General features: G+C 37.7%; 73 protein-coding genes, 1 pseudogene, 1 CRISPR repeat array and 2 riboswitches. Of the genes and pseudogenes, 28 read left to right on the top strand and 46 right to left on the bottom strand.

The features are described from left to right. Positions 1-456 precede the first annotated feature (456 nt). The 4 genes from msrA (BM163_RS03255) to fdxA all read left to right on the top strand — a co-directional run bounded on the left by msrA (BM163_RS03255) (position 457) and on the right by fdxA (position 2,816). Positions 457-1,416: a peptide-methionine (S)-S-oxide reductase MsrA gene (gene msrA / locus BM163_RS03255; protein ID WP_371859478.1), complete on the top strand. Its 960-nt coding sequence runs from the start codon at positions 457-459 to the stop codon at positions 1,414-1,416. Positions 1,417-1,711: 295 nt separating this feature from the next. Further along, the gene (locus BM163_RS03250; RefSeq protein ID WP_089800185.1) at positions 1,712-1,921 is read left to right on the top strand and encodes a DUF6501 family protein; all 210 of its coding nucleotides are present in this window, start codon (positions 1,712-1,714) and stop codon (positions 1,919-1,921) included. Positions 1,922-2,005: 84 nt separating this feature from the next. Next, positions 2,006-2,545 (top strand): histidine phosphatase family protein, encoded by a 540-nt coding sequence (locus BM163_RS03245; RefSeq protein ID WP_089800182.1) that lies wholly within the window; start codon positions 2,006-2,008, stop codon positions 2,543-2,545. 31 nt (positions 2,546-2,576) lie between these two features. After that, positions 2,577-2,816: a 4Fe-4S ferredoxin gene (gene fdxA, locus BM163_RS03240; RefSeq protein WP_089800180.1), complete on the top strand. Its 240-nt coding sequence runs from the start codon at positions 2,577-2,579 to the stop codon at positions 2,814-2,816. 64 nt (positions 2,817-2,880) lie between these two features. Here fdxA and BM163_RS03235 read toward each other — a convergent pair whose 3' ends face one another. Beyond that, positions 2,881-3,162: an acylphosphatase gene (locus BM163_RS03235; RefSeq protein ID WP_089800178.1), complete on the bottom strand. Its 282-nt coding sequence runs from the start codon at positions 3,160-3,162 to the stop codon at positions 2,881-2,883. A gap of 208 nt (positions 3,163-3,370) precedes the next feature. Here BM163_RS03235 and BM163_RS03230 point away from each other — a divergent pair, with 208 nt between their 5' ends. The 14 genes from BM163_RS03230 (at position 3,371) to yaaA (ending at position 19,174) form a co-directional block, all read left to right on the top strand. Next, positions 3,371-4,294, top strand: a complete 924-nt coding sequence (locus BM163_RS03230) for a peptidase U32 family protein (protein ID WP_089800176.1) — start codon at positions 3,371-3,373, stop codon at positions 4,292-4,294. A 15-nt stretch (positions 4,295-4,309) separates the two neighbouring features. Next, positions 4,310-5,536, top strand: a complete 1,227-nt coding sequence (locus tag BM163_RS03225) for a peptidase U32 family protein (protein ID WP_089800174.1) — start codon at positions 4,310-4,312, stop codon at positions 5,534-5,536. Between the two features lie 318 nt (positions 5,537-5,854). After that, positions 5,855-6,769: a hypothetical protein gene (locus BM163_RS03220; protein ID WP_089800172.1), complete on the top strand. Its 915-nt coding sequence runs from the start codon at positions 5,855-5,857 to the stop codon at positions 6,767-6,769. Positions 6,770-6,921: 152 nt separating this feature from the next. After that, positions 6,922-7,653: a carotenoid biosynthesis protein gene (locus BM163_RS03215; protein ID WP_089800170.1), complete on the top strand. Its 732-nt coding sequence runs from the start codon at positions 6,922-6,924 to the stop codon at positions 7,651-7,653. Continuing rightward, positions 7,634-8,365 (top strand): lysophospholipid acyltransferase family protein, encoded by a 732-nt coding sequence (locus BM163_RS03210; RefSeq protein WP_089800168.1) that lies wholly within the window; start codon positions 7,634-7,636, stop codon positions 8,363-8,365. The genes BM163_RS03215 and BM163_RS03210 overlap by 20 nt, the downstream gene beginning before the upstream one ends. Continuing rightward, positions 8,362-8,754 carry a glycosyltransferase family 2 protein gene (locus BM163_RS03205; protein ID WP_170243632.1) on the top strand — a complete coding sequence of 131 codons (393 nt, stop codon included), beginning with the start codon at positions 8,362-8,364 and terminating at the stop codon, positions 8,752-8,754. Before BM163_RS03210 ends, BM163_RS03205 begins: the two co-directional genes overlap by 4 nt. Continuing rightward, positions 8,747-9,235, top strand: coding sequence for a hypothetical protein (locus tag BM163_RS03200; protein ID WP_089800164.1), 489 nt, complete (start codon positions 8,747-8,749; stop codon positions 9,233-9,235). The genes BM163_RS03205 and BM163_RS03200 overlap by 8 nt, the downstream gene beginning before the upstream one ends. Beyond that, on the top strand, positions 9,232-10,701 hold the full coding sequence (locus tag BM163_RS03195; protein WP_170243633.1) for a phytoene desaturase family protein: 1,470 nt from the start codon (positions 9,232-9,234) through the stop codon (positions 10,699-10,701). Before BM163_RS03200 ends, BM163_RS03195 begins: the two co-directional genes overlap by 4 nt. A 160-nt stretch (positions 10,702-10,861) precedes the next feature. Then, a complete protein-coding gene (locus tag BM163_RS03190; RefSeq protein ID WP_089800160.1) occupies positions 10,862-11,263 on the top strand; it encodes a YbaN family protein in 402 nt (133 codons plus the stop codon). A gap of 649 nt (positions 11,264-11,912) precedes the next feature. Then, positions 11,913-15,929 (top strand): type II CRISPR RNA-guided endonuclease Cas9, encoded by a 4,017-nt coding sequence (gene cas9 / locus BM163_RS03185; protein ID WP_089800158.1) that lies wholly within the window; start codon positions 11,913-11,915, stop codon positions 15,927-15,929. A 2-nt stretch (positions 15,930-15,931) separates the two neighbouring features. Then, the gene (cas1, locus tag BM163_RS03180) at positions 15,932-16,804 is read left to right on the top strand and encodes a type II CRISPR-associated endonuclease Cas1 (protein WP_089800156.1); all 873 of its coding nucleotides are present in this window, start codon (positions 15,932-15,934) and stop codon (positions 16,802-16,804) included. An 11-nt stretch (positions 16,805-16,815) separates the two neighbouring features. Then, positions 16,816-17,142, top strand: a complete 327-nt coding sequence (cas2, locus tag BM163_RS03175; protein ID WP_229675484.1) for a CRISPR-associated endonuclease Cas2 — start codon at positions 16,816-16,818, stop codon at positions 17,140-17,142. Continuing rightward, on the top strand, positions 17,132-17,791 hold the full coding sequence (gene csn2, locus BM163_RS03170) for a type II-A CRISPR-associated protein Csn2 (protein ID WP_170243634.1): 660 nt from the start codon (positions 17,132-17,134) through the stop codon (positions 17,789-17,791). Before cas2 ends, csn2 begins: the two co-directional genes overlap by 11 nt. Positions 17,792-17,901: 110 nt before the next feature. Further along, a CRISPR array of direct repeats spans positions 17,902-18,399; the repeat unit is 36 nt; unit sequence GTTTTAGAGCTGTGTTGAATTGAATGATTCCAAAAC. 31 nt (positions 18,400-18,430) lie between these two features. After that, positions 18,431-19,174, top strand: coding sequence for a peroxide stress protein YaaA (gene yaaA / locus BM163_RS03165; protein ID WP_089800150.1), 744 nt, complete (start codon positions 18,431-18,433; stop codon positions 19,172-19,174). A 432-nt stretch (positions 19,175-19,606) separates the two neighbouring features. Here yaaA and BM163_RS03160 read toward each other — a convergent pair whose 3' ends face one another. The 8 genes from BM163_RS03160 to BM163_RS03125 all read right to left on the bottom strand — a co-directional run bounded on the left by BM163_RS03160 (position 19,607) and on the right by BM163_RS03125 (position 28,047). Further along, entirely contained in the window at positions 19,607-20,611 is a 1,005-nt protein-coding gene (locus BM163_RS03160; RefSeq protein WP_258390156.1) for a proton-conducting transporter transmembrane domain-containing protein, read from the bottom strand. Between the two features lie 310 nt (positions 20,612-20,921). Beyond that, the gene (locus BM163_RS14175) at positions 20,922-21,518 is read right to left on the bottom strand and encodes a YesL family protein (protein WP_170243635.1); all 597 of its coding nucleotides are present in this window, start codon (positions 21,516-21,518) and stop codon (positions 20,922-20,924) included. Next, entirely contained in the window at positions 21,502-22,269 is a 768-nt protein-coding gene (locus BM163_RS03150) for a GntR family transcriptional regulator (protein ID WP_089800143.1), read from the bottom strand. Before BM163_RS03150 ends, BM163_RS14175 begins: the two co-directional genes overlap by 17 nt. Positions 22,270-22,475: 206 nt before the next feature. Beyond that, positions 22,476-23,309: a carbohydrate ABC transporter permease gene (locus tag BM163_RS03145; RefSeq protein ID WP_089800141.1), complete on the bottom strand. Its 834-nt coding sequence runs from the start codon at positions 23,307-23,309 to the stop codon at positions 22,476-22,478. A gap of 1 nt (position 23,310) precedes the next feature. Next, a complete protein-coding gene (locus tag BM163_RS03140; protein WP_089800139.1) occupies positions 23,311-24,222 on the bottom strand; it encodes a carbohydrate ABC transporter permease in 912 nt (303 codons plus the stop codon). A gap of 74 nt (positions 24,223-24,296) precedes the next feature. After that, positions 24,297-25,589 (bottom strand): ABC transporter substrate-binding protein, encoded by a 1,293-nt coding sequence (locus tag BM163_RS03135; RefSeq protein ID WP_089800137.1) that lies wholly within the window; start codon positions 25,587-25,589, stop codon positions 24,297-24,299. 170 nt (positions 25,590-25,759) lie between these two features. Then, positions 25,760-27,070, bottom strand: a complete 1,311-nt coding sequence (locus BM163_RS03130) for a 6-phospho-beta-glucosidase (protein WP_089800135.1) — start codon at positions 27,068-27,070, stop codon at positions 25,760-25,762. Further along, positions 27,070-28,047 carry an N-acetylglucosamine kinase gene (locus tag BM163_RS03125; RefSeq protein ID WP_229675482.1) on the bottom strand — a complete coding sequence of 326 codons (978 nt, stop codon included), beginning with the start codon at positions 28,045-28,047 and terminating at the stop codon, positions 27,070-27,072. Before BM163_RS03125 ends, BM163_RS03130 begins: the two co-directional genes overlap by 1 nt. 399 nt (positions 28,048-28,446) lie before the next feature. Between BM163_RS03125 and BM163_RS03120 the strand changes: the two genes are divergently transcribed. Then, on the top strand, positions 28,447-29,739 hold the full coding sequence (locus BM163_RS03120) for a hydroxymethylglutaryl-CoA reductase, degradative (protein WP_089800131.1): 1,293 nt from the start codon (positions 28,447-28,449) through the stop codon (positions 29,737-29,739). A 264-nt stretch (positions 29,740-30,003) separates the two neighbouring features. Here BM163_RS03120 and BM163_RS03115 read toward each other — a convergent pair whose 3' ends face one another. Both BM163_RS03115 and BM163_RS03110 read right to left on the bottom strand, forming a co-directional pair. Continuing rightward, complete coding sequence (locus BM163_RS03115) at positions 30,004-31,038, bottom strand: zinc-binding dehydrogenase (protein WP_089800129.1); 1,035 nt, start codon at positions 31,036-31,038, stop codon at positions 30,004-30,006. A gap of 177 nt (positions 31,039-31,215) precedes the next feature. Further along, the gene (locus tag BM163_RS03110) at positions 31,216-32,385 is read right to left on the bottom strand and encodes a hydroxymethylglutaryl-CoA synthase (protein WP_089800127.1); all 1,170 of its coding nucleotides are present in this window, start codon (positions 32,383-32,385) and stop codon (positions 31,216-31,218) included. A 213-nt stretch (positions 32,386-32,598) separates the two neighbouring features. Here BM163_RS03110 and BM163_RS03105 point away from each other — a divergent pair, with 213 nt between their 5' ends. Together BM163_RS03105 and BM163_RS03100 are read left to right on the top strand one after the other, a co-directional pair. After that, a complete protein-coding gene (locus BM163_RS03105) occupies positions 32,599-33,780 on the top strand; it encodes an acetyl-CoA C-acetyltransferase (protein WP_089800125.1) in 1,182 nt (393 codons plus the stop codon). Positions 33,781-33,895: 115 nt separating this feature from the next. Further along, positions 33,896-34,702: a hypothetical protein gene (locus BM163_RS03100; protein WP_089800123.1), complete on the top strand. Its 807-nt coding sequence runs from the start codon at positions 33,896-33,898 to the stop codon at positions 34,700-34,702. A 976-nt stretch (positions 34,703-35,678) separates the two neighbouring features. Here BM163_RS03100 and BM163_RS03090 read toward each other — a convergent pair. The 4 genes from BM163_RS03090 to BM163_RS03075 form a co-directional block, all read right to left on the bottom strand. Beyond that, entirely contained in the window at positions 35,679-36,296 is a 618-nt protein-coding gene (locus BM163_RS03090) for a hypothetical protein (RefSeq protein WP_143088172.1), read from the bottom strand. A gap of 186 nt (positions 36,297-36,482) precedes the next feature. Beyond that, positions 36,483-37,052 carry a chromate transporter gene (locus BM163_RS03085; RefSeq protein ID WP_229675481.1) on the bottom strand — a complete coding sequence of 190 codons (570 nt, stop codon included), beginning with the start codon at positions 37,050-37,052 and terminating at the stop codon, positions 36,483-36,485. Continuing rightward, positions 37,052-37,597 carry a chromate transporter gene (locus BM163_RS03080; RefSeq protein WP_089800115.1) on the bottom strand — a complete coding sequence of 182 codons (546 nt, stop codon included), beginning with the start codon at positions 37,595-37,597 and terminating at the stop codon, positions 37,052-37,054. The genes BM163_RS03085 and BM163_RS03080 overlap by 1 nt, the downstream gene beginning before the upstream one ends. 134 nt (positions 37,598-37,731) lie before the next feature. Further along, positions 37,732-37,938, bottom strand: a complete 207-nt coding sequence (locus BM163_RS03075; protein ID WP_089800113.1) for a hypothetical protein — start codon at positions 37,936-37,938, stop codon at positions 37,732-37,734. 155 nt (positions 37,939-38,093) lie between these two features. On the opposite strand from BM163_RS03075, the gene BM163_RS03070 reads away from it, so the two are divergent. Further along, on the top strand, positions 38,094-38,414 hold the full coding sequence (locus BM163_RS03070; protein WP_089800111.1) for a zinc ribbon domain-containing protein YjdM: 321 nt from the start codon (positions 38,094-38,096) through the stop codon (positions 38,412-38,414). 103 nt (positions 38,415-38,517) lie between these two features. Here the strand turns inward: BM163_RS03070 and BM163_RS03065 are convergent, their stop codons facing one another. Further along, positions 38,518-39,429 (bottom strand): SMR family transporter, encoded by a 912-nt coding sequence (locus BM163_RS03065; RefSeq protein WP_089800109.1) that lies wholly within the window; start codon positions 39,427-39,429, stop codon positions 38,518-38,520. Between the two features lie 549 nt (positions 39,430-39,978). Here BM163_RS03065 and BM163_RS03060 point away from each other — a divergent pair. Next, positions 39,979-40,128 (top strand): annotated as a pseudogene (locus BM163_RS03060) (PH domain-containing protein); the annotation flags it as partial. 174 nt (positions 40,129-40,302) lie between these two features. On the opposite strand, the gene BM163_RS03055 reads toward BM163_RS03060, so the two are convergent. After that, a complete protein-coding gene (locus tag BM163_RS03055; protein WP_089800105.1) occupies positions 40,303-41,115 on the bottom strand; it encodes a YitT family protein in 813 nt (270 codons plus the stop codon). Between the two features lie 673 nt (positions 41,116-41,788). Between BM163_RS03055 and BM163_RS03050 the strand changes: the two genes are divergently transcribed. Continuing rightward, a complete protein-coding gene (locus BM163_RS03050) occupies positions 41,789-42,331 on the top strand; it encodes a site-specific integrase (RefSeq protein WP_089800199.1) in 543 nt (180 codons plus the stop codon). 488 nt (positions 42,332-42,819) lie between these two features. Here BM163_RS03050 and tenA read toward each other — a convergent pair whose 3' ends face one another. From tenA to BM163_RS03030, 4 genes are all read right to left on the bottom strand, one after another. Then, complete coding sequence (gene tenA / locus BM163_RS03045; protein ID WP_089800103.1) at positions 42,820-43,512, bottom strand: thiaminase II; 693 nt, start codon at positions 43,510-43,512, stop codon at positions 42,820-42,822. Between the two features lie 74 nt (positions 43,513-43,586). After that, a riboswitch (TPP riboswitch) is annotated at positions 43,587-43,696 on the bottom strand. Between the two features lie 56 nt (positions 43,697-43,752). Beyond that, positions 43,753-45,627 carry a molecular chaperone HtpG gene (gene htpG, locus BM163_RS03040; protein ID WP_089800102.1) on the bottom strand — a complete coding sequence of 625 codons (1,875 nt, stop codon included), beginning with the start codon at positions 45,625-45,627 and terminating at the stop codon, positions 43,753-43,755. 265 nt (positions 45,628-45,892) lie between these two features. Further along, positions 45,893-46,249 (bottom strand): IDEAL domain-containing protein, encoded by a 357-nt coding sequence (locus tag BM163_RS03035; protein ID WP_089800100.1) that lies wholly within the window; start codon positions 46,247-46,249, stop codon positions 45,893-45,895. Positions 46,250-46,350: 101 nt separating this feature from the next. Beyond that, positions 46,351-49,086, bottom strand: coding sequence for an EAL domain-containing protein (locus tag BM163_RS03030; RefSeq protein ID WP_170243636.1), 2,736 nt, complete (start codon positions 49,084-49,086; stop codon positions 46,351-46,353). Positions 49,087-49,254: 168 nt separating this feature from the next. Then, positions 49,255-49,441: riboswitch (Lysine riboswitch) on the top strand. 115 nt (positions 49,442-49,556) lie between these two features. Here BM163_RS03030 and dapA point away from each other — a divergent pair. Continuing rightward, entirely contained in the window at positions 49,557-50,429 is an 873-nt protein-coding gene (gene dapA / locus BM163_RS03025; protein ID WP_089800097.1) for a 4-hydroxy-tetrahydrodipicolinate synthase, read from the top strand. A 161-nt stretch (positions 50,430-50,590) separates the two neighbouring features. Here the strand turns inward: dapA and BM163_RS03020 are convergent, their stop codons facing one another. From BM163_RS03020 to BM163_RS02975, 10 genes are all read right to left on the bottom strand, one after another. After that, complete coding sequence (locus BM163_RS03020; RefSeq protein ID WP_089800095.1) at positions 50,591-51,220, bottom strand: V-type ATP synthase subunit D; 630 nt, start codon at positions 51,218-51,220, stop codon at positions 50,591-50,593. A 7-nt stretch (positions 51,221-51,227) separates the two neighbouring features. Continuing rightward, positions 51,228-52,604 (bottom strand): V-type ATP synthase subunit B, encoded by a 1,377-nt coding sequence (locus tag BM163_RS03015; RefSeq protein ID WP_089800085.1) that lies wholly within the window; start codon positions 52,602-52,604, stop codon positions 51,228-51,230. After that, positions 52,597-54,381, bottom strand: coding sequence for a V-type ATP synthase subunit A (locus BM163_RS03010; RefSeq protein ID WP_089800083.1), 1,785 nt, complete (start codon positions 54,379-54,381; stop codon positions 52,597-52,599). The genes BM163_RS03015 and BM163_RS03010 overlap by 8 nt, the downstream gene beginning before the upstream one ends. A gap of 18 nt (positions 54,382-54,399) precedes the next feature. Continuing rightward, a complete protein-coding gene (locus tag BM163_RS03005) occupies positions 54,400-54,711 on the bottom strand; it encodes a V-type ATP synthase subunit F (protein ID WP_089800081.1) in 312 nt (103 codons plus the stop codon). Continuing rightward, on the bottom strand, positions 54,701-55,708 hold the full coding sequence (locus BM163_RS03000) for a V-type ATPase subunit (RefSeq protein WP_089800079.1): 1,008 nt from the start codon (positions 55,706-55,708) through the stop codon (positions 54,701-54,703). Before BM163_RS03000 ends, BM163_RS03005 begins: the two co-directional genes overlap by 11 nt. A gap of 20 nt (positions 55,709-55,728) precedes the next feature. Continuing rightward, the gene (locus BM163_RS02995) at positions 55,729-56,313 is read right to left on the bottom strand and encodes a V-type ATP synthase subunit E (protein WP_089800077.1); all 585 of its coding nucleotides are present in this window, start codon (positions 56,311-56,313) and stop codon (positions 55,729-55,731) included. A 28-nt stretch (positions 56,314-56,341) separates the two neighbouring features. Continuing rightward, positions 56,342-56,818 carry a V-type ATP synthase subunit K gene (locus BM163_RS02990; protein ID WP_089800074.1) on the bottom strand — a complete coding sequence of 159 codons (477 nt, stop codon included), beginning with the start codon at positions 56,816-56,818 and terminating at the stop codon, positions 56,342-56,344. Between the two features lie 21 nt (positions 56,819-56,839). After that, entirely contained in the window at positions 56,840-58,804 is a 1,965-nt protein-coding gene (locus tag BM163_RS02985) for a V-type ATP synthase subunit I (protein WP_089800071.1), read from the bottom strand. After that, on the bottom strand, positions 58,791-59,117 hold the full coding sequence (locus tag BM163_RS02980) for a hypothetical protein (RefSeq protein ID WP_089800070.1): 327 nt from the start codon (positions 59,115-59,117) through the stop codon (positions 58,791-58,793). Before BM163_RS02980 ends, BM163_RS02985 begins: the two co-directional genes overlap by 14 nt. Before the next feature lie 231 nt (positions 59,118-59,348). Continuing rightward, on the bottom strand, positions 59,349-60,236 hold the full coding sequence (locus BM163_RS02975; RefSeq protein ID WP_089800068.1) for a CvfB family protein: 888 nt from the start codon (positions 60,234-60,236) through the stop codon (positions 59,349-59,351). 94 nt (positions 60,237-60,330) lie between these two features. On the opposite strand from BM163_RS02975, the gene BM163_RS02970 reads away from it, so the two are divergent. Further along, entirely contained in the window at positions 60,331-60,771 is a 441-nt protein-coding gene (locus tag BM163_RS02970) for a YaiI/YqxD family protein (RefSeq protein ID WP_089800066.1), read from the top strand. A gap of 267 nt (positions 60,772-61,038) precedes the next feature. Here BM163_RS02970 and ilvA read toward each other — a convergent pair whose 3' ends face one another. From ilvA to gltB, 7 genes are all read right to left on the bottom strand, one after another. Further along, positions 61,039-62,295 (bottom strand): threonine ammonia-lyase IlvA, encoded by a 1,257-nt coding sequence (ilvA, locus tag BM163_RS02965; RefSeq protein ID WP_089800064.1) that lies wholly within the window; start codon positions 62,293-62,295, stop codon positions 61,039-61,041. Positions 62,296-62,569: 274 nt separating this feature from the next. Further along, positions 62,570-63,496 carry a manganese-dependent inorganic pyrophosphatase gene (locus tag BM163_RS02960; protein WP_089800196.1) on the bottom strand — a complete coding sequence of 309 codons (927 nt, stop codon included), beginning with the start codon at positions 63,494-63,496 and terminating at the stop codon, positions 62,570-62,572. A gap of 85 nt (positions 63,497-63,581) precedes the next feature. Next, positions 63,582-64,829: a glutamate-5-semialdehyde dehydrogenase gene (locus BM163_RS02955; protein WP_089800062.1), complete on the bottom strand. Its 1,248-nt coding sequence runs from the start codon at positions 64,827-64,829 to the stop codon at positions 63,582-63,584. Further along, on the bottom strand, positions 64,826-65,977 hold the full coding sequence (proB, locus tag BM163_RS02950; protein ID WP_229675480.1) for a glutamate 5-kinase: 1,152 nt from the start codon (positions 65,975-65,977) through the stop codon (positions 64,826-64,828). The genes BM163_RS02955 and proB overlap by 4 nt, the downstream gene beginning before the upstream one ends. Positions 65,978-66,331: 354 nt before the next feature. Next, positions 66,332-67,405, bottom strand: coding sequence for a branched-chain amino acid aminotransferase (locus BM163_RS02945; protein ID WP_089800059.1), 1,074 nt, complete (start codon positions 67,403-67,405; stop codon positions 66,332-66,334). A gap of 196 nt (positions 67,406-67,601) precedes the next feature. Then, complete coding sequence (locus BM163_RS02940; protein ID WP_089800057.1) at positions 67,602-69,077, bottom strand: glutamate synthase subunit beta; 1,476 nt, start codon at positions 69,075-69,077, stop codon at positions 67,602-67,604. 16 nt (positions 69,078-69,093) lie between these two features. Beyond that, a complete protein-coding gene (gene gltB, locus BM163_RS02935; protein ID WP_089800056.1) occupies positions 69,094-73,635 on the bottom strand; it encodes a glutamate synthase large subunit in 4,542 nt (1,513 codons plus the stop codon). Between the two features lie 193 nt (positions 73,636-73,828). Here gltB and gltC point away from each other — a divergent pair, with 193 nt between their 5' ends. Beyond that, entirely contained in the window at positions 73,829-74,728 is a 900-nt protein-coding gene (gene gltC, locus BM163_RS02930; protein ID WP_089800054.1) for a glutamate biosynthesis transcriptional regulator GltC, read from the top strand. A 30-nt stretch (positions 74,729-74,758) separates the two neighbouring features. Then, a complete protein-coding gene (msrA, locus tag BM163_RS02925) occupies positions 74,759-75,286 on the top strand; it encodes a peptide-methionine (S)-S-oxide reductase MsrA (RefSeq protein WP_089800052.1) in 528 nt (175 codons plus the stop codon). A 68-nt stretch (positions 75,287-75,354) separates the two neighbouring features. Here the strand turns inward: msrA (BM163_RS02925) and hisIE are convergent, their stop codons facing one another. From hisIE to BM163_RS02885, 8 genes are read right to left on the bottom strand one after another with little or no spacing between them, the layout of a single operon-like run. Next, the gene (hisIE, locus tag BM163_RS02920; RefSeq protein WP_089800050.1) at positions 75,355-76,038 is read right to left on the bottom strand and encodes a bifunctional phosphoribosyl-AMP cyclohydrolase/phosphoribosyl-ATP diphosphatase HisIE; all 684 of its coding nucleotides are present in this window, start codon (positions 76,036-76,038) and stop codon (positions 75,355-75,357) included. Beyond that, positions 75,998-76,756 carry an imidazole glycerol phosphate synthase subunit HisF gene (gene hisF, locus BM163_RS02915; RefSeq protein WP_089800048.1) on the bottom strand — a complete coding sequence of 253 codons (759 nt, stop codon included), beginning with the start codon at positions 76,754-76,756 and terminating at the stop codon, positions 75,998-76,000. Before hisF ends, hisIE begins: the two co-directional genes overlap by 41 nt. Further along, on the bottom strand, positions 76,753-77,460 hold the full coding sequence (gene hisA, locus BM163_RS02910) for a 1-(5-phosphoribosyl)-5-[(5-phosphoribosylamino)methylideneamino]imidazole-4-carboxamide isomerase (protein ID WP_089800046.1): 708 nt from the start codon (positions 77,458-77,460) through the stop codon (positions 76,753-76,755). Before hisA ends, hisF begins: the two co-directional genes overlap by 4 nt. Continuing rightward, positions 77,457-78,056 carry an imidazole glycerol phosphate synthase subunit HisH gene (gene hisH, locus BM163_RS02905; protein WP_089800044.1) on the bottom strand — a complete coding sequence of 200 codons (600 nt, stop codon included), beginning with the start codon at positions 78,054-78,056 and terminating at the stop codon, positions 77,457-77,459. The genes hisA and hisH overlap by 4 nt, the downstream gene beginning before the upstream one ends. Then, complete coding sequence (gene hisB, locus BM163_RS02900; RefSeq protein WP_089800042.1) at positions 78,053-78,640, bottom strand: imidazoleglycerol-phosphate dehydratase HisB; 588 nt, start codon at positions 78,638-78,640, stop codon at positions 78,053-78,055. Before hisB ends, hisH begins: the two co-directional genes overlap by 4 nt. 27 nt (positions 78,641-78,667) lie before the next feature. Next, complete coding sequence (gene hisD / locus BM163_RS02895; protein ID WP_089800040.1) at positions 78,668-79,948, bottom strand: histidinol dehydrogenase; 1,281 nt, start codon at positions 79,946-79,948, stop codon at positions 78,668-78,670. Then, positions 79,941-80,567 carry an ATP phosphoribosyltransferase gene (hisG, locus tag BM163_RS02890; RefSeq protein ID WP_089800038.1) on the bottom strand — a complete coding sequence of 209 codons (627 nt, stop codon included), beginning with the start codon at positions 80,565-80,567 and terminating at the stop codon, positions 79,941-79,943. Before hisG ends, hisD begins: the two co-directional genes overlap by 8 nt. Then, positions 80,564-81,661, bottom strand: coding sequence for an ATP phosphoribosyltransferase regulatory subunit (locus BM163_RS02885; RefSeq protein ID WP_089800036.1), 1,098 nt, complete (start codon positions 81,659-81,661; stop codon positions 80,564-80,566). The genes hisG and BM163_RS02885 overlap by 4 nt, the downstream gene beginning before the upstream one ends. Positions 81,662-81,700 lie beyond the last annotated feature (39 nt).

Below are 81,700 nucleotides of genomic sequence, written 5' to 3'. Positions count from 1 at the left end.
TTCGCTTTCGAGCCCCTAAGCTCCCGGACCTCCGTTTGATAGCGAAAATGTTTGGCTTGATTAAACACCCGGAGGGTGTGATCCATGGACATCACAAAATCAGGATCGATTTTATGCTTATATAAGCGATTTGAAAAAATGGCCTTCATGCCCATGATACCCACCCTCCCTTGGTTTTGTGACGGTCACTGTTAGTGCTTTAATTATACCATGCGGAATATATGTTTGTCACTTCAAAAATATTCAAAACAAGCGATTCATCACCCACCTAGTGCTGACGCACTTGAGGAAGGTGTCTTCTCGCCCTAAAGCGATAAATGTAAGGATATGAAGTAAATCTAGACCAGCATTTAGAAATACTAAAGTATGACATCCCTCTGCGTCTTTGCTGTATTAATCAAGAGCGTAATAGTTGATTGAATAAGACTTTCCTCGTAAACTGTAATTAAAGGTGGGATGAAGATGACAAAACAAATCGCAACATTCGCAGGTGGTTGTTTCTGGTGTATGGTTGAACCGTTCGATGAACAACCAGGTATTGAAAAAATCGTGTCTGGTTATACTGGTGGGCATACAGAGAATCCAACATATGAGGAAGTGTGTTCTGATACAACCGGTCATGTTGAAGCGGTCCAAATTACGTATGATCCTGATGTGTTTCCGTATGAAAAACTGTTAGATGTATTTTGGCGTCAAATTGATCCGACAGATGACGGTGGTCAGTTTCATGATCGCGGTGATTCTTACCGAACTGCCATATTCTATCATAGTGATGAACAAAAACAACTTGCCGAACTGTCTAAACAAAACCTTAGTGACTCAGGAAAGTTTAAGCAAGCCATTGTTACACAGATTCGTCCTGCAAGTGTATTTTATCTTGCGGAAGACAAACATCAAGACTATTATAAAAACCATCGTTTCCATTACCGTCTCTACAAGAAAGGTTCTGGTCGGGCTGATTTTATTAAAAACACATGGGACAAAATACCCGACAAGTCAGACTTAAAAAAACGATTAACAGCTATGCAGTATCATGTCACACAAGAAAACGGAACTGAACCGCCGTTTCAAAATGCCTATTATGATAACCCAGAAGACGGTATTTACGTCGATATCGTCAGTGGTGAGCCATTGTTTTCAACAACAGATCAATACGATGCAGGTTGTGGCTGGCCAAGTTTTACTCAACCATTGAGCCGGGAACGTCTCGAAGAAAAGATGGATACGAGTCATGGCATGCGCCGGATTGAAATACGGTCAAAACAAGCCAATTCGCATTTAGGTCATGTGTTTGATGATGGTCCTAAAGACAAAGGTGGGAGTCGTTATTGTATCAATTCAGCGGCTTTACGCTTTGTGAAAAAAGAGGATTTAGAAAAAGAGGGTTATGTGGAGTACCGCTCATTGTTTAAATAGCTATATAAAAAGGCGACGCATGTATTCAAATTATATGAATATGGGTCGTCTTTTTATTATTTTCGATCGCCATACTTGTACATATTAATTTCTGTTGGAATCCTTTTATTAAATTTTATGAAACCATCTTTTTTCGTCTGGTGTAGATTGGCAAGTAACCTTATAGTTTTGCATAGTTAACGCTATCTTTACATGGCGTTAATAATTGCTGAGATTGGAAAAAGACTGCTTATATTTTTCGACAAAACGTGATAAACTAGGTAAGAAGTATATATAGTTAAAGGAGAGACTTAGCGTGATTCATAAAGGTTGGGAGAATCGAGAAACAATTAAAACAATTCGTTGTGTCCATGCAGAGGCGAAAAAATTTGTTGTAGATACAATGTTGACACCAGGAAAAGATTATGAAGTAAAAAATGAAACAGATGAGTTTTATTTTATTATGGATAACTCAAATCGAATAGCGGGATTTAGAAAAGAATATTTTTCTGAAAAAAATGCATAAATGTGGTTTTCTAGGGTCAATTTAAGGTAATAGATTAGGTAAGAACTTAATTTTTACGATACTAGCCTCAAGGGAGATGATCGCATGAAACAACTGATACTGATTCGTCATTGTCACGCAGACGGGAAACATAAAGATTCACCACTGACAAACCTCGGGGTCAATCAGGCGCGCCGCTTGGCCGAGTATTTAGACAAAGAAGGTATTCAACCTAAAAAGTTGTTGTCGAGCCCCTACATGCGTGCAGTTGAGACCATTCGCCCTTATGCGAGACAGTATGAGCTTGCGGTCATCAAAGACCCACGCCTGCAAGAACAAGTATTAAGTGATCAACCAGTGGATGACTATATCGGCGTAGTGAAAGCATCCTTTAGTGACCCAGACTACAAACTTCCTGGAGGAGAATCCGCAAAAGATGCCCTCTGTCGATTTAAAGAAGTAATAAATGAATACAGTGAAGAAGATGCAAGTATTGCGATTGTTACTCACGGTCATTTATTAGCGCTTTATTTACACGAAATTAATCCAGATTTTAATTTTAAAGACTGGCAAGTATTAAAGAATCCAGATGTGTTTATTATTCATTTTGATGGCGAGCATCAAGTAGTTAAACACGTGTGGTAATCCATTGAGAAGATGAAAAGGAGGAAGACCAATGGCTTTTGTAATTACATCTGCATGTATTGATGAAAAAGCGGGAGAATGTCAAGAAGTATGCCCAGTAGATTGCATTGAAGAAGGCGAAAATATGTATTACATCGATCCTGATGTCTGCATTGACTGTGGTGCATGTGAGGCAGTATGCCCTGTTGATGCGGTTTTTATGGAAGATGAAGTACCAGAAACTGAGCACGAGTACATCGCATTAAATCGTCGCTTCTTTGAAGAGAACTAATGTTTACATAAAAGGCCCTAAGTGTTAGTTGCTTAGGGCCTTTTTATTCATCGCCTAGTGTTTACTAATAGGTTGTTCTAAAGCGTGTATAGCCCATAAGTTGATCTGTTACATCAAGTTCAACATCCGACACTTTTGCAGAAGGGCTAATACCTTGTTTCATCGCATCGATCAGTTGATAGACCTTGCTTGCTTCACCTTCAATCTCTGCTTCAACGGTCCCGTCGGAGACGTTTTTAACATAGCCATAGACACCGAGAGCATGCGCTTTTATTTCTGTCATATATCGAAAGCCAACACCTTGCACACGCCCATGGACAATGATATGTGCATGTAGTTTACCCATGTCTGAAAACCCCTTTCTTTCCTCTTTCATTATCTTAAAGCTCTTAGAAAACATTACCCGATATCACTCATAATAAAACGGCGGATGGATGTAAGCGGTTAAATTATTATTTATAATAAAAAGTACGTTTATGTGTGATAAATGTCACAACATTTCTCGTTGAAACCTTTATAATTAGCCATAGACTGTATTTTTAGAGGTGACAAACATGACGAATTATCAACCAGAATTACAAGTAACAGCGAAAGATATAGATGAAGTTAAACGTGTGCTTTCTGCTGGTGCGGATGCTGTATTTGTTGGGAACCAACAATTTGGTAACCGCGTAGCGGGTGATTTTACTTTAGATCAGATAAACACAGCAACAATATATGCCCATGAACATGGTAAGAAGGTCTATGTATTAGTTAATGCGATTTATCATAACAATCACTTGCGTGATCTACCAGACTACTTAAAAGCTGTAAAGGCGATTGGTGTCGATGGTATCGTGGCTGGAGATCAATCAATTTTCCAAATTATTCAAGACTTAGATCTTCAGTTACCATTAATATGGAACCCTGCCACTTTATCAACGAATTATCAAACATTAAACTTTTGGCATAAACGCGGGGCGACGCGTGCGGCACTTTCAAATGAATTACGTCTCGATGCATCCATTGAAATTAAAGCGCACGTTGATTGCTTTATTGACATTCAAGTACACGGCATGAGTTGTATTTTTCAATCCAAGCGTAAGCTATTAAAAAACTATTATGAACATATTGACCGTGATTATGACAAGCAAATGGCGCGGTATATTAAGGAAGACAAAAAAACAGAAACGCATTACCCGATTTTTGAAGACGCTAATGGTACGCATATTATGAGTACTTCTGATATGATGATGATTGATCATATTGATGAAATTTTAGCGGGTAAAATTGATGGGTTAAAAATAGAAGGCATACTAAAGTCAACAGAATACAACGAACAGATTGTGGCTATTTACCGAGAAGCCATTGATACGTGTTTAGAAGATGAAGCTACCTATCAAATGAAAAAAGCACGATTTAAACAGGCGATTTATAAGCTGCAACCGGCTGATCGTCAACTTGATACGGGCTTTTACTTTAAAGAACAGATTTATTAAGAAGGAGCAATTACGATGCAAAAAACGCTAAAGAAACCTGAATTACTTGCGCCTGCAGGTAATTTAGAGAAACTTAAATTTGCGATTCACTATGGGGCTGATGCGGTATATATCGGTGGGAAACAATTTGGGCTAAGATCAAATGCAGGAAACTTTACCTTTGACGAAATGCGTGAGGGTGTAGCATTTGCGGAAAAGTACGGTTCAAAGGTCTATGTCGCAACGAATATTATTGCCCATAATGAAAACTTAGACGGTGCACAAGAATATTATAAAAACTTATATGATGCAGGCATTCATGCGGTGATTGTGGCTGACCCAGCGCTTATTCAAGCCTGTCGTGAAGGTGCACCTGATTTAGAAGTGCATATTTCAACACAAGCGTCCATTGCTAACTGGAAAACAGCTGAATTTTGGAAAAATGAAGGTATTCCTCGTGTAGTACTTGCCCGCGAAGTATCCGTTGAGGAAATTCGTGAGATAAAAGAAAAAGTGGATGTAGAAATAGAAGCATTTATCCACGGAGCGATGTGTATTTCATACTCAGGGCGTTGTGTGTTATCTAACCATATGACAGCTCGTGACGCTAATCGTGGTGGTTGTGCACAGTCTTGTCGCTGGAAATATGATTTATTTGAAAACGGTGTAAATGATGATACAGAAGTTTCTGATGAGTCAGATGAGATGTACACGATGAGTTCACAAGATTTGAGTATGGTTGAACATTTACCAGACTTAATCGAAGCGGGCGTTGATTCATTAAAGATCGAAGGGCGGATGAAGTCAATTCACTATGTGGCGACAGTGGTGAACGTCTACCGTAAAATCATTGATACGTATTTCGAGGACCCTGAAAATTATCAATTAGACCAAGCCTGGATTGATGAAATTTGGAAAGCGGCACAACGTAATTTAACGACAGCATTTTATTACAATGAACCGACGCATAAAGATCAATTATATGGTAAACCTGAACGGTTACCTAAATATGATTTTGCGGGTCTTGTATTGGAATATGATAAAGAAACGCAAATGGCAACCATTCAACAACGTAATAACTTTGGTGTTGGCGATGAAGTGGAGTTCTTTGGACCGAACTTCTTCCATTTTAAACAAACCATTACGGAATTATACGATGAAAAAGGTGAACCCATCGATCGTGCGAAACATGCCATGATGATTACGAAAGTCAAAGTCGATCAACCAGTTGAATATTTAAATATGATGCGTAAACAAAAATAAGCCTTACTATAATGGGCACACGATGAGACATTGTCATTGTGTGCTTTTTTTCGTGGATACTTAAGCGTCCAGTAGCTATTTAAAAATTATCATGGTATTGATAATACTAATCACAACTGATAAACTAGAATATAATGTTAAATTTTTCATGAAAGTTCTATTTTTATGAGTTGATCTTTTTTAACATATTTTGCGGCTTATTTTGTAGAGATGGGCGTAAAACCCTTACGCCTTTAGCGAAGCGTTGGTTCAAGTGAAGAGCTATAAAAGAACATTGGTTTAATATAGGTTGAAAGATAATTATACGGAGGTGTAGGCGTGCGTTTTAATAAAGATAAGGTAGTTATGTATATGTGCATTATCGGTCTTATTTGGATGGCGATAGTGAGTTTTTTCCTACTGGATGGTTTAAGAACGGTTAATCGAAAAATGGAAATGAATATACAGTCCTTAACGCATCAATTGTCAAACATAGAATACAATATACCCTTTTTACTTGAGAATACACTTTTGGAATCAGATGGAAATATTCATTTAATAGACTTTGAGTATCTTTCGGTGAATCGTAATCAACAAGAAGTCATAGTGGATGTTAATGTTATCTTAAAAGAATCGCTCACTGATGCCATATATTATTTAAAAGTATCAGAGGAGCAGCCGCAAGAGGGAGAAAGTCATGTTTTAACATATGTTGATGACACGACATACAATGTGACTTTATCCGTTAATAGTAAACAAAATAATAATTTCACTGTGATTGAAGAAAGAGAAGATGGTTCTAAGCGGATGATGTCAGAAACTGCCTATTTTTTACCTATTTATGATGACCTTATTCACGGTCGTATGGAATTTCTAGAGTATCATTATGGTTTAAACAATAATGAGCTTACTGTTGGCTTTGGTTTAACTGTGAGGGATTTTCAATTAGATGACTTAGGCCTTGCTGAAGTCAGTGTTCAAATTTGGCATAATGGTGTCCAAGTAGCTGAAGAGGTTGTGACGGATCAGTTGAGTTTAGAGCGATCGTCAGAAATAGAAGAGTATTATACAGGCGCTTCCGTGAGTGATTCATATTATTATGAAGAAATGGCTGACGACCAAGATAAATCTGATTACTATTATGATGGTCATCTCAAAATCGATGCTTTGCGAGATATTAGTTTAGATGAGGTTGAAGTAATCATTGTTGCTGAAACACACGATGGGATAACAGAACACTACACTTTCTATTAAGTGAAATGTATGCTATAAAGAAAGCGCCTGAAGGATGTATTCATTTTAGGCGCTTTCTCGTATATAAAAAAACGATTGAATGCACGTGAAAAGGGGTAAAGAGGCATGTAAGTTATACAATGTATTATACATATGTAGAGGAGCTGATTGTTATGAAAAGAAAGCCTATCCTTTTACCCGTTTTCCTAGCATGGTATACGATAGGGGTTATTCTTCAAGTTTTTTTTACTGTACCTGATGTGCTAGCTTTTTCAAAGCCGCTCTTTTTAATTTTTTATTCGTTTAGCTTAGTGGAACTTATATGGCTTTACGAAAAAAAAGGCCGGCACCTCATCGTCGCAAGTGCCATTGTCGCTATCGTCACCTTCTTTATTGAGGTCTTAAGTGTAGAGACAGGATTCCCATTTGGTGAATATGACTATACAACGGTTCTTGGGCCACTTGTTTTTGGTGTGCCGTTTACGATTGCGTTGGCTTGGGTAGGTGTTCTATTAAATAGTTTATTGTTGTCATCTCAAAAAAATCGTTGGCGGCGAGCGGTGGAAACAGGTTTTTGGATTGTTGTGATCGATTTAATTCTAGACCCAGTGGCGATTTTTGAATCGTTTTGGACGTGGTATAACCCCGGGACTGTTCATTATTTTAATATTCCTATCACAAATTTCATTAGTTGGTTTATTATTGGTGCGGTATTAAGCTTGCTCTTTCCCTTGTATCAGCGTCCTAAAATGTTAAAGCGCACAAATGCTTTTATTTATCAATTGATGTTACTCATGTTTGGTTTATTAGCTTTGAAGCATGGTGAAATCATTATTTTTAGTTTAAGTCTACTTTTTATCTTAATGGCTGAAGGGAAATATCGCTATGATTGTCGCCAATCATAAACCGCGTTTTAAACGGTGGTTCTTTTTATATTTAAAATACTATTTGTTCAAAAAACAGATAGGGAAAATTGTGGTCAATGGAAACTGGGTTGAGCGAGACGCACCTACATTGTATCTGATCAATCATAGTGCTTGGTGGGATGGTTTAATCTTGTTTTATTTTGTTCAATCACAGTCCGATAAACAACATGCTGTGATGATGGACGAAGAAGGACTAAGGCGCTATCCTTTCTTTCAAAAGTTAGGAGCATTTAGTGTCAACAAGAATAAGCCGCGTGACCTCGTGCAGACATTTCGATATATGACGGACTTATTTAACCAGCTTCATCCGATATGGGTCTTTCCACAAGGAAAAGTTGAGCACCAAGATACTGTCCCTTATGTGTTCCAAAAAGGCGTTGGACGGATGATGACGTTAGTGGATAACATCCACGTCGTGCCAGTGACTTTACATTATGCTTTCTTAGAAGAACAAAAGCCGGTTGTATCCATAAAAGTTGGTGATGCGTTCGTGGCGAATAAAAACCAAGACGCTAAAACGGTCTGGTTACATCGTGCAGAAACTATAATGTCACAGCAATATGCTGAACAAAAACAACAAATTATAGAAGACATTCATTTCTATAATCGAATCGATCAGCGAGTGATATTTACCTCTTCACGTTCTACAAGTGATTGGTTTGATAGTTGGAAGGGACGGGGGAAGAGGTGACATTATTTATAGTTGGTATTCTCTTCATTCAGTGCATACAGTTAGCATTTATATTGATAAATTTGCGTTATTTTAAAGCGCCAGACGCAAAAGAAGCTGGGACAGATGCGGTGCCGTGTCTGATAAGTATTCTGATTCCTGCTAGAAACGAAGAAAAGACCATCACTTCGTGTATCGACTCGATTTTTCAGCAAGACGTTACCCCTCTTGAGGTCATTGTGTTAAATGATCACTCAGAAGATGCGACAGAGCTGGTTGTTACGGAGTTAGCGAAGAGGTATGATAGATTAAAAGTCATACAAGGTCAAACATTGCCTAAAGGTTGGCTTGGTAAAAGTTATGCCTGCCAGCAGCTTGCGGATGCGGCATGTGGCCTTTATTATGATTAAGAAATCGAGCTATCTGCTTGCGGGCGGACATGAAGCGATTAAAGACTCTATGGTAGATGATATGTCTCTTATGCGGGCACAGAAGTTACATCACCAACCTGTTCGATTACTAAAAGTAGATGATATGGTTGAGATGCGTATGTATACGAATGCTTGCGCGGTGTGGAGAGGTTTTTCGAAAAACATGTTTAGTATTATGCAGAAGAATACGCGAGTGTTACTTGTGTTATGTAGTTATTATTTCATTATATTTCTCGCACCGTTTTGTTTGGTTGGCTCTGTTCCTTTTATTTATATTCTTATTAGCTATTGTTTGATGGTTTTGATGAAAGGGGTCATTGATAGGAAAAATGGTCTACCAATGTGGGTGAGTTTTTTTATTCCATTAAGTGTGTTAATCACCATCGGGATAGGGATAGATTCAATGTACAAAAGCGTTACTCATAAGGGCTACGTTTGGAAGGGGAGGCGTTACGAGTGAAAGAGTGTCTGATTATTGGTGCTGGACTGGGCGGTTTATCTGCGGGTATAAAGTTAGCGCATGAGGGTTATCACGTGACGATTTTAGAGAAAAATGATGAAGCAGGTGGAAAGCTCAGGCCAATAATACGAGGGAACTATCAATTTGATTTAGGCCCAAGTACAATTACGTTAAAGCAAGCGTTTGAATCGGTGTTTCGTTCTGTTGGAAGACAGCTTGAGGATTATCTTGATTTTTACCCGATTCCAGAGGGAACGCGCAACTTTTTCTCACCAGAAGTCCAACTCGATTTTTCAACAGATCGTGAAGCGGTAAAAAAACAACTGGCTACGTTTAGTGTAGCTGACGCCAAAAACTATGAGGCGTTTTTAGAAGAGGCCAAACGTCTCTATGAGATCAGTGACCAGCAATTTTTTAGTCAACTGATGTATCCGTTAAAGACTCAATTATCGCCGTCACTTATTAAACACTTTATTAAGATTAAACCATTCAAAACACTGGCCTCGCTCATCGAAGATTACTTTGAGCATCCCTATACTAGAATGATGTTACTACGTTATGCCACATATGTTGGGTCAAATCCATATCAATCACCGATGATTTTTGCTATGCTGGCACATTTAGAGGGTACGCAAGGCATTTGGGGTGTGAAAGGTGGGACGTATGAGATTGTAAGGGCCTTTGTTCGTTTAGCTGAAGAACTTGGGGTAAACATTAAATACAATCAGCATGTTACAAAGATTCGAACGAAACATGAGCGTGTCATTGGAGTGGAAGTAGGAGATATCTTCTATGATAGCGACCTTGTCATTGTGAATGCTGATGCGTTAACGGCTTATCAGACGTTTATGCGACACCATCCACTGAGCTACGCCTTACGCAAAAAAGAAGTGTCACTATCAGGCTTCGTTTGGCTTGTCGGGATCAAAAAGACATACGATGTCCTAAAACACCATAATGTCTTTTTCCCAGTAGACTATACACAAGAATTTGAAGCTATCTTTGGCGATTTAGATGTGCCCGAAACTCCAACGATTTATATTTGTCAGTCGAGTGTGTCAGAACCTGAGCGCGCGACACCTGGTGGAGGGAACTTATTCATCTTAATAAATGCGCCCCATCTATCAGATCAGTTAGTCTGGAATGAGGACACTATAAGTGAAATGAAGCGGCGCATCAAACAGCAACTTGAACATTTTGGTCTTACACAGTTAGAAGAGCGTATAGAAGAAGAGTTCTTCTATACACCGAAGGACTTGATGGAGCGGACCGCAGCCTATAAGGGCGCTATTTACGGTATGAGTTCAAATAGTGTTTCCCAAGCGTTCTTTAGAGTTGAGAACCGTGATCCTATCTATCGTAACCTCTACTTTACCGGTGGTTCAACCCATCCAGGTGGTGGCACACCAATGGTAACCCTATCAGGACAGTTAGTGGCTTCGGATATTATCAAAAAAATGCGGTAACGAACGGTTTTATATTTCTGGTAGGATTAGCTATAAAGCTCATCGTGTTTAAACCTATCTAAACATTAAAAAAAGTGAACCAACAGAGTCATTTGTGGTTTACTTTTTTAATGTTTTCGTTATATGATGAGACAAGGTTAAACACTAGAGGAGTTTTTTCATGACACGACATAAACTATTAAAGGTTATTTATATTATCATTGGATCATTCTCACTTGCATTAGGGACAATCGGGATTTTTCTCCCAGTCTTACCTACGACGCCATTCTTACTTCTCACAGCTTATTTCTATCTAAGAAGCTCTGAGAGACTGTATCACTGGCTTGTTAATCATAAAGTCTTCGGTAAGTACATTCACGACTATATCAAATACCGCAGTATCCCGTTAAAAACAAAAATACTTGCTCTTGTGCTTCTTTGGCCGTCAATCATTGTGAGCCTTTATTTCATTCCCTTGTTTCCGGTTAAGGTGATGCTTGTGTGCATTGCATCAACAGTCACTGTATATATAATAAGATTGAAGACAAGAGTAGAGGAACAAAATGTTGAAGAAGCGGTGTGATCATGAGTCATATAACGCTCAATACAAGCAAAACAAAAGCCTTTCATACACGTTTTAGTGTAAGAAAGGCTTTTGTTGCGTGAGAGTGTAAATAGATGCCATTTTTTCGACTTCGATAAGGGAAACGGTTAATTGAATGGCTTCATCATTATTCATATTGCATTTCTAGTTTAGTGTAACCTATCCAATCTTCAATCATTACCTCCATGTTAATTTAGAGGCAACTTAATACAGCTGTTTCTGAAATTTTATATGCGATTATTATGTGTTTAATTGAGAAAATAGTTCTTCATGATCACTCCGATCCATCTAACAATAACAAATAGGTTCTTTTATAACAGTTAAACTTACTAAAATTTAGAATAATATTTGAAAAAATTTGAAAATATGTTACGATGAAAGGGATTACATAGTCAAAATTCATCATAATACAACAGATATTTGTATGAAACTAGATTTATTTAATTAAAAAAGGGTATAAAAAAAGCGCCGAGACAGCGCAACTTTAAGTTGATTTCGGTCAAAGCCTTATTTTAACTCGCCATGTTGAATTGAATAACTCCAACACATTCATTGTAACAAATAAACAAATATTTGAAAAGGATTTTTTAAAAAATAGATAAATTTCAAAATAAAGGAGTGGTTTTGGATGAAGAAGCAATACAGTATTGGGCTTGATATTGGGACAAACAGTGTCGGTTGGGCGGTCACAAGTGACAATCATGACCTGATCAGAAGACGAATGAAAATTAATGGGGATTATGATAAAGGATCGATGAAGAAAAACTTTTGGGGTGTGCGGTTATTTGATGAAGGTGTTACTGCTGAAGAACGCCGCGTGACCCGTACAACGAGACGTCGATTACGTCGACGCAAAAACCGTCTGCATTACTTGCAGTCCTTCTTTATGGACGAAATGAAAAAAGTCGATGAGAACTTCTTTTACCGCTTAACAGAGAGTTTCATTGTTCCGATGGATAAAGATCATGATCGACATCCGGTTTTCGGTACGATGGAGGAAGAAGTTGCGTATCATAAACAGTTCCCAACTATTTATCACTTACGAAAATATTTAGCAGATAGTAACGAACAAGCAGATCTCCGCTTAGTTTATTTAGCCCTTGCGCATATCATTAAATTCCGTGGTCACTTTCTTATCGACGGAGAGTTAAGCACGGAACACGCATCAAATGATGCGGTTGGTGAGACATTCAAAGCCTTTTTACATCACTATAATCATGCCTTTCATTTGCAACCAGATGAGGCATACATTAACCTTATCCCAGAAGATTTATCGGTTGAAGCTGAATTAACGGCCAAAGTATCTAAATCAAGAAAAGCAGAAAGTGTTTTACATAAAGTTGAGACAGAAAAGTCAAATGGGACATTCCATCAATTTTTAAAATTAATAGTTGGTAATCAAGGGAATTTCAAAAAAACATTTTCACTTGATGAAGATCGCAAGTTAGACATAGGAAAAGAGGAGTATGAAGAGGATGTAGAAGCTTTACTAGAAGAAATTGGTGAAGACTACCGAGAACTATTTCTTTCTGCTAAGCACGTCCATGATGCGATTGAGCTCTCAGGCATTTTAGAGGGAGCTGACGCACGTAGTAAAGCACCGCTGTCAAGTTCAATGATTGCCCGTTATGATAATCATAAACAAGATTTACATGCACTAAAAACGCTTGTTAAAGCTCAGCTACCAGATCGCTACTTTGATATTTTTAGAAATTCAGCGAAAGATGGTTACGCCGGCTATATTGAAGGTAAAACATCAGAAGAAGACTTTTATAAGTTTTTGAAAAAAGTTCTAAATAAGGTTGACGGGGCAGAATCCTTTATTAAAAAAATCGATGAAGAACGTTTCCTGAGAAAACAACGGACGTATGATAATGGGGTCATCCCTCATCAAATCCATTTACACGAACTAAAAACAATCATCGAAAAACAAGGACAGTACTACGCGTTCTTATTAGAAAACAAAGAAAAAATTGCCTCCCTCTTAACATTTAGAATTCCGTATTATGTTGGTCCACTTGCCAAAGGCCAAAGTAAGTTTGCCTGGATTGAACGTGAAGGTCATGAGGCGGTGAGACCATGGAATATAAAAGAGGAAGTTAACCTTGTTAGTTCAGCTGAGAAGTTTATTGAAAAGATGACGAATGATGACACTTATTTACCTGAACAAAAAGTCCTTCCAAAACATAGTTTGTTGCTGCAGAAGTTTAATGTATTTAATGAATTAACTAAAGTACAATACTTAGACAGTCAAGGACAACGCCGTAATTTCTCAGGTAAGGAAAAACAAGAAATTTATCACAACCTTTTTAAATCTGAAAAAAACCGAACGGTTTCAATTATAACATTTGAAGAGTATTTAAAGAATGAGTATCAACTTGATAACCCAAAAGTACAGGGGATTGAGAAAAAATTTAATGCTTCTTTAAAAACATACCATGACTTTTTAAAACTCGGAATGTCGCGAGATGTTTTAGATAACGAGTTATACGCGGAGCGACTTGAGGACTTGGTTAAAATCTTAACCGTATTTGAGGACCGAGAAATGATTCGTAAACAACTTGAATCGTTTAGTGATCTGTTTGATCAAGCGATACTTAAGAAGTTAGAGCGTCGCCATTACACCGGATGGGGAAGGTTATCAGCAAAACTCATTCACGGTATTAAAGATGAACGAACGCAGAAGACGATTCTTGATTATTTAATTGAAGATGATCGTCCGAAGAATAACATTAATCGTAATTTCATGCAGTTGATTAATGATGATGACCTTTCGTTTAAAAAGACGATTGAAGAGATGCGTCTCAAACTCGAGTCAAATAATTTAAAAGACGCGGTCGATAAAATCCCTGGCAGCCCAGCAATAAAAAAAGGCATCTTACAGAGTTTAAAAATCGTTGATGAGATTGTCGAGATTATGGGCTATGAACCAGAATCGATTGTCATCGAAATGGCACGAGAAAACCAAACAACATCTCAAGGTCAACGAAATGCTAAAGAACGCTTAAATAATATTGAAGGTGCGTTAAAAGAATTAAAAAGTGATTTATTAAAAAAATATCCGGTCGACCAAGAAGCACTTAAAAATGATCGTTTGTATCTTTACTACCTTCAGAACGGCAAAGATATGTATACTAATCAAGAACTTGATATTAATAAATTATCTAATTATGATATTGACCACATCATCCCGAGAAGCTTTACGACGGATAATTCGATCGATAACCGAGTGTTAGTATCATCAAAATTGAATCGCGGAAAATCGAATGATGTTCCTAGCGAAGAAGTGGTTCGCAACATGAAATCATTCTGGTCATTATTGTATAGATCTAAGCTCATCAGTAAACGTAAATTTGATAACTTAACGAAGCTAAAGCTAACTGATGATGATAAAGCTGGTTTCATTAGAAGACAACTCGTTGAAACACGGCAAATTACAAAACACGTCGCGAGTATTTTGCATCAACGTTATAACAATCCGGAGTTAGATGAACCAGCCGTAAAAATTGTGACACTAAAGTCCGCGTTAACGAGTCAATTTAGACAAGCCTTTGATTTATATAAAGTCCGGGAAATCAATGACTATCATCATGCACATGATGCGTATTTAAATGCGGTAGTAGCTCGGTTACTCATGAGCGTGTATCCGCAGCTTATTCCGGACTTTGTGTATGGCGAGTACCGTAAGACAAGTGCGTTTAAAGAAAACAAAGCGACGGCGAAAAAGCAATTTTATACGAACTTGATTGAGCGGTTTAGTAAAGAAGATAAATTACCTGATGACAATGGTGAGATTGCTTGGGATAAATCTAGAGATTTAGCTAAGATTAATCGTGTGTTGAATTATCATCAGATGAATATTGTGAAGAAAGTTGAAGTGCAAACTGGAAATTTCTCTAAAGTAACAGTCTTACAGAAAGGGACTTCGAATAAATTGATACCTCGTAAAAAAGATTGGGATCCGAAAAAATATGGAGGTTTTGATAGCCCTAACGTTGCGTACTCAATTATCTTCACTCATGAAAAAGGTAAGCAGAAAAAAGTAATGAAAGATATCATTGGAATCACTATTATGGATCAACAATTATTTGAAGCGGATCAGATAAAGTATTTAGAAAACAAGGGCTACAGCAATCCTAAAATTAATTTTAAGTTGGCTAAATACACGGTGTTTGAATTGGAAAATAATAGACGTCGTCTTCTTGCGAGTGCAAATGAAGCTCAGAAAGGAAATCAAATGGTTTTACCAAGCCATTTAGTGCTATTACTTTATCATTGTAGAAGATATATTGATTCATCATTTAAAAATGCCAATCATGAAACATATATTTTGGAAAATAAAGAAAAGTTTAATGAGCTTCTTGATTATGTGCTTCAATTTAGTCGTCAGTATACACTTGCTGAGGTTAATGATAGAAAAATATCCGCTGTTTTTGAGGGGGCGTTTAATCAGGCGGAGGCTAGCGACTTGGCCACATCGTTTATCAACTTAATGGATTATAATAAAATGGGGGCACCTTCGGCATTTACTTTTTTTGAAACAAAAATTGATCGTAAACGATATACAAGCCTCAAAGAATTATTAAATGCTAAAATCATCTATCAATCAGTTACAGGCTTATACGAAACAAGAAAAGAGGTTTGATTATGGGGTGGCGAACAGTTGTAGTCAATCAGCATTCAAAACTAGCATATAAAAATAACGCGTTACTGTTTAAAACCTCTGAAAAACAAGAAGTTATTCACTTATCAGAGATTGATATTTTAATTCTTGAGACAACAGACATAACGTTAACGACGATGTTGTTAAAACGCTTAGTAGATGAGAATATCCTTGTGATATTCTGTGATGACAAACGGTTACCATCCGCAAAATTAATGCCTTATTTCGGAAGACATGATAGTAGTTTACAACTATCTAAACAAGTGGTATGGCAAGAAGAGAAAAGACAGGTAGTGTGGACGGAGATTATTGCGCAAAAAATTTTGAATCAACACCTTTATTTGAGAGAGGTCGAGCATTACGAAAAGTCACAATCCATCTTGAATTTATATGATGGATTGGAGTTGTTCGATCCGACTAATCGTGAAGGACATGCGGCGCGGATTTATTTTCAATCGCTATTTGATAACTCCTTCTCTCGTGAACTACAGACGACGGTAAATGCCGCATTAGATTACGGTTATACGTTACTACTTAGTGTGTTTGCACGTGAGATAGTGAAGGCGGGTTGTTTAACGCAAATAGGCATGAAGCATGTGAATCAGTTTAATGATTTTAATTTAGCGAGTGACATTATGGAACCATTTCGGCCATTAGTAGACCAAATTGTTTATGAGAACAGAGAAAAAGATTTTAAATTGATTAAAAGGCAACTATTCGCCTTGTTTACAAACAACTATGCCTATAATTTTCAACAAATGTACTTGACGAATATTGTTCAAGACTATACAAAAAAGATTATTAAAGTGCTAAACGGTGAAGCGGAACTAACTGATATTCCCGTTTTCAAGATATGAGTTATCGCTATATGCGTATGATTCTAATGTTTGATATGCCAACGGAAACCGCAGATGAACGAAAGCTATACCGTAAATTTAGGAAGTTTTTATTAGACGAAGGATTTATCATGCATCAATTCTCTGTTTACAGTAAAATACTATTAAACGGTACGGCAAAAGCGGGAATGGTCGCTCGCTTAGATAAGCATGCACCGAAGTCCGGTTTAATTACATTATTAACTGTAACGGAAAAGCAATTTGCCAAAATGATTTACTTAAGTGGTGAAAGAGATAGTTCTATCGCTAATACAGATCAACGCATTGTCTTTTTAGGAGATGATTATGATGAAACTTAATTATCCGATATTTGATGAATCTATTACGTTGGAAGAATCACCGATATTAGTTTTAGACAATGCGACGTTGTTTGCAGATTTTGTCCAAGCGATTTTTAATTATGAAGACAGCCCTTTAAAGCTATATGACCAAAGTTATCAGTCGTTAAAAGCATCGGAACTACTGGTTATAACGGATATTTTAGGATTCGAATTAAATTCAGCCACAATTTTAAAGCACATATATACAGATCTTGAATCACAATTAAATGATGAGCCAATGGTCAAAACAGAATTAGAAAAGCTGATGATGTCCATTAATGACATCATCAGCGATCAATTACTAGAGCATGACTTAGATATTCAAACAACAGATATTACTTTTCCAGCATTATTTAAAGCCTTAAATATAAAAATCAATAATCAAGCGGCATCCATTAATGATAAAATCGCAGATATCATTCAACTATTTAAATATCAATCAAGAAAAAAGCTATTGGTCTTAGTTAATGCATGCTCATATTTAACAAAAGATCAAGTAGAGGAAACGCGTAATTATTTATCACTAAATAATGTTACCGCACTGTTTATTGAACCTAGAACGGTGAAAGGTTTTTGGCAATATATATTAGATGAAGACTATTATCTTACTTATGAAAATGTGCTATAATTGTAAAAAATGGGCCTTGAAAATTTAATATGCAAAAATAAAACATTCAATTCTGAAGTCTTGCCATGGGCGAATAGCGCGATTACGAGATCTCAATTTTATTCTACGAGGTTTTAGAGCTGTGTTGAATTGAATGATTCCAAAACTAACTGTGATTTGGTTAAAGCATCAAAGGAGTTTTAGAGCTGTGTTGAATTGAATGATTCCAAAACCTCTGTAGCAACACCTTTTCCTTGGAATGTGTTTTAGAGCTGTGTTGAATTGAATGATTCCAAAACACTTGGAAATACAGCTATTGATCTTCACATGTTTTAGAGCTGTGTTGAATTGAATGATTCCAAAACAGTATAACAAAGACCAAGTGGAGCATTTAAGTTTTAGAGCTGTGTTGAATTGAATGATTCCAAAACAAGAAGAATAAAGATTTAATAAAAGCGAGAGTTTTAGAGCTGTGTTGAATTGAATGATTCCAAAACTTTTGGTAATCCTTCTGATTTTTTTCAAGTGTTTTAGAGCTGTGTTGAATTGAATGATTCCAAAACAGTTAATTATGCACGATACATGCTCGTCTTGTTTTAGAGCTGTGTTGAATTGAATGATTCCAAAATAAAAGTTTCAAAAAAGGGGAGGGGGAGTAGTATGCGTATAATTATTTCACCAGCAAAGAAAATGAAAATTGATACTGATGCATTTACGTATGAACAATTTCCGCAATTTCTTGAACAAACGAAAGAATTGTTAGCGCATTTACAAACACTTAGTTATGATGAGTTAAAAAAGATCTGGAAAGCTAGTGATAAAATATCGACAGAAAATTATGAACGCATTCAACATATGGATTTAGAATCAAATCTAACACCGGCGATTTTATCGTATGAAGGTATTCAATATCAACATATGGGGCCAGGTGTGTTTGAGCAGCAACAATTCGATTACTTACAAGAGCATTTGAGGATTCTGTCGGGGTTTTATGGTGTTTTAAGGCCATTTGACGGCGTGACGCCATATCGGCTTGAAATGCAAGCAAAACTGCATGACGATACATATAAATCAGTGTATCATTTTTGGTCTGATCAATTAGCAAAACAGTTATTTAGTGAGACAGATACGATCATTAATTTAGCATCTAAAGAATATAGTCAAACAATTACGAAGTATAACGAGTCAGCTCGTATTATAACGTGCGTATTTGGCGAATTAAATAATGATAAAGTTAAAGAAAAAGGCACATTAGTCAAGATGGCGCGTGGTGAAATGGTCAGATTTATGGCTGAACACCAAATGACTGCTGTTGACGCTATTAAAGGATTTGATCGACTGAACTTTAGCTTTAGTAAAGAACATTCATCAGATGAAACATTTGTATTTATTAAACAAGACTGAGTAACATATTAATTGATTACGTAAAATGAAAGATTTTAACGCGCGTCTTAAATAAAGATTTTTCATTCTGTCTCTCTATCTCAAGTATACTTTGTTTATGAGATAAGAGGCATTCTTTTTAATGTGACTTCCTATAATATATATTATGTAAACTAGATTAAAATTATAAATAAAGTTAGTCTCTATTTATAATCCTCTTATATAACCCACACATTCATTTATGTAATTTAGTATGAATAGTTATTAATATCTCACACTAGTATTTCGGCTACTAACTAGCATGAGATATCGAATATTTTTATTTTAGATAAAATAGTTTGAATGTAGACTTTTACTATTAATGATCTATAAATATAAAAACTTAACTAAGACTATTAGCTAGATAATCCCTCTTATATATTTTGATTTGGAAGTTAAAATTCAACTGCCCTTTTAGACATAGTTTAACAAGAGTGTAATGATTACTAAAAGCATAGTCCCATAGATAAAAACATCAGAATTTGAGATGAACTGCTCGATCATATCAAGCGCTCGCTTGATAGATTGTCCGGACTTTTCATATATTGGAGTATAAAAGTCACTCTCTGGATCAAATTGTTTTGGTAAGTGTAAGTGAAACAAGTTGTATTTCATTCCAACCCAATAGATTAATAAACCTAGTCCATATACGGTAATCATTCCACTTAAATCAACTACATTAAAGAATGTCATGTCACCTAAATAATTATTAATAAAATAGTTATCATAACTCAATTGATGAGCTGCTGGAATAATAAATAAATCCATTAATACATTTGGAAATATACCAATAATAATAAAGAATGCTAAGATAGCCATTGCTAAAGTACCGAAACCGTAAGTTTCTTTAACGTGTCTATATTTATCGTTTGAGTAACCTAAGAAAACTTTAGAGTACAACTTTATAAATGATGCAGCTGTTCCTGCACTGACTAAAGTAAACATATATTCTGCATAACGGAAAACTGGATGACCGTATTCATAAGACTCAATAATTGCATGATGTAGTATAGATTTACTAGCAAAACCATTAAAGAATGGCATACCGGTAATGCCTAGTACAGCAATTAATCCAACGGCTGCAGTGAAAGGCATTTGTTTATAAAGCCCACCTAATCGGTACATGTTTTTTTCTTTTGTTTTGAAAAATACAGCTGCTGCAACCATAAATAGTAAAGCTTTAAATAATCCGTGGTTAATCATATGATATAAAGCACCTGCAAATCCCATAGCCCCTTCAAAGCCAAGATAAGCTGCTACACCTATCCCCATTATTACATATCCCATTTGACTTACACTATGATATGCGAGCATTCTAACTATTTTTTCTTGTTCAAGCGCTACAATCACACCGACAATCATCGTTATAATGCCTAGCCATATGACTATCATGCCTACATTTTCAAGTGTAATAATCACTGCATCAGTATGTATAGATGACTTTTTATCAGTTGAATTAATTACAGATACAAATAATCTTAAAATACCATACAATTGTACCGCTGTTTGCCTAGCTATTAACCATTACTTTAGGGGATTAGGCTTTACATCGAGCATCAGGCATGATAGCTCCGTATGGAAGAGCTGACATGTACTCAGCTCGTTTTCTGACGAAAGAACCATGCTCGAAGAGGCTCGATGTCAAGCCGCGTTAATTTCTAGGGATGTCACGGATAAATCCACATTTTGCTTGCGGGAAAACAGGGTTAGAATTATGCATGTAGTTGGTTCAATAGTTATTCTTTATAACTCTGTTCTCTACTTTTTCAAAAGAGTAATGGCAATTATTGTAAATTAATTGAATTGTTATACTTCCACTTATTAACATCATCATAGGATAACTGTTAACAATTATAAGAGAAGCTAATAAGATCATTGCTGATTTTAAAGTTGTTCCTAACTGACTGTAACCAAAAATGATTGAAAATTTAATGATGTTTATACCTTTAGTTTTATAGTGAACTAGAACCGGGATTAAATATATAGAAGCTAAAAAATATGAAATTAACAGGGTAATTATTAATGGTAAAAGAATCGTTATTTGATTTTCTAGAAAGAAATAAAAGTAGAAAGATAATATAATTATGGTAATTAACCAACTATAGCTAAGTAACATACTTTTTTTGAAAAAGTGTGTAAAATAGTTAAAAAAAACGGGAATGGAGAAAGAATCGCTTTGTCCTGTTCTCCATTCCCTTGCCATTGCAAATGTTGCTGTTGTTGAGGCGGGTACTGTAATTATTGGTAGGCAAAATAAAATCCAGGTCATATTAAGAAAAAAGAATTTTGTTACTGCATCTAATAACCTATTATTGATTAGATTCACCAATATCACTCTTTTCAATTTTTTTATATAAGCGTTCAATCGTGAATTTTGAGCGGTCACCTCTAAAAATACTTTCACAATATTCAATGGGCTGTTGAGTAATATCATAGGTTGTTGTTTCTAATGATAAAACTGGGGAGCCAACCTCAACGTCCAGAATATCACTCACGTGCTCATTTATTAAAACAGGCTCTATTTTTTCTATTGACCGATGAATAACTAGTTTGTACTTCTCTTCTAACACCTTAAATAAAGACTGCTCGCACGCAGATTTTTCATTAATTAGTCCAGGTGCATGTTTCCAAGGTATAAAGGCTATTTCATATTGAAGCGGCTCTTGGTCCGCATAGCGAACTCTTACGAGACGATTAACGGGATCTTTATACTTTAAATCTAATTTCTTAGAAAGTTTCTCTGTTGCCTCAATAACGCTTAACTCAATGACTTTTGTTCTTGCTACATAGCCTTGCTCAGCCATTTGATCTGTAAACTTTTTATGAGCGGCTGTAAGTGATTGTTGTACTTTTGGTGTTGATACAAAGGTCCCCTTACCTTGCTCTTTATAGATATACCCCTCAGCTACTAGTTGTTGTAGAGCAATTCTCACGGTAGTCCTACTGACCTTATGCATCTCACACAATGCCTGCTCAGTCGGTAATTTATCTCCGGGGATATATTTCCCAGAATCTATATTTTCGATAATGTTTCTTTTGATGTTGTGATATAATAATTTGCTTTTTTTCTCTAGCATGATTACTTTCCTCCAAACTGCCTCTCAATCTAGATAGGATTGATTTAACTATCTACTCTATCATAATTGTACTAAATCAGTTATTAAAAAGAAACAGCTTGTTCTGATGTGCTTTTTAAATTTTTTGAAAAACTGGCGTTAAACTATAATAGTCATCAACGAGTATTTTGAGAAAAGGGTTATTAGCTGAGTTAAAAATGATTAGTTTAATTTTTGACAGCCCCTTTAACTATACTATCAATAAAAAATTTATTAAAAATTAAAAAGATTAAAACTAGAGGTACGGTTGCCCAAAAAGTACCAGACATAATCATTCCATAATCTCTTACGTAGGTGTCATTCAATGAACGTATAGCAATTTGAAGTGTATGAACAGACTGATCTTTAAGCACAATTAAAGGCCAAAGGAAATCATTCCAAACCCCCATATAAGTTATAATCCCCAATGTTGCAAATGCTGGAAGGATTAAGGGAATAACGATTTGAAAATAGATTCGTATTTGAGAACAGCCATCCATTTTACCAGCTTCAATTAATTCGTTTGGAATGGCCTCTTTAATGTATTGCCTCATCCAAAATATACCGAAAGCACTAACCATCCCAGGAACAATAACTGCTTTAAGTTCATTTAACCATCCCAATTTTGTAATAATAACATAAGACGGTATTAACCCTAACTGTGGCGGGATCATCATGGTCGTTAATATGGCGATGAATAAAATCTTTTTACCTTTAAATTCAAGTTTAGCAAAAGCATAACCAGCTAGAGAGCAAAATAATAAGGTCGCTAATGTAATGGATGTTGATACAATTATAGAATTCCATAAAGCACCAAAGAAATCTATGTTAGCTAAAACATTTTTAAAATTATCTACTAGCATATTTCCTGGAAGAAATGCAGGTGGAACCGAGTTAACAACATGATTTGGATTAGTCGAGATTATGAACATCCAATAAAAAGGGAATAAAGCAATCAGTGCCCCCCCCATTAAAAGTGCGTATAAAATAGTTTTATATATCAAATCTTTTGTATTTTTCATACTAACTCACCTTCTTTCTGGAATTGCCAAGTCGATTTGCAATTAAAAGATTTGTAACTGACATTACAATAATAACAAAGAATAAGATGACTGCAGTAGCTGAAGCTGTTCCAAAAGCATTGTTTGAAAACGCCTCTCGATACAGATATAGTACAACTGTTACACCTTCTTCTCGTAATGTAGTACCTATAAATACAAGAGGTTCTGTGAATAACTGCAAAGAGCCTATAGTTGAGATAAATACGGTGAAAATAATCACTGGCTTCATCATAGGTATAGTAATATGCATAATTTGTTGGCGTACAGAAGCACCATCAATTTTAGCTGCTTCGTATAAGTCTTGAGATATACTTTGAAGTCCAGCTAAATAAATAATGGTATTGTAACCTACCCAACGCCAAAAAATCATGGCAGATATAGCCCACTTGACCCCCCATTCAGATGTTCCCCAATTCACTGGTTCAAATCCAAAAAGCCCGATGAAACTATTGACTAACCCTGTAGATGAGTTAGTAAACAAAGTACCAAAAACAACGGCTACTGCTACAATCGACGTAACATTAGGTAAAAAGAAGGAAACTCTGAAAAACCCCTTCATTTTTACATAGGTTGAGTTTAGTGCAAAAGCCAATAAAAATGCGATAATTAATTGTGGTAAGGTACTCATTAATGCAATGACAAATGTATTATACATTGCCTTCCAAAAAAAGGGGTCTGCTAATACAAGTTCGAAATTTCGCAAACCAACAAACTCCATTTCTCCAAGGCCATTCCATCTTTGAAATGAAAGGTAAAAGCTAAATATAATTGGAAATAAACCAAAGATTGAAAATAAAATGAAAAATGGTGAAATAAAGGCATAGCCGTACAGGGAGTCTTTTTTCTTTTCTTTAATTGACTTAATGCGCTTCATGTTTAAAACTCCTTATTTACCCATATGAGGTTAACATGAGTGTCGCTAACCCCATATGGTTTATTTACGTTAATTTATTGTCTATCTAATTGAGCCTTCATTCTTTTAATGGCATCTTCCCATTCTTTTTCAGGATCTCCTCCTTCATTAAGAACGTTATCTAATGCTACAATAATTTCATTATTCGCAATAGAATGATTAGGTCCAAGGTAGACACTTTTAACTTGCTCGGCAGCCTCAGCATAAATTTCTGCCGTATTTATACCGCCAAAGTACTCATCGCTATACTCTAAAAATCCGGGTTGCTCATATGTTTCGGGTGTTGAGGGGAATAATCCCATACTCTCGAATGATTTCAATTGATTTTCACTTGATGTTAACCATTCCATGAATTTATAGGCTTCTTCGGGATGTTCGCTTTGGCTAGGAATTGCCAAATATGAGCCGCCCCAATTACCTGCTCCTTCGGGCAAAGTCATAATTGACCACATACCTGATGCATCAGGTGCATTCCCTTTAACAACACCTAGCATCCATGACGGTGCAAGCAGTGTTGCGAAGCTACCTTCATCCATTGCTGTCCCCCATTCTGGTGTCCACGCTGCAATATCTCCTACTACGCCATCTGCTACTAAAGTCACTGTGTAGTCATAGGCTTCTTTAATATAAGGTGAACTTTCAATAATTAATTCGTTATCAGTATTGAAGTATTGCTCCGGTGCTTGGTCACGAAGAGCATTATATAATTGTGTAACACTGTCAGTAACTGGTTTTCCAGTACTTTCAGTAATTATTTTTGCCTGTTTTCTAAAGTCCTCCCATGTTTCGAAGAGTTTAGCCGCTTGTTCTGGATCAGAAGGTAATCCTGCTTCTTCAAAAACATCAGTCCGATAAACCATAGCAGTTGGACCAATATCTGTTGGGAGCCCAATTAAGTAGTCTTCGTCTACTATCTCTCCGACATCCCACTTCCAATCTAAAAAGCTATCTTTAATATCTTTTGCACCAAAGTCAAATAAATTATAAAATCGATCTGGAACTTCTTTGTACTGTTCAATAAAGCCTAATTCAATCATTGTGATATCTGGAGCGCCGCTTCCGGCTGATATCGTTGTAAATAAACTATCGTGATGATCTGCAAGAGCTGCATTTTGTAAAGTAATAGCTACATGCTCGTTCATGCTCTCATATTCCTCAATTAATTCATCGTAACCCGTACTACCGAATGCCCAAAACGTAAGCTCCACTTTTTCAGGGGAATCATCTTGATTAACGGATGAACTCCCACTGCTTTCTTGCCCATTGTTGCATGCTGTTAAGAAAAACGTGAGTACTAAAGTTATGAATAAATATAAATTTTTTTTCATTTTAATCACCTCATATTTTTTGTTACCGCTTTTACATTAAAAAGCGGGCGAATTATATAAAGAAAAAACACTGAATTTACTTTTATGCTTTACTAATCATAGATATAATTTTGATGTCATTTACTACTTTTAAATTTCTTAGTACATTAGTCGTTCTCATTTCTTTATTATTAATGGAATTGGGGTAAAAAATTTGCGTTCTCATACAGTATATCTTTAAATATTTGTTTGGCCTTAGTAACATCACCAACCAGTGGATGTATCGTTAACGCCTGTAATCCGGCCTCATAGTTTCCCTCGGCAGCCGATTTAACAGTAAGTTCCTCATAAGCTTTTACAACTTGCATTAAGCCTTTTATATGTGGCTCAATCGGTGTACTAATTTGAATAGGGTGAGCCCCATTCGAATCGATCATGCAATTTACTTCAACAGATACATCAGAGGGTAAGAAAGGAATTATACCGTTATTTTTAACATTAACAATGTGTGTATCTCCTTTATTACAATATATTGATGTAATTAATTGAATAGCTGCTTCTGAGTAATAAGCGCCACCTCGATTTTCTAATTCCTTTGGTTTATCTTGCAATTCAGGATCTTTATATTTCTCAAAAAGAGACTTTTCCACCTCCATAACCACTTTAGCTCGATTTCCATCAATAGCGACTTTCTTTTTTTGGTCTTCCAGCATTTTATCTTTCATATAATAATAGCGATGATAAGCGCAAGGAAGGGCTTTAAGTGATTTCAGGAAAGCTCTATCCCATTCTAGATTGGGAATATTTCTAACTTGTAATTCACTTTCTCTAGAATTATTTAAAATATCGGTTGTTACATTTGTTTTTTTCACCATAATCTTAGTGGTCCAGTTTAAATGATTGATACCTACCATTTCTAGTTGAACATCTTTTAATTCGACATCATACCAATCTGCGACCTGCATTTTGGTGCCAATTGGAAGATTACATAAGCCGATTGTTTTTACATTGGTATACTTAATTACAGCTTCTGTGACAATACCTGCTGGGTTAGTGAAGTTTAATAGAAAAGCTTCTGGAGCTAACTCTTCTATATCTTTACATATATCTAATATCACAGGCACAGTTCTAAGAGCTTTAGCGAACCCACCCGCTCCGGTTGTTTCTTGTCCTATACAGTTGTATCGCAGTGGAATCATTTCGTCTTTACTTCTTGCTTCAAGCATGCCAACTCTTATCTGGGTTGTAATAAAATCAGCATCCTTAATAGCTATGCGACGATCATAGGTGAGGTGGACATTGATAGGAATATCATATTTCTTAATCATGCGCTTAGCTAAATTTCCGATTATTTCTAACTTTTCTCCTCCTTCCTCTATGTCAACTAAGTAAAGATCTTTTACTGGTAGCATGGGATAAGCCTGAATTAATCCCTCTATTAATTCAGGTGTATATGATGAACCCCCACCAATGACAACAATTTTCAGGTCTTTTTTTTTCATTAAATCGCTCCCATTCTTAATTTTTCTTCAATTTTTGAAGAGGTAATATCAATATTGCATTGGTCCATCGCCAACATGACAGCACCGTATACAGGATCTAAAGTTGGGATGATTAATTCATAATGCTGAACATCTTTTTCAATTGTACTTTTCAAACTATTCATTAAAAACGGATTTCTTCCTTTTTGTAATATACTCCCTACTAATACAATAGGGATCTTGTTCTTTGGTTGACCTTGTAGATTTAATCGTTTTATAACGGATAATGCTGCTAAGCCAAGTTCATGACCAGAATCGCTTAAGATATTGCGGGCAACTTGGTCCCCTGAATTTGCAGCTTGATGAACGATTTCAGCTAAACTTGCTGGTATATCTGAGATGTTATTATCTAAGTAATGATCTAACAGGGCTTCAACGGAATTAAAACCGAGATATTCAGGAATGTGTTTGGTCAATACTGTTTCTTGTTCTCTCTTTTCATACGATCGAATCATTCGTCTAAATGCATCTTCTGAGATGTGTGTTCCACCTGAACTATCCCCATAAAGGTAACCAAACCCGCCCGTTTGAACCTCCAATCCATGAATATTCCTACCAGCAGCATTTGTACCGGTGCCGCAAACTAAAACAACGCCTGTATGGTTATCGCTACCGAGCCTCAAGCCTTCTAAAGTATCGCAAACGACATCCCATTTTTTAAATGGTAATGTTTCTAACGCACCTCTAATAATTCTAAAATCTTCAGCCCGATCGGCGCCTGCTAATCCATATTGGACAAATGAAATGTCAGATTTTTCGAGGTGAGCTGAGCTAAGAGCTGAGTTGATAGCGGTTTCAATTTCTGAAAGGGCACAATCCATACCACATAACTGATGATTTGCTGGTCCAGATTTCCCCTCACCTAAAACAACGCCTTCTTTGTTAACAACAATAGCTTGAGTTTTTGTGCCACCACCATCAACACCTAGAAAGTACATAATACCTCCTCCTTTTTTATAAAGATTTTTAAAAGACTTAGTATACTGCTTCTTTTGTAAAGAAAATGGTTTTCTAACTCTTTTTGTGAATATTTGTTATAACAATGATTAAACTTGTTACAACAACATGATAACAATTGTTACAACAAGTTGTCAATGCTATTTATGTTTTTTCTTTTTTTAGGTACACTCTTTATTATGTAACGTGTTATGTGAATGCTTTAATAGCAAGTATTATCGTGATATTAATAGCTTAGAAATGACTGAATATAAAAGTGCTTTTATAGATTTTTATATAAAATAGACTCACCACAGCATCAATCAGAGTATCGTCAGTAATAGTATTAAAATTGTGATATAATCCAGTTAGATTTTAAATATATAGGGAGGTATTTTTAAATGTCATCACCTTTAGATAAATTTTATAAAAAATCGATTAATGAACGTATTCAAAGCTTAATGAGTGCTGGCTTTATTGAACATGAGCATATCAGTAACTTTAAACAGTCTTTTTCTCTTCCTGAAGGTGTGAGTAATCACATGGTCGAAAACGTCGTTGGTACCTATCAATTGCCTTTAGGATTAGGTATGAACTTTTTAATTAACGGCAAAGACTATTTAGTGCCAATGGCAACAGAAGAACCGTCTGTTATCGCCGCTGCAAGTTTTGGTGCTAAAACTGTGCGTGCGGGTGGTGGATTTACGACAACACAAGAAAAACGGTGGATGATTGGTCAGGTCATTCTAAAGAATGTTGAAGACAGTGAAGCGATGAAAGAAAAAGTCTTAGAACATTATGATGACTTAGTGGAACGTGCTCATGCCGCTCACCCATCGATTGTGAAGCGTGGTGGTGGTGTGAAAGACATAGACGTACGAATCATTGAAAGTAATCCAGAAGAACATACACCAGAATTTTTTGTTGTACATTTATATGTAGATACAAAAGAAGCGATGGGCGCAAATATTGTCAATACGATGGCGGAAGCGATTAAAGATGCGCTCGAGATTATTACTGGTGGCAATGCCTTAATGGGGATTTTATCAAACTATGCGACCGAAGCCCTTGTGACCGCTTCATTTCGGTTAGCCCCCTCCCTCCTATCACGTAGCGGTTTAGAAGGCACCGAAGTACGTGACAGGATTGTGGAAGCGTCACAAATTGCAAGTGTCGATCCTTACCGGGCTGTCACCCATAACAAAGGGATCATGAACGGGGTTGAGGCTGCGGTACTCGCGACCGGTAACGATACCCGGGCGACATCTGCCGGAATTCACGCCTATGCGAGTCAGTCAGGTCAATACCGCTCGTTATCGAAGTACTATGTTGATGAACACGGGTACCTAGTAGGAACTCTTACGATTCCACTTGCGATTGGGACTGTTGGTGGCTCGATTTCGATTCATCCAGGGGCACAGTTCACTCAACATATTTTAGGTGACCCTGATGCCAAGACATTAGCGGGTATTGTCTGTGCAGTTGGTCTCGCGCAAAACTTCTCTGCTTTGCGTGCCCTTGTCACAGACGGCATTCAGCGCGGACATATGGCCCTGCAAGCAAAATCTCTGGCGATGACGGCTGGCGCGGTTGGTGTTGAGATTGATGTCATTAGTCGTAAGTTAAGACGGTCGCAGCCAATGAACTTAACGCAAGCGGAAGCCTTACTTGAAGAGTACCGAAATCAGTCATGACGAAAGACCAACCTTGGAGTTACGGAGGAACATGCGATTGACTTTGCTCACATTGACTAAGAGTTATTAGACCCCTTCTATTCTTTACTGGTTCACAGACGAGCTATCTTATTAAAGAAGACATAAGTAAGGCGACGATTGAAAAGTTGGAATCGAAAGAGCTGACGCTAATTCGATCTGTCTCATTAACGAAGCAACGTCCATAACAATCAAAAGCGCACCGCTACTCAGTCAATGAGTAGTTGTGCGCTTTTTAATTAATTGTTACGGGATTAAGACCACTTTTCCGAGCTTGCCTTTTTCCTTAAAATAAAGTTGAGCATCCCTGGCATCTTTTAAATCAAAGCTGCGGTCAATGACGGGTTTTACTTGTCCTTTTGCTACCGCTTGAAGTAATTGCTTAAACTCAGCTACCGTGCCAAGGACGGAACCATATGCTGTGATGTGTTTAAGGTAGAGCGTTCTGAAATCAAGTTGAGTCATCTGTCCCCCACTTGAGCCGGAAATACAAAACTTCCCGCCTTTCTTTAAGACAGTTAGTGACGTTTCAAATAAAGCATCACCGACAACATCAAGTACGGAGTCAACAGGTCCTCCGTTGACAGCTAAAATGTCATCAACTAAGCTGTCTGATTTATACGATAACACGTGAGTTGCACCGAGCGCTTTTAATTGATCAGTAAGTGCTAAATCACCAACAAGGGCGATGACCTTTGCCCCGTGTACGTTCGCAGCAATTTGAACATTCAGTGAACCAACGCCCCCATTAGCGCCCGTGACGAGAATTGTCTCCTCTTTGTTCGGTTGGATTTGTTCCACCATGTGCCAAGCTGTTAGACCGCTGACACTAAAGACCGCACTTTCAGTAAAGTCTGGTAGTGGCATGTCAAAACAAAGTTCCGGCGGCCAAACAACATATTCGGCATAACCCCCATCATATTCTGAACCGATAAAGGACATATCATCTGAAATATGTTCCAGTCCCGCTTCGCCGCTTGAAGTAAACGGGAATAAAACAACCGCTTTACCTAAAATTGATTGATCGACGCCCTCACCTGTTTCCACCACTTCACCGGTAATATCTGAACCTGGAATCCGCGGGAAAGTGACACCTTCGGGTCGCCAGCCAGATTTCTCTCCGGCACCATACGCCCCTTCGCGCATCCAGATTTCCGTGTTGTTGATGGCACAGGCTTTTACTTTAATTAAGACGTCACCTTTTTTTGGAGCTGGTATCGGTCTTTCAACGACTTCTAATTGATCAACATCACCATAACCATTTACTTGAACTGCTTTCATACAACCGCCTCCTCTGTTTAAAAGACTAACAGAGACTAACCAAATTTTAAAGTTATATGCGTAAGTGAATATAGGCACTACAAAGGGGGACGCTTTTTCCTTTTCGCGCTAAAATGTATGATGATTTACGCCTTGAAAGACAAAAAGTCCAGAGGACTGACCTCTGGACTTTAAATATTACGCTTGACGTTTATATTGACGCATGTGTTCCGTCACACCCGTAAAGACAAAAGGTGCGGGGTCATTTGTTGTATCAACCGTGTAATCTTTTTCTCCGACTGGGAGTTTTTCTTCAAAAATTTGTTCATATTCATCAACGGTAAGTGCCGTTCGGTTCTTTAACATCGCTGTATGGTGGATAGTATTTAAATATTGTTCATAACCAGGTACTAAAACACCGGTAAAGAATTCTCCTACAGAACCCGACCCGTAGCTAAAGAGACCAATCCGGTTACCTGCTTCTAATGTTTGACTATTTTCAAGGAGTGACACAAGCGATAAGTAAAGAGAACCGGTGTAAATGTTCCCAACAATTGCGTTGTAATATTTACTAATATCAAAACCACTCAGTAAACGCTCTTGGTCTGTTGACTCTACCGCTTCAACAGACTTTCTCAGTGCCTTTAAGCCCATTTTTGTATACGGTAAGTGGAACAGTAACGCATCAAAGTCTTTTAATGAGCGGTTTGTTTTCTCGTTATAACGCGCTAATAAGTCTAAGAAAAAGTTAATATATTGATCCACTGAGAATTTCCCTTGCACAAAAGCCGTCTCAGAATAAAGCGGACGCCAAAAGTCCATCGCTTCTTCTGTCTTATAGACACTGGTTGGTTCGATAGAAAGAATCTTCGGATCTTTTGCGACAACAAAGGCAACAGCTCCGGCACCTTGCGTGATTTCACCGGCGGTGTTTAATCCGTAACGAGAAATATCACTTGCAAGAACGAGTACTTTACTGTTAGGATTCAGTGCAATATGTCCACGCGCGGCTTGAAGCCCTGCGGTTGCGCTGTAGCATGCTTGTTTCATTTCAACTGCACGTGTATAAGATGGTAAACCTAATAAATCATGAACATATGTTGAAGCAGCTTTAGAATGATCAATACCTGATTCCGTCGCGAAAATAACGTAATCAATCGCTTGTTTATCTTCTTCTGTTAAGATAGACAAAGCTGCATTGGCCGCAAGTGTCACCGCATCTTGAGATGCTGGTGCGACGGCCATTTTTTCTTGGCCAATCCCAATCGTGAATTTTTCTGGTTCTACCCCGCGCTTAACAGCTAAATCTTTTGTTTCCACATACAGATGCGGGACAAAGAAACCAATTTTATCAATCCCTATATTCATATGTTTTACACCCTCTTTTCTTCTCTATTCGTTGTTTTTCATATCGTGGTGTTTGATTTAACACCAATCCCCAATACCTACTATAACATTTTTTGATCAAAATCATGTAGATTAATTTCACAATTTGTTATACTAATGTAGTCCTACTATAGCAAATTCCTCTTTAGTTTGTCATTTAGTATGACTAAATTATTAATAAGGAAGTGATGATTGATGAATGACGTCGTCATTGTCAGTGCCGTTAGAACCCCGATTGGTAAGTTCGGTGGCAGCTTTAAAGCTACCTCAGCACGTACACTTGGTACCATTACGGTAAAAGAAGCGTTAACACGCGCTAATTTAACGCCTGATCAGGTCGATACCGTGATTTTTGGTAACGTCTTACAAGCAGGAACGGGTCAAAACGTTGCCCGGCAAATTGCGATTGATGCGGGTATTCCCTATGAAGTTCCTGCGATGACGATTAACGAAGTATGCGGGTCAGGTTTAAAGTCTGTGATTTTAGGTAAACAACAAATTCAACTCGGTGAAGCGGATATCGTTGTCGTCGGTGGAACAGAAAATATGAGTATGACCCCCCATCTGATTCATCAGTATCGCTGGGATAAAACAACCGAAGGTAAAAAACCTATCGACGTGATGATTCATGACGGTTTAACTGATGCCTTTAGTTCGGTCCATATGGGCATTACCGCTGAAAATGTCGCCGAAAAATATCATGTTACCCGAGAAGAACAAGACGCGTTTGCTCTCTCTTCACAGATGAAAGCAAAACAAGCCCAAAGAAGTGGTCGTTTTGATGATGAAATTGTCCCCGTTACTGTGAAGAATGATGCTGGCGAAGTGATGCACGTTACACAAGATGAGTACCCGCGTCCACAAGTGACGCATGACGATTTAGCCAAACTAAAAACGCCGTTTAAAGAAAACGGCACCGTAACAGCAGGTAATGCGTCTGGTATTAATGACGGCGCCGCAAGCTTGGTCTTAATGAGTAAACAAAAAGCACAAGCTTTAGGCATTCCTTACTTAGCTGAAATTAAAGCGGATGCTGAAATTGGAATGGATCCACAATTCATGGGCTATACCCCGTATTACTCAACGAAAAAGTTAGCTGAGAAAGCCAAAATTGATTTAAATACCGTTGATTTATTTGAATTGAACGAAGCGTTTGCCGCGCAAAGTATTCCAGTCGTTAGAGACTTAGGGATTGATTCTGAGCGTGTAAACGTTAACGGTGGCGCGATTGCTTTAGGTCATCCGATTGGTGCCAGTGGTGCCCGTATTTTAGTCACCCTGCTGCATGAATTAACGAAACGTGAAGCAAAAACCGGTATTGCTGGTCTTTGTGTTGGCGGGGGTATTGGGATTTCTATGCTTGTTGAACGTGACTAAAGCTAAAAGATAAAACCATAAGCGACGGCTCAATCTAGATGCGTCGCTTTCATTCTCTTTGGTTAAAAGGATTCATGAACATAGAAGATAAATAATCGAAAGGAGTGGGTCCGTGATGTTTACCTTAGGAAGAAAAGTGAGCCTCACTTATCGAACGAATCAAATCATTTTAAGTTTGTCGCTCATCTATGGCATTATTTGTTACATATTAACAACAGATATAGCGCAAAGTGCTGTGGCAGCTGGAAGTTTATTTCTCTCCTGGGCATTAGTCAGAGAAATTGATTGTCGGCGTGAGTACGCCGCTTTTGTGGCGGTAGGGATTTATATGATTCTACAATTACTCTTCCCCTTCCCCTTCCATATCAGTTTAGGGCTGATCTTTCTGATGATTCTACTAATGCGGGCAATCAATCAGATTACCGGAAAGCCTCTTTCAGTGATTGATCTCTTAAGTTTGATTGGACTTTCGGGCTACCTAACCTATACAACCGAAAGCAGTGTCTATCTGATGCTCGTTATTTTGATGTTGTTGGTTAATGTCCGTTTAAATAAAAATGGACAGAGAAATATATATCTTGCATTGATGGTTACAGCTATGACCGTTGTCATCAGTCTATTAACGCCACTTAATCTTGACATTAATCGATTAGCCATTGAACCACTCGCCCTTTTCTATTACATCAGTTTACTCGTCTATTTCATCTATATTCTGATAGATAAAGACAAGGAAAGTGTCACTGATCTTGGTGGGCCCGCTTCTGTTAGGCGCTTGCTTTATGCCCAACTTTTTTATGGTCTAGCGCAGGTCGTTTTGATTATATTCGGAGATATGTCAATTGGTAATAGGCTTGTGTTTATCTCAAGTATGTTAGGTGTTGTGATCTATGGTGTGATTGATCAATATAAAAAAAACAAGTGAATGAATAATTTGGATATGATTGTATTGAAGTGTAAAGAGCTCTTTCTTCTCACACTAAAAAAAGTGGATGCTAAAAAATAAAACGTTTCTCCTAAATGGGAGGAACGTTTTTTGTCTGTGATAATGTATCATTATTTATCACTCGCCTACCTCAAAAGCAAACAGCTGGTCTTGTTAGCTTAAAACTAAGATTAGAAGTAGGTTTAATATAAGGCTGAAAAAAAGGAAGAGAAAGAGATAAAATAGTCCCTTTTTAAGCTTGTAAGGGAGTGGATTCGTTTTAGCTTTCTCTTTGGCCATCTTAATGGATAGATAAAATATTGGGAATGATAAAATCATCGTGCTAATATTAATGATTAAAATTAAAGCAGGGTAGCCATGATACCAAGGGTGGCTTTCTGGTATAAAAATCTTTCTAGAGAATAAGACTAAGTATCCTAAGACGAGGTAAAACCAGGCGTTATTCGTGAGTTTTTTCATAAATCAAGTCCTTTCTACATATCGTCATGAATGTAAAGATGATTACTTAAATCTTTAAAGGTTCATAAGCTACTTTTACACTTGAACTGATCTTAGAGAATTGATAAAGATAAACACACCTATAATATAATACATCATCGCGGTCAATATATGAGGGACAAAGTCAAAGACGAAAAAAGTCACGCAATAAAGACCAAGCATGACAAACGAAGGCCATTGGATTTTAATATTCTTCCAATCAACCTTATGATCTGTCAACTTTTCTTCCTTATCTTCACGATTATAGATAGGCACTGGGGTTTGGTAAATACCATAGAGTAGATTTTCTGAACCTAACACAAATAAACAATAAACCAAGATGTGGTCATAGTTTTGAAGATTAAAACTGGTGTTATTAAGATAACGTGTCATTATAATTGATATTACCATTATTTACAATGATAGACAATAAAAATAGGAGTTGCTAAAAAGCGTCCCCCATTTTTATTGTCTATTCTCAATCATGCCATACAAGTGAATCTACTATAAGTGGTAATCGGGCACTAAAGCCATCTCCAAATTCTGATGGATAGTAATAACCGATGGTATAATCATCATCGTTGTGTGTAAACTTACCGATACGACCAACGAAGCCGTCTTTTACGAGTGCTTGTTCGGTATCGGTAAAGTTAAAGGCCATTGTGTCTGTCGCTTCTGTTGAAAATCCTTTTCCCTTAAGTGTAGTTAAAACCTCTGCTTCTGATTCCTCGTAAATAAAAAATCTTGCGTCTTCATTTAATGTTCCACCGAAATTTGCATAGACATTTAAGTCGCCGTCATTAAATCCCCCTTGCATATCGTTGGGGATATAGACGGAGAAATCAGCCTCTTCATCTTGAAGAAGGTTAAGTGTCATCTCCTCTTCCATGCCTTCAATCATCATTGTTTCGGTCTTTGTTACGGGTAAATCTGGTAGGTCATCTGTATCATCATCCGTTACAGCTGTCTGATCATCGATTGGTGTTTCTACCGGTGGATCTTGATCTTCTGCTACATCATCATCAGGTGTGTCATCGGCACTACAGGAAAAAATCACAAAAAGACTGGCTAGTAAGATAAATAACAACCGCTTCATCATTAAGATCATCCTTTCTGTTTAAACGCTTAGTATAATATACTTTTCCCTGAAAGAGAGATGTATAAAAGCGACTTTAGAACGAATTTTTACTTTGTCTGGGCTTTAATCAAAGTGTTTTGATCAAAAATATAGAGAAAGAAAAAACACTTATTCCAGAGAAAAAGAATACGTGTTTGTGTGTGATTAAAATGAAAAAAGAATCCCAATCAATGCACTAAAAGCAATAAAGACGACCGGGTGCAAATGTTTAAATAAACGATGCTGCATGATGACGTATAACACTACACTGAAAATCAACGCTTTGATGTTAATGACGTCCATCAGTGATTGTAGTCCGCTATACACCGAGGTATTTATAAGATCATGATACATAAAATTAAAACCAGCGGCCGCAATGAGAGCGGTTGAAGCGGGTCTTAACCCGTAAAACGCCCCTTGAACGAGTGTGGATTGCTTAAAGCGCTCGAGTACATGAGCGAGAATAATAATGATAATAATGGACGGGCTTACAAGACCAAGTGTCGCAATAATCGCACCAGGTACACCGGCAGTAGAAAATCCCGCATACGTCGCCATATTAACCCCAATCGCTCCTGGCGTGGATTCAGAAATGGCAATCATATCAGCGAGCTGCTCATAACTAAACCAGCCGTAGCGGTCAGATAAGTCATAAAGAAACGGTAATGTCGCGAGACCCCCACCCACCGCAAAAAGACCGGTTTTAAAAAATTCAATGTATAACGTCAGTAACATTATTTCACCGCCTTATTTAACAAGCGGAAACTCATCACACCGAGAACACCAGCAAAGATGACAAAGTAGACCGGAGAATAAGACGTTAACACGGCGAGTGAAAAGACAACTGTAAAAATCATTAAACCCACTTTATCCATCACGGCTGTTTTCCATAGTTTTAATACGGCTTGTAAAATTAAAATATAGACACTTACTCTTATGCCGCTAAAAGCTGAACGTAAAAGCTCAGACTCACTGATCGTATTTAAAAAGTAAGCGATCACGCTAATTATAATGAGTGACGGAAATACGACCCCCAGCGTTGCCATAACACCTCCAAGCGTCCCTTTCGTTTTTTGACCGATAAACGTTGCCGTATTGATCGCAATAATGCCTGGTGTCGTTTGACCAATAGCGTAGTAATCCATGACGTCTTCATTCGTTACCCATTGTTTCTTTTCGACGACTTCTCGTTGTAAAATCGGTAGCATGGCGTAACCGCCGCCGAAGGTTATCGCGCCAATTTTGGCGAAAGTTATAAATAAATCAAGTAGTGCTCGCATCGTTATCTCGTCTCCTTTTATCAACAGCAAGTCTAATATATTCTTCACTTAAGGGTTAGATTAGCTAAATCTTTAATATAAATGCTTAAATATTATTCTAGATATCCGTCAAAGTTAAAGCATGGATCTACAATTCATTGTTTATAGATTGCCTTTAACTTTGGTTTTCTTGCGATGACGCACGGCGTTTGTTCGGCTAGATGTAAAGGTCTTAATTTTTTTTGAGGCAATGATTTCTGATAAATGACGGTATCGTTTAAAGTGTGATTAAGCAAATTGAGAATGCTGTGTGGGTTTTTGGTAAGTTGAATAAGAATCTTATCCTTAACGTGTTGTTCCATGTTTTATTGCTCCACTTATTTTTCTTTACCTCCTACTATACGACTCGCTATATCTTCATGCAAGTATTATATTCCAAAGTCGGTTCTCACGGAACGTTGTCCAAATAAGGTTTAACGTGTATAATAGCGCTATAATAATAGATAGGTGGGGTATTATGCACAAATGTCCAAGTTGTGGTAGTGAGTATGGTTATGATGATGGCGTGGCTTATAATTGTCCAGAATGTGGTCACGTATGGACCGATGAGTCTCTAAAAGAAGAAGAAATTAAAGACGCAGTCGGTAATGTGTTAACAACCGGAGATGATGTCACCCTTATTGCCGATGTTAAATTAGGTAAAGATACGATTAAACGCGGTACAAAAGCGAAAGGCATCAGGATTTTAGATGATCCGCACAATGGTCATGATATTGACGGGAAAGTAGATAAATTCGGCAGCATTTACTTAAAGTCTTCCATTGTGAAGAAATTATAAATAATCAAAAACCAGCATCGATGTCCTGGTAAAACATCCGTGCTGGTTTTATTATAATAAAAAAGCCCCAACAAAATGATTGTGTTAGATCTTAGTGTGTGCGTTATAAATTGATTAAAATTAACGCAACAATGGTTAAAGCCATCGCAACTTTATTTTTCCGCTTAATGGTTTCATTGAATAACACAAATCCGCCGATGGTAATTAAAACGATACTGCCGGCGCTGTAGATTGGAAAGACAACCGATGTCTTCAATGTATCTAAGGCAAGAATTAAAAAGTAGGATGAAAACAGATTTGGAATACCAACTAAGAAACCTGTTATAATATCGCTTTTTCTTACGTCGCCCTGCTTTTTATAAGCGTAGGTAGCGCTGATGATAAAGGCGATAAAAAATACCGCGAATAAGAAGACATCCTTATAATCATTTAATGCATACTTCTGATAGATTTTATTCGAAAACTCTGCAACCCCGCCGAAGATAAACAACAACAGCAATGTTGGTTTTAAATCAAAGCGCTCAAGTGATTCGGGTGACAAGTTTACGATTAGAATAGATATAAGCGCAAGAATAATACCGATCCATTGAATCATTGACGGTAACTCTTGCCAGATAATGATAGAGAAAATCATCGGAATTAAAATACCTAGTTTAGCAATCGTGCCAGATAACCCTACACCATTTTCTCGTACGCTTTTTTGATAATAAATGAAAGATAAAAAGAAAAATATGCCCGCAACAGATCCGATTATGAGTGCCCAAAGAATGCTTGAAGCTGGTGACAACAAAGTGTTCTCTGAGTTTAAAACAGTGCTAAACTCACTGAGGAAATGAACATCAAGTGAAAAATCGGCCAACAAGCCTTTTGTTATAATCATGACAATGCTCGTTGTAAAGGCGATAAAATAATTGGCACTGGTAATAACGTAACGATTCGTCTTTCGTGTTTCTGTGTACTTAAAGATCAGTGCAATCGATGCACTACAAGTAACGGCTAATAATAAATAAAACATAAAGCTTCTCTACTCCCCTTCTTTTCTTTACTATATTAATATAGCCTTATTCGCTTTCAGTACGCAAGTGTTCGCTTTTTATTTTTCTCAATCATTTTAAAACAGTTAATGAGGAAATATGATAAGTAAAAAATACAGCACCGTAGTAATAATCACCTGCGTTCATTGTCTCTTAGAGAATATTCGACAACCGTAGAACTTTTTATTTTCATAAAGCATGATGAAGAAAAGAATGGGAGATAGATAATACGATATAAGGACAGGAAACAAAATTATTTCTTGTAGTTGAAAGTTTGGTATTACAGGATAAATCATGAGACAAATACCTGCTACATAAATCGGATAAATAAACATATGATACGAAAAAATAAACGGGTTATTGTTTTTCAATCGACGCCACTCCTTACATTTTTTTATGGCATTTATCCGTAGATTCATATATTAAGGGTTTAGTAAGAATCATAGTATAAACACAATGTACTCACATATAATTATACATCTTATCAATAAAGTGGTAAATGAATGATCAATACCTTTAGTTTTATTTTTGTTGAGACAGCGGGTACTTTTGATCTTGATGCGGAACTTAAAATCTGGATTTCTAGCGCACGGTTACCCCTGTTTGATTTGCAATTTAGAAAAGATGACAGTATCGCTAAAATTCAACGTCTATCTGTTAGAGAGAATAGGAATCAATGAAAAACGCGTGCATGTTTCAATCAGCGTGGTAATGATTCTCTTTGGTTTTATTTTTGAGGCGTTTGTGTAAAGTGTTGCTTAAGTATCAGTATTGAGAAAACAACATTAAGAAATGAAAATGATTCACCTAATTAAAACAATCCAGCGGCATTTGTTTATGCTGCTGGATTGTTTTTAATTTTTCGCAAACTCCCCGTCAATTTCAACGGTTTCAAAAATATTAATAAACGCTTTTGGATCATGTTTTCTCACAATATCTTTAATCGTTTTAGTTTCATAACGGGTCACAACCATCATCAGTAAATCTTTTTCTTCTAATGTATAACCACCTTGAGCTTTAGATAGCGTAATCCCACGATAAATCGATTCCAACAACTCTTTTCGAATCGCATCTCCTTCGGTCGTAACAATCTGCATCGTCAACTTAATATGATTCGTATGGATTGTATCAATTACTCGTCCAGTAATATAGATATTTAACATCGTATAAAGTGCGATATTCCAGTCGAAAACAAGTCCTGAAATTAATACAATCACACCATTCATTGCTGTTAAAAGTAAACCGACACTCATATTGCTGACACGCGAGACAATCATCGCAATAATATCAAAACCACCACTTGAACCAGAAAACTTTAGGATAATACCAATACCTAAACCTGTAATGACACCACCAAATATACTACCAAGAAGTAAATCTTCCGCTAAATCATAAATAGGAATGACATATAAAAAGAATGATAAGGTAATCACGACAAGGAAAGTATTAAAGGTAACACTCTTACCTAAATACATATAGCCAATAATAAAAATCGGAATGTTGAAGACAATATTGAGCAAACTTGTATCAAATGGGCTTATGAGACTGAATAAAATAGCTAGTCCACTGACCCCGGCACTTAGGACACCTGATGGAATCAAAAATAAATTAAAAGCTATCGCAATAATGACTGATCCAATCACAATTGAGCTGTACTTCTTTAACATGAGACGTCCTCCTTTATTCCTGCTTTTTAAATTTAGCAAATCTACCCTCCTCGGTCAAGACAATTGACCATTCACGTTATTTTCTAAATATTAAATCTTGTGTCTAATGAAACATAATAGATATTATGTTTCATTGTGAAAGTATATGAAAACATGATAAAATAAAGGTTGAGTGAACGATTTCCTAAATGTTTAATTATGCAAGGAAACATAATTATAATTTACGTTCCTACATATTTTTGAATTTTTTTTAATGGATATATCATTTACACATGAATGAGTTAATGCATAGCGCGTTTAAAAAAATATTTTTCCAGGATTGCATCTATGTGCGAACATGTCATTCTAAATACAAACACTTACCTTTTTTTAGGTTGTTGTCAGAGGCTGTTTTAAGCGAATGAAATGTGTTTTCTCGCATCATTAATCGTTTAATGCGAAATAATTGATATGTAAATGAGATAGTTAAATTGAAAGGTTGTGAAAGAAAATGGAGAAAAAACAAGTCGCCTCTTTTGTCTATTTAACGGCAGGAGAATATCAATACTTACTAGAAAAATTTGGGGAGTACCGGTTGAAAGAAAAAATCAAACAATTGAATCAATCAAAGATTAAACAGCCAGAACGACAAGAATCGATTGTATCTGATTATCACGCTTTACTTAGTCGTGGTATGCAGACGGTTGAACCGATTCGTGATAAATTATTGATTCAAGCGATGAAAGATGAATTAAAACGGGAATCAGACCGGAATTACTTCTTATTTGTGATGGGGATTAACACCGGTCTACGAATCAGTGACTTATTACCGCTTCAAGTTCGAGATGTTCGCGGGCAAACTCATATAGTGTTAAAAGAGAAGAAAACGAATAAAGCCAAACGCTTTTTAATTAATTTTGAGCTGAGACAACAGATTGATCACTATACTATCCATATGGCCGATGAAGACTATTTATTCTCATCGTATAAGACAGGGTTACCTATCCAGCGGGTACAAGCGTATAAAGTGTTAAATAAAGCAGCGAAACGTGTCGGAATCACTAATTTCGGCACGCACAGTATGCGCAAGACTTTTGGCTTTTGGCATTATACGATCAATAAAAACGTCGCGCTCTTACAAGACATTTTTAATCATGCCTCACCTGACATTACGTTAAGATACATCGGAATCAATCAAGATATCGTTGATCAAAGTTTAGCTAGCTTTAGTCTGTGACTGCTTTCAAAAGATTGTACCACATGTTGCATGTTTTTCATCTTGAATATCAAGGCGATTCTTATAGTGTGAGATATAGATAAGTGAGTCCCCTCCTAAGAATTAGTTTTGTTCGACTTTAATTTTATAAGGAAACTCACTTATTTTCTATATTTAACCATAAAAAGGTGCTAGTGAGTTATTTTAGTGAGCAATCTCTGCCGCACTAAAAATCTCTTTACTAACACCAAATATAATACAACCTAAAAATACGAGATGGCGCTTGCACCTTCTCGCTAAAAACTCAAAAGAGTTTTTGTTCCCTACTTCATAGTATAATGTATTGATGATTTCAATAATCAGAAAGCTATTAAAACATGAAGAAATGCTCTCTGTAACTAACAGGGAGCATTTTTTCATGTTTTATCAAGATTTCTTTTAAATAATTTTGTTAATGTATTTGTATTTATGACTTGTATTAATAGTTTTGTATTTAGCTAGTTTGTAACCTAATTCGTAACGGACACTTTACGATACGCCTCCATCGGCCATTTTTCTAATGTGTACGCCATCTCCCAGAATAAATATTCATATTGACTACTCTTTAAGAAGAGATCTGCCCAGCGCTCTTTCTCTGCTTCTGATGCGGTTTCTGCAAGTTGGTCTAACCGGTCGATTTGTTCTTTGACGAGTGTCATAAACCAATCGGAATGATACGCTTTAATCCACGTTTGATACACCGGCTCTTTTGGTGTTTTATGTTTTAACTGTTCACCAATTTCTGCGTATAACCAGTAACACGGTAAAATCGCCGCAATAACGTCCCCGAGTTGGCCAAATTGACTGGCTCGGTACATATGTGACGTATAGGCATAAGCGGTTGGAGCCGGCTCAAAAGATTGCTGGTCTTTTTCAGAGATATTTAATTGTTTCATAAAGGTACGGTGAAGATCCAGTTCTGCTTCATAGGTGCCTTGTACATGTTTGGCCATACTGTTCGTTACTTCTAAGGAGTCTGCTTTTGCGGCAGCTAATGCTTGCGCTCTAGCAAAGTGACTTAAATAATACGCATCTTGCAGGACGTAGTAGCGAAACCGGTCTAGTGGTAAGGTGGAGTCACCGAGTCCTTGTACAAAGGGGTGGTTAAAACTTGCCTCCCAAATGGGATCGGCTTTTTGTCTTAATTCATCTGTAAATGTCATACTTTTCTCTCCTTTTTCAAATAAAAACACCACTGCTAAATAAGCAAGTGGTGTCGATCATTGAATAAAGAAAGTCAAATCTCGTCCCACTTCCCTCCGCTAGCATCAACTAGATCAGGTTCAAAGAGTCAAGGCATTACTTGCCAATCTCAGTCACAGTTTAGTGACTCCCCTAGTGGTGTTTCATTTGATTGTATTATGATACTGTTACTTTAACATAATGAAAAGATATGTCAAGTATTACTTCATCACTTTCCAAACGTCATTTGCATAGCTTACTGGGTCTTCTACTGGTAAACCTTCGATAAGTAAAGCTTGATTGTAAAGGACGTTCGTATACGTCTCCATCATATCTTCGTTTGATTGTGACGCATGTTTTAATGACTTAAAGATATCATGATCTGTGTTGATTTCTAACACCTTCTCAGCTTTTACCCCTTGGTTATCTGGCATCATGCTTAACACCTTTTCCATCTCAATAGAGATGTCTCCTTCGTTAGACAAGCAAACAGGGTGAGTTTTTAAGCGCTTTGAGAGACGAACGTCAGCGACTTTGCCTTTTAGGATCTCCTTCATTTGATCGAAGATAGCTTGATCTTCTTCTGAAGCAACTTTCTCATCTGTCGCATCATCTTCAAATCCTAAATCAACACTTGAGACAGATTTAAATTCTTTATCATCGTAGTTCATAAGCATTTTAATCGCAAATTCATCGATGTCATCAGTGAAATAAAGAATTTCATAACCTTTATCACGTACGATTTCCGTTTGTGGTAAACGTTCGATGCGTGCGTGTGATTCACCAGTCGCATAATAAATATATTTTTGGTCATCCTTCATACGTTCAACGTATTCAGCTAAAGTGACAAGTTTTTCCTCAGTTGATGAATAGAAGAGGATTAAATCTTTTAATGTTTCTTTATTTTGACCGAAATCACTGTAAACACCATATTTTAATTGACGACCGAAAGCTTTAAAGAATGTTTCATACTTCTCACGATCATTCATTAACATTTTCTTTAATTCTTGTTTAATTTTCTTTACTAAGTTTTTTTCAATAAGCTTCAACTGACGGTCATGTTGTAACATTTCACGTGAAATATTCAGTGATAAATCTTCTGAATCTACTAGCCCTTTCACGAAGCTAAAGTAATCTGGTAACAGTTCAGGCGCTTTATTTTTAATTAAGACGCCATTAGAGTATAACTCTAAGCCTTTTTCGAACTCCTGTGAGTAATAGTTATAAGGTGCTGTCTCAGGTACATAAAGAATGGCTTGGTAACGGATGTTGCCATCTACGCTTACGTGCACATGAGTGAGCGGGTTATCAAAACCATAATGCTTTTCGTGATAGAAATTTTTATAATCGTCATCCGTTAATTCTGTCTTGTTTTTCTTCCAGATAGGTACCATGCTATTGACGATTTTTTCTTCAACAATCGTTTCATATTCGTCTTCTGTTCCCTCTTTTAATTTTTCTTCTGTTAGGTCCATTTTAATAGGGTAACGAATGAAATCAGAATATGTTTTAACGATGGTTTGTAGTTGGTGCAAATCTAAAAATTGTTCGAAATCATCATCCTCGTTTGATTCTTTGATGGTTAACGTAATTGTTGTACCCACAGTTTCTTTTGTTGCTTCTTCAATAGCGTAGCCTTCTGCTCCTTCTGAGTACCAATGGTAAGCTTGATCTTGGTCAACAGCACGTGATGTGACGCTTACTTTATCTGCTACCATAAAGGCCGCATAGAAACCGACACCAAACTGACCGATAATATCAAAACCATCTTTAATTTCATTGTCCTTTTTAAAAGCAAGCGAGCCACTTTTTGCAATTGTACCTAAGTTTTGCTCCAGCTCTTCTTTTGTCATACCGATGCCGTTGTCGCTAATCGTTAACGTGCGATTATCTTTATCAGTTGAGATTTTGATATAGTAATCTGACTGATTAAACGTTACTTTGTCATCAGTTAGTGCCCGGTAATACATTTTGTCCATCGCATCACTCGCATTCGATATTAATTCACGTAAAAACACTTCGCGCTTTGAATAAATCGAATGGATCATCATGTCAAGTAGTCGTTTTGATTCTGCTTCAAATTGTTTTACTGTCATATGATATTCCCTCACTTTTTTTATTTTTTTCTTATGTATTAGCACTCAACGAGTCAAAGTGCTAACATATATTTTTTAACATATATGAGCTGCCTTTGTCAATGATTTACGTTCAGATATATTAAAAATACAACGCATAAATAAAAAGATTGAGCTGGAAGATGGCTAACAAAAAAATAAAACCACATGAAATCAAAGATGAATCATCTGATTTCATGCGGTATAGTCATTTTAATAAAGATCTATCTTAACCTCATATATCAACCTAATTTACTTGAGTGTAATCAATATGACGTTTAGCGTCGGTTTCTCTTTTTAAATAGTTGTATTGAGCGGACAATGCGTCAAACCATGTTTTATCATTTGTTTGAAGAGCTAAGTCAATTAGTTGTTCTAATTCACCAAGTGTATAGAACTTACTATCAGCTTCTACTTGAAGTTTAACAACATGTACTTGAATACTGTGGTTTGTTAAAAGATGGTTATCGCTTGCGATTACACGTATTTGCGCGCGGTTATCTTCTAACTCTTTTTCTACGTAACCGTGAATCCTCTCGCCTTTGTTTGACTGTAATTTTACCCAATCGCCTGCTTGTGCTCGTTTTCTTTGTTCGTTTGTCATGTTTGACACCACCTTTTCTATTAATTATTTCAATTGACAGAATACTTTGAATAGTCATTTAAAATATTTAATAGTTATTTTAATCGGTAATTGTCATAATGTCAATAGTCTTGCTCAAACTGTTCTTTTGTAAGTGGCTGACTGATTAAAAAACCTTGATAAGCATCCAGTCCTTCGCCTTCGATTAAATGCACATCTTCTTCAGATTCAACCCCTTCTTGAATAATCATTAACCCCATTCTTTTAGCTAGTTTAATCAAACGTTTATAGCTTGCTAAAGCCTCAGAATCAATAAGGGCATCTTGCAGCGTGGCCTGTGATAATTTAATGATCGCAAAAGGGAGCGTTTTTAATTGGCGTAAAGATAAATAGTGATCACCAAAGGAATCAATCGCAGCTTTGATTCCATGTAATTGAAATTGTTTTAAATTTGTCTTTAATTTCTTGCATTTGTCTCGAGTTAAGTGTTCGTTTAATTCAATTACAAGCTGATCCTGTTGAAGACCAACTGTCTCTAACTGATCTATGATAGTTTGAAGGGTATGCTCATTCTGACACTCTGCCTCAGTTAAGTTTAAATACAACTGAATAGGTTTATCGTGTCGTGCGTTATACTCTGCGACTGTTTGAGTCGCTCTTTGTAGTACGAACTTTGAAAATCGCAGCATTAAGCCATTTCTTTCTGCAATAGGGATAAAGACATTTGGTGCAATGGCTCCGAGTTTATTGTGTTGCCATCGAATTAACGCTTCAACAGCTATGATTGTTTTAGTGTGCGTATCGACAATCGGTTGATACACAACGTAAAGTTCGTTACGTTCCTCTGCTTGGAATAAATCTGTCTCTAGCTGAATGGCATGTGACACTTCCGTTTCTAAAGCTGGTGTGTAATATCTAAACGTATTTTTCCCTTGTTGTTTTGCCTGATACATGCTTAAATCAGCATATTTTGTTAATTCATTTAATGATTGTGAATGTTTAGGATATAAACTTATACCGATGCTCGCTGTTACAATGAAACTATGACCGTTAAAAGTGTAGGGTTTAGTTAAAGTTTGAATAATTATTTTTGCTAGTTCGGTCACTTCTTGCCGACTATCTTTATAGTAACTTAAGATGGTAAACTCATCCCCACCAAAACGAAAAACGTAATCGGTGTCTTTTTTGACCGTTTCGATTCGCTTTGCGACTTCAATGAGTAATTGATCACCCGCATCATGTCCAAATGTATCATTGACATATTTAAAGCGATCCAAATCGAGGAACATTACTGCAAAACCTTCATTCTGTTGATCTGTTTGTTCAATCGCTTGTTCAACCATCGTTTTGAATAATTTTCGATTGCCAATGCCTGTTAGTTCATCGTGATACGCTTGATACTGGATTTTCTCCTGATTTTGTTTAATTTCTGTAATATCCGTCGCGACCATTAATATTTCTAATGCACCGCTAGCCGTCTCTTTGATTGGTTGCTTAGTAACACGATACCAACGCAGGCTTTTATCAGGCATTACTTGCTGATCTTCGTAACTGATGGTCTCACCAGATAATAAGATGGAGCGATGTAACTTTAACTGATAATGGGTCGCCGCTTTATCATTCGTCACATTTAATGCATGTTTGCCCACCATTTCTTTACCGGTGTAGCCGAATAAATAAGCGTATTTATCGTTGACAAGCGTGTAGGTGCCCTCTTCGCTTATTGTATAAATCAACATGGGACTCACATTAATGATTCTATTTAAATAGTCTTTTTGACTCGCTAATGCCTTTTCATTTTTAGCAAGAGCGAGACGTGATTTTTCAAGTTCTTGTACCATATGATTAAATTTAGTATTAATGACACCGATGCGGGTATGTTCATTAGTAACACGAATTCTATGGGTATAATCACCCTCACTTAACTCATCTATTGCCTTTACAAGTGCTTGGTACGGTTTTTGACTACGATAATAGGCATAGATAACAATAAGTAAAAACAAGACCGCGAGTATTACCAAGAGTGGAAGTAGCGTTTTGAAAATATTTAACCTAAACCGTTCGGTAAGAATCTCAGGGACAAATAAGGTCAGTGTCCATCCGTCTTTTATAAGCGGCTGAGTTGCCATCATATAATGAGAATCCTCGTCGTGGGTGACTGTATCGGTATTTCTTTCGTCATTCAATGATTCTTGAATTTTTAAATGAAACAGCTCACCTTCATTGTTTATATTTGACTCATCATAAGTAAAGACTAAGTCTTGATTTTCGTTGAAAATCGCAATATAAAATGTATCGGAGAAGGATAAAGAATGAAACAAAGAAGACAGTATGTCAGTACTTGCTAAATCTATGAACAAATGAAGCTGCGTATTACTTAGAGGAATAAGTAATTCAAGTAAATTATCTTGCTCAAGTGTATGTGCCTTCTGTAAATATGGCTCTGGAACAAAAGAAATAGCTGTTAAATCAAGATTTGATAAGCTTGCAGTCTGAAGGACTGAAGATTCAATGACGCGCTGTTCATCTACAATAAAGCCGCCATTAACCATAGGTGAAGCTTGAACTAAATCTATTAAAGCCTCTTGCTGATCAGATAGAGTCCCCATTGTTAAATGATAATCATTACGGGCAGATAAACTTAACTCATCTAGTTCTAGTAGAACACGATCAAATTGTTGACTAAATCGTTGGTTGGCAGAAGACATCATTTCATCATAATATTCTACAGTAAACTGTTCGATCGTAAAAGACGTTGCGTAAATAAACACCACAAAGAAACTAAACATAATGGCAATATTAAAAAATGTTGCTTTTATAAGGTTGCTTTTTTGCCAATATACGAGCAGTCGTTTCATATGCACGCGTCCTTTCCCTGTGATACCTTTATTGTAGCGTATTTTAATAGTGATTGACAATGTAAACAATTGACTGTTTCGTGTGCTAAAATTCATAAAAGTATTTGTCAACGGCTTATTTTTTTGATATAGTTAAACCACAATCATATATACTTCAATACATATTGAAGTGGGTATAGAGGTTGCATAAGATATGAGTAATAAAACATAGAGTCATAAACACTCCGTGATGTTTTTTTGAAAGGGTCTTATGCCGAAGGATAGAAGCGGTTTATGCGTTTTTATGCTGGTGTTGTATTTAAGAGGTACAACATTGTCATATAGGTTATATACTATATGGAGGGCTATCTCACGCATCAACGGTAAAACATACATGATGCAGCTCACTTAGTTTGAGCTGCTTTTTCTATGGTGATTATTTTTGATATAGCTCTTATCTGTCTTTTAAAAAACAATAATGAGGTGTAATAATGGAATTTAATCAAGTATTAACTGCGATGGTCACGCCTTTTAATGACCAGGATGAGATCAACTATGACGAAACAAAACGATTAATCGATTATTTAATCGATAATGGAACGGAAGGAATTGTTGCTGTTGGGACAACTGGCGAGTCTCCGACGTTATCACACGATGAGAAGCTATCTTTTCTACGTTTTGTTGTTAACTATGTTAACAAACGTGTACCTGTTATTGCTGGTACAGGGTCTAATAACACAAAGCAATCTATCGCGTTATCTAAAGAAGCAGAGGAGATCGGTGTAGATGGTATCATGCTCGTCACACCATATTATAATAAACCTTCACAAGAAGGGATGTATCAGCATTTTAAAACGATTGCTGAAGCCATAACATTACCTGTGATGCTTTATAATATTCCAGGTCGTACGGTCGTGAGATTAGAGTTAGAGACAGTTTTACGACTGGCTGAAGTTAAAAATATTGTTGCCATTAAGGAAGCGACAGGTGATTTAGATTTAATCAGTCAAATCATTAAAGAAACCCCAGATGATTTTATTGTCTATAGCGGTGATGATAACTTATTGTTACCTATCCTATCCCTAGGTGGTTCAGGCATTGTAAGTGTTGCTTCACATATCGTGGGCAACGAAATGTCTGCAATGGTTAAGGCGTACACCGCAGGTGACGTAGTAACTGCAACCAAAATCCAACAGGAAATTGCACCGGTCATTAAAGCGTTGTTTAGCGCGCCAAATCCTTCAGCTGTGAAATATGCCTTAAATAAAAAAGGGTTAAACGTTGGTCATGTACGTTTACCACTGATTGCATTAAATGAAGCTGAAAAAGCAGATGTCGACGATGTGGTGGGTCACCTTTATTAATCGGAAATAAATAGTAAATTTTAAATCAGCATTGATGCATTGAATAGCGCATCACTGCTGATTTTTTATCGTTTCGTATTCTAATTCTAGTTCGCCTCATGTATCCGATCAATCTATCACAAACGACAAAACACCACCCCATAAAGAGGTGGTGTTCAAAATTATTGTCCCATGTCTTTGACTTTCATAATCCGTGTAATACTCGCACGCTCATCTTCTTCAAGTTTCATTTGAATGTAATGAATCGTTTCTTTAAGCTGGGGAATTTTTAAATATTCCAATGCATTTACACGACGGCGTGTCTTCTCAATTTCATCAGCCATTAATTGACACGTTTTTTCGATTTCAGAAAGCTTTAATAGTTTAGGTAAAATAACGTTAATGCGATCAATGGAGTCATCCAGTTCACTGTTAGAGTTAAGCAACCCGTACTGCATTTCCGATTGTTTATCATCTTCATCAACAGTAAAATTCATTTCAGGTACCATTACACTCATAATATTCTTTTCTTGGATATCAAGTGTAATTGACTTACCAGGTACGGCAAATAATTCTTCAATAAAGGCTTCGTTTGTCAGTGATTTAGCAACAACAAAAGCTTTCATCGCCTCTGTTAGTTCCTTTTCTACCTCATCACGTAGCGTATTATTCTTTCGAATCAAAGTAATGAACTGACGCATTAACTCATCTTGTTTATCCTTTAAAAGCTTGTGACCTCGAGTTGATATTGCTAACCGGTCTTTTAGTTTGGAAAGCTCCATCCGTGTTGGCTTGACATTTAATCTAGCCATAGGTCAATCACTCTCCTTCCGGCATAAACTCTTCGATCAGTGCACTACTAATACGTTTAAGCTCAGTGCGAGGTAAGATTGAGAGTAATTCCCATCCTAATGTTAATGTTTCCTCAATTGAACGGTTCGTATAGAATCCTTGATTGATATATTCTGCTTCAAATCGTTTTGTAAATTCAACATATAATTTATCTGTATCAGATAATGCTGATTCACCAAGAACAACGGCAAGTTCTTTCGCTTCGATGCCTTTAGCATAAGCTGCGAACAACTGGTTCATTGTTGGTGCATGATCTTTACGCGTTTTACCCTCACCTGTTCCTTTATCTTTTAGACGAGACAACGATGGTAAGACGTTAATTGGTGGCTTTAATCCTTGTTTATCAAGATCACGACTTAAGATGATCTGTCCTTCGGTAATATAACCGGTAAGGTCAGGAATTGGGTGCGTGATATCATCTTCTGGCATAGAGAGGATTGGTATTTGTGTTACCGATCCTTTTTTACCAACAAGACGACCAGCGCGTTCATATAAAGTTGAAAGGTTAGTATAGAGATAACCTGGGTAACCACGACGACCTGGTACTTCACGGCGTGCAGCAGAAATCTCACGAAGTGCTTCACAATAGTAAGTCATATCCGTCATGATAACAAGTACGTGCATGTCTTTTTCAAAAGCTAAATATTCAGCTGTTGTTAAAGCCATTTTAGGTGTTGCAATACGTTCAATTGCCGGGTCATTGGCTAAGTTAATAAACATAACAGAGCGATCTATCGCACCAGTTTTACGGAAGTCTTCCATGAAGTATTCAGCCTCATCGAATGTAATCCCCATTGCCGCAAAAACAACGGCGAATTTTTCATCACTATTTAATACAGCTGCTTGACGCGCAATTTGAGCGGCAAGTTCTTTGTGGGGTAAACCAGATCCTGAGAATACAGGTAGTTTTTGACCACGTACAAGTGTATTTAAGTGGTCAATCGCAGAGATTCCAGTTTGAATAAATTCATCAGGATAGTCACGTGCGATAGGGTTAATGGCTTGACCATTAACATCTAGACTTTGTTCTGGAATAATGTCTGGACCACCATCCATAGGTTCGCCTAAACCATTGAAGACACGACCAACCATGTCTTCTGATACATCAATAGATAATGGCTTTCCGCGGAAACGCACTTTGGTGTCTTTAATATTAATACCGCTTGGTCCTTCGAAAATCTGAACCATTGCTTTATCATTATGCACTTCAAGTACTTGTCCGTGGCGGATTTCACCAGTTTGTAGTTGGACTTCAACTAACTCGTCAAATTTAACGCCTTCTACACCTTCAACGGCCATCAGAGGTCCAACGACTTCGCTAACTGTTTTATATTCCTTAAGCATTTTGCGTCATACCTCCTTCAGCAACAATGTTGTAGATTGTTTCTTTTGTTTCATCTTTAAGCGCGCGAATTTGTTCGACGTTATCTTCAGAAATAAATTTCGCACGAGCAATCTTATCACGTAAAGCCACTGTCCCATCGACAATTTCTTTATAGTAAGCACCAAGACGCATCGCTTCGCGAGCTTCATGCTCAAATGAAAGGATTAAATCAAGCATATAGAGTTGCTTCTTACGTGAAGTAAATGTATCAACCTCATCAAAGGCGTTTTGTTGAAGGTAATCTTCACGCAATTGTTGCGCGATTACCATCGTTAAACGGTCTTTTTCTGATAGTGATTCAATACCAACAAGACGAACAATCTCTTGTAGCTCAGACTCTTCTTGAAGAATATTCATTGAGTGTTGAACCATTTCAGCCCAGTTCACTTCTAAATCTTGATCCATAAATTTACCAACATCATTTAAATAAAGAGAATACGATGTTAACCAGTTAACTGATGGGAAGTGACGTTTTTGAGCAAGTGATGAATCAAGAGCCCAGAATATTTTAACAACACGCAAGGTGTTCTGTGTAACAGGTTCAGATGTATCCCCACCTGGTGGTGATACGGCTCCGATCGCTGTAATGCTACCTTCACGCTCTTCAGAACCAACCGTAAGAATACGACCAGCACGCTCATAGTATTCAGCAATACGGCTACCTAGATAGGCTGGATAACCTTCATCCCCAGGCATCTCTTCAAGACGACCTGACATCTCACGTAGCGCCTCTGCCCAACGTGATGTTGAATCAGCCATGATTGCTACACTGTATCCCATATCGCGGAAGTATTCTGCAATTGTAATACCTGTATAGATTGACGCTTCACGCGCTGCTACAGGCATGTTTGATGTGTTGGCAATAAGAATTGTACGCTCCATCAGTGATTCGCCTGTATTTGGATCAACAAGTTCAGGGAATTCGTTAAGAACGTCCGTCATCTCGTTTCCACGTTCTCCACAACCAACGTAAACAACTAAGTCCACATCACTAAATTTCGCAATTTGGTGCTGTACAACGGTTTTTCCGGCACCAAATGGTCCTGGAACAGCCGCTGCGCCACCTTTAGTGATTGGGAAGAACGTGTCAATAACACGTTGGCCTGTCAGCATTGGCTTATCAGGATTTAATTTCTTTTTAAATGGACGTCCACGACGAACTGGCCAGCGTTGTAGCATCGTTAGTTCTTTTTCGCCATTATCTGTTTCTATTTTATAAACAACATCTTCAAGTGAATAATCACCTGATTCAATCGCTGTTAATTTACCTTTAACGCCATGAGGAACCATAACGCGGTGCTCGATAACCTTTGTTTCTTGAACCGTACCGACGATGTCACCTGGTTCTACGATATCACCGACGTTCTTAGTAGCTTTAAAAGCCCACTTAGCTTCGCGATCTAACGCTTCGATATTAACCCCTCTAACTAAGAAGTTACTATTTGTTTTTGCTTTAAATGTATCTAGTGGACGCTGGATGCCATCAAACATCTGTGACACAATTCCTGGTCCTAGTTCTACTGATAAAGCTTCCCCAGTTGTTTCAACTGGCTCGCCTGGTCCTACACCAGACGTTTCCTCGTATACCTGGATAGAGGCAACATCATGACGCATTTCAATGATCTCACCAACTAATCGCATGTCCCCTACGTAGCAAAGGTCTTGGATATTTGCATGTTCCATACCTTTTGCCATTACTAAAGGACCGGAAACTTTAATAATTGTTCCTTTCTTCAAATAAGTCCCCTCCCAAAATTATAAGATGTTTTGTCCAACGGCTTTTTCCATGTTCTTTTGAATTCGGGACTTACCGATATTCAATGATCCCTTATGATTCGGGATTAGGATGATTGCGGGTTGAACTTCTGCATCGTAACGTTTTATTGTATCCGGTATTTCCTTCGCCATTGCTTCTGTTAAGTATATAACCCCATAATTTTCCTCTGCTAAACGATCAATCGTTTCACGAGCAATTCGAGGTGTACTAGAAGCGAACACATCAAATCCTAAGATTTTGAAAGGTAAGACCGAATCTTTGTCTCCAACTACTGCTATCTTATGGGCCATAAATTGGTCGCATCCTTTCTCTTAAAATATTCTCATCAATTTGATTGTCTTTCCCAACTAATATTAAGCGGATATTTGCTACTTCTTTTTCGACGAAGAATAAGAAGGCTATTACCGGCATTGGGCCAAAGGCTTGGAATGTTGCTTCTTCCATTAGCTCATCAATTGTTTCATCAATCACTTTATCAAGTACCATAGGATCTAGGTCGTCTTTTTGGTCATTAACGACAGCTTGAAGACGACTGGCATATGGTTTATCAAGATATAGTTGATTAAGAACAGCGACAGCTCCTTGTTCACTGGCATCAATAATTGCTTTCTTAGATATGGAGCCAGAGCTTGATAACACGGTATGGAGAAATGAACGTGATTTGTTCTGATGAATACTTCTTACTACAGTTGATAAGTTGTCTAAATCGATTAACACATCAGCCATTTGACTAATAGTTGGGTTATTTAACCGGTCACAGATTTTTCGCATATGTTTATAGAAATACGTGTCCATAAAGACATCCGCAGCTTCTAAACGGCCATATGTTTCATAATCTTCAATCGCGAGTTGAACACCCTCGACCATGACAGGATTTAAATCATCTGATTGACGGGCGTTTACAAGCTGACGCAAGGTAGACAGCGGGTTCTTCCCAATCGGAATGAGTAAATGGTCTAAATCAAGGCCGGTAAAGCGTTGTTTTAATAACACCTTTAGATTGTGATAGCTATATCGAAGCGAGAAAATCTGAATGACTTCAGAATCTGGTGTCACTTCAAACAGTTCATCATAAATATTTTTCACACGTTGAATTAAGAAACGATCAAAGTTCTTGTTTTCCATTACATCGTGTTCATCAAATAGGTATTCTGTGCTTTTTAATACTTCCAGTGCTTCACGTAAGCCTTCCGCACGCAACATTTTTTCATAATCGTCACGTAACAATAACTTTGTTTCGTATACACGAAGTAAAGTATTAACGCCTTTATATTGAGTGTCCTGCATTTATTCTCCCCCCTTATTCATTAGTTTTTAAATGCTAAGGTTGCAAGTTGTGGAGAAAATTCTTTCTTCATTTCCTGAACAAGCACATCAAAACAGAAGTTATAGTCAATCCCGCCTTCTTGAACCAAGAAGCCGCCTTTGCCTTTTACGAGGTCATTAGCCATTGAAACATGACGATAATTGTTTACGATCGCTTTAACTTCTTCCGATTGAAAAACAGTTTCTGAGCGTGAGCCAGGAACAATTTGCCATTGTTTATCTTGGTCAAGTTGTGAAAGGACACCTGATAAAAAGCTAGCAAATGTTTGGTTATCCCAATTAATCATTTTCTCAGCTGCTTTTTCGAATACATCCTTTAACAGGGCTTGTTTTTTACCAAGGACAGCGTTACGCTTATTGTTCGCTAACGTTTGTGCTTCGCGTTCATAGTCATTTTTCATTTGATTTTCGATTTGTTCTTGTCGATTTTTTTGACTTTCCACAAGCTTTTGACGTTGTTCTTCAACTTTGTCATTAGCAACTTTTTCGTATTGCTCGATTTTCTTTTGTCCTTCTTCTTTGGTTTTAGCCAAAATTTGTGCGGACAAAGCTTGTAAATCTTTCATAGTCCCCATCCTCTCACTATTTATATTCTTATGCTAAAACAAGTAAGAAGGAAATAACGAACCCTAGGATTGCATAAGTTTCAACCATTGCTGAGTAAATGATACCTTTTGAGTTTTGCTCTTCTCTTTTTGCTAAGATTTGTACAGCTGCTGTAGACACACGTCCTTGAGCGATACCAGCAGTTAAACCAGTGAAAGCGATTGGAAGTGCAGCCATAAACATATAAATACCTTCAGCTAAAGGCATTGCTTGGTCCATGTTTAAGTAAATCAAGAAACCAATAACGAAACCATAAAGACCTTGTGTACCAGGAAGTAACTGAAGAATAAGTGACTTACCAAATTTTTCAGGTTGTTCTTTAATAAGTGATGCTGCTGCCTCACCTGTCATACCTACACCGCGTGCAGAACCCATTCCTGAGAAGATAACCGCGATTGCGATACCTAGTGCTGCAAAGATAAATCCTCCGTCATTTTCCATAAAAAATGTTAACCAGTTTTCCATAATAAAATTCCTCCATCTCAATTACGATTGTTTTTGATTTTTTAATTGTATGTGTTTCTCGGCAGCTCTTAAAGGATTAAGTGCTTTACCTCCACCTTCATAAAACTTACCGAAGAACTCCACAAAGATTAAACGCGCACCGTGAACATATGAACTAAGGAATGTTAATCCTAAGTTAACTGCGTGTAACACGATGAATAAAACAGCTCCGACAGTAAATCGGCCAACACCCGGTATAAAACCAATGATCATATTAAAGGCAAGGGCGATACTTCCACTTGATACCCCTAAGGCCATCAGGCGTGTGTAACTAACAATATCACCAATGTAGCCGGTAATACCATAAAGATTGTATACACCTAGACCAACACCAAGGGCTTTATTTTCTGAGCCAAGTGTCGTAGCTAAAATAATGCCAAGCGCACTCGCTACTGCAATAATTGCACCAATTGTACCAAGGATCTCACTATCTAAAAGCATGTTACCAAGTAACATCACAATGAGTCCAATAAAAATACCAATCCAACCGATACCATCACTAAAAGCACCAAATTTATCTTTATTTCTTAACTTAAGGTATGTGTTAATACCTAAACCGAAGAATATTTGTGTGATACCAAATATAACAGAAAGAATAAGAATGGTAATAACGTCATTTGTCGTTGATAATAAAACAACTGGTAACGCCGCCCCGAAAAACGAACCATATATTAGTCCCCAAATAATTGTTGGGTAAGATAACAAATGGAAGAAGCGCATATTCTTCTTCATTGCCGGTGACACTTCAGTAAATTTAAGTACGGCGAAAGTAGCAAGCCATAATAATAGACCGTAGCCAACATCAGCCGCCATCATACCAAAGAAGAGCAGGTAAAATGGTGCTAAGAAAGGGGTCGGGTCAATTTCATTGTACTTAGGTAAGTTGTACATAGCCGTGATACTCTCAAATGGTGAGACGTAATCGTTGTTTTTAAGGACAACAGGTACGTTATCAATTTCTTCCTCTTTCACGTCGTTGACATAGAGAACATATTCCGCTTCAGGTAACACAGATTTAAGTGCTAATTCCATTTGAGGAACTTCTTCTTCTTCTAACCAACCTTCCATAATAAAGAGGTGTTTCTCATCGATTAAGAAGAGTTTGCTTCTTTCCCGCTGAAGTTTTGCTTCATAATACTCTTCAGTAAGCATAAGTTGCCATACTTCTTTTGACATCTTAGCTAATCGATCCTTAATTGATGCTGTTTCTTTCTTTAAAGCCTTTAACTCTTCGTCAATATCCTCTAATGCTAGGTGAGGCTTTTCCGTCAACTTTTCAGTGACATGTTCGAAGTGAGCATCGTTTAGTAAAGGTTTGATCGCCTCTTGATCACGACGATCAAAATAGACAACCACACCGATTTCATCACGTGTTTGGTACACTTCATTGACATAGAGTAAATCTGATGCTTCCAGCATGGTCATGTATGTATTCTGATCATGCTGAGGAATGACACCAACACTACCTGTGACACGTTCCATCGAACGAAGATCATGCGCACTTACATCAAGCTTTTTCCAATGTTTAAAGAAAGACTCCTTGTCATTTAGCTCTTTTTTTAGTTCGGCAATTGTGTCTAATCGCTTCTCTAAATCTAGAACATCTTTAACAAGTGTTTTTGGGGAAAAAGTAAAGATTTCTTGCTCAAGTTCTTCGAGCGTGTACTCTCTTCTTTTCTCTTGTAATCTCTCTTTCAAAGGACGCTTAGGTATATATGGCTGAATAAAACCTAAAGCTGTCTGTACTTGATCAATTCGAGTCTCAAACTTCTTAACAACTGTTTCTAATGTATCGACTTCATAAGGCGATACATTGACATCACCCAAGTCGGATGACGGTAAATCTACCACTTCGAAACGTTGCAGAGCTTGAATTGATTGCAGCAACCGATCTTTTTGTTCATGAAAAGATATGAGTGTCAGTTTTTTCATTTTAGCTATTGCCATATGTCCTCATAACCTCCTCAATGACCGCATCAACCAATTTATCTTCTTTTTCTTTAAAGTTAGATTCTAATTGATTAACGGCTTGATCTTCTTCTTCTTTAATAGAAGCTTTCAACTTATCTAGCTTTTCTTCTTTCATTTTTGACTGTTCCACACTGAAAGTTTGTAGGTCTTTATCTACCTTTTCTTTCATTTCTTGGATGGTCTTTTCTGTCTGTTGTTCGATCTGTTTTAATTGTTGATCGTATTCGCGCTCTAATTCAATCGCTTCACGCTCGATTTGTTTTACTTGATCAATGGTATTAACACTCATTTTCTTATGCACCCCCAATCATTCAGCAAGCTTTAAAAAAGTCTAAAAAGCTTCAAGCAATACTATTATAGCGATTATATCGACGGCATTCAAATAATTTTGACTTGAAGTGAGTCGATAACGGATATAAAAACTTTATATATATAATAGGAAGAAAAAATTCAAAAAAAATTTCACAACGTGACTGTAGTCCTACATGTGGTTTGAATAAAAATTAAACTTTTTGGAAATTTATGAAGGGCTATTTTCGGAATTTGCCAAAATAATCCGGTCTTCTTCTAAGATAATTAAACGATCTTTTAGTAATTTTCCAATCGCACGTTTAAAAGCAGCTTTACTCATATCAAATGTTGCCCGAAGTAACTCTGGATCTGTTTTATTTGTGAATGGCATCATACCATCGTGGGCTGACATGTAATTGTACAATTTCTCCGCATCCACTTCTTGAGCTTCTTGTTTACGTGGAAGGAGTGACATATTCAACGATCCATCTGGTTTCACCTTAATGACGCGACCTTCAACCCATTCACCAATACGCGGCTCTCTTTTGCGTTCGCTATGGTGAATAAATCCTCGATAGCCATCATCAGTAATGACAACAGCGCCTTCTTTACCACTTCGAAAGACGCGACCAGCAATATCTTGATTGAATAGTTCATCTGTAGCTAAATCCCAATTCCCTTCAAAATCTGCTTCAGTCACTGGGTCAGCGAGTAACCGATTGTTTTTGTCGTGTTTTAATGTCACATACAGCATATCACCAATAGTTGGCCAAGCTGACATATGTTCAGGTAAATCGTCGTATGAGACAAGGACATGTTTTGATGTACCAATGTCCACAAACACACCGAGACCTGGTTTTACTTCTGTCACCTCAGCCCAGTCAAAAACATCTGTCGTGATATGTGGTAACGTTGTTGTTGCGATTAATTGCTTCTGCTTATCATGATAAAGGTATACTTCTACCTCATCACCTTCGACAAGTTTGTTTTCACCTGCCTCGTTCTCATGCATCAAAACCTCAAGCGCTTCGCGATCAGATGCTGTTAATACGTACCCCGTTTCAATGACACGCTTAACGACTAATGTTGTAATATCTCCTGGTAAATAGTTTTCCATAGCATTGACTCCTGTCTTTATTGTATTTATACTTTATACATATTCTATACTATAACAGATGTTGTTATAGTACAATAAGGGGTGATGATTTTTTATGATTTTTGTAGATGCTGATAGCTGTCCAGTAACTGATCAAATAATTAAAATTGCAGGTGAATATAATCAGGGCGTGACGTTAGTAAAAAGTTATGCGCATTACAGTGTAAAACCTTTACCAGAGCATGTAAAAGTCATCTATGTTGATCAAGAAAAAGAAGCAACTGATTATCGGATTATGCGCCACTTAACAAGAAGTGATCATTTAATTACGGCGGATTATGGCCTTGCTTCTTTAGCATTAGCTAAGGCGTCATGCGTCATACATCCAAAAGGTTTCGCTTATGAGAAAGACACTATCGAACAGTTGCTGCAATCCCGTTACCTCTCTAGTCAAGTGAGGAAATCAGGTGGACGTATGAAAGGACCTAAACCATACAGTGATGAAGATCGCCGACTCTTTACTGCGACATTCACTCAACTACTTGATAGTCTTTGAGCTAGTTTCGGTTGAGGCATCTACCGCTAGTTTACTTTCGATCCAACGTTTAGCGGTTTCTTCTTTTACATCGTAAACTTTGCCTTCTCGTAACAATTCGGATTTATACTGTGATTGCACAAGCATTTTAATTTTCAATATTTTAAACCTCCATCTTACATTATTCAGACGTACACCATTAAGTTATACCATTCTTTTAGTAATATTAAACATGAAAAAAAGAGGTGAAAGCCACCTCTCCTTTAGATTATAGCATACTTTTGACCATTAAATAAGGAGTTGAAATAAATCCTGATCCTTATTTATTTCAATATAGCTAAATCCTTTTTCATGCATGCGCTTAATTAATGGTTCGTAGTCTTCTTTATATTTAAGTTCGACGCCGACTAGTACTGGCCCTCGGTCACGGTTGTTTTTCTTTGTATACTCAAACCGAGTAATATCATCATCCTTACCTAGTACGTCGGTTAAGAATGAGCGCAACGCCCCCGCCCGTTGCGGGAAGCTGACAATAAAATAGTGTTTATACCCTTCGTAAATGAGTGAGCGTTCTTTAATATCTTGCATGCGGTCAATATCATTATTACCACCGCTCACAATCACCACAACATTCTTACCTTTAATCTCATCCTGATAATCCTCTAATGCGCTAACAGGCATCGCACCTGCCGGCTCAGTTACAATGGCATTTTCATTGTACAAGTCGAGCATCGTTGTGCAAATGCGCCCTTCAGGTATAGTCGCAAAGCCATCGACTAAAGGTTTTGCAATTTTAAATGTCTTATCGCCTATCCGCTTGACACTTGCGCCATCTACAAATTTATCCACATAATTTAGCTTAACGACTTTATTAGCTTTAAAGGACGCTTGCATTGAAGCGGCTCCAGCGGGCTCAACACCAATAATTTTCGTCTCAGGACTGATGTTTTTCACGTAAGTGGCCACACCCGAAATGAGGCCACCGCCCCCAACAGACATAAACATATGTGATATTGGCTCGTTGAGCGCTTCTAATATTTCTAGTCCGACGGTTCCTTGACCTGCAATCGTTCGTTCATCATCAAATGGATGAATAAACGTCATCTTATTATCTTGACAAAATTTCTTCGATTCATCGCTCGCATCGTCAAATGTGTCACCCGTTAAAATGACATCGACAGCATTCCCGCCGAAAAACTGCACTCGATCTACTTTTTGTCTCGGGGTAGTTGTTGGCATGAAAATGGTGCCTTTAATGTTCATTGCTTTACAAGAGTAGGCCACACCTTGTGCGTGATTGCCTGCGCTGGCACAAACAACCCCGTTTTTTAAATCATCTTCAGTTAAACTCTGCATAAAATTATACGCACCCCGGATTTTAAAAGAACGTACCACTTGTAAATCTTCTCGTTTTAAATAAACGTTGCAGTCATATTTTTCTGATAGAATAGGATCAAGAAGGAGTGGTGTTTTTGTGACAACATCTTTAATACGTTGGTGTGCAATGATAATATCTTTCACATCGATTGGTTTTTCTGTAGGCATAGCATACATTCCTTCCCGCTTGATAAATAATAGTACCTTCTATCCTATCATAATTTTCACAAAACGGGAATAATTCTGAAAAAATAAATATCAACAGAACGCTTTCTGTTATATAACACGAAAGTATGCAGCGAAAGTATAACAGTGATTATAACAGTTGCTTGACCTTATTATTTCTTAACATAGCGTCTAATCAGGACATTGATAGTATGTTAAGTGTGTGATTTATAAAAAAAGAGAAGTCGCATAGAAATAAGGACTTCTCTTTATCGTTTTATGATAGAGTATCGGTTAGTTGAGGGACAACTTGCTTTTTACGAGAAACAACACCTTTTAAAATGGCCGTATCATCTTCTAAGGTAATATCAAAAGCCGTATTAACAGCTGCTTGTTGTTCACCTAAAGCAATGACAACGGAATCGTTTGTTAAAATATCCGTAATCAAGAAAACAAATAAGTCGAGCTCACGCTCTGAAATGACCCCTCTAATAGCTGTTTTAATGGCCTCTTTTTTCCCTAATAATTCACTTGGGTCAACTGTATTTACTTGTGCCACTTCTACTGCATATCCGCCCATTTTAAAGGGTTTAGCGTCAAGTGTTAGTAAATCGTCAACTGATTTATCACTAAGGTCAGCGCCTGCTTTTAACATATCTAATCCATAAACATTCACATCAACCTTAGCGATGACTTCTAGTTCTTTAGCAGCAGCGATATCTTCTGTAGTACAAGTTGGAGATTTAAATAATAAAGAATCAGATACAATCGCTGATAACATTAAACCTGCAATGTGCTTTGGAATAGTTACGCCTTTTTCTTTAAATAATTTATTTAAAATAGTGGCAGTACAACCTACCGGTTCAGCTCGATAGTATACCGGATCTGACGTTTCAAAATTAGCGATACGGTGATGGTCAATCACTTCTTTTACTTTGACTTCGTTTAGGTCACTCACGCTTTGTTGTCTTTCGTTATGATCAACTAAAATGACATGATCAACTTCGTTTTTTACCGTTTTCACGATACGCGGCGCTTTAACACCAAAGTAGTCTAGAGCATAGGCTGTTTCTTTGCTAATGTCTCCTAATGAGACAGCCTCTACTTCTTCACCAAGCTGCTCTTTTAAATACGCATAGCTAATTGCTGAGGCAATCGTATCTGTGTCTGGATTTTTATGTCCGAAAATTAATGTTTTACTCAACATGTGTCACTCCTTGTTTATTGTTTCATACGATGATTATTTTAACTTAAATAGTAACGAATTTCACTAATAAATTGCGTCACGCTTATTTTTTATATTGACCTTGGCCTCTTAACAAATATTTTGTTGAAGTTAAAGCTTTTAAGCCCATTGGTCCGCGCGCGTGAAGTTTTTGAGTGCTAATACCGATTTCTGCACCGAAACCGAATTCAAATCCATCAGTAAATCGTGTTGAGGCATTGTGATAGACACAAGCGGCATCAACATCATTAAGAAAGGCTAAGACATGTGTGTCCGTGTTTGAAATAATAGCTTCTGAGTGTTTGGTGCCGTAATAATTGATATGTTTAATAGCTTCATCCGTTGACTGCACAACTTTCATTGCGATTTCTAAATCTAAATATTCTGTAGCATAATCTTCATCTGTAGCTAAAAGAACGGCAGGATTTTCATTTTTCACTTTCTGATCTCCATGGATAAGGACGCCATTAGAGTTTAGTTGATGGATTAACGTTTTCCCGTGTACATCAAACCATGATTGATGTATGAGGACGGTCTCAATCGCATTACAAACAGACGGACGTTGTGTCTTTGCGTTAATAACAAGTTCGACAGCCATTTTCTCATCAGCATCATGGTCGATGTACATATGGCAATTGCCTGCGCCCGTTTCTAATACAGGAACAGATGATTTTCTTACGACTGTATCAATGAGGTTTTTGCTGCCACGTGGAATGAGTACATCTAAGTAATCATTTAATCTAAACATTTTTTCTGCGGTTTCTCTTGATGTATCTTCAATTAACTGAACGCTATTAACAGGTAAGCTTGTAAGGGATAGCGCTTCTCTAATGACGCTCACAAGCGCAATATTTGAGTAAATTGCTGATGAACTTCCACGTAGGATGACTGCGTTGCCTGTTTTTAGACAGAGACTGGCTGCATCAATGGTAACATTTGGTCGCGCCTCATAAATCATCCCAACAACACCAATCGGTACAGCGACTTTCTCAATCTCCAGGCCATTGGGGCGTGTAAATGCTTCAAGTACTTCACCGATGGGATCAGCTAAATGTGTTAGTTCACGGAGTGCATCTGCCATCTGCTTTATTCGTTCTTCTGTTAGTCGAATGCGGTCAATAACCGAGTCGCTGATGCCTTTGTCTTTTGCGTTTACTAAGTCTTTTTCGTTTTCAACTAAAATCTCTTCTTGACGTTCGATGAGTACGTCGGCGATTTTTAGTAGGGCGGCATTTTTTTCTTCTGTGGTTGCTTGTTGTAATAAAAGCGTTGTTTCTTTTGCTTGTTTTCCTAAAGTATCTAAAGTCGTCATTGATAAGTTCCCTCCTGAATAGTTAAGATTAAATTATTTCGGTGCACCACTTCTGGGTGCGTACAACCGGTTAATAACATAGCTTCACGGCTGCTTAGGCCTCTCACCTGTTTTAATTGCTCAGCAGAGTAATTGACTTGGCCTTTTGCAATTTGATCCTGATTAAAGTAAATACTAACGACAGCATCAGCGGGGAAATCTTCCTCCACTCCAATAATTCCGGCAGCAAGTAAGCTTTTTCCATCAGATAATAACGCGCGCTTTGCACCTTCATCAATGATAATACGACCAGATGGTTCAGAGTGATAAGCAATCCATTGTTTATGCTTTCTCACATGTACTGTTTCACGAGTACCAATGTACGTACCGTCTCCACTTCCATTTAGAATAGTTGTCAGTTTATTAACACCAGTGCCAGTACCGACAAAGCAATTAACACCTACATTGGTCGCAAGTTGCGCAGCAATAAGTTTAGACTTCATTCCCCCTGTGCCTACTTTAGAAGAAGAGTCTTGACTTGTTGCAGCAATTAACTCGTTTGATATATAGCTAAGGTGATTATACCTCTTAGCATCAGAGAATTGACCAGGATTTTTGTCATAAATACCATTAACATCCGTCAACAAAATAAGTTGATCTGCATTGACTAGTCCACTTACTTGCGCCGATAACATGTCGTTATCGCCAAAGGTCATTTCGTCGATAGCAACAGAATCATTTTCATTGATGATTGGAACTACCCGACGTTTCAAGCATTCTGTGATCGTTTGATAAACATTTGAGAATTGCTCTTTATTTGTAAAAACATCTCGTGTGAGGAGCAATTGAGCTGAGACATAGCCATGGCGTTTAAAAGCTTGATTGTATGCTTCAATTAACAAGCCTTGTCCAACGGCAGCAGCAGCTTGTTTGCCTTGAACAGTTACTGGTCTTGAAGAATACCCTAAATCTCTAAACCCTGCAGAAATAGCACCTGAGGAGATTAATACAACTTCAATACCGGCATCTAATAGTTTGACAATAGCTTCTGCGTGTTCCGTTAATTTTTTAACGGACAAAGCGCCATCTTTTTGTGTAAGCGAACTGCTACCGATTTTTACCACAACACGCTTTTCAATCATAATCACTTCACCATTCTTTCTGTTCATTCATCCAAAAATACGATATAACTAAAGAAAACACGCCTTCTCTCCACACATCTGAACTGATGCAATGGACGAAAAGGCATGTTTCCGCGGTACCACCATTGTTGACTCAAAGAAGATGAGTCCCCTCATTTTTGATAACGCTCAACATAATTGAGCGGTTAAGTTTTACTTAACGACTATAAGAATAGGTTCGATGAGAAGGGATATGAAGAAACGTTTCAGCCCATTGTTGCGTTTCTCTCTCTAGCATATATTCATCATTTACTGGTTCTTTTTATAACGTCACTATTTAGATGTATCCCTATTATCTAAAAACAAACAAGGAATGTCAACCGAAAATAATCAGATAACTTTTTATTTAGGGTTCACTTTAACAATCCAATCATGTGGATCTACTATTGTCCCATATTGAATCCCTGTTAAAGTATCATAGACCCGTTTGGATAAAGCGCCGGTTTGATGATTATTGATCACATAAGACGTCTCGTTGTAGAAAAGTTCGCCTATAGGAGAAATAACGGCGGCTGTCCCAGAACCGAAAGCCTCTTCAAGTAATCCATTCGCATGCGCGGTTAAAACTTCCGATAATAATATCGGGCGCTCTTGTACTTCTATACCCCAATCCATTAATAACTGAATGACCGACTTTCGGGTCACACCTGGTAGGATACTGCCACTTAAATGTGGTGTGATGACTTTACCGTCAATTTTGAAGAACACATTCATGCTGCCTACTTCTTCAATGTATTTCTTCTCATGACCATCTAGCCAGAGTACTTGTGCATAACCCTTTTTCGCTACATTTTCTTGGGCAATCATACTACCAGCATAATTGCCGGCTGTTTTTGCTTCTCCAGTACCTCCTTTTACGGCACGGATATAGTCGTTTTCAACGGCAATCTTAACAGGGTCAATCCCTGCGTCATAATAAGCACCAACAGGTGAAAGAATAATCATGAACGTGTATGTTTTTGATGCCGATACACCTAAGTAAGGTTCAGTAGCAATAACAAAGGGACGAATGTAAAGGCTTGTTCCTTCTTTATGAGGAACCCAATCGCGATCAAGGTCAACAAGGGTTTTAATTGCTTCAAGTGCTATATCCTCGTCTACTTCAGGTATACACATACGTGCATTGGAGCGATTTAGACGCTTAACATTTTCTTCGGGACGAAACAATTGTATCGTATCATCCTTTGTACGGTAAGCTTTGAGTCCTTCGAACACGGTTTGTCCATAATGGAAAATCATCGCAGCTGGATCCATTTCAAGTGGTTGATAAGGGACGATACGTGCATCATACCATCCTTCTCCTTCTTTATAATCCATGAGAAACATGTGATCAGTAAATTGGCGACCAAAAACTAACGCCTCATCTTTTGGTTTTTGTTTATTGTTTTTTGTTTGTGTGATTGATATATTGTGCATCATACTAGACTCCCTTATGTTTTGATTATTTTGTCTGTTACTATTGTAGACCTAATCACTTTAAAAAAACAATAGATAATTTATGAATTTTCAAAACATACGCATCTGATATTAATAGCAACTCATAAAATGAGTTGTATTCAGTTAAAAAAAAGAAATTATCATCCTGTGTAATCAGATGATAACTTCTTTAAACTTAAGCGTATTGAGTTTCTTTTTTAGTTTGTAAGTAATGATGAACTGCTTTTGCAACTTCTCTTCCCTCTTGTATTGCCCATACGATTAGCGATGGACCACGTCTTGCATCACCCGCAGCAAAGACGTCTTTTACATTGGTTCGAAAATCTTTATAATCAGCTTGTATCCGATTATTTTGAACGGTCACACCAAATCTTTCTAATAACGATGTCGTTGGGCCAACAAAGCCAATAGCTAAAATGACTAAGTCCGCAGGAATCACATCATCACCACGGTGAACTTTTTCATACAAGACACCTTCTTTCGTTGATATTTCTTCAATTTTACGTGTGAACAGCGCTTGAACATGTCCTTCTCCATTATCAATAAAGGCGTGTGTTTCAGTTAAAAACTCTCTTATCTCACGATTAAAAATGATTTTCGCTTCTTTGTGGGCATAGTCTTCTCGGAAAACATTTGGGTAACTTGGCCAATCATTCCCCGTTGCGCGGGACTTAGGGAAAGCAGGCGTGATTGCCAGTTGTCGCACATTTTTGGCGCCTTGACGAATCGCTGTGGCGACACAGTCAGCGCCAGTATCGCCACCACCAATCACAACGACATTTTTCCCTTTTGCGGTGAGTGTGGCATCAGAGCCATCTAAGTAGCTTTGCGTTTGCTCTGTTAAATAGTCCATCGCAAAATGAATGCCTTTCAGTTTGCGTCCTTGAATGTTCAAATCTCTTGGTGATTCGGCACCTGTACAGACAATAATGCTGTCAAAATCCCTTTTTAAATCTTCTGGCAACACATCTTGACCTACTTCTGTATTGAGTCTGAATTTAATACCTTCTTCTTTTAGCAGGTCAATCCGTCTTGAGACGATGTCTTTATCTAGTTTCATCGTTGGAATGCCATACATCAGCAATCCACCAGGGCGATTCGCTTTTTCGAAAATAGTGACAGAGTGACCTTGCTGATTTAGTTCATCCGCTGCACTTAAACCACTCGGACCAGAGCCAATAATGGCGACTTTTTTTCCAGTCCGCTGCTTTGGAATCCGTGCCTTAATGTACCCTTCTTCAAAACCACGATCAATAATCGCACGTTCGATACTTTTAATACCTACAGCATCATCATGAATACTCGCTGTACAGGCACCTTCACATGGGGCCGGACATACACGCCCAGTAAATTCAGGGAAGTTATTTGTCATAAGTAATCTGTCGAGTGCTTCTTCGAATCGTTCTTTATAAACTAAATCATTCCACTCTGGAATCAAGTTGTTTAGAGGACAACCAGACACTTGATTGTTAATGTCAATTCCCGTGTGACAAAATGGAATCGAACAATTCATGCAACGTGCACCTTCTGTCTTTAGTTGTTCATCAGTCAGACGCCCTTGATATTCACCCCAGTCATTTATCCGCGTCAAATGATCTCGCTCTTTTGCTTCTTCTCTTTTATAGTCGATAAATCCGGTTGGTTTCCCCATTGTTGAAGCTCCTTTCTTATTTCACTTTAAGTGATGCTTTTTCTTTGTTTGGCTGATTCAATTTAATATCGTTAAATGCTTTTAAAGTGGCTTCATCAGTTGTTAGACCATGTGTAATATATTGTTGAATTTTACTTGTGACCATCTGATAACGACGAGGAATGACTGAAATAAATCGATGTTTCTCTTCGTCCCAGTTATCGAGAATCGTTTGTCCTTTAACTGACGCCGTATAGTTGACATGCCGCTTAATCTGTTCTTTTATTCGTTTAAGCTGGAAAGCAGTAAGTGTTGTATTTATTTCCACTAATTCCTGGTTAATATGTGCCAAAGTTGAGGAAGTGTCTTTGGTGTATAGATAAGCTTCGCCTCCCGACATGCCAGCAGCAAAGTTCTTACCAATTGTTCCGATAATTGTAACGTGTCCTGCCGTCATATATTCACAACCATTATCACCTACACCTTCAACGATCAACGTCGCGCCACTATTTCTAACCGCAAAACGTTCACCTGCCAGTCCGTTTACATAGCCCTCACCACTTGTCGCACCGATAAAACAAACATTACCTGCTATAATCGCTTCATCCGCTCTTTCTTTAATCGCACGACTTGCGGAAATAATTAATTTCCCACCCGATAATCCTTTTCCAGCATAATCATTCGTATCGCCAGTTAAGTGAACTTTCATTCCTTTCGGAATAAAAGCAGCCATACTTTGTCCAGATGAACCTAATAATTCAACGTTAATTGTATCCTCCGGTAACCCGTGTTCTCCGTGTGCTCTTGTGATGTGATAACCTAGTGTTGTGCCAGTGGCACGGTCAATGTTTGTGACATGCAACTTTAACGTGTGCGGTTGTTTTGTTTTAATAGCATCTTTAAAGTAAGGATAAAGAATGGCTTGATCGATTGTTTCATCAAGTTTGTGTGCTTGAACTTCTTTTTGTAATTTAAATGCATTATCCGGTTTATACAGTAAACGAGATAAATCTAAATACTTAGCTTTCCAGTGTTTTGATTTACGCTCATGAATTTTTAGTAAGTGCGTCTGACCCACCAACTCATCGACTGTTCTCACACCGAGCGTAGCCATGATCTCACGCATTTCCTCAGCGATAAATCTCATAAAGTTTTCAATATCTTCTGGTTTACCCGTAAAACGTTCACGTAAAGCAGGGTTTTGTGTTGCGACACCGACTGGGCACGTATCTAAGTGACAAACACGCATCATAACACAGCCTAGAATAACCAGAGGCGCTGTAGCAAAACCGAATTCTTCAGCACCTAGAATAGCCGTCATAATGACATCTTTTCCAGTTAATAATTTACCATCCGTTTCCAGAACGACCCGCTGTCTTAACCCGTTTAATATCAATGTTTGATGGGCCTCAGTTAAACCTATCTCTAATGGAAGTCCCGTGTGTTTAATACTTGTTTTTGGTGAAGCCCCCGTTCCACCGTCATAGCCAACGATACTAATAACATCTGCTTTACCTTTAGCAACACCAGCACTAATCGTACCAACACCTGACTTTGCGGCAAGTTTGACACTGATACGAGCCTTAGGGTTAGCATTTTTTAAATCAAAAATAAGTTGCGCTAAATCTTCAATGGAATAGATATCGTGGTGCGGTGGGGGTGAAATTAAGTCTACACCTGGTGTTGAACGACGTGTGTTTGCAATCCAAGGGTATACTTTATCACCTGGTAGCTGGCCGCCCTCACCTGGCTTAGCGCCTTGTGCCATTTTAATTTGTAGTTCATTCGCATGTACAAGGTAATCACTATCCACACCAAAGCGGGCTGAGGCTACTTGTTTAATCGCACTCATTTTATTTATCAACGGATCGGTTTGAATAAAGCGGTCTTTTTCTTCTCCACCTTCACCACTATTACTCTTGCCCCCGAGACGATTCATCGCTATAGCTAATGTCTCATGTGCTTCCCGACTGATTGAACCATAACTCATCGCGCCAGTTTTAAAGCGCTTAACGATAGCTTCAACAGGTTCTACGTCTTGTATATCAATTGCATCAGTTTCATTAAAATCTAATAAGTGTCGCAAAAAGCCAATATGTTGCGTTTCCATTTGTTCTGTATAGCGTTTAAATAGTTGGTAGTCACCCCGTCGAGCGGCCCATTGTAATTGAGTGAGGGTCGTTGGGTTATATGCATGACTTTCACCCTCGTGTCGCCACTGAAACTCACTGCCCTCAGGTAAGCGTTTGTCGTCGTTATGGTATCCAGTATCGTGAAACATGCGTGCTTCTTTTTCAATAACGTCAAGTGTGATCCCATCTAATACGGACGTTGTCCCGGTAAAGTGCTGTTTTGTGACTTCTTTACTAATACCGACAGCTTCAAATATCTGAGCCCCCTGGTAACTTCTAAAAGTTGAGATGCCCATCTTAGACATGACTTTTACAACACCGTCCACTATTGTATCGATATACGTATAAATCGTATCACTCAGTGCTTGGTTTAGTTTACCCTCTTCGATTAACTGTTGATACGTTTCGTAAACGAGATAAGGCATAATCGCGTCTGCCCCGTAACCGAGTAAACATGCGAAGTGATGTACTTCTTTTACTTCACCAGAGACAATGATAAGACTTACTTTTGACCTTATACCACGGCGGATCAAGTATTGATGTAAACTAGACGTTGCCAGTAAAGTTGGAATCGCGTAGTGATGTTGGTCGATCTTTTCATCCGATAATACCAGTAATGAATGTCCTTCAGATATCAAGGCTTCAGCTTTTTCGTGGAGTGAGGTGAGCGCACTTTCTAATGAATGGGTCGTCGTTGTTGATAACTGCCCACTTTTAAACTCCCCACCAAGCGTCATCAGTTCATCAAGTTGTTCAGCTGTTAAAATCGGGTGCGGCATTTCAATCCGATGGACATTTTCGCGTTGAGCTGTTAAGTAATCACCCTCACGACCAAGCCAAACCTTTGTAGAAATAACATGCCGCTCCCGGTACGCATCGATGGGTGGATTTGTTACTTGAGCAAATGTTTGCTTAAAGTAATGAAAAAGTGATTGTTGTTTGTTTGATAATACGGCTAGAGGTGTATCAATCCCCATAGCACCGATCGGGTCTTTCTTTTGTTCCTGCAGCATGATGAGATAATTTTCAATGACTTCGTGCGTATAACCAAATGCGCGTTGACGTTTGATGAGTTGTGGACGTTTTTTTACAGTTAGTGTCGTAGGCTTTTTCAAGTGAAGCGTCTCGTCATCAAGCCACGCTTTATAGTCGTGTGCCGAAACAACCGTTTGCTTGATTTCCTCGTCCGGAATGATGCGTTTCGCATCAAAATCAATGAACAACATCTCACCTGGCTTTAGGCGGTTTTTTAAAACAATGTCTTCTTCATTGATTGGCAATACACCAACTTCTGACGAGTAAATGATGTCATTTGATTTTGTAATGACATAACGTGCGGGCCGCAGTCCATTACGATCTAAAATGGCTCCTAATTGTTTACCAGTCGTAAAGGTCATCGATGTCGGTCCGTCCCATTCTTCTGAAACAGCACTCATATAACGATAAAAGGCCCGCTTAGCTTCTGGCATCGTTTCAACGTGCTCATAAGGTTCAGGTATTAACATCATCGCTGCTTCTTGAGGTGATTTCCCAGAAAGAATAAGAAACTCTAGAGCATTATCGAGTACGGAAGAGTCACTGCCGTCTTCGTTTAAAATGGGTAAAATTGTTTCAAAGTCCTCACCAAATACATCGGTCGTTAAATTGCGTTCACGCGCTTTCATTTTATTGATATTGCCACGTAAAGTATTTATTTCACCGTTGTGAATCAAGTAACGGTTAGGGTGCGCCCTTTCCCAGGATGGAAATGTGTTTGTACTAAATCTAGAGTGAACGAGACTAAAATGCGATACAACATCTTCATCTTTTAAATCAATATAAAATTGATCGACTTGATCGGATGTTAAAAGTCCTTTATAAACGATGGTTTGGCTTGAAAAACTTGGGATATAAAAAGCTTCATTGTTTTCTTTTGCTAGACGTTCCATCTGCTTTCTCATCCGATAAAGCACACGCTCAAATGATAAACCTGATGCACTATTTCTTCTTTTAACAAATACTTGATACACGAGTGGAGCGGATTCTTTTGCGAGTAGACCAATACGCGCTTCGTTTGTGGGTACACGTCGCCATGTTAATAACGTTTCATGTTCTCTTTCAATTATCTGATTAATCTGACTTTTATAAGCAGAAAAATTTGGATCGTTTTTTTGAAAGAAGAACATACCGACCGCATAATCTCCCGGGTCTGGAAAATCAATTGCAGGTAAGACTTTTCTAAAATAACGATCGGGAATTTGAATCATTAACCCTGAACCATCTCCCGTATTAGGATCACTTCCTTGTCCTCCCCGGTGATCAAGTTTTGTCAGCATTTCTAGTCCGTTCTTAACAATCGCATGGCTCATTTTTCCATCAATATTCGCATATAAGCCAATCCCACAATTATCACGTTCATATTCGGGTTGGTACATGCCACGTGCAGGTGTTTTTTCATTAAATCGCATCTTTTTTGTCCCCCTCGTGCTTTTTTATATTTTTTTATTTGAATCTATTGTAATGCGGTTGATTTATATATACAATATATATAAACCATCACTATTATCTCAAATCGAGATGGATTAATCGGTTGTTCAAATAAAATATCACCAATTTAACCAATATCTTCATAACACTTTTTTTAAAAATGGGGGATAACAAATGGAATTTAGACAATTGAAGTATTTTATTGAAGTGGCTGAACGTGAACACGTATCAGAAGCAGCACTCCATCTACATGTCGCACAATCTGCGATAAGTCGTCAAATTGCTAATTTAGAAAATGAGTTAGGTGTGCAACTGTTTGAACGAGAAGGTCGAAATGTGAAGCTACTACCAATAGGTAAGATCTTCCTCGCGCATGCCAAAGAAGCGATGAAAGCCATTGATTTTGCCAAAAAACAGATGGATGAATATATTGATCCTGAGCGCGGGTCAATTAAAATTGGTTTTCCGACGAGCTTGGCTAGTACAATGTTGCCGCATTTATTAGCGGAATTTAAAGCGCAGTATCCTCAAATCCATTTTCAATTACGCCAAGGTGCTTATAATTTTCTCATTGAAGCCATTAAGGCTCGCGAACTAGACATCGCTTTTTTAGGACCCGTGGTGACAGATGACCCCCAAATAAATGGCGATATTTTGTTTTATGAACAAATGTATTTGTTGGCGCCTAAGAGTCATCGCCTGGCCAATCGAAAGAGTGTTTATTTGACGGAGTTAAAAGAAGATGAGTTTGTGTTATTTCCTAAGGGTTATATTTTTGAAAAACTTGTCGTTGATGCCTGTCAATCTGTAGGGTTTGACCCGCATGTAACAACAGAAGGTGAAGATATGGATGCAATTAAAGGTATGGTCGCAGCAGGTATTGGCTTAACAATCTTACCTGAGAGCGCTATTCACGAACAAGCGTCACATTTTACGGTGACGATACCAATAAGTAGTCCGGATTTAAAAAGAAGTGTGGGGATGATTACACCTAAACACCGGGAACTCGCACCATCGGAGAAAGTATTTTATCATTTTGTTTTAAATCAATTTAAAGAAGATGCGGAACAGTGATTCGCCGTCTATGACGAAGGGAGATATAGAATGACTAATATAAAACTTGCTACATTTGCTGGAGGTTGCTTCTGGTGCATGGTCAAACCATTTGATACGTGGGATGGTGTCTACCAAGTTGTTTCAGGTTATACTGGTGGGCATATGGACAATCCAAGTTATGAAGCGGTCAAATCTGGTGAATCTGGTCACTATGAAGCGGTACAAATCAGTTATGATCCAAAAAAAATAGATTATCAAACCATTCTAGACTTATACTGGCCTCAAATTGATCCAACGGATGCTGGCGGACAATTTCATGATCGAGGTCCTCAATATCGTACAGCTGTTTTTTATCATGATGATGAACAAAAAAAACAAGCAGAAGAAGCGAAAGCTAAATTAATAAATAGTCAGTTGTTTAAGTCGCCAATCGTGACTGATATCTTACCTGCCTCACGTTTTTACCCAGCAGAAGACTATCATCAAAATTATTATCAAACGCATGCGGAAGATTATCAGAAAGATAGAGAAAAGTCTGGACGCGACGTTTTTATTCAAACACATTGGAAAAAGTGAAGGGCTAAGCCCTTCACTTTTTGCCTGTTGACCTTTTATAATGTCCTTACTAGAAATTAAAGCACGTATTACCATTCCTTAATTTCTTTACGGTCCCCTTTATTATTACCCTTTTTGGCAAATCGTCTCGTTAATTCACGCTTAACATCACTCAATTCAACACCCGTATCTTCCATTAAGACAAAGGTGTGATAAATAAGGTCACTGATTTCTAAAGTCAATTCTTCTTTATCTTTATTTTTAGCAGCAATAATAACCTCACCAGCTTCTTCAATCAATTTCTTACTTATTTTGTCGACACCCTTATTAAATAAATAATTCGTATAAGAGCCATCTTTAGGTTCGATTTTTCTTTCTTTAATCTCTTCTATAAGTGTATTAAAAATATTTGGGTCAATTGACTGATCTGAATGGTTTTCTCTGACGTGATGAAAGAAGCACGATTCTCGTCCGGTATGACAAGCTGGCCCGTTTTTTTCTACTTCAATAAGTAAGGTATCTTGATCACAATCTAGGGTGATTGATAAAACGCGTTGTGTATTGCCTGATGTTTTACCTTTATGCCATAGTTCTTGACGTGATCGGGAATAAAAGACGGTTTCATTTGTTTCAAGCGTTTTTTGGTAAGAAGCCTCACTCATATAAGCAACCATTAAGACATCTTTCGTTTCATGATCAATAATAACCGCTGGAATTAATCCTTTCGAAAAATCAGGTTTCACGCACAAGCACTCCCTTCTTGATACAAGCATCTTTTACTTCTTTAACGGTATAAGTATCTTCATGGAATATCGAAGCTGCTAAACCTGCAGATACATCCGTCTTTTGAAACACTTCGGTAAAGTGGTCCGGATGACCAACACCACCAGACGCAATGACAGGAATTCTCACCGCATCCACAATGGCTTGTGTTAATGGTATGTCAAAACCTGTTTTTACACCATCAGCATCGACACTTGTAAGTAATATTTCTCCTGCTCCTAAAGATTCCACCTTTTTTGCCCATTCAATGGCATCGATGCCAGCATCCTTACGCCCACCATGTGTCATGACGTGCCAACCGTCATCAAATTTCTTTGCATCAATTGCTACAACGATACATTGATTTCCAAAGCGATGACTCGCTTCTTTTACTAGGTCTGGTGAATGAACAGCAGCTGAATTTATACCGACTTTATCAGCGCCTGCTTGAAGTAATCGATTAACATCTTCAATCGATCTAACGCCTCCACCAACGGTAAAAGGAACGTGAATGTTTTTAGCCGTACGTTCTACCATATCAACAATGGTTTGTCTTGCTTCATTTGTTGCTGATATATCAAGGAAGACAATTTCATCTGCACCTTGTTCTGAGTAGCGTTTAGCCATGTTGACAGGATCACCTAATTCACGCAAACCGACAAAGTTAACCCCTTTAACTACTTTTCCATCTTTAACATCGAGACATGGTATAATTCGTTTAGCAATCATAGTTTTACCGCCTCAGTAAGGTCTATGGCACCTTGGTAAATAGCTTTACCTACAATCGCCTCTTTAATATTAATCGCTTTAAGCGCTTGTAAATCACTGATGTTACTAATGCCACCACTCGCAACAACCGTGGCACTGACAGCTTTATTTAATTTGTCTAACTGCTCTAAGCTCGGGCCAGTCATCGTGCCATCTTTAGATATATCGGTAAACACAATTGTTTCTACACCAAGTGCTACCATTTCTTTTGCGAAAGAAATATAGTCTACATCTGATAGTGTTTCCCATCCATGAGTAGCGACTCGTTCGTTTTTCGCATCAATACCAACGACAATATGGGCTTTATATTTAGCGAGTGCTTCTTTTAAGAAGTCCGGATTTTCAATGGCTGCCGTTCCAATCACAATGCGATCAACCCCAAGAGCGATGAGCTCTTCTACTTCTGTCATTGTACGAATACCTCCTCCCACTTCAATAGGGACAGTGGAGCGCTCAACTAATGATTTGATCAAAGGGTACTGACGCTTTTTAGGGTCTCTAGCTCCGTCTAAATCAACGATATGGATAATTTCAGCACCTTGTTTAATAAAGGTCTGAAGCTGCTCGAAAGGGTCTTTTGCGACTTGTTCTGATTGATTGAAATCACCTTGGTACAATCGAACGCATTGTCCATTTAATAAATCAATCGCAGGCAATATTTTCATTTTGTCACCTCATTTAGGAATGTTTGAATAATTGAAGAACCGATTTTGGCACTCTTTTCTGGGTGGAATTGAATGCCGAAGATATTGTCCTTTCGAACAATAGCTGTAATATCTTCACCATATGTGCTTTTTGCGACGATATACTTATCATCTGTTTCTGCTTGATACGTATGGACAAAGTAAACAAATGCTTGTTCATACTGTTTAAATGCTTTATGTTGGTTTGAAATCATCAGTTGATTCCAACCAACGTGAGGTAAAATATAATCCGTTTTGATTTTTCGAATCGTACCAGGAATTAAGTCTAATCCTTCTGTATGCTTACCCTCAGTGCCTTCAGTGAAAAGGAGCTGCATACCTAAACAGATACCTAAAAAAGGCTTAGTTTGGGCAAGTTCAATAAGTAAATCATAGAGATTACGTGCATGTATCTCCTCCATCGCTGCTTGAAACGAACCGACACCAGGCAAAATAATATGACTTGCTTTTCTTAGCTCTTCGGGTTTGTCTGTTACAATGACCGTTTGATTTAAATGTTCAAATGCATGGCGCACACTTAATACGTTACCCATACCATAATCAACAATGGCGATCATTCTAGTAGCCCCTTTGTAGAATTAACCCCTTTGATGTTTGGGTTAATGGCAATCGCCTGAGCGAGTGCCTGACCTAGCGCTTTAAAAATAGCTTCGATTTTATGATGTGTGTTGATACCATATAGCACCCGTGCATGTAATGTGATACCAGCGTGAACCATAAAGGCTTGCAAGAATTCACGTACGAGTTCTGTATCAAAATTACCAAGTGTTTGAGTTGTAAAATCGGCGTCTAAAACGAGATAAGGTCGACCGCTAATATCAAGAGAAACAAAACCAAGTGCTTCATCCATAGGTACATAAGCTGTGCCATATCGGTTAATACCTACTTTATCACCAATAGCTTCTTTAAAAAGTTGTCCAATCACGATACCGACATCTTCTACCGTGTGATGACTATCAATATGTAAGTCACCTGTCGCTTTAACTTCAAGTGAAAAGCGACCATGTGAAGCAAATAAGGTTAACATATGGTCAAAAAAACCAACACCTGTCTCAATTGAAACAGATGATGCATCGTCTAAATTAAGTGTCACATCAATCGCTGTTTCTAACGTTTGTCTTTGTTTTGTTGCTTTGCGCATAACTCTTCCCCTTTTCTAAAATGACATTTAGTCTTCAAATCTTTTAATAACAGCCTCAGCATGTCCATCCAATCGCTCTTGTCTAGCGATCGTTACAACATCGTTTTTCGCTTGTTGCAAGGCGTCTTTAGAGTAATATAAAAAGGTCGTTTTCTTCACAAAATCATCCACAGATAGACCGGATGAGAATTTTGCTGTCCCCGATGTTGGTAAAACATGGTTTGGCCCTGCATAATAGTCCCCTAACGACTCTGGTGTGTAATGCCCTAAAAAGACACTTCCTGCATGTTTGATGAAGCGCAAGTAATCTAAGGGTTGGTCAACCTGAACTTCTAGGTGTTCAGGGGCTAACATATTGGATAAATCAAAGGCCTCATCAAGTGATTCCACATAGACAAGTCCGCCGAAATCTCTTAAAGCTTTTGCGGCAATATCTACCCGAGGTAGTACATGTAATTGTTTTTCAAGTTCTCTCGTTGTCTCATCAATTAATCGCTTGGATGGTGTAAAGAGATAAGCGCGTGCCAACGTATCATGTTCAGCTTGAGCAATTAAATCGCTGGCAATATGTTTAGCTTGTGCGGTGTCATCAGCAATAATCGCTACTTCAGACGGTCCAGCAACCATGTCAATACCAACATCACCAAATACAAGGGCTTTAGCTGCAGCAACATATGCGTTACCAGGTCCTACTATTTTATCAACTTTCGGTAACGATTCCGTACCATAACTAAGCCCGGCGATTGCTTGGATCCCACCAACTTTATAGATGTCTGTGACACCAGCAATATCTGCCGCCACAAGTAAAATCGGTTGGATTTTTTCACCAAATCGTTCAGGTGTGACCATAATAACCTCGTTAACACCGGCTAATACAGCGGGAATAGCGTTCATTAAAACAGATGATGGATAGCAAGCCGTTCCACCTGGAACGTAAATACCGACTTTTTCAATCGGGGTGTATAACTGCCCAGAAACGATATCTTTATCGTGTTGCATAAACCGAGACTCTTTTAATTGTTTTTGGTGAAAGGATGTAATATTCTTTGCCGCACGCTTTAAGGCGTCAATGACGTCGGTGTCTACAGCCTCCCATGCTAAGTCGCGTTCTTCTTTAGATACTTTTAAATCGCCAAAAAGTTTCCCATCAAACTTTTCGATATAATGAAAGAGTGCCTCATCTTTGTCTTTACGAATATGTGCTATAACGTCTTTGGCGACTTTTTCTATTTGTTCTTTTTGGTCACTTGGCGCTTCTTGGTGAGCGAGTTGCGCTAAAAAACTCTTTTTGTCTAAAATATTAATCATTTGGCTGCGCTCCTTTTGGTTCAAGTTTTTCAATGACCGGTTGTAAAGCCGCACGTTTGATTTTTAGTGCCGAACGATTGGCAATAAGGCGCGCGCTAAAATGCATAAACTCTTCTTCAACCACTAGGCCATTCTCTAACAATGTATTGCCTGTTTCAACGATATCAACAATCGCATCAGATAACCCTAAAATAGGCGCGAGCTCAACCGATCCCTCTAGTTTTATAATATCCACAGATTCCCCTTTTTCTTTGTAAAAAGCCTTTGTAATACCTGTGTACTTACTCGCAATGCGTTTTTTTCCATTTGACCACACTTTTCCTTCTTCTGTGGCGACAGCCATTCGGCACGCACCAAATGGTAGTGGAAATAAATCAAAAACATCTGGTTGAAATTCTGCCAGTATATCTCCACCAACAATGCCCAAATCAGCAATGCCATATTGCACATACGTTGCAACATCTGGACCCTTGGCAAAGATAAATTGAAAGTCATTCGTATCAACACGCAGTTTGCGTCCTTTATCTATAAGAGGATCAATATCATATCCAAGCGCTTCATAATAATGGAGAAATTGTTTTTCAAGTCGTCCTTTGGTTAAGGCAATTACTGGCTTCATTCGACTCCCTCATTTCTTAAATCAATGATGTCATCATACGCATTGTCTGTAGGAAAGGTGTATAACACATCCACAATTTTATCGCTAATAGTCCGTCGCTTTAATTCGGCTAAGACATATGTCTCGGATGAAGCAATGATGGCTATTTTTTCTTTCTTCTCGATTGTTATAGCACTTGCTAATACATCAACATCAAAAGCTAATCCGATGGCTGGTGTTGATTGGTTGAATTGCTGGTATAATTTATCGTAACGACCACCTGAGAAGCATTCATCACCCGTTTGCGTTAGATACCCTCTAAACATTGTTCCGCTGTAATAAGGCAGTTGTTTTACACGTCCTAAATCAACAATCGTTTGATCAATTCCTAATTGTTTTAATACATTGACGAGATCTTGTAATTCATCTAAAATAGCTACAATATCTGTTTCGTCTTTAAAGATTTGCTTGTATTCATCAAGCAGTGACGACTCGCCATAAGCTTGAATTAAGTCAAGGAGTTGTTTTTGTACCGTTTGATTCCTTTCTGTTAATGCTTTTACAACATCTTGACGTTTGTCATGCATCGCTTGACGCAGTTTTTTTTCTTCGGTCGTAGTAAACATAAGAGGTTCAATTATTTTCTCGTATATACCTGTATGCCCCAATTCGATTAAATAATCATCAATATTCACAGCCGATAAGTAATCTATCGCAAAAAACAGCGATTCTATTTCTCCTTCAATTGGTTTTGTTCGGATCATCTCAATGCCTGCTTGGCGACTCTCAACGCCATCTTTATCCTGAGTAAAAACGGAACCTTGATAAAACCATTTAGATTCTTTAGGGTTCAATTTCATCAGGGCACGAGCAATAGCTGTCGTCCAGTCAGGTCTTAAGACTTCTATGTCACCTTCTCGGTCAAACCATTTTAGTAACTGTTGAAAAGGTATCCCTACATGTGGGTTGGTGAATGTTTCAGCATACTCAATGACAGGCGTTTCAATTGCTTTATAACCACGTCTTATCGCAACATCAGTAAAAATTTGGTAGACGCGCTGTTTTTTAAGTAGGCTATCGCCAATTTGATCTTGACTTCCATCAGGTAAAAACATCATTGTCACATCCGTTTCTTTACTACTCTACCGCTTTAT

The organism is Halolactibacillus alkaliphilus (genome assembly GCF_900115465.1).
GTDB classification, from domain to species: Bacteria; Bacillota; Bacilli; order Bacillales; family Amphibacillaceae; genus Halolactibacillus; species Halolactibacillus alkaliphilus.
This window is presented reverse-complemented; position numbering and strand designations above follow the sequence as displayed.

Excerpts from the sequence above, each read along its gene's own strand:
- msrA (WP_371859478.1), top strand. The coding sequence starts at position 457 with ATGAAGATGACAAAACAAATCGCAACATTCGCAGGTGGTTGTTTCTGG.
- BM163_RS03245 (WP_089800182.1), top strand. The coding sequence starts at position 2,006 with ATGAAACAACTGATACTGATTCGTCATTGTCACGCAGACGGGAAACAT.
- fdxA (WP_089800180.1), top strand. The coding sequence starts at position 2,577 with ATGGCTTTTGTAATTACATCTGCATGTATTGATGAAAAAGCGGGAGAA.
- BM163_RS03235 (WP_089800178.1), bottom strand. The coding sequence starts at position 3,162 with ATGGGTAAACTACATGCACATATCATTGTCCATGGGCGTGTGCAAGGT.
- BM163_RS03230 (WP_089800176.1), top strand. The coding sequence starts at position 3,371 with ATGACGAATTATCAACCAGAATTACAAGTAACAGCGAAAGATATAGAT.
- BM163_RS03225 (WP_089800174.1), top strand. The coding sequence starts at position 4,310 with ATGCAAAAAACGCTAAAGAAACCTGAATTACTTGCGCCTGCAGGTAAT.
- BM163_RS03215 (WP_089800170.1), top strand. The coding sequence starts at position 6,922 with ATGAAAAGAAAGCCTATCCTTTTACCCGTTTTCCTAGCATGGTATACG.
- BM163_RS03210 (WP_089800168.1), top strand. The coding sequence starts at position 7,634 with ATGATTGTCGCCAATCATAAACCGCGTTTTAAACGGTGGTTCTTTTTA.
- BM163_RS03200 (WP_089800164.1), top strand. The coding sequence starts at position 8,747 with ATGATTAAGAAATCGAGCTATCTGCTTGCGGGCGGACATGAAGCGATT.
- BM163_RS03190 (WP_089800160.1), top strand. The coding sequence starts at position 10,862 with ATGACACGACATAAACTATTAAAGGTTATTTATATTATCATTGGATCA.
- cas9 (WP_089800158.1), top strand. The coding sequence starts at position 11,913 with ATGAAGAAGCAATACAGTATTGGGCTTGATATTGGGACAAACAGTGTC.
- cas1 (WP_089800156.1), top strand. The coding sequence starts at position 15,932 with ATGGGGTGGCGAACAGTTGTAGTCAATCAGCATTCAAAACTAGCATAT.
- cas2 (WP_229675484.1), top strand. The coding sequence starts at position 16,816 with ATGCGTATGATTCTAATGTTTGATATGCCAACGGAAACCGCAGATGAA.
- csn2 (WP_170243634.1), top strand. The coding sequence starts at position 17,132 with ATGAAACTTAATTATCCGATATTTGATGAATCTATTACGTTGGAAGAA.
- yaaA (WP_089800150.1), top strand. The coding sequence starts at position 18,431 with ATGCGTATAATTATTTCACCAGCAAAGAAAATGAAAATTGATACTGAT.
- BM163_RS03150 (WP_089800143.1), bottom strand. The coding sequence starts at position 22,269 with ATGCTAGAGAAAAAAAGCAAATTATTATATCACAACATCAAAAGAAAC.
- BM163_RS03145 (WP_089800141.1), bottom strand. The coding sequence starts at position 23,309 with ATGAAAAATACAAAAGATTTGATATATAAAACTATTTTATACGCACTT.
- BM163_RS03140 (WP_089800139.1), bottom strand. The coding sequence starts at position 24,222 with ATGAAGCGCATTAAGTCAATTAAAGAAAAGAAAAAAGACTCCCTGTAC.
- BM163_RS03135 (WP_089800137.1), bottom strand. The coding sequence starts at position 25,589 with ATGAAAAAAAATTTATATTTATTCATAACTTTAGTACTCACGTTTTTC.
- BM163_RS03130 (WP_089800135.1), bottom strand. The coding sequence starts at position 27,070 with ATGAAAAAAAAAGACCTGAAAATTGTTGTCATTGGTGGGGGTTCATCA.
- BM163_RS03125 (WP_229675482.1), bottom strand. The coding sequence starts at position 28,047 with ATGTACTTTCTAGGTGTTGATGGTGGTGGCACAAAAACTCAAGCTATT.
- BM163_RS03120 (WP_089800131.1), top strand. The coding sequence starts at position 28,447 with ATGTCATCACCTTTAGATAAATTTTATAAAAAATCGATTAATGAACGT.
- BM163_RS03115 (WP_089800129.1), bottom strand. The coding sequence starts at position 31,038 with ATGAAAGCAGTTCAAGTAAATGGTTATGGTGATGTTGATCAATTAGAA.
- BM163_RS03110 (WP_089800127.1), bottom strand. The coding sequence starts at position 32,385 with ATGAATATAGGGATTGATAAAATTGGTTTCTTTGTCCCGCATCTGTAT.
- BM163_RS03105 (WP_089800125.1), top strand. The coding sequence starts at position 32,599 with ATGAATGACGTCGTCATTGTCAGTGCCGTTAGAACCCCGATTGGTAAG.
- BM163_RS03100 (WP_089800123.1), top strand. The coding sequence starts at position 33,896 with ATGTTTACCTTAGGAAGAAAAGTGAGCCTCACTTATCGAACGAATCAA.
- BM163_RS03090 (WP_143088172.1), bottom strand. The coding sequence starts at position 36,296 with ATGAAGCGGTTGTTATTTATCTTACTAGCCAGTCTTTTTGTGATTTTT.
- BM163_RS03085 (WP_229675481.1), bottom strand. The coding sequence starts at position 37,052 with ATGTTACTGACGTTATACATTGAATTTTTTAAAACCGGTCTTTTTGCG.
- BM163_RS03080 (WP_089800115.1), bottom strand. The coding sequence starts at position 37,597 with ATGCGAGCACTACTTGATTTATTTATAACTTTCGCCAAAATTGGCGCG.
- BM163_RS03075 (WP_089800113.1), bottom strand. The coding sequence starts at position 37,938 with ATGGAACAACACGTTAAGGATAAGATTCTTATTCAACTTACCAAAAAC.
- BM163_RS03070 (WP_089800111.1), top strand. The coding sequence starts at position 38,094 with ATGCACAAATGTCCAAGTTGTGGTAGTGAGTATGGTTATGATGATGGC.
- BM163_RS03065 (WP_089800109.1), bottom strand. The coding sequence starts at position 39,429 with ATGTTTTATTTATTATTAGCCGTTACTTGTAGTGCATCGATTGCACTG.
- BM163_RS03055 (WP_089800105.1), bottom strand. The coding sequence starts at position 41,115 with ATGTTAAAGAAGTACAGCTCAATTGTGATTGGATCAGTCATTATTGCG.
- BM163_RS03050 (WP_089800199.1), top strand. The coding sequence starts at position 41,789 with ATGCAGACGGTTGAACCGATTCGTGATAAATTATTGATTCAAGCGATG.
- tenA (WP_089800103.1), bottom strand. The coding sequence starts at position 43,512 with ATGACATTTACAGATGAATTAAGACAAAAAGCCGATCCCATTTGGGAG.
- htpG (WP_089800102.1), bottom strand. The coding sequence starts at position 45,627 with ATGACAGTAAAACAATTTGAAGCAGAATCAAAACGACTACTTGACATG.
- BM163_RS03035 (WP_089800100.1), bottom strand. The coding sequence starts at position 46,249 with ATGACAAACGAACAAAGAAAACGAGCACAAGCAGGCGATTGGGTAAAA.
- BM163_RS03030 (WP_170243636.1), bottom strand. The coding sequence starts at position 49,086 with ATGAAACGACTGCTCGTATATTGGCAAAAAAGCAACCTTATAAAAGCA.
- dapA (WP_089800097.1), top strand. The coding sequence starts at position 49,557 with ATGGAATTTAATCAAGTATTAACTGCGATGGTCACGCCTTTTAATGAC.
- BM163_RS03020 (WP_089800095.1), bottom strand. The coding sequence starts at position 51,220 with ATGGCTAGATTAAATGTCAAGCCAACACGGATGGAGCTTTCCAAACTA.
- BM163_RS03015 (WP_089800085.1), bottom strand. The coding sequence starts at position 52,604 with ATGCTTAAGGAATATAAAACAGTTAGCGAAGTCGTTGGACCTCTGATG.
- BM163_RS03005 (WP_089800081.1), bottom strand. The coding sequence starts at position 54,711 with ATGGCCCATAAGATAGCAGTAGTTGGAGACAAAGATTCGGTCTTACCT.
- BM163_RS03000 (WP_089800079.1), bottom strand. The coding sequence starts at position 55,708 with ATGCAGGACACTCAATATAAAGGCGTTAATACTTTACTTCGTGTATAC.
- BM163_RS02995 (WP_089800077.1), bottom strand. The coding sequence starts at position 56,313 with ATGAAAGATTTACAAGCTTTGTCCGCACAAATTTTGGCTAAAACCAAA.
- BM163_RS02990 (WP_089800074.1), bottom strand. The coding sequence starts at position 56,818 with ATGGAAAACTGGTTAACATTTTTTATGGAAAATGACGGAGGATTTATC.
- BM163_RS02985 (WP_089800071.1), bottom strand. The coding sequence starts at position 58,804 with ATGGCAATAGCTAAAATGAAAAAACTGACACTCATATCTTTTCATGAA.
- BM163_RS02980 (WP_089800070.1), bottom strand. The coding sequence starts at position 59,117 with ATGAGTGTTAATACCATTGATCAAGTAAAACAAATCGAGCGTGAAGCG.
- BM163_RS02975 (WP_089800068.1), bottom strand. The coding sequence starts at position 60,236 with ATGGAAAACTATTTACCAGGAGATATTACAACATTAGTCGTTAAGCGT.
- BM163_RS02970 (WP_089800066.1), top strand. The coding sequence starts at position 60,331 with ATGATTTTTGTAGATGCTGATAGCTGTCCAGTAACTGATCAAATAATT.
- ilvA (WP_089800064.1), bottom strand. The coding sequence starts at position 62,295 with ATGCCTACAGAAAAACCAATCGATGTGAAAGATATTATCATTGCACAC.
- BM163_RS02955 (WP_089800062.1), bottom strand. The coding sequence starts at position 64,829 with ATGACGACTTTAGATACTTTAGGAAAACAAGCAAAAGAAACAACGCTT.
- proB (WP_229675480.1), bottom strand. The coding sequence starts at position 65,977 with ATGAACAGAAAGAATGGTGAAGTGATTATGATTGAAAAGCGTGTTGTG.
- BM163_RS02945 (WP_089800059.1), bottom strand. The coding sequence starts at position 67,405 with ATGCACAATATATCAATCACACAAACAAAAAACAATAAACAAAAACCA.
- BM163_RS02940 (WP_089800057.1), bottom strand. The coding sequence starts at position 69,077 with ATGGGGAAACCAACCGGATTTATCGACTATAAAAGAGAAGAAGCAAAA.
- gltB (WP_089800056.1), bottom strand. The coding sequence starts at position 73,635 with ATGCGATTTAATGAAAAAACACCTGCACGTGGCATGTACCAACCCGAA.
- gltC (WP_089800054.1), top strand. The coding sequence starts at position 73,829 with ATGGAATTTAGACAATTGAAGTATTTTATTGAAGTGGCTGAACGTGAA.
- msrA (WP_089800052.1), top strand. The coding sequence starts at position 74,759 with ATGACTAATATAAAACTTGCTACATTTGCTGGAGGTTGCTTCTGGTGC.
- hisIE (WP_089800050.1), bottom strand. The coding sequence starts at position 76,038 with ATGCTTGTATCAAGAAGGGAGTGCTTGTGCGTGAAACCTGATTTTTCG.
- hisF (WP_089800048.1), bottom strand. The coding sequence starts at position 76,756 with ATGATTGCTAAACGAATTATACCATGTCTCGATGTTAAAGATGGAAAA.
- hisA (WP_089800046.1), bottom strand. The coding sequence starts at position 77,460 with ATGAAAATATTGCCTGCGATTGATTTATTAAATGGACAATGCGTTCGA.
- hisH (WP_089800044.1), bottom strand. The coding sequence starts at position 78,056 with ATGATCGCCATTGTTGATTATGGTATGGGTAACGTATTAAGTGTGCGC.
- hisB (WP_089800042.1), bottom strand. The coding sequence starts at position 78,640 with ATGCGCAAAGCAACAAAACAAAGACAAACGTTAGAAACAGCGATTGAT.
- hisD (WP_089800040.1), bottom strand. The coding sequence starts at position 79,948 with ATGATTAATATTTTAGACAAAAAGAGTTTTTTAGCGCAACTCGCTCAC.
- hisG (WP_089800038.1), bottom strand. The coding sequence starts at position 80,567 with ATGAAGCCAGTAATTGCCTTAACCAAAGGACGACTTGAAAAACAATTT.
- BM163_RS02885 (WP_089800036.1), bottom strand. The coding sequence starts at position 81,661 with ATGTTTTTACCTGATGGAAGTCAAGATCAAATTGGCGATAGCCTACTT.